Below are 90,054 nucleotides of genomic sequence, written 5' to 3'. Positions count from 1 at the left end.
GCTGGCGAAGCTGTCGCCGCGCGGCGAGGAATATGCAGCCGCGGCAGAGCGTATCCTCCGCGGGCTGCATGAGAACTACAGCTCCGGTGAGACGGCAGCGGAAGAAGGTCTAATCATGCAGGGCACGGTGCATTATCCAGAGGGTCGTGGCTTGAATGTGTCGATTATATACGGCGATTATTTCTATATGGAGGCGCTGGCGAAGCTGCGTGGCCGCCCGGGTTTATTTTAGAGAAACGAGAATAAGGGAATCAGGAATGTCACACTTCAAGCGGCGAGTATGCGTGAGTTGCATGAGTAGGCGACCCACCATACAGCCGTTCGAGTGTGCGTGCCTCCTAGTGGGAAAGGGTATTCCTGTCTTGGAGGCGGAGCACACCCTTGGTCTCAGACCGATTTATTTTCGATGCCGGGTGTGCGTCTTAAGATGACAAAGTCGGCCGAGGACTGGTCGGGATATCGCTGAGGAATAATTTCATGTACTTTGAATTCGGGATAGTCGAACAGATAGTCAAAAATATTTCGGTCCTGAATGGTGTTAACTCCTGGATTACCGTTTTCTTTCAAACGAGTGTACAACACAACCCACCCTGACGAAGAGTGCAGAATGTCGTAGAGTGTATTGCGAAAATCCGTTTCATCCGTAATATGATAGAGCACATCCAGACAGACGGTGAGATCAGCTTGCAGGAAACCGCGGTTAATCCATAGACCTGGTGTATATAACATGAAACTTTTGGAGGTATCGTTAGCAAACTTGGAGGCGCATAGACGCACCGACGAGCCGGCTACATCGACACCCAGATACGAATTATAGTTCATATATTGCAGTTGATTGCCATCCCCGCATCCAAATTCAATGACGCTGGAAATACCCTCACGCTGAATCAGTCCATTTACGACCTCTGCCTTGAATTCAGCCAGTACGCCATACGAACCCCTTCCGGATGTCTCGCCTGAGCTATACGTTTGTTCCCAATATCCTTTGTAGTCAAAAGGCTGACTCATGTTTCTCCCCCGATCATATAAATGAATTCAAAATAGTGACTATACATAGGTTATGCGTAATATTTGCAGGTATGAATCAATTGGAAATCGATAGTTCGGATGAATGAATTCCACGAAATCCCCTGAAAATTCCCTGAAAGTCTAAACATCTGGAAAGAACTTGCCGACATTAAACTAAGGAACAAAATGAAAAGAATCGGGGGGAAATGATGTTAAAGCCAAGATTGACCAAGTACATGGTGATGATGCTGGTATTGGTGCTGAGTATTTCCAACGTAGGCTTGGCCGCTGCGGCAGATAAAGAACTGTCCAAAATTGTAGTTTCCAAAAATGAGCTGTCGCTCGAAGTGGGTGATTCCAGTTCGGTTACGGTGACAGGAGTATATACCGATAATACATCGGCTAACGTAACCATCAGTTCTTCCTGGAGTAGCAGTGATACTTCGATAGCGACTGTATATAATGGTGCCATTACTGCCAAAAAGGAAGGTACGGCAACCATTACAACGTCGTATCTGTCTCAGAGTCAAACGGTTCAGGTGAATGTAACCAAAAAGGTTAAAGCCCTTTCCAAAAACGTGCAGTCCCTGGACTTGCGCACAGGGGATAGCAAAGACATTATTTTGACAGCAACTTACAGTGATAATACGACGAATGCAGATGCATCCAAAGTAGCTGAATGGTCATCCGATGACGAAAAAGTGGCAACGGTTGTGAATGGTAAAGTTACTGGACAAAGCGCCGGTACAGCTGTCATCACAGGTAAAGTCGGCAGTCAAAGCGTGACTGTGGATGTTAATGTTGAGGTTGTTAAACGTGTGGATGTGGACAAGAAGCAGGTCAATCTGCTCTTGAACAAAAGCGAAACTGTAAAATTGACAGCCACCTATCCAGATGGCACAACCAAAGATGTAACGGATCTGGCAGAGTGGACGTCAAGTAATGAAAAAGTAGCAGATGTATTAAAAGGTGAAATTACAGGATACTCCGCAGGTTCTGCTAAGATTACAGCCAAATACGGAACGAAATCCGTATCCGTAGATGTGGATGTTGATCTGACAAGCAAACTGAGTGTGGAGAAACAGAGCATTTTCTTCCGTTTGAGCGAGTCCAATAAAACGGCAAATGTAGTATTGACTGCCTCTTACCCGAATAGCGCTGATGTAAATGTAACGGATCAAGCGACATGGACATCCAGCAACGAGAAGGTAGCGACGGTATTCAAGGGACAAGTTACAGCCATTGGTGCGGGTTCTACGACAATTAAGGCAACGTATAGCGGCAAAACAGTGGAAATCACGGTTGACGTTGATACAGCAAGATATCTGGATATTGCGGGTGTCGAAGATAAACTGGCTATGAGTGTTACAGGTGATAACAAAACCAAGAAACTGGTAGCCAATGCAGAATATATTGATGCAAGTACAGAAAACGTAACTTCCAAAGCAACTTGGACATCCAGCAATGCGGATGTTGTATATGTAACTGGCGGCGAGCTGATCGCCTATAAATCTGGAACAGCGACCATCACTGCGGCATACGGCGGCAAAACCGTTAAATTCACAGTGAATGTAGACGTTCCAGACAAGTATGAAATGGACAAGAAAAAAGGTTCTGTAGCCATTGGTGGTACATTATCTGTGAAAGTATTGGCCGTATACGGTGATACATCCAAAGACGTGTCCGAAGATGCGGATTGGAGCAGCAGCAGTGAGAAACTCGCTGAAGTGGACAGTAAAGGTGTCGTGACGGGTATTGCAACAGGTAAAGTAACCATCACAGCCAAAATTGAAGGTAAAACGTTAACTTTGCCTGTTGAAGTAGGCATGGCTAGTGGGCTGGAGGCAGATGTGAACTTTGTGGTGTTGTCCTCCAAGGAAACACAGCAAATCGTACTCACAGCAACGGATGAAGATGGCTTGACCAAGGACGTGTCATCCGATGCAACATGGAAATCAAGCAATTCCCGCGTAGCCGACGTGAAAAAAGGGGTTATCACTGCGAACAGCAGCGGTAAAGCCAATATCACGGCTGAATATGGTTCCAACAAAGTGACCATTCAGGTTGAAGTGGACGTTATTTCACGCATTGAAGCATCCGAACCGGCTCTTTCCCTGAAAACCGGTGATTCCGCAGATCTTACGGTTACCGCATATCTGAGCGATGGCAGTGAGCGTGATGTCACGGACAAAGCGGAATGGAAAACCAACAGCTACAAAGTAGCTCAGGTAACCAAAGGTAAAGTAAAAGCGACAGGTTCAGGTAAAGCAAAAATTACAGCGAAGTACGGCAGCAAGACGGTAACCATTGCAGTCGATGTAGATACACTGAAATATTTGCAAACCGATAAAGTAACCCTGACCATGAAGCCTGGTGACAAAGCAACTCTGGTTGCTACAGCAACGTATGCCGATGGCAGCGAAGCGAACGTATCCAAGCCGGCACTGTGGAAATCTTCCCGTATAGCGACAGCATCGGTGAAGGATGGAATAATCCAGGCCAATGGCAAGGGTAAGGCAACCATTACTGTAACTTACGCAGGTGTGAAAACCAAAGTAACTGTAGTCGTTGAAGCGAAATAATATCTTCAAGTACGAAGGTAAAACAAGCAATTTTATGTACGGTGATGACAGCTTAAATGCTGGCATCACCGTTTTTTTAATGGGAAAAACACAAAAGAACTAACAATACAAAAAAAGAAACGCCCCGGCACTTGTGCATATATCCATACTGGATATAAAAACACAATGTTCCAAGACGTTCCCCGAATCTAAATAATCAATGAATTACATCGTATGAGACAGAACCAGCGCACCGTATGCAAAAGCAATGACGATGAGGATGGCTGGATGCAGCTTGGTCTTGGTCATGACCCAAAGCGAGATCCCTGCAATGATCAATGTCTGCCAAATGCCGATGGAATTGGTGGATACCTGACCGAATTCCCATGTAAGTAAGATCATAAGTACAGCAATAACCGGTTGTACGAGCAACGTCATCCCTTTCACCTTTGGTGAAGTGCGATGCTTGTTCAGTAAACGAAGCAGCAGAATTAACGCGACAGCAGAAGGTACAACTGTGGCAAAACTGGCGATGAATGCGCCAAACCAGCCAGCTACCTGATAACCGACAAATGCGGCAATTTTGGTCGCGATTGGACCGGGAAGTGCATTGCCGATAGCGAGTACATCACCGAATTGCTCGGTGGTCATCCACTTGTAGTGGTTGACCACTTCCTCCTGCATTAACGGAATGGAGGCGGGGCCGCCCCCGTATCCCAAGATATTGGCTACAAAAAATCCCCAAAACAATTCCCACCATGTCTGAAGCATCGCTTAGGATACCCCCTTGTCGGAATCGCGTTTGGATTTGAAACGCTGGACCACATCCAGATGGAAGACGCCATATCCGAGGAAGACGGCAATCACAATACCGGGGTGAATATCCAGCAGCTGCAGCAGTACAAATGCAAGGACACCGAACAGGGCGGCAAAGGTTGTACCGAGTCCCTTCCATGCTTTCTTGGCGAATTCGTATGCCATCATGCCGAGCATGACAAAAATGACCGGGCGAACAGCTGCCACCATGCCTGCTACGATTTTCGATTCGCGCAGCGCGTACATGGAACCAAGCAGCGCAATGATGGCGATGCTCGTCGGCAAAATGTGGGCCAGGACCGACACAATAGCGCCCAGCACGCCCTTCGTTTTATACCCGAGATACGCGGCCATCTTGGTAGCAATGGGACCAGGCAGAGCGTTGGCAATGGCCAAAATCTCGCCAAACTCATCATCGCTCACCCACTTATAGCGGGTAACGGCTTCATAACGGATCAGCGGAATAACCGAGGGGCCGCCGCCATATCCCAAAATTCCGGTTCGTACCATCCCAATGACGAGACCGTTGTAATCTTTCCAACTCATGCTGATTTCCTCCTAGAGTCTCATGCCCATTCGGCTTTTATATCGTTTTAACAACAGCTGTGATTCTACCTTGACGATGCCTGGCATCTTGTAGAGCTTCTCCAGCAGGAACTGCTCCATCTCTTCCATATCTGCAAAAATTCCATGCATGTGCAGGGTACTCGGGCCTGTCATATGATAGAGGCTGGTTACTGCGGGTTCTTCGTCCAGTTTCGCGGCTACTTCATCCAGGAATAGCGGTTCTACATCGACATTGAAAAAGGCAGAGACCTGGAGTCCAACTTTGCCCGGATTAATAACCACGGTGAAGCGTTCAATGATTCCCTTTTCGGATAAGGCATTAATGCGGGCCTGAACGGCCACACGGGACAAACCGATCTGTGCACCCAGATCGGTGTAGGATATCCGGCTATTTTGGTGAAGGGCGGCAATGATTTTACGATCGATTGCATCCAGATTGTGCATTTGCGGGATTTCTCCACCTTTGGAGGAGCGTTTCTCTGACATGATTGACCATCCTTTTTTTTAACTATATAGAATAAAGAATTATGATAGAATCTACGTACAATTTGTATGCAGCATTCATATTTTAATGACGAATCGTAATTGGAGTCAATATATTTATTGTAAATGTTGAATTTATCCGATTCAAAGCTTTCATTTTGTCATTTTTACCAATCAGAGATGATGAATGGGAGCAGGATGCAGGCATGAATCGAAAAAGAGACTGTTCACGGAGCACATCCGTAAACAGTCTTCTATATAAAGTACAGGTTGAAGCGACTTAATGAAAAGTTTTGGGTAGACAAAAGGTAACTACAGTTCCTTCGCCAGGCTCCGAAGATACTACAAGTGTACCTCCGGCTCCACGAGCGCGCTCCTCCATGCTAAATAGACCAACACCGTTACCAGCCGTCGTACTGTTGAACCCTGCGCCTTGGTCCACGATCTTCACAACGGTTGCCTCTTCCGAATCTTCCACCGTCACATGTGCTTCTGACACATCGGCGTACTTGGCTACATTGGTTAACGCCTCCTGGATAATGCGGTACATGGCGATCTCTCGGTTCATCTCCAGCCGTTTTCGCAGATTACATTCCAGCTCCACTTCAATCCCGTAGTGCCGGGTATAGTTCTCGATATACGTGCGAATGGCCGGAACGACACCAAGGTCATCCAGTACGGAGGGCCTCAGCTCCCATGCCATGCCGCGTACATCCTCCATAATGCCCGTAACTTGTTTTCGCAGTGCTTCCACACCAGATTGAGGTTGGTCCGCCAACAGACGATCCATCTGAATAACAAGAGAGAAGAGACTCTGTCCAATGCCGTCATGCAGCTCACGCGAGATGCGACGCCGCTCCTCTTCCTGAATGTTCATGACCTGGGTCATCATCGTCTGTATCTCAGCTTCGACCCGCTTCAACTTGGTTACCTCACTACGAACAGCCAAATACTGATAGGGCTCACCATCGTTATCGAGAAAAGGCACAATCGTTGTATTCACCCAATAATGGCTGCCATCCCTGGCACGGTTACGAATCTCTCCGTTCCACACTCGTCCGGAAGAGATGGTTTCCCACAGGTTTTTCATAAAATTCTTGCCGTGATAACCCGAATTAATGATCCGATGATCCTGGCCGATCAATTCTTCCCGATTATATTGTGAAATTTCGCAGAACTTATCGTTTACATACTGGATCTTTCCTTTGCGGTCCGTGAGGGCTACAATGGACGACTCATCCAGGGCAAACTTCAGATCACTGAGCTGATGCAGGGAACCTTTCAGTCTGCTGCGGAATTCAGTATCTGTAATGTGACTGTCGATTTCCTCTAATAACTGACGCACTGGTTGGTCGGCAAATCCGCTAAGTCTGTTTTTGCGTGTGCTACTCAAAGTTAAGCAACCCCTTTTTCATCGCAAACTTCACCAGTTCCGGTCTGGTTCGAAGGCCGAGCTTCTCCATCAGATTGCTTTTGTGGGATTCAACCGTTTTGACACTGATCACCAGATGTTCAGCGATTTCCTTGTTGGCATAACCCTTGGCAATCCAGGACAATATCTCTTTCTCTCGTTCGGATAACGTGTCATACGGTCCAGCGTTCTCCTGCTTCGCTTTGTCCAGGTATTCACTCATCAGCCGCTTGGTCGCACTCGGGTATAGATAGGCGCTACCTTCTGCTACGGAACGAATAGCGGCAAGCAATTCTTCATGCGGTGCGCTCTTGAGAATATATCCGGATGCTCCCGCGTGGATGGCGCGGAACAGATATTCTTCATCGTCATGCATGGTCAGTATCAAAATGGAGACATCCGGCATCAATTTCTTCAATTCAGCGGTAGCGGTCAGACCGTCTTTGCCTGGCGGCATGCTGAAATCCATTAAGACCACATCCGGCTTCAGTTCTTGTGCCTTGGCAATAGCTTCATCCCCATCGGCCGCGTCTCCAACAATATGTATATCATTCTTTCCGTCGAGCAGGGCGATCAGCCCGGAGCGTACAACTACATGATCGTCGACAACTAATAATTGAATCACATCATTTTCCTCCTGTCCGGTTCCACAGTTCTTTCTTTATCATACCAAAAAAGAAAGCCATTCAGAGGTTAATCTCTGAATGGCTTCGATTCTCTGTATATCGGACAAGAGGAATTAAACTTTAGTTCTCTGTTTTACCGAAACGCTCCTTAATCATGTCTGCAATTTCCTGAACCTGTGCTTCCACGGCAAGTGGATCATAGGGCCAGAAGCGTTCTCCATCAAGTTTGAACACGCGATTATTCTTAACGGCATCCAGGGATGACCAGACCGCTGAACCCTCATCCAGTGAACCTCCGTTGGACAAATCCAGGAAGATATAGTCACCTGCGTAATCTGCCAGCTTTTCCTCGGATATCGCTACGGTATCTTTATCCTGATCAATGAGCTCTTTCTGTACAATGTCTGGTGCTTTCAGTCCGAGCTGTTGATAGATGGCTTGTCCACCGCGATTGACACCATCCCCGTTGATGTACCATTCTTTGCCGAACAGGCTGAAGTTGGAGAAGGTTGTGCCTTCTTTGACCAGTCCTTGGATGGACTCCTTGGCGGCCTCCACTTTTATTTCGAATTGGGATAACCAATCTTTGGCTTCCTTCTGTTTGTTAATGATTTCACCAAAAGTGGTGATCTCCTCATGGACATTGTCGTATGTTCCGTAAGGGATGATGAGTGTGGGTGCGATTTTACGATATTGCTCATTCAGTTTCTCATCTCCACCTACAGTAACGATCAGGTCAGGCTGAAGTGCCAAAATTTTCTCTACAGATCCGCCGTCAATCCGGCCAATGTCTGCCACGCCCTCAACGAGATCAAGCACATATGGGCTTTCCAGCTCATAATCTGGCGCGCCTACAGGCTTGACGCCAAGTGCCAGAAAATCAGCAAGGTAACCTTGCGTAACAATGCGCTGAGGATTCACGGGAATTTCAACGTCTCCGTTAACCGTCGATATGACTTGTGTTTCTGCTTCGCTTGCCGCTGGTTGTTCTTCTGTTACGGCAGGTGCGGAAGCTTTATTTTCTGTCGTTTCTTCAGCTTGGCCTGAGCAGCCAATAATTCCTATCACGAGTAAAAGGATTATGAGCCCGGCCCACCATTTTGATTTAACCCCTGTCATTCTGCTTCTCCCCAATCAATAATGATTATCTTTCTCAATAAAACCTCCTATGTATCGTAGCTTTTGTGCACAAGGATCGTCTATCTCAAAATGTGACCCATTGAGCATGGACAAATGTTACCTGGCCTTAACGCTATTCTCCCGAATCAGGATGTCTACCATAAGTTCAAGCTGCTTCTCCAGAGACAAGGCATCATTACACCAGAATTGTTCCAGCTGGAGAGGGTATATGCGACGATTTCCGTTATTCATAACCTTGCGCCAGCCCGGGCGCTCTCTAAGTTTATCTGGTGAATCGTGATACAGGCCACCTTTGTGTGCCGGAAGAACAAGAAACATATGATCTGCTGCATATTCTGCCAATTGATCTTCTTCGATGTATTGATGATTGTCCGGTTCCAGAACATCACGGAGGATGTTGGGGTGCGGAGTAAGATGAAGTCCATAATACACGTTATAGGCTGCTCTGGCGGTTGCATTCCAGATACAAATGGTGCCGTCTTCCCACAGCTCATACAAACCAACTGTTTCTCCGGGTTTAATAAAATCCTTTAGTCGATCAGATTCGGTTCTGGCCCGTGTTGTGTAATGTTCGATCCAATCTTCTGCTGCCTGTTCTCGTCCTATAATTCGGCCAATCAGACGAACGGTCTCCAGTCGATCCAGTTGATTCCAAGGGAGAACAATAACCTGGGATATGCGTTCAAGTTTTTCGAGCTTGTGCGGCAAGTAGTACAGATAGTCCGGTGCGATGATCAAATCAATCGGTTCAGCGCGCAGTAATTCTTCCACGCCATGTTCATCCAGATCAATTACGTCATGCAGCAGCTCATCCTGGATCAATGGAGAAAGGGCCCAGGGAAGAAAGGAGGCCGCAACGGGTTGAACGCCGAGGGCAAGCAGATCCCCTGTATACTGAACCGTTGCAATCCGTCTCGCACGTGGCTGCAATCGATACTCACTTGGGCTGATCCCGGTGAACTGCTTAAACTTGCGGCTTAAATATAAACCGTCAGCATAGCCTACGAGCAAGGCAATTTCATTCAATGTGGCCTGTGTCGATAGAAGGCATTGCTTTGCCTTATCCATCCGAACTCGGGTCAGATGAGCCTGGAAGCTGCGCCCCACCTGTTTTTGAAAAAATCTAGAGAAATAGCTTGCGTTAAATCCGGTCATGCGGGCAATGTCTTCCCGGGTGAGATGATCGCCATAGTGATGATTAATATAGTAAAGAGCATCCCTAATTACACTGTCCACCATTTCTGTGGCAGGTTTAACAGCCAGCCTGAACAACTCAAGCAGCTCACTCAGTAGAAAATGGGATCGGGCTTCTTCAGTCATGATGCTGCCTGAACGTTTGTCGGTAAGTTCCTGGATAATGGCAAGGATCCGTAGCCCTTGTGAAGTGGCTCCAGTCTTTGATCCATGTGCAGGCAAGTTCTCTGATGTAAGTTCATAGACACGCTTCTCATGGGACTCTTTCGTTAATCCGTATTCCAGAAAGCCGATATGATATACCGTGAAGGCAGAAGCCGGAGTATGTATAAGCTCCAGGGAGCATGGGGGATACAGGAAAAGGGTCTGGCCTTTATGTAAAACGCCATGTATCTGCTCATAGTGGAAGTTAACCGTGGCTGTACAAGTCACCAGGGAAGGAGATTCTATGGAAATAAATCCGGTGTGCTGTGCAGCTTCCCAAGGAATCCCACTGGCATTTGTCAGTACAAGCATATCTGTAGCCTCCTAGCCGCATGTTCTATCTTGAACATATCGATGTATGGACTCGATTATACCAATCTGTGAGAGAGACGTCGACGTACACAGAGGAGTGATTGCAGGGTGACTAATTAACGATTGTCCAACTAAGAATAAACTATAATCAAAAAAGTCTTGTTACTCCCATTAGGAAATAACAAGACTTCTTAGCGTATTCCAGACAGCTGTCTTTATCCGTACACTTTTGGCTGCAGCTGTATAGCGACCTGTTCGGTCTGACGGACCATCTCCGGTGAGAACGTGCAGGGTAATCTGCTGCCAAGGAGCAACACGGCGCCAGGAACACTTCCTTGCTGGAACACAGGCACTGCTATGGCACATACCAACCGCTCCGCAAGCATTAACGGGCAACGACCGGGTGTATGCTCCCCGATGGATTGTGCATCAGATAGAGCGGTGCGTCCAGTCCGAAGCGCTGTGCCAACCAGATCTTGTCCGGGACGCATCTCCATGCGCTTCACACGTTCGTTGCTGGCGCCGGATGTATACTTCCAGCGCAACATCGCGCCGGAAAGACAGGCCAGTCCGCAAAAATCGCTGGAGGTACTCAGGCGCAGGCCGTCGATCATCTCCTGAATGCCAGATGGCAGTTCATCATGCATGGGAGGACACTTCCTTTTTTGGAATCATACCTTACGTTACGGTGTAATCAATAGCAATATCGTTAACCTGTGGTCAGGGAAATCTTAAAATAAGGGTATTTCGCTGTTGCTTCTATTGTAGCCCCTTTTTTCCGGATTGTAATTCAGGGAAAACCCCTATTTCCGTTCTGCAATTTGCTGATCCTGTGTATGGACAGGCATTCAGTCCAGGAACGGTAAGGCTTTTTTCGATTGCGGAGTCGTAAAGGTAGCTCATAAGTGTGATTTATCTCACAGCAAATTCAGGGAGTTTCCCCGTGAGGTTCAGGTAATCCCCCGATAACCCCCACGCTATATTCGCGGTATGATGGATACATAAGGAAACACCGAGGGGGAAGATGGTAATGGGTACGGTATTTAAAGAAAGAACAACCCAGGCGACACAACAAGAACAGACGGAGGCGAGCAAGATGACACGGGAGACAGGTGGAATCCTTTCGTTCGTGACAGCTGAACAATGGGGCTTGATCGAGACGAAGATGCAGCCTAAACGGGTAAAGTCGGGGTACAGTCTCTTTCTGGAAGGCGATGAAGCCGGATACCTGTACTACATTCGCTCGGGAAGAGTGAAGCTGACCAAGTCGACTGAGGATGGGAAAGAAATCATTTTATCGATTCAGCAAACCGGGGATCTAATTGGAGAGTTTGGCGGCATTGGCGGATTATCCCATAGCTATAGTGCAGAGATGGCAGAAAAAGGGGAGCTGGGGATCATCTCGCTCAGCGACTTGGAAAGTGTGCTCAGCAAACACGGTGACCTTGCCTTGAAATTCCTGCAATGGATGGCACTCGCCCAGCGTATCACCCAGTCGCGTTTCCGTGACCTCTTGCTCTATGGCAAGGCAGGTGCACTCGCATCGACGCTCATTCGTGCCAGCAACTCGTATGGCAGAATTACGCCGGATGGCATCGTGCTCGACATGAAGCTGAATCATACCGAATTATCGGAAATGATTGGTGCCACGCGGGAGAGTGTAACGCGTATGTTGGGAGCATGGAAGGAACAGGGGACGCTGGACACCATGGATGGAAAGCTGATGATTCGTGACCTGGCAGCCTTACGCTGTATGTGCGGATGTCCTACATTTCCAAGCTGCCCGGTAGAGCTGTGCCGATTGTAATGAAAGCAAGTTGAATAGTAGTTGTACCTTCGATGGCGATTGGGGTCGTTACGGAGAAATCAAAAAAGCTGATGTCCGATTTACTCGGGGTCAGCTTTTTGGCGTGATATGAGCGGCTTGAAGCAGTGGTATTGAATCGAAAAGTTTAGAGGGTTCAGTTATCCGGGCAGGAAATCAAGAATTGGAAACGAATACATAGTTTGGTTTGCTCAAAATAGGTTGATCAACGTAATTTCAACATTCAAGTAATAAAAGAATCATAAAAAAGGAGTACATTTTACCATGATGGATTTACAACGTTTTGTTTCAGATTACACAAAAGATAAGAAACATTTACAGCTTGTCATCGGGGTTTTTAGGGAGAGAGATGTTGAATACTATTCATTTGATAATAATAAAAAGAAAAGTGTGATCCCTCCTGAGCATAAGTTGTTTGAGATCGGCTCCATAACCAAAGTTTTTACATCCATAATTTTATTAGAAATGGAACAAGAAAAACTGCTTTCCTCGGATGACAGTGTTGGTAAGTTCATGCAAAACGTTGAAAACGATTATTTGAATAAGATTACCTTGAGAAGCCTTGCTACTCATACCTCTGGATTACCTATATTGGCAATCAACCACAATTTGGCTAAAAAAAGATCGAATCCTTATTCAATGTATACCGAGCAAGATTTAACTGCTTTTTTATCTACTGCTGATTACACGGATAGCATAGGTTCGTTTGGATATTCCAATATCGGTGTAGGTTTACTGGGATACATACTATGTAAGGTGTCAGGAAGTACGTATGACGAACTGTTAAAAAAATATATAACGAGTCCATTAAAGATGAATGAGACAGCCGTTATGCTTGATGCAGAACAGAATAGCAGGTTTTTGAATGGACATGCTTCATCTGGGAAAAGAGTCCCTCATTGGGATCTTTCTATACATATAGGAGCTGGGGGAATTAAGTCATCTGTTAGCGATTTGAGTTTATTTGTCCAAGCCAATCTAAATGATAATAATCCGATAGCCTCTACACTACAAAAAAGTCATCTCCCTATATCGATTGGAAATTCAAACCGTTATTTTGGCTGGGGTGAGGATAATCTTCTAGATAAAGGTATCCTCTGGCATAACGGGGGTTCAGCTGGTTTTAATAGTTATCTAGCTTTCAATAAGGAACTCCGTGTAGGAGTTGTATTGCTATCCAATTATTCTTTTTTCTCAAATTCTCTTATGGATCATTATTATGCTCAAATCATAAAATGGATTACAAAAAAAGAGCCTTCACAAGGAACGATGATAGACTCTACAGGTATAAAAATATTGGAAGAAATCATGCAGAGAGAAGCGTCATTGAAGTAACGGGAATCGATAGAAGTATTAGCCACCTAATCATTAGGTGGTTTTTTATATCTAGAGACTCCCATCCAAGATAACTAATCCATGATACAAAAGAGGACGTGTTAACGCCCTCCTGCATTATACCCATGGTATTCACTCACCTGCATATTCCTTTGCAAGAATCGAATATAGACACGAATCATGATATTCCCCTTTGTAAAACCAATGCTCTCGCATCAGACCTTCACGCTGCATACCAATCTTCTGCATAACCTTCTCAGAAGCCTTGTTGTTCGGGCGGCATTTCGCATAAATACGGTGTACGCCAAGTGTATTGAAGCCAAAGCCAAGCATCGCTCGGGCTGCTTCGGCAGCGTACCCTTTTCCCTGATAAACGGGATTGAGCACATAACCGATCTCAGCGTTCGTCTTTTTGATGTGAAGGCCAACACCGCCGATCAGGATGCCCTCCTTTTTCAAGCATATCGCCAGTTCGAAGCCCTCTCGTGGTTGTGTTTGCTGTGAATTTAGCACAAATTCCACATAATCTCGCGTATCTTCTTCCGTATTAGGTCCCCATGCCGTATGCTGAGTAACTTCTGTCATGGATGTGTAGCTATGTATACTTTCCCAGTCTGTCTCCAGAATATCCCGGATGATGAGTCGTTCGGTCTCCAATTGCATCGCTATTCCCTCCTATATAAAGTGAACTAAAGAATATTTACACTTGCCACTTCGATGACAGAACAACCTTCCGATCGCTGTTATCCCCAGATTTTTTTGATTCCCTTTTTCAAAGGAGAAAATCCGGGGATAAAGGCGAACGCTCCGCTTCTTCAGGTTTTTTCTGTCCTCTCCGTTTCTCGTGTAAATGTTTAGTTCAATTATATAGTAAAACAAAAATAGCCCAATAACCGATTCGTGTAAAGAATGGGTTACGAGCTATGTAAGTATAAGCATGCTATTGTGGTTGTTTACATTCAACTGCGGGATAAGTATAAGCCAGCTTGCGAATAATTTCCTTTTGCCATTTCGTGTCACCCAGGTTGGTTGCCAGGTTCAGAAGATCCAAATAATCGTCAAGCTGCAGATCAGCCTTTTGCAGAGTTGTATTCATTCGATGTTCGTTCCCCTTTATCTATAAAATTGTTAAGTCATGTACAGTAGGCAGAAGACTTGAGACAAGCTCAAGAATGATAATCATTATCACAGTTATATTATCATTATGCAATGAACGATGTCAAAATGCAATGCCAAGGCTCGAATGTACTCAACTTTTTTTCGAAAAAAGGCTCATCCACAGCACATAGGGAACGTACACACCCAGGTATGCAGACGGATAAAGAAACCATCCATTCAACAGGAAATGGTGAATTTCTGTGGTGAACGTTGTCATATGGGCATTCGTAGCGTACACATCTCCGGCAATGACAGTCGCCGCACTATAGAAGCAGAGCAGGGCAAGTACATGGAAAACACGGGTCACCATCCGAGAGCGGAGCGCAACAAATACCATAATAAGTGGAACAATCAGCAGGAGCAGAAGAAAAAGAAACTTCATCATACAGGTCTCCTTTGGGATACTTTTGTTAAACAGTATGGGCAATTGGTGGAATTTCCAAAAGTTTTTTCAAACATTTTACAAAAAGAAAGAGGAATTCAGCATATGAACGATTAAATTAAAGGTGGATAACCCATTATCAGGTAATTACGAGGAGGAGAAGGCAAGTATGAAGAAAGCGATATGGCAGCATTGGATCGGGGCATTCCTGATCTTCATCATGATGGCGACGGCATTGCTTCAACCTGGTTCACAAAGTCCGGTACAGGCCGCTGCAGCACCTATTACGGTATCGCAGGCCATCGCTGCCCAGAGTGGCGGAGCAACGGCAACGGTGGAAGGATATATTGTTGGACATGCCACCGGTTCGCTTACAGCCAAGTTTACATCTCCTTACGCCAATGATTTTAACTTCCTGATTGCAGATTCAGCGACAGAGAAGACTAACGCGAAACTGCTCGACGTGCAGATTCCAGCGTCGTACCGCTCGCAATATGGACTGGCTACCAACCCGAATCTTGTGGGGCAGAAGGTTATCATAACCGGAACACTTGGCGCATATAACAGTTATGCCGGAGTTAAGAATCCTACCTCAATCGCACTCTCCTCTGGAACAACCAATCCTGATCCTGATCCAGGCACAACGCTGCCGGATGGTACAGGGAAGAAAGTATTATTCGATAACACGCATGCTCAGACAGCCGGGGCTGCGGACTGGGTTATTGATGGGGCATTTTCGGACTTTGCGAATGGTTTGCGAAACGCAGGCTTTACCGTGGATCAGCTGGATCGCAGCATCCCGTATACCTTCGGTGAGCAAGCCATCACCTTTAATAAATTGAAAGATTATGATGTCTTCGTTATCGGCGAAGCGAACGTGCCTTTCAAAGCGACAGAGCAAGCTGCGCTGCTGCAATATGTACAGAATGGTGGCAGTGTCTTCTTCATTGCCGACCACTACAACGCAGACCGGAACAAAAACCGCTGGGATTCCTCCGAAGTATTCAACGGCTATCGCCGTGGTGCATTCTTGAATCCAGCCAAAGGCATGTCGTCAGCAGAAGCTGAATCTCCAGCTATGCAAGGCGTGACCAGTTCGGACTGGTTGGCATCCAACTTCGGTATTCGTTTCCGCTACAATGCATTGGGAGATGTTAATGCAACGGATATCGTCGCACCTTCACAGTCGTTCGGCATTACAACCGGCGTGAACGCAGTGGCCATGCATGCTGGTTCCACACTTGCCATTATTGACCCGAACAAAGCCAAAGGTCTGGTGTATGTACCTAGTGGGGTTTCCAAATGGGGCAACGCGGTAGATCAGGGCGTATACAATGGCGGCGGACGAGCTGAAGGAGCCTACGCAGCGATCGCCAAGATCGGGGCAGGAAAAGCAGCATTTATCGGCGACTCCTCACCTGTTGAGGATGCCACTCCCAGATATCTACGTGAAGAAACAGGCGCTGCCAAAACAACGTATGATGGCTTTAAAGAAGTGAATGACGGTGTATTCCTCGTGAATACCGTGAAATGGCTTGCAGTGAAAGAAAGTTACACAAGTCTGTCCCAGGTCGCTGGACTGACATTGGATACGCCGACAAGTCTGCTTGCTATTGAAGCTCCGGCTTCTTCCACTGAGCCGCAAACCGAACCATGGGCTACACCGGCTGCAGGCTACAAATGGTACGATCCTACAACGTTTAAGGCAGGATCGTACGGCAAAGCGCAGTAAGATAAGCAGTAAGAAAAATATACGGAAAATCGGCCTGTTCGCCACAATTGCGGACAGGCTTTATTTTGCATAAATGCCCGGAGCAGAGGGAAACGTATGGGTAATTATGAATGATGAGTGAGATGCCAAGGTGAGGAGGAAGACCATGATGAATCGGCAAGCAGACTGCGACAGCTCGACCATGAGGCAGAAACTCAAAGGGGACCTCCATCGTGTGGCAGATCGAATGAACAAGACGTTATCCACCTTTGACCATGACAGTGTGTGTCTGCTGGGCCAATTTGCGGAGATTCGGGCCGAGATCAAGCAGATCGAGGTGCTGGCGTCTTCCTTTTATCTGGATTGTTATCTGTCTCCCTTCACGGAGAAATTTGCCGAACTGACTGCCAGTGTACAGCATTTGTCGGATCGCAGATATGGTGCGCTCATTGTAATTGAACGGGAAGTTCCGCTTGAACCAATTATCCACTCAGGGGTTGCAGTCGATGCCAGAGTCACGCATGCGTTGCTGGAGTCGCTGTTTATACCGGGTGCACCTCTGCATGATGGGGCGGTGCTGATTCGGGGCAATCAGATTGTATCCGCGGGCAATGTATTACCTTTGTCACAGGCCATTGCACATGAACGGAAAATTGGCACACGGCATAGGGCTGCTCTCGGATTAAGTGAGCTGACGGATGCGGTTGTGCTGGTTGTCTCGGAAGAGACAGGTCAAGCTTCATTCGCCGTGGGAGGGGATCTGCATCCCATCAACGTGGTTGAAACCCTGCCATGATTACTGGTCGCTAGATTTTTTACCGATTCCATGCTGGAGTAAATGAACCTTTTTCCCTGCGAAGAGAGAAAGGTCTTTTTGTTACATCGTGATGTGGTTTTGCACAAACTTGATAATCATGGGTACAATAGAGGATGGAAGACGAACTGAAGAAGGCGAATTGATCGCAAAAATGGTTGGAGGAGACGGTTAACACATGAGCTGGTTTGATGCAATGGAACATCACGATTATGAGGAACTGGTACTGTGCCAGGATAGAGCCTCTGGTTTAAAAGCAATTATTGCTATTCACGATACAACACTCGGTCCTGCGCTGGGAGGCACACGGATGTGGACCTATGCTTCGGAGGAAGCTGCCATTGAAGATGCCTTGCGCCTTGCGCGGGGAATGACATATAAACATGCTGTATCCGGACTGAATCTAGGCGGAGGTAAAGCCGTAATTATCGGGGATCCGCGCCGTGACAAAAATGAAGCGATGTTCCGGGCTTTTGGCCGATACATTCAGGGACTGAACGGACGTTATGTCACCGCAGAGGATGTGGGAACGACAGAAGAAGATATGAATCTGATCTATCAGGAAACCGACTATGTCACAGGTATATCGCCAAGCTACGGCTCCTCCGGTAATCCTTCCCCGGCAACAGCCTGGGGTGTATATCGGGGCATAAAGGCCGCAGCGAAGCAAGCATTCGGCACGGATCTGCTGGAAGGCAAAACCGTGGCTGTACAAGGTGTGGGCAACGTGGCGATGCGTCTGTGCAAATATTTGTACGAAGAAGGTGCGCAGCTGATCGTTACCGATATCCATAAGGATTCCGTGAAGCAGGCTGTGGATCAATTCGGTGCAAAAGCGGTGGACCCTGCCGACATTACTGGAGTGGAATGTGATATTTATGCTCCATGTGCATTGGGCGGTACAATTAATGATGATACGTTGAAGCAGCTTAAGGCCAAGGTTGTGGCAGGCTGTGCCAACAACCAGCTGCTGGAGCCGCGTCATGGTGACAAGCTGCATGAAATGGGGATCGTATACGCACCAGACTACGTGATCAATGCAGGTGGCGTAATTAATATTGCGGATGAGCTGAACGGCTATAACGCAGATCGTGCGTGGAGCAAGGTTGGGGAGATCTACAATAATCTGGAGAAAATCTTCGACACGTCACGGACCGAAGGCATCGCAACGTATATTGCTGCGGATCGCCTGGCTGAACGCCGGATTGAACTGATGAAAAATACACGCAGCACGTTTCTGCAAAATGGTCATCACGCGCTGAGTTCCCGCAGACTGCGCGGGTAAGAAACCTCTGTCTGAGAGCTGAAGAGGGCCTTTAACGTGGGCGGAGCGCTAACGAATCTGAGACTTTTTATATTCAGGGGATTAAAGCGTCAGCAGAAGGATAAGAAACCTGAGACACGTTATATCAAAATTTGAGGCGTTTTTAGCGTCTTATTAGCGAAATTTTAGGAAATAACGCGGTCTGGTGTTCCTTACGATTGTACAGATAAAAGGCGGGCGTCCATGGATGCCCGCCTTCTTTATCATTTGTTTTACTTCAAGGCGTTCATGATGTGACTTTGAACACCACGATCAATCAGCAGGCCGATATGGGTCACCCCGAAAATACGAATATTGTTCGCCCCGTTCAGTGGGGATAACGTATTGTTTACAATTAAGTCCGACGTACTGTAGATGGAAGTATATGCAATGCCGTTTGGTGCCGATCGGGCCACAAGCCGGTTGGGAGAGCCGAGTGTAATAACTTTGCCTATATTTTTACCACCACCGAGGTTGTTGATATAATACAGGGTGTTGGCTCCGCCCATGCTATGGGCGATGATATCGACCTGGCTGGCACCGGTCTTCCGCAGGACATCATCAATATAGGTGGATAACTGACGTGAATTGGTGACATTGTTTCCCGACTTGTCGAGGAAATCGATGGCGTACAGGTCACTTCGGGAATAACCTTCGTTTATTAGTGCTCTTTCGATGCTGGCAAAGTTAAATCCCGCGCCTCCAATACCGTGTACAAGCACAATCGGATTGCGCCCATTGGTCGCCGCTGACTGCTCCGCACCGGCAGGGATGGATAGCAAAGATAACGAGCTAACGAAGAACAGACAGGTTAAGACACAACGTAGAATAATAGATTTACTCAATATTAATATCCTCCTTTGGAATGTATATCCATATTGTACCTCTCCTAATCTATCATTATTTGTAATTTAAAGGAATAGTTTGGTAGTATTAAAATTTAAAATAAATTTTGAGGGGATTAATGCATGCTGGTTTTGGCTGTAGTGGTCGCTTTAATGACGGGAATGATTTCGCTAATCCATATTCTATTTGGATTAAAGGAATTAGGGGAAGGCATGAGGCTGTTGGTCAACATGTCAGAAATTTTATTTTTTCTATCCCTGCTATTCATTTTAGTGAAAAGTAAGAAAAAGCCTTTATAGCTAATACCAGAAGAAGAGATGCGAACTTACGCATCTCTTCTTCTGGTGTTCTCTAGCCCTAGATAAGCGCTGAGTCAGATATGGGGAAAATTGAAATTTTATTTCAAAACGTAATGCACTTCTGATTCAGCAGCTTCGCAAATCGATCCAGCGCGCTGCTGACGTATCGATCTTCACCCCGGACAAAGGTCGTTGTGGTATGTGTGAATCGTTCGGCCAGATCATACACCGAGAACTCATCCGGTTTCTTGTGAATAACGCTGCAAGGCATAATGGTAAAAGCAATTCCCGACTCCACACAGCTAAGCAGGTTATCCATCGTGCTGACTTCAATCATATTGCGAGCAGACAAACCTTCTTCCTGCAAATATTCCTCCGTAATTTCACGGTATGGGCAGCCTTTTGGGAAAACGACCCATGAAACCTGACACAGGCTTTTGGGTTGTACGTCCATCCGTTTGGAGATGATATGCACCGTGTCTTGCATTTCATATTCCACTTTTAGACCCTCTTTCACACACGCACCACTAATAAAAGCACCATCGATCTCATACTCCTGTATTTTCTTGCGCAGCACTTTGGGTGAAGTGGCATTCACAAGTGAGATGGAGACCTCGGGATAGGTCACTTGGTATTCATTGAGAATCTCCATGAATCGGCTGGATGCTGCCGTCTCCACAATCCCGATTTTTAAGGTGCCTGAAGGCTCACCGGGATCAGTCATATCCTGCTCCATATCGTTTAACAGGTCACGGATGCGTGTTGCATACTGGATAAATTGTTCTCCTTTGGAAGTCAGCACTACCCCTTTGGGAAAACGGTTAAACAACTGAACCTGATATTCCTGCTCCAGCTTTTTGATGCGTGTGGTGACGTTGGATTGTGCATAATTCAATTCTTTGGCGGCCTGTGAGATTTTGCCGGACCTTGCCACCGCGAGAATAATATCGATATCCGAGAGTTCCATGGCTCTGGCCTCCTGAGTTGTAATGAAATGAAGTAAAGTGAAGTGTTAGGTATCTCTATGAGAGATACAACTATATATTTCAATCATTTTACGATATATATATGCCGGCTTACAATATCGTTATCAACAGCTTTTACAGAGCAATGGAATCATGCAAAACGCTGACAATGGAGAAGGAGTTGTGATGAGAAATATGTCTACATTACTGAGTCCGGTGACGATCAACGAATGGCATTTGAGAAACAGATTAGTGATGGCACCTCTTACCCGAGGGTTTGCCAATGATCAGGATGGGACTGCGACGGAAGAGATGGTGGCGTATTACGAGCGACGTGCCAGGGATGGCGTAGGGTTGATCATTACAGAGGGTATCAATCCCTCGCTGGCAGGCAAAGGAACCTATGGTATCCCCGGATTATATACGGCTGAACAGACCGCTTCATGGAAAAAGGTGACGAATGCCGTCCATAAACACGGAGGGAACATCATCGCTCAGCTGTGGCATGTGGGCAGACTGTCTCACTCCGATCTGATCGGTACCCCGCCACTAGCACCTTCAAGCATTCCGGCTCAAGGAAGAGTCCATAAATTGCATAAGCCATATCAGATACCTCAAGCCATGAGTGTGCAAGATATCCGGGCAACCATTCAACAATTTCAAACGGCTGCCCGCAATGCGGTACTGGCTGGATTCGACGGAATTGAGCTGCATGCAGCACATGGTTATCTGATCGACCAGTTCATTAATGAGAAGACGAACCACAGAACAGACGAATACGGAGGCGATATCCAGGGACGATTGCGTTTTCTGAAGGAGATCATTATTGCAGTCCAAAAAGAAATCAGCGTGGATCGCATATCGATACGATTTTCCGAGAAAAAAGATGATGACCCTTCCTATGTCTGGTCAGACAAGGCTGGAGTGCTGAACGCCTATCTGAATCTGTTCCGTGAGACAGGTATTACAATCTTGCATCCTTCAACAGATCGATACACCACAGTCTGGGATGGGGAGCACAATTTCCATGAAGCGATTCGCCAGCAGTGGGATGGAATCATCATTGGCGTAGGGAAACTTGAGGCAACAACCGCAGAGCAGGCAGTGCAAGATCGGAGCATTGATTTGGCAGCGTTCGGCAGACCGTTTATCGCCAATCCCGATCTGGTGCAAAAATTGCGTTCGGGGCAGCAGTTGGTCGAGTACGATGCCAACGCACATCTGACTGTGTTGGTGTGAATGTAGCAAGAAAAGGGCAGAAGCTGATCCTCAAGATCACTCTGCCCTTTGTTTTGTTTACATATGGAAGGATGGTTACGGGTTACTGACGACGGTAACTTTCTTTTCCGTTAAGTAGTATACGAGTGCCAGTAGAGGCATCAACAGACCAATCAGTGTGGTGAGACTCCAACCTCCATGTGCGTAGGACCAGCTGCCAAGAGATGATCCAATTGCGCCCCCTACAAAAAAGATCGACATAAATATCCCGTTTACGCGTCCTCTTGCTTCGCTCAACGAATAGATAATGCGCTGTCCCAGCACCAAATTACCCGAGACCGCCATATCCAGTGTGATGGCAACGACCACAAGCAGAATAAGGCTAGCGGTAGAGTGACCCTGGAACAGATAGGCAAGCCCAAAAGATGCAGCCGCGATGACCATGGCGAGTCCGGTTAATATGCGGGTTAAACCTTTATCCGCCCATCTTCCGGCAATAGGTGCTGCGATGGCACCCCCAACACCAGCCAGTGCAAACCAGGCAATTCCCTGTTGGGACATGCCGTACTCATTGGCGAGCTGCAAGGGAACTGTAGTCCAGAACAAGCTGAAGGCGCCAAACAGACTAGCCTGATAGAGGGCTCGGCGGCGAAGCATGGGAAATGTTTTGAGCAGGGAGCCCAATGACAGAATTAATTGTCCGTACTTCATCGCAGGTTGTGGCTGACGTGCAGGAAGTGCGCGTGACAGGAGCAGTGTAAGCAATCCGATAACGATTGCCGAGAAGACAAAGACCGCTTGCCAGCCGAGCAGGCTTGTAATAAAACTTGCGACAGGCCGAGCCAGCATGATGCCCAGCAGCAGACCACTCATCACGTTGCCGACAACCCGTCCGCGTTGCTCCTCCGAAGTGAGGTAGGTGGCATAAGGAACCAGAATTTGCGCAACGACTGAGCTGATCCCGATGACGAGGGAAGCAGTCAGAAATAATATAGCATGGGAAGAGAAGGCAGCGGCAATCAATGCAATGACTAGAATGATGAGGAAAAAAGTGACCAGTCGCTTATTCTCCAGAATGTCACTGAGCGGAACGATAAACAGCAGGCCAATAACATAACCGATCTGTGTTAACGTCACAATCAGTCCCGCAGCAGCAGAGGAAAGCCCTGTTGTCAAGCCGATGGGTCCTATAACCGTCTGAGCATAATACAGGTTTGCCGCAATCAGCCCGCACGCCGCAGCCAAAAGTAAAATCAACCAACTGGGAACTGAATTTGATTTCACATCAGTTTGCATATCCATGAGTATCACCCTCCACATGTTCTCAAATTATTTTTTATTAAAGTGAACTTGTATTGAAATTGTTAATTACTAAACGGTGCGTTTACTAATCGTAAGCATATAATAAACTAAACGTTTAGTATTGTAAATAGGCGTGGGAACTTTTTTTATGTCGAAGTAAGGTAAGAACGAAATTGTTTAATGTATCGGTGTTTTAGTATAATGAACGTATAGTTTTTATGAATTACAGATGCATTGGTTACACCAAGGAGGGCTTATGATGACAGCCAAAAGAGGGCGTCCCCGCAATGTGGAAACCCAGAATGCGATTCTTGCAGCTTCCTATGAATTATTACTGGAACACGGATTCGGAGCGATTACGATCGAAAAAATTGCTGAACGTGCTAAGGTGAGCAAAGCAACGATATATAAATGGTGGCCAAATAAAGGTGCTGTCATTATGGATGGGTACATGTCTGCGGCAAAGGCAAGATTGCCTGTACCGGATACAGGATCGGTATTTGAGGATGTGCGCATTCATGCGAGCAATCTGGTTGATTTTTTGAGCAGCCGGGAAGGAAAAGTGATCACACAGATTGTCGGAGAGGGACAGTCTGATCCAGGGCTTGCAGCAGAATACCGAACCAGATACATTCAGCCTCGTCGGCGCGAAGCGTGGGGGATTTTTGAAAAAGGTATAGAACGGGGACAGTTGAAAAAGGATTGTGACATCGGACTGTGCATAGACCTCGTCTATGGAGCGATGTTCTATCGCATGCTGGTGACTGGCGAAGCGATAGATACTGAATTCGTGCAGCGTTCGTTGATCTCCTTGTTTGAGGGTATTAAATCTGGATCATAGAGAAAGACATCTTGGGGGAGGGATAGGGCGATTCTTAAGAATCACCCTGGATACATAAAGGCTTGTGGATGAATGGGGATTGTGTGGAGAACTGAGAACTATACCTGGAAGATCGGTGAGATGGCTGGGGGGCATGAATCAGGAGAATGCGAAGTGGAAGAAGGAAGAGACTCGTTCAAGAGCGGGGGCTCGTTCCATATGAAACTGGGTATTTCGCGTCGTAACACCGGCGCTACATCCTGGGCAAAGCGTTCTACCTGCTCCAGCTGCTCTGCATGGCTGAGTCCATCCACGCTGATACTCAGTACCTGATGTCCATATGCGGCATGGTAATTGAGGATCTTCTCAATGACTTGCTCTGGACTACCAATCAGTACAGGACCATGCGCAATGTTATCCTCCAGGTCCTTAAAGGGTGACTGGTTGTGCTGCGCAGCGGCCGTAGCATGAAATGCCTCATAATAAGGCGTATAACGACGGATCGCCTCTTCGCGTGTATTCGCGAGGTATAGGCTGCCTGCACCAGAGCCAACCACCGCTCGGTTCGCATCATGACCATAATAATCGAGACGCTCCCGGTAATGGTCAATTAACGCTTTGTATTTTGCCTGTGGGTGGAAGGAATTCGAGCTAAATATCGGTTCGCCATACTTAGCTGCAAGCTCGGTAGAGCGGGTGCTCGATGCGCTGCCATGCCAGATCGGAATGGATTGCTGAAGCGGTCTCGGCTGAGTAGTAACCTCTTGAAGGGGAGGGCGATACGTTCCCTGCCAGGTTACATTCTCTTCAGTCCACAGCCGTTTCAGCAGTTCGTAGCGTTCACCGAGTGAATCCCATTGTTCCTCCTCGCTAATGCCAAACAGGGGATAGTGCCGAGGATCATTGCCTTTCCCGATGATCATCTCCAGACGTCCGCCCGATAATTGATCCAGCGTGGCATAATCCTCGGCAACCCGTACCGGATCAAGTATACTGAGAACAGTGACCGTTGTTAGCAACCGGATACGTGAAGTCGCAGCAGCGACGGCGGTCAGCACAACGGGAGGTGAGGAAGACAGAAAAGGTGCGCCATGCCGCTCACCGATCCCATATGCATCGAACCCCAGCCGTTCGGCCAGCTTGGCTTGTTCCAAAATGTTGTGAAACTTTTGTTGTGTTGTTAGTGATTCACCAGTTACGGCATTTGGAAGATTCATCATGAGACTAAATAAGGCAAATTTCATCTAACCATCCCCTTGGATTGGATTGGAAAAGCACTGGGTTGTCTAATCCTATGGAAATAGTAGGATATTCAAGCTAAAACTAACTTTACCATGTTGCCATGCATTCTTCTAATGGATTTTTTCTATAAGGCGGATTAAAGCCGCTCAAACCTAGACAAATGGGCAGGAAATTGCCACGATTTTTATTGACCGCTGTAAAATTTAGGATTAAAATTGTGCATATCATATAAATTCAAATTTATGGATTTTCATTGTGGAGGTGGGAGACATGGAACCTACAACTACGATACGCTCCTTTATTGAGGACTACATCAGGAAACAGGGCTATACCCTGCAATACTTTGCCGATATATCGGGTGTGAACGCTGGAACGTTAAGTGCGATCATCAAAGGAACGCGGCCAATCGCCATGGCTCAACTGGATTTGATTACCAAAGGCATGAAGCTGGAAGAAGGCCATTTCTACGAAATTTACGGCGCTGAGTGTTTTGTGGAGTCTGCACCACATTGGAGAAGACTGGAACCTTTTCTGCAACGTTGCGCCGAGCTGGACAAGCTCGAATGTATTCAGAGGGTAATCCAGCAAGTGACGGATGACCGCTCCTATATTTCCGAATTATTTGAGATGGCAGAAGGCATGCTTGAACGAGGACAAAAGAAAGCGGCCCGCATGTTATATGAATGCGTTGCGGAGTGTGAGAAGTACCAACATTCGGAACGTCTCGCATTGTGTCAGTATCGTATTTTCACACTATCTCTGGGTCAAGATCAGCATGAAAATCTCAGGGCAGCCGTGCACTTCGAGCCATATATTAATAGGCTGGATGAAGAGCGGCAACTGGATGCGATCAAGGATCTGGCGAATACATATTTGGCTTTGAGATATTGGGACAAGTTATTTTCCCTTTCTGATGAGTTGGATCAGAAAACTAAAATTTTACAATTATATACAAAGAAAAAAACGGATAAAAGTGAGCGGTTAACCGCATACCCATTATTTGTATATATAGCATACTCAAATCTACTTAAATCTGCTGCTTGTGAGGGGCAGGGAAAGTATGAAGATGCGCTTTATTATACAGGGGTATATACAGATGTAGTGGATATTCATAATTCTAACGAAGAAGATCGGTTATATATATCTAAGTTTAAGTTTTGGGCAGAAGCGAACACGTATGTCTATAAATTAATGATGGGTGATCTGAGTATTTTGCCAGCATACGTTGATTTTATTGAAATTAACGAATCAGATGTGCTTCCTGCTATGACTAATATTTTGAAAGTGGCTAATAATTTTGACCAAGATATCAATGAAATACTCCATAAATTTAGTGTCCAAATCTATTCGGAAATTGATCAATTAAAAGATTATACCGATCAGGTCAAGTCGGATATCTATATCACATTTTTATTTGGACAAAGTGTTTATCACCTCAATCGTGGTCAGTACTCTGAGGGTATGAATCAACTTTTATATTGTTTGAACGAAGCAGTTAAAATTAATAACCATAAAGAGACTATACATTGTGTAGCGTTATATGAGAGATATAGACACATATCTACTCCAGATCATGCACAACAGTATAAAATGATAATGATGGAGGTAGAGCGTAATTATGATAAAAAAGAAAATCGTTTATTTCATCTTGCTTAGTTTGCTAGTCGTTAATGTCACCCAGTTAGGTTCATTTGATCATGGGATCCCTTTTGTAACATCGCTTACCACTACACATGGTGGTGGTACGTTATAGTATTTAAGTAGTGAATTATCAGCTTTTAAAATGGTTTATTTCCGAGATCGGAAATAAGCCTTTTTTGCGCAGATTGACCATTGTAAAATTCAGGATTAAAATTACATTTATTAAGTATTGATGAATCTTAAGTTAGTTTGGTTGATGGGGGTGGGAGAATTGAAACTTGCACCTACGATACGCACATATATAGAGAATCACATAAGAGAAAGAGGATATAAACTACAGCAATTCTCAGATGTCACGGGTGTCAACGTTGGTACATTAAGTGCCATCCTCAAGGGCAGCAGGCCTTTAGCCATGAATCAGTTGGATCAAATCACATCTGGTATGGGGTTGGAGAAGGGATACTTCTACGAGATGTACAGTGTGGAATGTTTTGTGGAAGCCGCACCTCATTGGAGGCGTTTGGAACCGTTCCTGTATCGCTGCGCTGAACTTAACAAGCTAGGCTGTATTAAAAAGGTAGTCTATCAGGTTACAGATGATCGATCCTATATTTCAGAACTGTTTCAAATGGCAGAAAATCTATATTTCAAAGAAATGAATGAAGCGGCGCTTATTTTATATGGATGCGTAGCCGCAGGTGAGAAATATCAGCACTCGGAACGGTTGGCGTTATGCCAGTACCGTATTTTTTTGCTTCATAAAACAATGAGTAAATTCGATAATCTGGCTGCAGCAGCCCAATTGGAACCTTATATTGAGAAATTGGATGAAGAAATACAACTGGATGCTATTAAAGACTTGGCGAATGTTTATAGTACAATACATCTCTGGGATAAGGTTTATGATCTGGCAGAGGAACTGGAACGAAAAGTTGATTTTCAACTTGAACTTCAATCTCGAAGACGGAAAAATAGAAAAAGAACCGCCTTTTACCCCATATTTACGTATAAAGCATATGCGAATTTATTGAAGGCAAGTGTCTGTGAAGCGTGTAAGCAATATGAAAAAGCTCTGGAATATACAGATGTTTACGTGACTGTTATTGAAATCTCTAATCCAACAGAAGAAGAGCAAGAATTAATAGAACGTTTCAAAGGATGGGCGGAGGGAAATCGGTATTTATACCATTTGATGAATGGGAACCATGAGGTTATTGAACCTTATCTGAATTACCTTGATGCTAATCCACATGAGATTTTAATAGCATTCGTGAATATTGTGCAAGCAGCTAACCGGCACTCACTGGATATTGATTCTGCATTGGATAGATTCGATCCTTATATTAAACAATTCAACACGGATATACATTTAAAAGGGACGTACAATATGCAAATGTTGAATTATAGATATATATGTTTTTATTATGAGTTAGCGAAGTACAGGCTCAACCAACAAAGATACGCAACGGGGATTGACACGTTACTCACGAGCCTGGAACTCTCATCATCAAGTAACGATGACCTAATGTCTATTAAATCTATTGATTTATATGGTAAATTCAGAAGGCATGTAACGAACCAACAGGAAGAACAATACAATAGGTTAATAGAAGGCCAGAGCTCACAAAATTTTGGAATTAGAATTAAAAGTGTATAACTACTGAGATCTAATCTTGCTCAATATAACGACCTCTACTAAAAGATCTAATACAAAAATTTTGCAAAGCATTCCATTATGAATTTTTAGATAAATGTACCCTAAAATAGGTTGAAAAAGGGGTGCATGCTGTGAGAGAAATCAAGCAGATCAAAGATCAAATCGAGCAGAATCGGCAACATTTGCGTCGGTTGGTGGAGAAACATGGCATGCATGATGATAAAGTTCTCAAGCAGTCTATGGTGCTGGATGAACTGATTAATAAATATATTCGACTAATAGAGAAACACTAATTTGTTAACGCTCTTGTCTTCCTCTGTAATCCACCTATAGGTGGACCTCTATATCAACCCAGTTGTGGACGCTAGAGCGGTGTTCTCCCTGCTATGCTTAAAGCATCAAATCAAGCAAATTACAGGGGGAACAACGTATGACGACGAGCATGTGGGTTCAGATGATCATCATGTTTGCGGTTTTAGTATTCACTTCAATTGGACGAAAGCCAGTACGTTATTATCGTTTATTGCTGCCTTTCGTTATTATGGGTTATTATGCAGTCAAATTCCTTAAAGACATGACTCTTACAGGCAATAATGTGCTGTTTTTGTTGGTGGCCGTGATTGTAGGGGCATTGTTCGGAATGATTGTGCTGGGAATAACGCGTATGGAATTCGATGCGACGGCAGGTAAGTGGTATACCCGAGTGGGGATAGGTAGTGTGGTTGTCTGGGCGGTGGCATTCCTGCTACGCATCATTCCGGTGGAATGGATCACGCATCATCCGCAGCAAGCATACCAGTATGCAAATGAGCATCAATTGGATCTTCAGAATATCGGTCCTGCATTTATATTAATGACCGCAGCTATGGTTTTGGTGCGTGTAGCAGGGATTCTAATCCGCTCCAGAGCGAGCAAAGTACAGCATACGAATGGAACATAATTTATAATGTGTTTCTGTCTTTAGTCTTTGCGTAAAGGGACTCCATTTTCTCATGATCACGATATGTAGTTTAGTGTGAGTGGAATATATCTATATGCTGTAGTTGTGACGGTTTTCACGGATTAATGCAAAATGCTATGTTATGAAAGTATTGTTATGTAAGAAAACATTTTATTTTGCAAAGGAATAAAATATGAATTTTTTGGCAATGTATCCTAAAATGTTTTAAAAAGAGGGGGTGCATGCTGTGAGAGAACCGAAGCAGATTAGAGACCAAATCGAACAGAACAGGCATGAGTTAAGTCGTTTGGCGGAATATCATGGCATGCAAGACTACAAAGTCCTTCAACAATCGATGGTATTGGACGAGTTAATTAATGAATATAATCGCTTCAAATATAATAAACACTTTATGAATAGACAGCCGATTGCATAATGCAGTCGGTTTTTCTATGCAATAGAAGAGTAGTCGACTGTAGCCATACAGTCGGCTTTTTTGCGTTTCGTCGAAACCTGCGCTTCAATCTTGAAATTCCGTACCAATCCCATGGTTGGCAGGATAGCCAACGATCATTAAAACTGAATATGATGACCCCAGTTATATTCAGATTGATCTGTGAAGGGGGCTCATACAATGATCGGGAGAGTGAGGGATGAACGGAATGATGGACAAGGTACTAGGTTATTTCGGAAGAAATATAAATCTGCGCACCAAGCTGCTTCTGTTGTTCCTGGCGTTGACCTTGCTGCCGCTAAGCTTGCAGGGAGTGGTGAATTACCTGCATTTCTCGCAGACGATTGATCGCAAGACGGAGCAGTTCACCATTGATATTGTTCGCCAGATTAATACTAATCTGAATCGGCTGCTCAAGGACTTCGAACGTTTGTCGCTCTTGCCGCTCTATGATCAGATGGTGCTTGGCATTCTGGGCAAATACAATGCTCCGATGGGATCGGGTACATGGGCGCGGTCCGATGATTATCTGAAAATGAAGCTCTACACGTCCGGTCAAGCGTATGACCGACCGGAAATCCGTGGCATGCATCTGATCAGCAACAGCGGCATTTTGTTCTCCAATCTGGATTCGCTGGCAGTGAATCCGGTATGGGACAGCAGGCAGGATGACTGGTTTGCAGAGCTTAACGGCTCGGAAGGGGAATGGCGTCTGCTTCCTCCACACGAACCAAGCTATTACACGGGCAGTCGTGAAGAGCCGTATATATCGGTTGCCCGTGAGATTCGTGATCCGGGTACACTCCAGCGACTGGGTTACATTCTGATCGACATCCGGCTGGAAGCCTTCGGCCAACTCTTATCCAATCTGAATTTTGAGCAAAATGCGAGCCTGATGATTGTCGACAGCAAGCAGCGTCTCCTGTTCGAACGCACCTCAGCCGGAGGTCTGTCCGCATACGACCAACTGTTAAAACATGGCCAGCTTCAAGGATACGCAGGCAACCAGAAGGTTGTCCTTGAGGGGAAGCCCTATCTCTACGTACAGCACCATTCCAGCTATTCAGGACTTTCGGTGATCAGCCTTACACCTATTGCCGTTATTCAGAAGGAGTCGGGCGAGATGCTCACGTTTACGTTTGGATTCGCTGTGTTGTGTATGGCGGCCGTAGCAGTTCTCGCTGTTCTCTTATCCTACCGTATAACGAGGCCGCTAATTCGATTGAAACACAATATGATTCGGGTCGAGCAGGGAGACTTTAGCCAGCGCGTAGTGCACTTTAGCAATGATGAGTTCGGACAGATTAGCCGGGGTTTTAACCGAATGATGGAAGAGATCAATCGACTATTCAACGAGGTATTTCTGTTGGGCATTCAAGAGCGAGAGGCGGAGTTGTCAGCATTACAGAGCCAGATTAATCCCCATTTTATATACAACACATTGGAGTCCATCAACATGATGGCGGTCCGCCAGAAGCACGCTGAGGTGTCTGATATGGTGACGGCACTTGGCAAGCTGCTGCGTTATACGATTGATAAGGTGGACCGGAGGGTTCCGCTTCAGGAAGAACTGGCTTTTGTACAATCCTATGTACGCATTCAACAGGTACGTTATGACGGCAAGCTGGAGGTAATCTATGACATCGATGAAGCCATTACAGAGTGTCTGATTCCTAAGCTGGTATTGCAACCGCTGGTGGAGAACGCTGTCTACCATGGCATTGAAGGGCAGGCGGATGGCGGGGTGATCTGGGTATCTGCATTGAAATTCGATGATGAGCTGCTGATTATTGTGCGTGACAATGGCAAAGGCATGGCTCAGGCGGAGATTGATGAATTAAATGAATCCATTGCTCGGCAGCCTTCCAATGAGGCATTGCGTTGTCATGCCGGGGACAGGCTGGGACTTAACAATATCTCTCAAAGGCTCCGCCTCATGTATGGAGAAGGCAGCGGCCTGAGCGTCGATGGCAGTCCCGGGCAGGGCCTGGCGGTGACGATATCCATTCAACTTCAACCGAAAGGGGAATGAAGCGCATGTATAAAGTATTGCTTGTGGAGGATGAGACGGTCATCCGTCAGGGACTGAGAGAGCTGATTGTACAGGCGGCTCCTCAGTTCGAGGTAACAGGTGAAGCTTCGAGCGGAGCCGAGGCACTGGATTTTCTGAGATGTGAAGTACCGGATGTGTTGATCACGGATATTCGCATGCGTGAAATGGACGGGCTGACACTCGTATCCAAAGCAAGAGATATGTACCCTGAACTGCTGATGATCATCATTAGCGGGTACGGAGAGTTTGAATATGCACGCAGGGCGATGGAATACGGGGTATTGAACTATCTGCTGAAGCCGATTGAACGACATGAACTGGCATTATGCATCCAAAAAATTCAATTGCTGCTGGATCGCAGGTATGGCATTTCAACCCTTCCAGTCACTGAGCCATCTGGGAAAGCAGAGCACTCCGGCGGAGATACGCGGAAGATTATCCGAGATGTGAAGGAGCACATCAAGCAGCATCCCGATGGGGATCTGCGACTTCAGACCATAGCAGCTCTGGTTCATCTGAACCCCACCTATCTAAGCCAACTGTTCAAGAACGCAACAGGAACCAATTACTCCGAATACATCGCTGAGGCTCGTATGGAACGGGCCAAGTGGCTGCTGGTTAACACAGGGCTCAAAATCTATGATGTTGCAAGGTTATCCGGGCATCAGAGTCCTAAGCACTTCATGCTGGTATTCAAGCAGCAGGTGGGATCGACAGCAGGGGAATATCGTGACCGATTCAGTAGTTCTTGAAAAACCATACCATTTCTGTAATTGACGTGATTTATGAGCGGCCGATACCTTCGTTATACTTTGGTTGCACATGTATACCACTAAGTCCATAAGGGGGATTTTCATGAAAAAAGCAGGACTGATATTGATACTCTTACTCATGATGATTGCTTCAATCGGGTGCACAAGCTCCAATTCCGGAAGTGATCCTGGGCAAACAGCCGGGGAGAATGGAGAGGTTGAGCTGAAATTCATGATGTGGGGCAATCAGGCACATATGGATGTATACAACAAGCTGATCGATGGCTTCACGCAGGAAAATCCAGGCATCAAGGTGACGATGGAATCCGTACCTTTCGCGGAATACCAGCAAAAAATATCGGTGCTTGCCGCTGGCGGCTCTCTCCCAGATATCGCATGGGTATCGGAGCGGATGGTGCCACAATTCAAATCCAATCACATCCTGGCCGATGTATCCGAGTTCAAGGATGATGCACAGTTCAAGCTGGATGATTATATACCAAGTACATTGGATTTGTTCCGTGATGGCGATCAGCTGCTGGGGCTGCCTTTTTCCACACCTCCGGTGGTCATGTTCTACAATAAAACGCTGTTCGACAAAGCCGGCCTGACCGACCCGAATACACTTGCCAGCCAAGGACAGTGGACATGGGAACAGTTCGAGAAGTCCGCCAAGGCGATCACGAGCAAGGAGGCAACCAACCGGATATATGGAGCTAACTTTTTTCGCGACTGGAAGACCTGGGCAGTGCTCTCCTCGTATTCATGGTCCAATGGCAGTGGCCCGTTTGACGAAGGCATGACGAAGTTCACCTGGAACGATGCTTATGGCGTACAGACCTTTGAACTGCTGGAGCGCATGATGTTCACCGATGAATCGCATCCGAAAGCAGGCGAGCAGGTCAGCTTCGATGCTGGCAATGTGGGCATGTTCTTCGATAACTACAGCTATGTCTCCAAAGCAAGAGAGATTACCGATTTTGAGTGGAGTATCGCTCCCATGCCTTCCGGCTCACAGGGAAGCGTACCGATGCTGGGGCAGGCTGGATATGCCATGTTCAACGACAGCAAACATCCGGAGGAAACCAAGAAGCTGTTGAAGTATTTTGCCAGCGAGCAGGGCATTCAGGCGACGGCCACCTATTTTGTGCCTCCGCGTACCTCTGTGCTGAACTCCGATGCGTTCATTAATCAGCCCAATAATCCGAGCAAGGAGCATATTGTGCAGGCCGTGATTAATGAAATGCCAAAAGCGCGCTTGATTCCCGGTCATATCCGTTGGCAGGATATCGATAATGCGGTGTTGCAGGGATTTGACCGACTGTTCGCCCGTTCAGCGACACCTGAGGATAATCTGAAGCAAATGCAGGAAGAAATCCAAGGCGTGCTGCAACAATAAATAATTCTATAGAAACAGGAGGTGAGCATGATGGGCAAATTCAAGGAATTGCTTGATCAGAAATCGCTGTCACTTGTGGTCAGTTTACCCGAGAACGATCTATCGTTGGCCCGAGCAGCAATCGAAGAGGGCGCTGATGCACTGAAGGTGCATTATAATGTCGGTCATCGCGCCAGCGGGAATCATTTTGGTCCACTGGACAACTATGCCGAAGTTTTTCAGGCGATCCGTAGCGAGTTTGGCGGCCCGCTTGGGGTCGTACCATCCGGTAGTATAGATGGAGCACGGAGGGAGGACGTGGGGCGCCTCTCCGGGCTGGGTTTCGACTTCTATTCCATCTATGCACATCACTTGCCGTCCTTCATGCTGGATGACCTGGGGTTGGACCCTACGTTTGCGATCAACGACGAATATGAACCTTCAATCGTAACGTCAGCGGCTCATTACGGCTTCACCGCCCTGGAGGCATCCATTGTGCCTGGGAATGAATATGGTACACCGCTAAGCTTTGCGGACGTGCTTAAGTATCGCCGTCTGGTCTTACAGGCGCAAATTCCGGTATTGGTTCCTTCTCAGCGTAAGCTGGTGCCGGAGGATGTTCGGGTGCTGCACGATACCGGAGTCAAGGCGATCATGCTTGGAGCGGTCGTAACGGGCAGAGCGGAGGAGCAGCTGCGAAGGGTTGTTAACGCCTTCCGTAATGCGGTGGACAATCTGAACCGTCCAGACTAGAGGGAAGAAATTTGATAAAGGGGAGGGCCTGACTGTGACCCATTCACGCAAGCGTACAGGAAGAGGTCCGCTCGCCAGAGAGGCCCAGATCGCGGGATGGCTGTTCGTATCGCCGATGGTGCTCGGGTTCACCCTGCTGCTGCTGTTTCCAATGGGTTTGGCGCTATACATGAGCCTGACCGACTGGCCGCTGCTGGGGGATCATCATTTTATTGGACTGGAGAATTACCGGAATGTGATGACAGACGCCATGTTCTGGAAGGTGCTTGCCAATACAGTCTATTTCACTGCGGGGCTTGTGCCGCTTAACATTGTGCTCGCTCTACTGCTCGCGTTGCTGCTATCCAGAAGTTTGCGCGGTATCGGAATTTTTCGAACAGCCATCTTCGTTCCGGTCATGACCTCGCTGATTGTATGGTCCATCGTATGGAAGCTGATGTATGCGACAGAGTCGGGACTGATCAATCAGCTTCTGTTAATGATAGGCATCAAGGGTCCGGCCTGGCTCTACAATCAGGATCTGGCGATGCCTGCGGTTATTGTGACGAGTGTACTGAAAAATGTGGGGCTGAATATGGTGCTGTTCATTGCAGCCATTCAGCAGGTGCCGCGTTCACTTTACGAAGCGGCAACACTGGACGGCGCGGGCAGAAGGGGAACTTTCTTTCACGTCACGCTGCCCATGATTACGCCAACGGTGTTTCTAACCATGGTCATGACCGTGATTGGCTCGCTTAAGGTGTTTGGACAGATCTACGTCATGACACAGGGAGGGCCGAGCAACAGCACGAAGGTATTGGTCTATTACATCTGGGAAAAAGCATTCAAATTATTTCAGTTCGGCTACGCCTCTTCGCTTGCCTATGTGCTGTTTTTTATCGTGCTAATTCTGACGCTGCTGCAATGGCAGCTTCGAAAGAGGTGGGTGTTCAATGAAGGCGATGCCTAATCCTTCGGTTCGTAAGACATGGAGTGCCCTTGGGACGTATTTGCTGCTGACACTGATCTCGCTGATCATGATTGTTCCATTTATCTGGATGATATCGACGTCATTCAAGGAACCTCAGAGCATATTTACCTATCCACCACAGTGGATACCGGATACCTTCCGATTTCAGAACTACATCGATGTCTTTCGATTGATTCCGTTTCATCGATTTTATTTTAACAGTGTATATATTGCTGCTGTGGTTGTGCTGGGTACGGTGTTCTTTGCATCTCTCGCTGGGTACGCATTTGCCAAAATTCCGTTCAAGGGACGTAATGTGGTATTTCTCATCCTGCTGAGTGCGATGATGATTCCCCATGAGGTGACGGCAATCCCGATGTTTCTGTTCATGCGGCAGCTGGGGTGGATTGATACACATCTTCCGCTGATTTTATTGCCGATCTTTGGGGCGGGCGGTGTGTTTGGCATCTTTGTGATGCGGCAGTTCTTCATTACGGTACCCACCGAGCTGGAGGAAGCGGCGATGATTGACGGCTGCAACCGCTTCCGGATCTATGCGCGAATTATGCTCCCAATTGCCAAGCCCGGTATGGCTACGCTGACGATCTTTACTTTTGTGACAATCTGGAATGAGTTTTTCGATCCGTTGATTTTCATTAACTCGCGAGAACTGATGACGCTTCCGCTTGGGTTATCCCTGTTCACGGATGAAGTGGGTACAGCCTGGCAATATCTGATGAGTGCCACCGTCATGGCGACCCTGCCACTTCTGATTGTCTTTTTCCTGGCACAACGGCGCTTCATTGAGGGAGTTGCTATGACAGGACTGAAAGAGTAGTCCATGTAATAGAACGGAAGGAGTGATAACTTGAGTGAACGGATAAGTATGAGTATGAAAAAGGAAGAAGCGGATGTGGTTGTTGTGGGAGGAGGTCCGGCGGGAATAGCAGCAGCCATTGCTGCTGGACGACAAGGTGTTCGAACAGTGCTGGTGGAGCGGTACGGGTTCGTTGGTGGAATGTCGACTGCCGCTATGGTGTACCCCTGGATGACCTTCCATACGGAGAGTGGTGAGCAGGTGATTCGAGGCATCGCCCAGGAAATCGTTGACCGACTGCAGGCGCGCGGCGGCTCTCCGGGGCATCTTCGGGATACGGTTGGATTTGTGCATACTGTTACGCCTTACCATCCAGCGATCTATCAGGTGGTTGCGGCGGAGATGCTGCAGGAGGCGGGTGTCCGGTTGTTATTGCACAGCTTCGTGGATGAAGTGGTTATGGTGGATGATCGGGTAAAAGCGGTACGCCTGACGAACAAGTCTGGTCGAATGGAGCTCCAAGCGAACGTATTCGTGGATGCCAGCGGTGATGCGGATGCGGCGTATCTTGCGGGCGCTTCTGTTGCAAAGGGGCGAGATGGCGATCACCAGTCACAGCCGATGACCATGAAATTCCGAATGCGTGGTGTGGACCTTGGACGAGTGAAGCAATACATGCAGGAGCACCCGGAGGATTTCTTTGCCAAAACCCCTTTCTCCGAACTGGACAGTATTCCGTTAACCGGGGTGAGCGGCTTCTATTCCCAATGGAAAAAAGCAGGTGTACCGATTAATCGTGATCAGGTATTGTTTTTTACCGGACCGGCTGAAGATGAAGTATTGATTAACTGCACCCGGGTGCAGGGGTTGGATGCTACAGATGCAGAGGATCTGACCTCTGCTGAACAGGAAGGCAGGAAACAGGTGCTGATGATCGCTGAGTTTCTGCAGCGTGACGTGCCTGGATTCGAGCGGGCTTCGATCTCAGCGGTAGCACCGCAGATCGGTATCCGTGAATCCAGGCGAATCATCGGACACTATGCATTGACCAAGGACGATGTGGTTGCAGGGAAAAAGTTTGACGATGTAATCGCCAGAAGTGGCTATCCGATTGATATTCATGATCCCTCCGGTCAAGGCGTCGTAGCGGCTTTTATAGAAGGAGACGGAGCATACGATATTCCGTACCGCTCTCTGATTTCCCGAAATATTCGCAATCTGCTGGCGGCAGGTCGTTGCATCTCCACCACACATGAGGCCCATGCAACGACAAGGCTGACTCCAAGCTGCATGGCTACGGGGCAGGCGGCGGGAACAGCAGCAGCTTTAGCTGTTCAGATGAAGCTAGATCCGTTGGAGCTGCCGGTAGCGGTGCTGCAAAAGGAACTACGCCGTAACGGAGCAGCGATTTGAGGAATGATTCCTGTGCGAGCAGACTATCATGAAATCTAAAGAAGACTCCAAAACCACTATTGAAGTGGAGCTGGAGTCTTTGGGTTGTAATGGAAGCATCGGTCATCCGATCATCAAGTCATTCGTGCTTCAAGCCGCCGTGCCACAATGGACAACGTGTAGTTGATGACGAAGTACAATACGGCTGCGAGCAGCAGGGCAGGGATGACGTAGTCGAAGCTCTGACCACCGAGGATCTGCACATTGTGCATCAGCTCCGGCAGGGAGATGATGATCGCTAGTGAAGTATCCTTCAGCAAAGAGATGAACTGACTCACCATCGGTGGCGACATGCGCCGCAAAGCCTGGGGCATGATGATGCCGCCAAGTGTCTGCATGTAGCTCAGGCCGGAGGAGCGGGCGGCTTCCACCTGTCCGCGTTCGATCGATTTGAGTCCGCTGCGGACAATCTCTGCGATCATGGCGCCTTCAAACAGACTTAGTCCAACAACCGTGGACCAGAAGACGGACATTTTGATCCCGAGCTGGGGAAGTACGATATGAATGAAGAAAATGATCAACAGCAGCGGCAGATTGCGGATCGTATCCACGATGACGGCCACAATCTGTGACAGGACCGGAATCCGGGTGTATCGAACGGTACCGAGCACGGTGCCGAGAACAAAGCTGAATACAATCGACAACCCTGCCACTTGCAGGGTAATCAGGAATCCGTGCAACAGGAAACGAAGGTTGGGCCAGGCGTAGGCCCCGCTAAAGTCCATAGATCATCGGCCTCCTTCTGTGAGTAGGACAAGATTTAGAGTGGATGTTTGTTTTACATGGTGACCTGGCCCGTTGGTTTGGTCTTTTTTGGTTTGCCTTTGGTACGGCTGGCGTCAGCATCACTTTGTCCGAAACGGCGCTCCATATAGTGAACCAGGAAGCTGAGCGGTAAGGTCAACACCAGGTAGAACAGTGCAACAATGGTGTAGACGCTGAGCGGCAGGAACGTATCCGAGTTGATCAGATCGGCAAAATACATCAGATCCATGCCAGCCACGACCGCTAGGATGGATGAGTTTTTGACCAGATTGATAAACTGGTTGCCAAGGGACGGCAATACAATCTTGATCGCTTGTGGCAAAATGATCAGGTTCATGGCCTGTACGTAGGACAGACCGGAAGATCTCGCAGCCTCTAACTGCCCGCGAGGGACCGTCTGAATACCCGCTCGAATCGCTTCGGCAATGAAAGCAGCCGTATAGATGGTCAGACCGAGTGTACCCGAGATGAATCCATCCAGTGAAATGCCGAGTGCCGGCAATCCGAGATAGAAGAAGAATACGACAAGCAGCAGCGGGATGTTACGGATAAACTCCACAAAAGCCGTGCCGATCCAGTTGAGCGGTTTGATGGGGGATATCCGAAAGATAGCCAAGATTGCACCCAGAATAAAGCTGCCAATCAAGGCCATGATGCTCACCTGAATGGTGTTGAGGAACCCTTCCAGAAATCGATCCGAATGTTTGATCAGTACGCTGAAGTCCAATTTGCCCATGTAGGCGAAGCCTCCGTTCTCCAGATGTAGAAGCGGCGATTGCGTCCTGCTCATGCATTGCATATCACAGGCGAAGTCGCCACTTAACCATCATTAATCGGGGTTACTCTGGCTTGCTGCCCAGCCATTTTTCATGCAACGTATCATATTCACCGCTGTCCTTCAGGTTTTTGAGCAGGCTGTTTACTTCTTCGACGAAGGCTGTGTCGCCTTTACGAATTGCTATGCCGTAAGGTTCACTCGTGAAATTGCCACCAACCAGCTTGTAGTTGTTATCCGTCTGCTGCATGCCGATCAGGATGATGTTATCGGTCGTCAGAGCTTCGCCTTTACCCGCTTTGAGGGCTGTGAAGGCATCCTGATAGTTATCGAATTCCAGCACCTCGGCGTCCGGGGCTTTTTCGCGAATGTTTTGCGCAGAAGTCGAGCCTTTGACGGCAAGTACCTTCACACCGCTGAGACTTTCGAGACCTGTAATTGCGCTGTCGTTTTTCACAAGCAGGGACTGCCCGGCTTCAAAATAGACATCACTGAAATCCACTTGTTCCTTGCGTTCATCTGTAATCGTCATCGTTGCGATGATGAGATCAATGTCGCCGTTTTGCAGCATCGGAATGCGCGTTTTGGACGTTACTTCCTTCAGTTCTACCTTCGTTTCGTCTCCAAGAATCTGTTTGGCGAGTGCTTTGGCGATATCAATATCGAATCCTTCGACTTCGCCACTTGCGGGGTCCTTCAAACCGAACAATTTGGTGTCGTATTTCACGCCGGCAATGAGCTTGCCACGCTCTTTAATCTGTTCAATCGTGCCTTTGGCTTCGGTACTCCCACCAGAACCACCGCTGTTGCTACTTTCCTCTCCAGTGCTACAACCGGACAAGACAAGGGATAGAATCAAGACAAGCATAAACGACGGCCACTTTAATACATTTTTCATTTGGTAAAGACCCCTTTCAAAATGGATTATTCTCAGTGGTGAATCAGACGACTCAGGAATTGCTTGGCCCGTTCTTCTCTCGGGTTGTCGAAAAATTCAGCGGCGGAGGCTGCTTCCACAATTCGGCCTTCATCCATAAAGATGACTCGGTCTGCGACCTCGCGGGCGAATCCCATCTCATGTGTAACAACGACCATTGTCATCCCGTTATGTGCAAGAGACCGCATGACATCCAGAACTTCCCCGATCATTTCGGGATCTAGTGCAGAAGTGGGTTCGTCAAAAAGCATGATTTTGGGCTCCATGGCAAGACCTCTTGCAATGGCTACCCGCTGCTGTTGTCCACCGGACAACTGGGAAGGATAACTGTCTGCCTTGTCGGCAATGCCAACCCGGGTCAAATACTTCATCGCCGTAGAGGCTGCCTGTGCTTTGGGCTGTTTACGCACCTTCATGGGTGCAAGGGTAATGTTATCGATGACTTTTTTGTGAGGGTAGAGATTGAAGTGTTGAAATACCATGCCGATGTCACGGCGGAAGAGGTTGATGTCCACCTTTTTCTGATGTAAAGGGACACCACTGACGATAAGTTCACCTTCGGTAATCGTCTCCAGACGATTGATGCAGCGGAGCAATGTACTTTTGCCTGAGCCGGAAGGGCCGATAATGACAACGACTTCTCCTTCTTCAATGTGAAGATGAATATCTTTTAGGACATGAAAATGGCCAAAATGCTTCTGGACACCCCTAAATTCAATCAAGAGACCCCATCCTTTCTGCAACGTCTGTTTGTAAAAGGAATAATAAGGAATAAATTGAAACTAGTTATTTAATCATACATACTCATCCTGCTAAAGGCAATTGGTTTGTGATAAAACATGACATAAGTAATGGGTTTTATAGGGCTATAGCCAGTAATTATGTTATATATTTGTTATATTGCTAGCCTCTTTGTGACGAATCCTGACAGAAAAATGAATCCATTCTCCTAGTTGTTTTACAACCATTGGAATAGATGTATAGAGTATACTGGAAGGGATGTTTACTTTATGACTCTGATCATAAAAACAAATAACATCAAATTCTGAATCGTACATGGCAAAAAAGCTCAACCTTATGCCCTATGGCATTGATATGATGGAGCGAGAATGCGCTTTCCAGTAAGTAATGCAATATTAAAAACAGTCCGATCCAATTATAGGTAGAGAGGATGTTCTGAACGATGAATACATATTACTCCCCACTGGGTACAGGAGAAGGTGTTGAATCCCATACGAAAGCTTATGAAGTGAGTTTACCTGTCATCCCTGCACGGGATTTTCAGATTACGGATTATGGTGCGGTAGGGGATGGCTTGACCGATAATACCGAGATGTTTCGACTGGCTATAGCAGCTTGTGCAGAAGCGGGCGGTGGCCGAATTGTCATTCCGGCGGGTGTTTGGTTAACGGGTCCGATTGTTCTCCGCAGTCGAATTGAGCTTCATGTTCAGGCGGGTGCTCTGGTTACGTTCAGCCGTAATTTCGATCAATATCCCCTGATTGCGTCCAGCTTCGAAGGTTGGCAGGCAGTGCGGTGTCAGTCGCCTATTGATGGTGAGCAGTTGGAGGATATTGCGATCACGGGTGAGGGGATTTGGGATGGCGGTGGAGAGGCATGGCGTCCGGTGAAACGATCCAAGATGACGGCCTCGCAGTGGAATCGACTGGTTTCCTCGGGCGGTGTGGTGGAGCAGACTGGCGGAGACGAAGCCATTTGGTGGCCCTCGACTTCTGCTCTTGAAGGCGGTGCGATTGCGAATCGTCTGCATCTGGAGCAAGTGTGTGATGTGGCTGCTTATGACGAAGTCAGAGACTTTTTGCGTCCTAACATGGTCAGCTTGCGTCAATGTAAACGAGTGCTTTTGGACGGACCGACGTTCCAGAACTCGCCTGCATGGAATCTGCACCCCTGGGCATCCGAGCATGTCACGATTCGTAACGTGAGTGTGCGGAATCCATGGTTTTCTCAGAATGGTGATGGGCTGGACATCGAATCCTGCCGTCATGTCGTTGTGGAGCAGAGTGTATTCGATGTTGGTGATGATGCGATCTGCCTGAAATCTGGCAAGGATGCAGAAGGTCGTGAACTCGGTCTGCCCTCGGAATATATTACGATCCGCAATTGCACCGTGTATCACGGTCATGGCGGTTTTGTCATTGGCAGTGAAATGTCTGGTGGTGTGCGGCATGTCCGGGTCTCGGACTGTACGTTTATTGGAACGGATATTGGGCTTCGCTTTAAAAGCGCGCGTGGGCGCGGCGGGGTCGTTGAGGATATTCAGGTGGAGCGCATTTATATGAAAGATATCATTATGGAAGCTATTTCGTTTTCCTTTTTCTATGCCAATCAGGAGGGTTCCGCTCGTGGTAGCGACTTGACTCAGGAGGTCAGTGAGGAGACTCCGGTGTTCCGGGATATTCGGATATCGGATGTGGTCTGTGCAGGAGCGGAAACCGCGTTATTGGTGAGTGGACTGCCGGAAATGCCTCTGGATGGTTTGGTCATTCAGGGATATACGGTGACGGCTCGTAATGGGGTGCAATGCGCTCATGCGAAGCACCTGCGAATCGCCGAAATGAACGCACATATTACCGATGGATCGTTAATTCATTTGCATCAGTGTAAGGGTGCGGAACTGGAAGCGATTGAGGGTGTAGGCGCGGACGGTCGGCTTCTGATGGTGACAGGACATGAATCGGCAGGAATCGTATGCCGGGAAAGTGATGCAGATACAGAGGGACGCCAAATCTCCGTTGGTCCTGAAGTAAGAAGTGGTGTAATTATCCGCAGGTAAGAAGGGTTCGACTTAGTATACGCTTAGCATATCACCGCGGGCATCTCCTGGCGCGCGGTGTCATGATAGGGTGTCATATGACAGGTGTCCGGCTTCGCCAGTCGCTTCCAAGATCTATCGATGTTCTTTGCGATAGCGAAGCGGCGTGGTCCCAGTCACCTGTTTAAACGTTTTATTAAAATGGGCTGTATGCTCAAATCCGACCTTCTCCGCAATCATTTGCACCCGTTCCTGAGTGGAGAGTAAACGTCTCTGTGCCTCCCGAACCCGGGTAACACGTAAATATTCACTGAAGCGAAATCCGGTAAAACGGCTGAACATCCGGCTCAAATAGGATGGACTGATATAAAATCGCGCTGCGGCCTCTTCCAACGTAAGGGGCTCGGTATAATGATTGTTCACATAAGTGACGATCTCACTGATCTTATCCTGCATGGGATGATGCGGGGCCGGAGAGGATTGCCGAGTATCTTCTTCAACCCGGTGGATCTGAATCAGGATCTGGGCAAGCAGGCTTCTCACCACGATGTCATAATGAGGTCGGCGCTCCCTGCATTCTTGCAGCATCTGCCATAACATTCGTTCGATCTCGGGCTGTTCCGCATCAGGAAAGTGCAGCAGCCTTGAACGATCGAAGGGAAGCAGACCACATATTCCAAGCTCCATCCCGGTGGCAAAAGAAGGAGAGAATCCGATCAGGATTCGTTCAAAGCCGGGAATACTTCCTTTGGACGTCGTATGTACATCATGGGGATTGATCAGGATCAAATCACCTTTGCGGGCGGTAAGAAGCTGACCATTCATGGAATAGACGCGTTCTCCTTCAAGCAGGTAATACAGTTCATAAAAAGGGTGGGCGTGAGGCTGTGGCATGGCGTTCCCTTCGTGTCTGCTCATGTGTTCAATGGTGAATGAACTCTCGCCAATTCGATATTTGGGTCCAATCCGATCCTCTATAACACTCATAACACGTCTCCCCTCTGCGCCAGCTGATTTACGGTTAATATCCATATCATAACGGAAAATCCAGTTTGTTGTAAACGCTATCATTTGAATAGGGGTCCGACCAGACGAAATGAATAGCATACGGGTGGAATGATTTTCGGCAAGCTTATATATGCTGTAAAGGTGACAAAAGTCTATTCATGTTTTACAGTAGGGGGAGTGAGACTAACCTCTGGATAGGGGTGTCTCCAATTCGATTTGGAAGGAAGGAAACAGAATATGACGACACATGAATTATCGCCACTCGTTGCTGCATTGAATATGCAGCCGCACGTTGAAGGCGGTTGGTATAAGGAAGAATGGAAGGCATCGTACCAAATTCCACAATCCGTACTGCCGGATACATACTCAGGCCCTCGATTCTCGGCAAGTTCGACGTACTTCCTGCTGCACTCCCATGAAGTCTCGGAATGGCATACCGTTTTGTCCGATGAGCTTTGGTTGTGGCATAGCGGCAGTCCAGTAGAATTGAAATTGGGCGGCAACGGGGAAAACCCCGAAAATGAAGAAGTGCTCGTGTTGGGTATGGATATTGCTGCGGGGCAATCGCCGCAGGTACTCGTTCCAGCCGGAGTATGGCAAACTGCACGTCCGCTGGGTGATGAGCCTGTACTGGTAACGTGTGTTGTAGCACCAGGTTTCCATTTTGATGATTTCAAACTGGTTTCCAAAGGCTAATATAACTATAAATGAATAAGCAAAATCCCGATCCAGGTGCGTGTGCGTCCAGATCGGGATTTTTTGATGTTTTCTAGCTTGATTATATATTGAGGTTAGAAGTTAAAATTGTCCGGATCGGAACCAAAGCGCTTATTCTCGTTCAATTGATTGATGCGCTCGATTTCTTCCGTGGTCAACTCAAAGTCATACAGGTCCGCATTATCGCGGATGCGCTGTGGTGTAACGGATTTAGGTATGGTCACAATGCCATTTTGCAGATCCCAACGCAGAATGACCTGTGCCGGTGACTTGCTGTACTTGGCAGCGATGTCCTGAAGAAGCGGATGCTCCAGCAGATGTCCCTGACCCAGTGGGGACCAGGCTTCAATCTGGATCTGATGTTTGCTGCAATACTCCCGTAGCTCCGTTTGAATCAATAGCGGATGCAGTTCCACCTGATTCACAGCAGGTTTAATGGTGGCATCGGTCATCAGGTCCTCCAGATGGTGAATCTGGAAGTTACTTACCCCAATGGCGCGGATGCGTCCTTCCTTATGCAGCTTCTCCAGCGCTCTCCAGGTATCCTTGTACTTGCCTTTGACAGGCCAGTGGATCAGATAGAGATCCAGATATTCCAGTTCGAGTCGTTCCATGCTTGCTTCAAAAGCCGCCAGTGTGGATTCATAACCTTGATCCCCGTTCCACACTTTGGTGGTAATGAACAGATCCTCGCGGGCGATTCCGGATTCACGAATACCCTGAGCTACGCCGGTTTCGTTGTTATACGCTTTTGCTGTATCGATACTGCGATAACCTGCCTGGATAGCCGTTTTGACGGCTTCAACCACTTCTTCTCCATCTTTAACTTTGAATACACCAAAACCCAGCCAAGGCATTTTGACTCCGTTATAAAGTGTCGTTGTGTCCTGCACGTGTTTCATGGTCCGAAATTCCTCCTCTGATTCATTCATTATTCCATTATGTAATTACCCTGTTGACCGCCGGCCAATCCTAAATGGAGGGCCGTCTGTATTGATTATACTAAAACCTTTTTGGTAATGGAAAAGAATACGACCATTTCGATAGGAAAAACCCCTCTTTTATCCTTTTTCGCCAGCCAGAGGTTTGGTTTTGACGCTTACGGGTGATAAGATGAAGTATACGAAATATGGAAACCGAAGCTTTCCTATGGAAGCAATCACATGAAGAACAGAAGAGCACGGGAAAGTTGGGTGTTATTGAACCCGTGTGATTAACGATAAAGGAGTAAGAATACAATGGCTAAACCTAAACAAACCAAAAAAGCAGCAGCTTGGTCTCTCGTTATTATGGGAGCGGGATTTGCCGCATCATTGCCGTTTCAAGGCGGTGTAGTAGGCAAACTGCTGGTAGGGTCATTTGAAGCGGGATTGGTAGGTGGACTTGCGGATTGGTTCGCCGTAACAGCGTTGTTCCGTCATCCACTGGGTATTCCGATTCCCCATACGGCTTTGCTGCCTAAGAATCGGGACAAATTGACTGAAGGCCTTGTCTCCGCGGTGGAAAACAACTTGCTGAACAAGGATAGCATCACCGAGAAAATTGCGGGCTTCAAGGCGGCAGAAATCGTTCTGGATACCATGACAAGGGAACTTCACAACGATGGAGTCAAAACCATGATCGATACGCTCTGCAAACGAATCCTTGCAGGCCTGCCGTTGGAGCAGATTGCTCCACTGGTTGCGGGCGAGATCAAATCACAGGCGGGAGCCTTCGACCTGGGTCCGATTCTGGAACGGGCTTCGATCCAGATGAGTGAGCGTGGTTATGATGCCAAAGCACTGGACTATGGTCTGAAGCAGGCAGAGGAATGGCTGGTGAAGCCGGAGACGATCATGTTTTTGGGTGAAAGCGGCCTAAAGGCAATCAGTGGTATCCAGATGAACGGATTAATGCAATTTGCGATGAATGCGTTCATGGGTTATCTGAACGAGGAGCGTCTGGGCAGTATTTTGCAAGGATATCTGTTTGACCGGGTGGAGGACATGAAGCGGGAGGGTAGCGCTCTTCGTTACAAAGTGCTAGATCTGTTGCGAACCCAGGCTATCCGGCTGGCGATGAGTGAAAGTGTGCAGGATGGAGTCAACGGCTGGAAAAACAACATGCTGGATGGATGGAACGCAGAGGAAACCGTGCTGAACAAACTCACTGAATTGAGGGAAAAGGCGCTCGCTGCAATGGAAGATGGCCAGTATGTGGAGACGTTTGCTCTACCCGCGATTGAGCGGGTATTGTCTGATTTGCGGTCAGACGATGCTTTATTGGCTGGATTGAATGCAAAGATTGTGGAAGGTGTAACGACGCTGCTGGAGAAAAACCATTCCAAAATCGGCAACCTCGTACGCGAAAATGTCGACAAAATGGATAATGCCTCACTGATCTCCTTGATTGAGGATAAGGTAGGACAGGATCTGCAGTGGATTCGGATTAACGGTGCTGTTACCGGATTTATAATCGGGATTGCACTGACCGCCCTGCGGATGGTATTGGAGTAACTCATTGATAATGGCAAGATTAGGGCCGCTCTCTGGAGCAGGCTCTTTTTTTGTCTGGGCAAATGATAAATAGAGAAATGATGCAAAAACAGTTGAATTGGGTAATGTACACCCGAATGCTCTATTGGAATCATTTAGGAACAAAGTTACATAAAAACGATGCCAACAGCCGATGTGATCATGTTGATTTTGTACTATGATGCAGATAACAGAAGAAAAGAGTGGGTATACGAATATATTTAATGATAAAGAAAAGGTGATTGATATGAAGTTGGAGCGACGACTCGCATGTATATTTTTTTTGACCATACTATCTACTTTCATTTTGGGAGGGTGTCAGAACATGAAGGAAAGTGAAAAACAGGCCTATTTTAAAGAAGCCGAAGCGGAAGCCGTAAAATATCTGAAAAATAAATATGAACTGGATGTCGTGATCACAAATAAAGAACTGTTACCTGAGATGGCGCTTGATTCTATTGCTATGGAAGGGCATGTGGTTGAACATGAAGAGCAAGAATTTACGATCTCGTACGACTATGAGGATAAAAAAATCAAAAACTTTGGCATGAGTCCAGCAATTAAGGAAGCAATTATAGCTAAGGGGTATGATCCGTTTAACAAATAAATCATAATTCAGGATTGATTTTCTTGGAGGTGCAACGGTTGTGAGTAAATCACCAAAAATTGATGATGAAACATATAACAAGATGTCTGAATTAGCTTACGAGAATCTGAAATCAGGTATTGAGTTTGACAATCTTCCCGGATGGCAAGTTCTTGAGGACACTCATGGAAATAAAAAATCGGGTTTTGATGCGGTGACCTTCTACAATCCTGAGACCAAACAGGCGGTTATCGCATATCGGGGCACCGAGGGAAGTGCATCATTGGATCGCAGCGCCCCTGATTATTACGCGGATGCTCAAATCGGTTTGCCTGAGCTTGGCAGAAAAATCGAACAAAGTACTGACCTTACGCCAGATTGGTTAGCTAATGGAATTCAGAAGGTAAGAGATGTGACCGGAATCACTAAAGTCGAGAATGCTGTGGGAGAACTGGACAAAAAGCTGGATAAGACAATCGGGCTGGGTCCCAACCAAATGTATGAAGCGGAAGATTACGCCAAAGATATGCAGAAAAAATATAAGGATTTGGATTTTTCGCTGACAGGGCATTCGCTTGGAGGGGGCAATGCCCAGTATGCGGCCGCATATACGGGACTTTCCGCGGTGACGTTCAGTGCGCCATCCGTGATTTCCAGCCTCACGCCAGAGGCAAAACGAAAGGCTGAAGAGGGTGGGTTTGATAGCCAAATCATTAACTACGGACATCCCGGAGATTTTGTAACCAGCGGATTTTTTGGTGGATATGATCGTCATGTAGGTTCCATGTATTACATCAATTCCAACTACAAGGATATGAATGATGACATGGGCATGTTCGATAAAATCAGTAACACCTTTGGTGGTGAAGAGTATCACGGTTTGAAACAGTACAAATTCGAGAATGGCTATATTTCCAACGATCTATACGATCCGGTTACAGGCGAGCAAATCAGTTATTCACCACGTCAGCCATCCAATGTCCTGTCTGATCTCGTAGCATTCATGCGGAACCTGGGTGGGCAAGCAGGCAACCTTGCAAGAGGTATGGCCGCAGCAGCAGGAGCATCTGGCCTGATTCAGGTAACGCCAGAAGAACTCAAAAGTGTCGCTGCCCGGTGGAAGCAAAATGCACAACAGTGTAATGCAGAGTTGAATACGGTACGGAGCCGAATGGCGCAATACCTGCATTCCAGCCGTAGTCGCAGACTTGAGCCTATCGTCACTCATCTGGATGCGTCTATTAACGAATTGAGCACATGGCATATGAAGCATACGAGTCAATTCCTGAACTTTATCGAAGAGAAGGCGGAAGCATTCCGTCAAGCGGATGAGAGTCAGGTCAGTTTTAAATAGAATTTTGCGTGAAGGGCCTGGCGATTGGAACTTACATAAGGGAGGGAACACGAGTGAGCGGACAATTGCTGGTAGAGCTAAATGATCTTCGGATTGCTGAAAAAGAATTGACCCAGCTGCTTGCCCGTCTCCAGGGAGATGAGCAGGAGGCAAGAAGCCTATACAACCGTCTCGACGATTGGAAGGGACAATCGGCCGATTATACAAGGCAGCAGATCGAAGCGTTTTTCGCGGGTCTCTCTGGACGAATACAGTCAATTGAACAACAGAAGAAGAGCTTGCTGCAATATATTGAAATCATGATCCAGACGGATCAGGGACGGTAGGAAAGAGTCGTAAGGGACGCTGCTCTTAACCAGTGAATGTAAGCATGATTTTGAAATCGAAGTTAGCGTATGCATACAGATATCAAAAAGGAGCCTCGGCACATCGGGAAAGATCCCGTATGCCAAAGGCTCCTTTCTTTTTTTGTCTACATACAAGACTGACTGTATCTTAACTCTTAACGTTTTTTGCGGCGTGTTGCCAGAGCAATACCCAGGAAGGACAGGATCAACGCCAGAATGGATACGATCAGTGTTGCCTGTTGCAGCTTCAATGTGCCTGGGTCTGAATCCGTGTTGTTTGGCTCACCAGTAACGGTGTCGTTCAGCGCGTCACCCAGTGTGGTATCGTCGTTTGCCTTCTTATCATCGCCCGTTGCTGCTTTATCATCATGGCCAGCATTGCCGGCTGTGCCTGCACTATCATGACCTCCGCCTGCAGCAGCATTACCTTCAGCAGCAGGATCTTGGCTGATAGCCGTGATACTGTGCGGGTTGCTGTCACTTGGTCCGCCTGTCCATTCCACGATGCTGCCATCGCTATAATACTGGAATGCATCCCAAGCTACTTCCGTTTCGGCATCCGGATTCTGAGCTACGAAGTTGAACTGCTGGAATTGACCAGCCAGAATTCCTTCGTTATCTCCGTCTACTTCCCAAGTGATTGATGTTACTTCATTGGAATCATTTTTTTCGGTAGTGATTTTCCAGCCTGACAGTGGTTGGTATTGCTTGAATGCAACGCCTTGCGGTACTTTCAGTGTGATTTTGGTGGTAGTCAGCTCTTTTTCGGATGGAATCTTGATGCTATACGTCTGCCATGCACCTGTTTGTGCTACGGTTGGGTTAACGGTAACGTGTGCGCTGGCGAATCCCGCGAACAGCATCAGCGCAGCGGCTCCAGCCGTGAGGCTGGATGTCAGTTTGGAAGTCCATGATGTTTTCTTCAAAATAATTTACCCCTCTCAATTCTTCTAATATATAAGCTCAACTAAAGAATATTTACACTAGCCACTACAATGACAGAACAACCTTCTGATCGCTGTTATCCCCAGATTTTTTGATCCTCTTCTTCAAAGGGGAAAATCCGGGGATAAAGGCGAACGCTTCGCTTCTCCAGGTTTTTTCTGTCCTCTCCGTTATTGTGTAAATGTTTAGTTGAACATATAAGGCCAATCATTAATCGGCTATACCTACGGATTAGCGGTGTCGATCTCAAATTCAGTATCCAGTGAATCCAGAGATCGGGTTAGCAGATGAACCTTGATGTTCCAGCGTCCTGGCATGGAGATATATTCTTCTGCTTCGTATACGCCAGTATCATTTTTCGGAATCGTGATCTCGTAAATGCCCATATCCATATCCAGGTGGGTCAGTGACAATGTGATCTGTTCCAGATCGTTGACTGTACTGCCGTCCGGTTTCTTCACGTCGACCTTGAACTGATTCTCTCCGGTACGATTGGGACTTACCTGAAGCGTAATTGTAGTCCCGTCATCCTTAGTCTGCACTTCTTTATAGGGTCCTACGGCTGCTGGTTGTCCGGGAGACAAGTGTGTCAGCACGGCGGCCAACGCAAGCACGACGGCTCCAGCAATCAGTTCGGCCTTCAGGCTGCCAGCGAGTCGGTTGCCGCTGCTTGCACGTGCCATTCTGGCATGACGCCAGGCCAATAGAAGCATCGCCACAAGCAAGACAACTTTAGCGATAAGCACGATACCATACGCCGTTGTGAACAAAGACGTAAGGATAGGTGCAGGCAAAATGATCAGGCTGCTGTATATCCCCGTAGCGACGAGAGCAGCAACAGCGCCGATGCCCCAAGCTGTAAATCGTCGGATCGCCGTCCAGTAGACCTCACCTCGCACCGTGGAAGGCAGTTTATCCGCGAGCGGAGGCAGACACGCAGCCATGGCAGTTAGAGCGCCGATCCAGAAAGCGGCTCCGATCAGATGAACGAAGTCCATTGCAATGGCGAGCGCGCGATGTTCTGCTGCAGCTGGATGTCCTGTCATGGCATGGGTGAACAACCAGCCAAGAACGAGGACCAGTGATCCGTATGATGACCAGATACGGATACGCAGCGAGCGATCCCGGTCATATCCGGAGAGGATGGTAACCGCCAGCAGCATCACAATAAGCATCTGTACCATCCAGATCTGGCCAAATGACGTCAATTTGAGTGCGCTACCCATCAGTGCCCAGCTGAACTCTCCGATGGAAACGCCTGATTCATACAACGTGTTCAGGGGCAGACTGATCAGAGCGGCAACAGAAGCGGCGCCATAACTGATCCATAACAACTTGTAGCTCCTTGGCACTTCCAGTGGTTCTCTCGCCATGGAAGCTGGTGCAATTCGGAACAGCAGGAAAGCAAGTGTGCCCAGAATCACAGACAACCCCAGATATTGAATCCAGTCTGTCAGCGACAAAATCCATTTTAACGGTCCGCCAACCTGGCCTGTACCTGAGGTTAAATCAGCCAGACCAGCAGGAGCGCCAGATGGTTCCCCAATATGAAACACATAGGCCCCTTGAATGGGGTGACCATCAGCAGACACGGCCTTCCAATTCACGGCGTAGGTTCCGTTTCCAAGTCCGGTCCGCAGTCCGGTCTCCAGAATATGAGGACGGTTCTCGTCGACATGCACATTGCCGTCATCTGCCTGTGTTCCGTCAGGTCCGGTGATTTTAATATCAAAAAAGGCCGTCTGTAGAGACTCGTTGAACTCCAGAGTCAGGCGTTCAGGTGCTGTCGCAACAAGTTCATTTTCACCTGGTGAGGACTGCACAATATAAGCATGGGCGGATGCCCATTGTGGCATAACAAGGCAACACAATAACATCAGGGCGACCATAAGTGCCCAGTGCCGTTTGCCCAATTTCATGGTGAACCTACTCAAAATCAAAAAATCATCACCCTTAGGTCTAGAATTGTAAGTCATTCTTTGTTAACCGAGCACAATCTATACCATTATAACTTTGTCCAAAATAACACTGTATGACTACATTGGGCTATAAAAAAACGAAATGATCCATGGAATTGTGACAAAAACATGAATGTGCCGCTATTTACGCAGCTTACGGCCTGCCAGTCCGCTTTCCAATGCATAGCGGGTTAATTGCACACGATTTTCGAGATGCAGTTTCTGTAAAATATTCTTCAGGTGATTCTTCACTGTTTGGTCCGAAATGCCAAGTTGGTCGGCAATCTCACGGTTAGTATATCCCGCAGATACCCATTGCAGGATCTCAAGCTCCCGCGTAGTCAGCGGATTATCGGGTACATCTTCCGTGCGAGGTGCGGGGAACTCCTGAAGGATTCGATAGGCAAGTTCTTTGCTCAGGGGTGCATCATCACTGACGATGGCGCGAAGGTATTCAAGCCAAGTGGACGGAGATAGATTTTTGAGCAAATATCCTTGAGCCCCTTGCTTCAGCGCTTCGAACAGGTACGTGACATCATCCGATACAGTAACCATGACGATAATGACATAAGGAAAGCGCAGTTTAATCTGGCGGGTGGCTTCCAGCCCATCCATATCCGGCATCTGCACGTCCATCAGAATAAGATCGGGCATCCATTGCCCGGTAAGCTCCAGCGCCTCTAGTCCAGTCGAAGCGGTACCAATAACTTCAAACAGGCTGTCCTCGGATAAAATACTGCAGATCGCCTCACGCGCATGCGCGTGATCATCGACAACCAATACCCGTACAAGTTCCATATTAAGCATGCCCCTTTCCAATGGTTATTCGAGTGTAACCTGGCCTTGAATCAAGAGCGAAAGACCAGCCCATCTGAGCTGCACGTTCCTTCGTAATTCGTAAGCCGTACCGATCCTTCAGATGCAGTGGATCCCCGCTCACACCAACACCATTATCTTGAACGAAGATGGACCAGACAAAAGGGGTTCCTTCTGCAATCACCCGAATATCTGTGGCCCGGGCATGTTTACGTACATTAAGCAGTGCTTCCCGAATGCAGGCGAGCAGCTCTACCTGCTCCTTTGGGGAGAAGAAGGTGCTGTCGAGATCCCATTCCAGACGCGCCGAAGGAACCGTCTCCTCTATAAGTAATTCTAACTGTGACAACAGGGAAGTTCCCTCCGGTACTGCCGCTTGTCCAGGGACGTAGCGGAGCTGGGCGATGGCCTGCCGTACGTAAGCGTTGACCTCATGTACGGTTTTGCGTATTTCCTGAATTTCATTCTCGTGACCACTTCCAGCCAAACTTCGCTCGGCCTTGTCTGTTTTTACCGACAGGAGAAAAAGAGACTGCGAGATACCATCGTGAAGCTCGCGGGCTAGTTGATCCCGAGCTTCGAGTGCCACTTTGGAAGCACGCTCCTGCTCCAGAGCAGCCCTGGCACTTTCCAGCATCTTAAATAAGCGACTTAGCAAGGTGACACTTATGAGGTACAGGATAAGTGGGGTAAGCCAGTTGCCCGCATCCATGGAAAGGTAGGGCATTAGGAATTGGTGACGGATGTATTCCCAGAGACCAACCGTGAATGTGGGGACCAGTAGAATCATCCATTTAATCTGTTTGTATGACATGAATACAGAACTCCTTTGAGATAAGGTCCATTTATATGTATCCGTTTCAAGGGCTGGCACCATTATAACGCATGCTTGCTTCAGACCCTAGTCTGGCTTTCTTCGGGGGAACCTCGGGTGGATAAGGGAGCATTTAGAAGGATATCTAAGAACAACATGGGGTGAAATTATGTCACGCAGGGTGAGCCTTGGTGAGTACAGATGAGCGGGGCTGTATCCATTTTCCCTATTGGAGAAGGTCCTCTATACTTATATAGAACAGAAATTCATTACAAAAGATGTTAAGGAGTGAACGCAACAACATGAATCAAGAGGTATTGGAACGTCGCAGCGAGTTGCTCAAGAAGAACATTCATCAAATGCTTCTTCAAGACAATCAGCACGGAATCAGTCGTCAGGATAACATGTTTTTGCAGCAGATGATTAAAGAGCTGCATCAGACTTCACATGAGATGAATACCACTCGATAACGCAGAATCTGCACAAGAATGAAGTAATCTCGTGCATGATTCATTCCATGATGAACATGAAAATGGCGCTATCCCCGATTAGGCCGGGGGTAGCGCTTTTGGCTTTGTAAGGGGGAATTCTGTGGGTGTTACACAAGTTGTTGCTGCACCGTTCGTTTCTGAATATATCGGATGAACAGCTCGGCTAGCTCGGGATCAAACTGAGAACCGGAGCACATCTGTAGTTCCTTGATTGCTTCATCGACATTTTTCGTTTCCTGATACGGTCGCTCTGTCGTCATTGCGTCAAAGGAATCAATCACCGTGAGCATCCGGCACAACCGTGGAATCTCACAGCCTTTCAGACCATAAGGGTAGCCTGCCCCGTCATATCGTTCATGATGCAATTCAATATAGGGAATGAGATCGGCAAAACGCTCGTTCGTCATGGCCATTTTTTTGCCCCAGGTGACATGGCCCTTGATCGTTTCCCATTCTTCAGCGGTAAGCTTTTCTTTCTTATTCAAGATGGACCATGGAATTTCGAGCTTTCCAATGTCATGAATCAGTGCGCCCAGTACAAAATTCCGCTTCTCCACATTATCGAGTTCCAGCAACTCACTTATATCGAGAGCATACTTATATACGCGTTTGGAATGTTTGAATGTATCCATATCCTTATACCTGAACAAGTTGAGCTGTTGCTCAATGTCGCGCACATCCTGCACCAGATCAATCTCTTGCTCCATGCCATCATTACTACCGTGGCGATGCACATTGTTTTTGCCTTGCTTTTTGGCATAATACAGCGCTTTATCCGCCTGATCCACAAGTTGTGACTTGTTATACATATCGACTTCATAACGTGCAACACCTGCGGAGAACGAGAGACAACCGTGCGGAAACACTTCAACCCCTTCAAAAGGTGTGTCGTTCAGCTGCTTGCGCAGCTTGTTCATGAAAGCATAAGCCTCGTCCAGATCCATGCCTGGCATGAGCAGGGTGAACTCTTCTCCGCCATAACGAAAGGCGGTGACCGAAGTGCCTTCCGTCTTCCGACTGAGGAAATCTCCGAGAAGAGCCAGCAGGCTGTCACCCTGGAGATGACCGAAGCGGTCGTTATACTTTTTGAAATCATCAATATCGATGAGTCCCAGTGAAAGCGGGGTTCCCTGAGAACGGGCGTTACCAAGCTCGGTCTCCAGCATACTTTCAAAATGACTGTGGTTAAACAAACCTGTGCGTTGATCCGTATTCGCCTTTTCCTCAATACTCTGATACATCACAAACAGCTGTTTGAACGCATGTGATAGCAGAATGCTAAGACTGAGGTAGAGCAGCAGGCCGAGAACGCCGTTATGCACAACGAGAATGGTCAGCACGAGCGCCAAAATCAATGTACATAAATAGACGAGCAGCGATTCGGTAACAAACACACGCTTCATCTGCTGTAATGCATCCTTTGTTGAGAAATGAAAAAACAGGCCAAGCGTGATTGTATTGATGATGAAGTAGGCTGCAAGTGCCGCAAAATAGGGCAGCAAGTTATATCCATCCAGTGCTCCCGGAATTCCTCCAGTCCAAGTAAATACATAAGCCGCTCCAGCAATCATGAGGCTGTAAATGCTGAAATTGACGATATGTTTCCACCAGGTGAGTTTGCGATCCTTGATTAACAGAATGAGGGAAACAGGCAGCAGTACAGACAGACTGAATGCACCACCAAACATGAAGATAGAGGCGAGGTACACGGAAGAGTCCATGGATTGCTGATTGCCTTTGGGTGGAATTTGAAACGTGAAATAATCCAAAATCAGCGCCGCACCAAGCATCGTGTATACCATTACCCATTCGTCAGAGGATAGATGGAGATAAGACCACTTGTTCATATACAGAAAAATACCGATGCCGGTACAGCTAAGCAAGACGACATACATGCTGCTCCGATCTGCTTTATGGATAAGGTTACGAATAAAGTTCATAAAAATTCTCCTGCTTGGTTTAGTCTGCTCTTGATGTGAATATATCGGCTTGTACTATATTGATGTATAACATAACAAGTTACCTCCCAAAAATCCAGAAAGAAAAAACAGGCCGCTGGCAGCCTGTTTGTCTTGGTTGGCGAAGTATATGTACTAGCCGCCCAGCTTGTATCCCGAAGTCAATGCAACAACGACAGAAGCTACGATGATTGCGTTGATGACGAGACGGGAATATTTAATGCCTTCGAATTTTTTCATGGAAAAGACCTCCCTTCCTTGGAGTCTGTCCGAATGTCTTCAGGCCTGATGGAACTCACTGGCTGCAAAGCTTCTCCGGTTCGATTCACCATCATGTACTGGATAAACAGGAATATGCCAATGTTCATGACCACATCGCCGATGCTGATCACCTGGGTCCGCGGATAAGGGCTGGACAGCGGGATGATATCACCTAGGAATGAAAGATGTGTGGAAGCATCCATCATATAGTGCTTTGATACCGCCCCGCCTTCGCGCAGCATATCTACATAATAGGGCCCAAGAACAGCAGAGGCGTCCACGGAAACCGGCATACGCCCACCGTTCACTGCCATGACGATGAAATTGAGAAAGACACCGATCCAGATCAACGTAAAACCTTTGTAATGTCGATTAAGCCACAAAAATGCTAGACCTGTGACATAAACGGCAGCAAACAGGTACCCGTTGATGGATGCAACCCAATCAAGCCTTTCCTGCAAGAAAAAGATGAAGAACTGGGCCAGCAGCAACAGCGGGAATATCCATCCGCCTCGCAGCTTGAGTGCTGCAAACTGGTGGAGACCATACCGAAATCCTCCCCGGAACAGTCCAACGATCAAGCCTAGCAGAATGCCGTCGTATACCATGATTAACTCCTGTCTTACAGATATGTGTAAATGTGATTGCGTGTTTGTGTATCTATGTTATTCGACCTTTTACTGGTAAATCCTTCAATGGAAAATATTTTTTTGAGAAGAAATTTGCAAAAAAATAAACAAAAAACCGCCTTTACGAACCAATGGGTCGAATCCATTGAAAAGTTCGGTAAAGACGGCTTTATATTATGTCAAAATGCGAGCTTTAATGCACCTAGCATATGTTCGATTTATTCCGATTCCCCGTTGAGATAATTGAAGAACGGGTGGTCAACCCAGAAGGTGTAACTGGAAATATCCGCATCAGGGGCGAGCTTACGGAATCCTTCCTGAATTGCCTTGGAATTCTCCTTAAGGGAGAAGGATTGTGCGTAATAGTTGCCAAGTGAAATTTTATTGTTAGCAATGACCGGATATTCCGCCAGAGCAGTCGGCGAATAATACAGCGGCTGCCACCAGGAAGCATGGATTAAGGCAGAGGTGTCATCGCTATTCTTTTTGGCATACTTCAATATAATGTCGTTGAAACGGGCTTTGTCCGCTGTGTTATTGAACTCGAACTGAATGTCATATTCTTTGGCGTAGGCGATGTAGTTGCCATTCTCGATCTGGGTTACTTTGTAATCCGGTGTTTCTTTGGGCTCTCCCCATTCCTTCAAATAGATGAAGGCAGATGTCTTCGGCTGGAACTGTACATCAGCATCGATGCCTTCACTGCGCAACAGTCCAATTAACTGCACCGCATGTTTAATATCATCATGTCCGTAAGTTAAAGTCAGTTCATCGATGAAGTTGGAATTAAAGCGACTATCCTTAAGATTGTAACCTGTGACGAGATCATTCCGCAGAGCTTGATCCACAATGGTCCGAAGCTCTGGTGCTTCTATTAAATCAGCAGTGCGATAGGCAGCGTACAATTTGGAGTAAATGTCAGCGTCGCCGGAACGGCCAATTTCATTTTTATATTTACCCTGACTGGTCAATACCCGTCCAAGCAAAATGTTGGCAAAATCGGAACTCGCTTCGCCACCCTTACGGAGAGCGGGGTACAGACTTTCCGGAATTAGACCTGTATCGATGGCAGCGGCCAGTTCCTGCGCGGCTTGTCCCTGCACGCGGCTTGGGCTAATGCCCAGTTTTGCAAGTGCCTTTGCTGTTTTGTCTTCAGGATATGTATAGGCCAGTTCTTTGAATCCGGCTGCTTTGACTGCGATGAAGACAGCAGCATAAGTGCTCAGTTTGTCATTGGCACGAACTTCCGTACCGGATAGGATACCATTGTTATATAAGGAAACGGCAGCTTTATAAGCTGAATCATTCGATTTCAGATCAGTAAAGGATGGCGCCTTAACTTCACTGTCACTTGCTTCATCTGTAGCAGGAGCAGCTTGATCGGCTTCAAGAATGGTAGCAATCGCCTTGATGAAGTCACCCTTCGTTAACTGTTTCGGCAATTGGATATTGTATTTAGCTTGCAGGAATTGGGCGTAATCAGCTGCACTCTCGGTATAAACTGAAGGAGCTTGTGCTGCCGGTCCTTTAACAGCCTGTGAGGTCGTTTGTCCGGCGGGAGTGGCGGATGCTGCGGATACCGAAGCGGGCAAGCTGAGGCTGCCGAGTGTAACCGGAGCGGCGAGCAGAGCGGCCAGTGTGATCTGGGTGATTTTTTTCAAATGAATAGCCTCCTCAAAATAGGGTTGGAAAATAAATAAGATTGCGTTATAATTCTGACAAATCCTATCTGAATATAATAATTGGATTGACTTTAGCATGGAGCAGCTCTGGATGTCAACGGAAAAAACCTTGGTATAGAGAGGCTTCGGAGGCTCTGTCGAAGGCAAATCAACTATTATATTCCATTTAGTGTATACGCTCAAAGATTTATTGACAAGGATCGACAGTATCCGCTAGGATTATAAAAAAAGAATAGTGAAAAGGGGAATTTTCAAAATGAAAAGAGGTTTATCGTTCGTCTTATCGATCATCATGTTGGCTATATTGCTGGCGGCTTGTGGAAATTCTGCTTCCAAAGACGAACAATCGGCCCAAGGTAGCGACAGTGAAAAATCACTGCGCATGGCGCTTGTACTTCCTGAAAAAATCGGGGTAAACCCGTTCTTCGTACAGATGGATGAAGGTTTCAAAAAAGCAGGCGAGGAATTCAAGGTAGATACCAAAACGATTGAATCGACTGACCCGGCAGCATTTGAGCAAAACCTGCGTGCTGCAGTTGCTGAGAACTATGATCTGATCATTACAGCGACATTCCAGGCAGAAGATGCACTGAAGAAAGTGGCTGCCGAAAATCCGGACAAGTCCTTTGCCGTTGTAGACACAACGGTGGATCTACCGAACGTACGTAGCGTTGGTTTCCATGAATATGAAGGAGCATACCTGCTTGGTGCAGCTGCCGGACTGTCTACGAAAACAGACAAAGTCGGTATGATTGCCGCGATGGATGTTCCATTGATCAAGAAATATACAGAAGGTTTCAAAGCTGGTCTGGAATCGGTTAACCCGAAAGCGGAATTCTTTGTGAACTACGTTGGTGGATTTAACGACCCGGCCAAAGCAAAAGAGCTTGCGTTGGTTCAATTCGGCAAAGGTGCTGACTTCATTGCCGCAGCATCCGCTGTAGGGGATCTGGGCGTGTTCGAAGCCGCGAAAGAAAAAGGCTTCTATACTTCCGGTCAGGATACGGACCGTACCGTTGAAGATCCGGAACATATCGTACTGTCTCAATTAAAGTCGACTGATACAGTTTCTTACCAGACGGTGAAAGACTTCGTTGAAGGAAACTTCAAGGCGGGCGCTGTCAACTATGGCTTGAAAGAAGATGGCGTAGGCCTGACTTACGTAACACGTGATAGTGAGACTCCATTGAATGCTTTTGTTGGACAAGAAGTTATCGACAAGGTTAAAGCAATCAAGGATGATATCGTATCCGGCAAAATCGTTGTGAAAGATCCATTGCAACAGTAGTATTGTTTGTTTCATAGGATTGAGTAATTGAGTTGATCAGCCGGCTGCCCGATCAGGCAGCCGGTTTTGCTGCTATTTTAGACCGAGAGGAGAGAACGCGAGATATGCTGTTGGAGATGGAGCAGATTACGAAGAAATACGGCGGCTTCACCGCTAACCGGGACATCCGTTTTAATTTGCGAGAAGGAGAGATTCATGCCCTCGTGGGTGAGAACGGCGCTGGTAAGACAACCCTGATGCGTATGTTGTATGGAATGGAGCAACCGACATCAGGCACAATCAAAGTTCGTGGACGCGAGGTCAGCTTCGCAACTCCGTCTCAGGCCATGGCAAGTGGTATCGGCATGGTGCATCAGCATTTCATGCTGTTTCCTTCCTTTACGGTTGCCGAGAACATCGTGATTGGCCGTGAACCTTCTGCGGCAGGGGTATTTGATCGCAAACAGGCGGCGGCCCAGGTGAATGAATTGGGCAGAACGTATGGCATGCCAGTTGATCCGTGGAAAAAAGTATTTGAATGCCCTCTGGGCATGCAGCAGCGTGTTGAAATTCTCAAGGTGCTGCATCAGGGCGCGGACATCATTATATTGGATGAACCATCAGCGGTACTGACACCGCTGGAAGTGAAAGAACTACTCGCGAATATGAAATCCCTTGCCAAGTTGGGCAAAACCTTTGTATTGATCACGCACAAGCTGCAGGAAGTTATGGATGTGGCAGACCGGATCACGGTTCTTCGTGATGGTCAGGTGACAGGTACATTGGAAGCAAAAGACACGAATGTAGAGGAACTGTCCCGCCTGATGGTAGGCCGTGAGCTGGTTCGCATGGACAAGCAGCCATCCGTTCCGGGAGAAGCTGTGCTTCAGGTGGAAGCGGTAAACTTGTCAGGGGCAGAGGACCGTTCTGCACTCAAGGATATCCATTTGCAAGTTCGGAAAGGTGAGGTCGTTGGAATCGCGGGTATTTCCGGCAACGGCCAGTCTGAATTGATCCAGATTATTGCGGGTCTACGCAAGGCAGATAGCGGCCGCGTCCTGCTGTCAGGACAGGATACAACCAATTGGCCGGTGCGGCGCATTCGGGAGCATGGACTTGCCCATATCCCGGAAGACCGTTATATGTGGGGAGCGGCGAAGGATGCGAGCGTTCGTGAAAATGGACTGATGGGCCACCATCACCGGCTTCAATCACGCGGTATCATTAAAGCGAAGGCAGCACGGACCATGGTGGAGAACTGGATCAAGCAGTTCAGCATCAAAACCGGTTCTGCGGAAACGAAGGCGCAGTTCCTATCTGGCGGTAACTTGCAGAAGTTGATTGCTGCGCGTGAGTTTGCCCAGGATACGCCGTTTCTGATTGCGGCTGAACCTACGCGGGGTGTAGACATCGGAGCGATGGAGACCATCCACGCTGAATTGCTGCGCAAACGGAATGAGGGTGCTGGTATTCTGCTCGTTTCCTCGGAATTGTCTGAGATTTTGCAATTATCGGATCGAATCATTGTCATGTATGAAGGCGGAATTGCCGGGGAACTGAAGGCAGATGAAGCAACAGAAGAACAGATCAGCTTGTTGATGGCAGGAGGGAAAGAGCGGATATGAATCGGGTAAAAGAAACACTTCGCGGACTCATACAGCCGCTGCTTGCCGTATTCATCGGTTTGCTGGCAGGTGCTGTAGCCATTCTGATCGTTGGCGGTTCCGTGGTGGATACGTATGCGGAGATGTGGAAAGGGGCCTTCGGCAACTTCTACTTCTTCACTAACACACTGGCACGTTCGACGCCCATTATTCTTGCGGGGCTGGGCGTAGCACTGGCATTCCGCGCCGGATTTTTCAACATGGGTGCAGAAGGACAGATGGTTCTGGGCGGACTTAGTGCAGCGCTGACGGCGCTCTACCTGCCGGGTCCAGGCTGGTTTGTCTGTATTGCAGCCATTGTGGCGGGGATCATCGCCGGTGGGGTCTGGTCGCTGTTTGCAGGTTGGCTGGATGCCCGCTTTGGCATGAATCTGTTGATCACAACACTGCTGCTCAACTATATTGCGATTTATTTTGGAGGATACATGGTATCCTACCCGTTTAAAGACCGTACAGGATCAGCGGCAATGGCCCAGACGCCAATGATTGATCAGAGTGTCTGGCTGCCGAAGCTGTTCCAGGGTATGGGACTGCATGCTGGATTCATCATTGCTATTGTGGCGGCGATTCTCATCTACTGGTTCACACACAAGACGGTAACTGGTTATGAGATTCGCATGTTGGGAAGCAATCCTTCGTTTGCAACGTATGGTGGCGTGCGACGCATTCGCATGATGATGCTGTCCATGATCATCAGTGGTGGACTTGCAGGTCTTGCGGGTGCAGGGGAAGTGCTAGGGACACAGTATCGTTTCCTTGATGGATCGTTGTCATCGGCAAGTTATGCATGGAGCGGCATTATGGCGACCTTGCTTGCCCGCTCGCATCCGCTAGGAACAGCTGTGGCGGCAATCCTGCTTGCAGCGTTGCAGACAGGTGCTATGGGGATGGAACGGAATACGGATGTGCCGCTGGAAGTCGGTAGTGTCATCCAAGCAGTATTGACGTTATTTGTATCGGCTCAGATCGGATATTCATTCCTGAAGCGGAGAAAGGAGAAAAAGTCCAATGCAACAACTGTTTGATGCAGCCATGTTTGGCTCTACCTTGCGGATTATGACGCCGATCCTGCTTGCAGCGCTCGGTGGGGCTTTATGCTCTCGTGTCGGTCTGTTCAACGTGGGTCTGGAAGGACTCGTACTGATCGGTGCTTTCTCCGCTATTGTCGGTAACTATCTGTTCGGCAATGTACTGTTGGCTGTAATATTTTCTATTGTGATCGTCATGTTGTTCTCTGCGCTATTTGCCTTTATCAGTATTAATCTGAAGGCCAACGCCATTGTGGTCGGGATCTCGCTTAACTTTCTGGCCACAGGACTGACGACTTTTGCGCTGCGGGCGATTTTTGATGTAAAAGGTGCTTACTATGACAAGGATATGGTGGGACTCCCCAAATGGGACATTCCTCTTATTAAGGACATTCCGTGGGTAGGCGATGTTATCTCAGGGCATAGCCCGCTCGTGTATCTCGGGATTATTATCGTAATTGCCTTGCAGTTTTATCTGTTCAAAAGTGTCTCCGGTTTCCGTCTTCGTTCCGTGGGTGAGAACCCGGTAGCGGCACAAAGTATCGGCATCAAGGTGCGCGGTATTCAATATGGTGCAGTTCTGATGTGCGGCGTATTGTGCGCCTTGGCGGGTGCACAGTTATCGCTCGGTCAGGTTACGATGTTTACCGAGGGCATGACCGCAGGTCGCGGCTTCATCGCATTGGTAGCGACCATGTTGGGTCAAGCGAATCCGCTCGGCGTTATGGGGTCCAGTGTGCTGTTTGGGTTCATGGAAGCTCTTAGTATCCGACTACAGGGCTTCGCGTTGCCAACTCACTTTACCATGATGCTGCCGTATATTGTGACACTGGTGGCGATGTTCTTCTTCAAGGACCGTACTTATGCACAAGACGCACTGAAAGCGGGCGGAAGCTCGCGTTAAATCCTGAATGTTATGCTGGAAGCATATAAAGAAGGAGGAATCACGCTTGCATAATAAGGCTGAACGTCTGAAAAAAACGAAAAGCCCGGCACCCAAAGCGGGTGCTGAGCACGGAGACCGACTGCCACCGGGGCAGGTACTGACCGAGAAATTCCCGATTCTGCATGAAGGTGAAGTGCCGGAATACGACCTTTCCACCTGGGATTTGAAGGTATTCGGTGAAGTTGAAGAGGAGAAGGTGTTCTCCTTCGCCGAGCTTCAGGGGATGCCTCAAGTGAACACGGTGAGCGATATTCATTGTGTTACCCGCTGGTCGAAGTTTGATACACCATGGGAAGGCATACGGTTCTCGGATTTCATCAAGCTACTTGGCGTCAAACCGGAAGCAAAATATGTTATGATCCACGCGGATCATGATTATGAAACGAATGTTCCGTTCGAAGAACTAATGCATGATGATGTATTGCTTGCTTTTAAATTTAACGGTGAGCCGCTCACACCAAAGCACGGTTATCCGCTGCGCTTGGTTGTTCCACAACTCTACTTCTGGAAGAGTGCGAAGTGGATACGGGGTCTGGAATTCATGAAAGAAGATCGCAATGGCTTCTGGGAAGTCAATGGTTTCCATCATTTTGCCGATCCGTTCAAGGAGCAGCGCTTCTCTGGTGAAGATATTCCGATTCCGGAAGACGAATGGACGAAGAAGGAGTTTGATTAAGATGTTGATGCCTATTTTGCAAATTCATTCCGAAGATATGCCTGCATATGCCATTGTCTGTGGTGATCCGGCACGTGCGGAGAAAATTTCCCGCAAGCTGGAGCAGGCGAGAGAACTGGCGTTCAGCCGGGAGTATCGCACGTTTGTAGGATTGTATGAAGGTGTACAAATGGCCGTGGTCAGCCATGGCGTAGGTTCACCAGGAGCAGCTGTCTGCTTCGAAGAACTGATCCGGGCAGGGGTAACGACCCTGATTCGTGCAGGTACAGCGGGCTCGTACACAACGGATTATCCAGCGGGCAGCGTAATCGTCAGCACGGCCGCTGTGCGTACGGACGGGCTGACACGTCAGCTGGTACCAGATGGTTTCCCTGCGGTAGCGGACCTTGGTGTTACACAAGCGTTAATCGAGGCAACTCGTGAGCATGCAAGTGCAGCGAAAGCTTCAAGTGCGGGTAAAGTTGGCGTGGGCATTACCGTTACGCTGGATGCATTCTTCACAGGCGTTGAAGAGATTCCTCATCGCAAGTACAAGCAGGCGGGTGCTCTTGCCGCTGAGATGGAAATTGCCGCACTTTACATCGTCAGCACACTACGCGGCGCTCGTGCCGGAGCTATTGTCGCTATCGACGGTTTCGCAGACAGCGACCTGGCAGCCGAGTATGATCCGCATACAAATGCGGTAGCTGATGCAGTTGAGCGGGAGATCGAAGCGGCACTGCGTGCACTGGCTGCACTGGCTCGTCAGGATCAGGCGTAAAAGCTGAGATCATCAGGGTATTTTGTAGTACTATTGCTGGTAAAAAGCTAAACGCGCAAATGATGTCCATCTGAGGTGGATAATATAAAAGGGCGTCCCATAAGGTCATGAACATGACTAAGGGGCGCCCTTTTGAGTTTGAGATAGAAGCGACTGGCGTTAGATTGGAAGGTGCAATCGATTCGTTAGCGTTGTCCGAACAATTGCTGTGCCGTCTCAATAAATAACCGGGATGCGGGAGAAGCATCAACAAGTGAAGGAACGGCAATCTCAATATTGCGGTAGGCTTTCGGCTCTGTGGGGAGTGCTTTGACACCCGGAGGCAGCCAGGATAGTGAGATCGCAGGCAGCATGGCGGTCCCGAGTCCCTGCTCGATCATGCTAAGGCAAGTGTTTACGTTATACACGACAAATCCGAAATGTAATTCTGCATCTGCTCGATTGAACAGATCAACAATCGGTACCTCATAGCCGCCTTTGCAAATAATCATGGGGTGTTTGTCCAGCATTTGTACCGGCAGAATTTCCTGATTCGCAAAAGGTTCATCGTCCCGAAACACCGCGAGCATCTCCTCGCTATAGAGTGGAAGCGTCTCATAAGACACATCTACTGGTTCTTTATCTGTGGCAATAATGAGAGCTACATCAATGGCGCGTGAGCTTAGCCACTCCTGAATTTCAAGGATGTTCCCCTCGTGCAGCTCAAACTGAATCTGAGGATAGCGGTCCCGAATCGAGCGGATGATTTTTGGCAGCAGATGGGCGGATGACATTGGGAAAGAGCCAATACGAATCGTACCAATCTCCAACCCTTTTTCGGCGGCAACGACCTGCTGTACCTTATCAAATTGCTGTAAAATGCGGCGGAAAATAACCAGAATTCGCTGTCCCACATCCGTAAGCACGATGCCGTTCCTACGATCCCGTATGATTAGAGTGACATCCAGTTCATTCTCTAGCGAAGAGATGGCCCGACTGACTGCGGGCTGTGTCATATTCAGTTCCTGGCCTGCACGGGTGAAACTTCCCGTCTCTGCAATTTTCACAAATAACTGCAACTGTGAGTTGTTCATAACGAATATGGTATGCTCCTTATGATTAACATGCATTTCAATTATTTCGATCATTATTGTATCATGAAGACACGGAACGATCAAAGAACGAATGTAAAACGGATCTGGATCGGATTCCAAATGGTTTGCAGGCACAGAAAGAGCGCAGGATAATGTGTACGATTGATTAAACTGCGCCTGTAGATGTGTGCCGGATAGGAGAATAAACATATGGCTTTATCACGTGCAAAAGCAGGCTGGGTCCTGGCTTTTCTGGTACTCATGTGGGGAGTAAACTGGCCCCTGACCAAATACGCATTAAATTTCACACCGCCGCTCATATTCGCAGGCATGCGCCTGTTAATTGGGGGTCTGGTGCTGGGGCTGTATGCTTTTCCCCGCTACAAAACGCTGCGACTGAAGCAAACCTGGCATATTTATGCCATATCTGCGGTGCTTAACATCATCTTCTTCTACGGTTTTCAGACCGTGGGGCTGACGGAAGTGCCAGCAGGATTATTTTCATCCATTGTGTTCCTACAGCCTGTGCTGCTCGGAATCGGGGCATGGTTGTGGCTGGGTGAGTCCATGTATGGACTGAAGATTGCCGGATTGGTGATCGGTTTTGCAGGGGTGGCTACGATCAGTATTGGTGGCATGACAGGCAAAGTATCCCCTGAAGGGGTTATGCTTGGGCTGTTCAGTGCAATTAGCTGGGCGATCGGGACCGTATATATGAAGCGAAATTCAATGAAGGTCGATGGAATCTGGATGACAGCCATTCCGATTTTGATCGGCGGAGTTGTTCTGACGTTGACAGGTACGGTCACAGAGAGCTGGGCTGATGTGCAGTGGGTGCTTCCTTTTATACTGGATACGCTGTTTATTTCGGTGTTTGTCATTGCAATGGGCTGGCTCGCGTTCTTCAAACTGGTTAGCTCCGGCGAAGCCAGCAAAGTAGGATCGTTTACGTTCCTGATTCCGCTGATCGCCCTGTTATGCAGTGTGCTGTTCCTCGGAGAGTCGGTTACGGTCAATCTGATCGCAGGTCTGGTTATGATTATTGCCAGCATCCTGCTTGTGAATGTTAAAGTGAAAGGCAGTAAAGTGGCGAAAATATAAAGTTATTATGGTGAACTTTCTTCAAGTGGTTGTTGAACCTTGTATACATTCCGAATGACAATGCAAAAAATGGGTAAGTTATATATAGGAACATCACCATGATTACGAAGAGGAGGACTCCAGCATGACACAGAACAATCAACCTCAGGATGAGGCTGCAATTCGCAACAAACTGGATGAAGACGGGGATTCCTTGATGGAGAAAAAGAAAATTTTGAGCGGTGTGGATATTGAGCCGCAAGCGGACGAATGGTCTGCCAAACCGTCACCTGTAGCATTTGATGAAGGTAAATCATCCAAAGAATAAGAGGAACCAGATATAGCTTTAAAAGAAGCGGGTACCGTAGAAGGTATCTGCTTTTTTATATCAGAATGGGTAAGCACGTTACGGAGCATCATCTTCCTGATGTCTTATTGTATAATCATGGGAAACGTTTGTGAGAGGAGAATGTGAAGATGAGTGAGATTAACATTAGAAGGGCTGTCATCGGAAATTACACGGGAGTATCTGCCTTAATGGATGAACTTCATCACTTGCATGTGGAGGCCAGGCCAGACGTATACAGAGAGCTGCAGACGAGAATGAGTCATAAGGAATATGAAGAACTACTGGAAACGGATCATCGTTATCTCTATGTTGCGGAATTGCTGGAACAGGGTGAGATTGTTGGATTTGCGAGCGCGCAGTTGAATGTTATTCAGAATGTGGATTTGTTAAAGGATCGAAAGATGTTATATATCCATGAGATCATCGTTGGTAGCAAACATCGTGGACATGGGACAGGCAAACTGTTGATGCAGGAGTTAATCCAACTTGGCAAAAAAATGCAGGTCGACAGTGTTGAACTGACCGTGTCTACATTTAATACTGGTGCTCAAGCTTTCTATGAGCAGATGGGTCTGGCTGTACGCAGCAGCAGAATGGAATACATACTATAATGTGCCTGTACGAAGACTGATGAGATGTCTGGTGCATTAGTGCAGTCGTAGGAAGCATGGAATACATCCATTTGGAGTAAAATAAAGAAATAGTCTTGCATACCCCCATGGGGTATGTTACTCTTATTACAGAACGAAAGAAAAGGGGTGTTCGCGATGGAACATCAGAGCCATCCCAAGGAACCTTTGGAGTCATCCGTAACAGAGGTGAACGAAGTCTCACAGACCGATGATCAGCAAGCCAATTCATGTCATACGTCAGGCAGTGATGGAAAGCATGTGCGCAAGAGCCATCACTCCCAAGAGATGAAGGGCAACCTGATTTCCCGCTTGAACCGTGTTGAAGGACAGATTCGCGGGATCAAGGGATTGATCGAGAAGGATACCTATTGTGATGATGTACTGACACAGATCGCGGCTGCTCAGTCCGCTCTTAATTCAGTAGGCAAGCTATTGCTGGAAGGCCACATGAAGAGCTGCATCGTTGAGCGCATTCAGGCCGGAGAGCATGAGGTTGTGGATGAATTGTTGGTAACGGTAAGAAAGTTAATGAAGTAATTATTTTTGAATGAACTCATCATTTATATTTCTAAGGAGGAACTACCCATGTCTAATATTACGTTGAACGTTACAGGAATGTCTTGCAATCACTGTGTGAAATCGGTTGAAGAAGCTGTGAAGAATGCGGGAGCGAATGGTCAGGTTGATCTGGCAGCAGGAACTGTCGCAGTTGAATATGACGAGCAAAAAGTCAATGTGGATCAGATCAAGGCAGCCATCGAAGATCAAGGGTATGACGTAGTCTAATCATCGCAGGCTTAAACTGAACTTCCCTTTGCATGGAAAGGAATTCAACAGGTCTTTTCCATTAAATGAGTTCATTGTTTAAGCCTGATTTTCTGTCTTTTATATACCCCTTGGGGGTATTGAATGTGTAGGGATATTTCATAGAGAAAGGAGCTAACAACATGGATAAGTCATCAACAACGGAAAACGCAACAGTATCAGAACCCGTACCTTCACAGGAAGCAGCGGGATTGCAGACAACACTGCAAATTACAGGCATGACCTGTGCTGCCTGCTCTACCCGGATTGAGAAGGGTTTGTCCCGAATGGAAGGGGTCAATCAGGCGAATGTTAACCTCGCTATAGAACAAGCAACGGTATCCTATGATCCGAAGACAACGAACATCAATGCTTTGCGGGATAAGGTGGAGGCGCTTGGCTATGGTACAGTAACGGAATCCGTGGATCTGGACATTACAGGCATGACCTGTGCTGCTTGTTCTACTCGAATCGAAAAAGGTCTTTCCCGGTTGCCGGGTGTATCCCGTGCAAACGTGAACCTGGCGCTGGAAACGGGACATGTGGAATTTGCAGCAGGAGTACTGAAGGCAACCGATATTACGGCGAAGATCAAACAGCTCGGTTATGGAGCAGAGTTGCAGAAGACACAGGAAGATACCCAATCAGTGCGTGAGCGTGAATTACAGCGTAAAAAGTGGAAATGGATGATCTCCGCCCTGTTATCTTTGCCACTGCTTTGGGCCATGGTGGGTCACTTCTCATTCACCTCGTGGATCTGGGTACCGGATCTGTTCATGAACCCATGGTTCCAACTGGTGTTGGCAACGCCAGTACAGTTTGTGATTGGATGGCAATTCTATGTGGGAGCCTATAAAGCGCTCCGTAATGGCAGTGCCAATATGGATGTACTGGTTGCTTTGGGTACAAGTGCGGCTTTCTTCTACAGTCTGTATCTGACCCTGACCAGTGGCAATGCAGCTTCGACCATGATGGATCATGGTGGGACGGGAATGGCTACAGCAGCCATGCCAACCGTGGAGCTTTATTATGAGACGAGTGCCATTCTGATTACGTTGATCCTATTGGGAAAATGGTTTGAGGCCGTAGCCAAGGGGCGTTCCTCTCAGGCAATCAAGAGCCTCATCGAACTGGCTCCGCGTGAAGCCAGAGTGATTCGTGATGGACAGGAGGTTATTGTACCGTCTGCGTATGTCGTGGTAGGTGATCTCGTTCTGGTAAAACCCGGAGATAGCATTCCTGTCGATGGCGTCGTGGAGGAGGGGCAGTCTTCTGTCGACGAATCCATGTTAAGCGGAGAGAGCCTGCCCGTGGATAAAAAACCAGGGGACGCCGTTACAGGTGCTACGTTGAATAAAAATGGAGTATTAAGACTGCGTGCGACCCGCGTGGGCTCGGACACGGCGTTATCCCAAATTATTAAAGTGGTTGAACAAGCGCAGGGTTCCAAGGCCCCTATTCAGCGGATTGCCGATGTGATCTCAGGTATCTTTGTTCCGATTGTTGTAGGCATCGCGGCAGTCACGTTCCTGATCTGGTATTTTTTCGCCAGTCCCGGTGACTTTGCCGGTTCGCTGGAGAAGGCGATTGCTGTACTTGTCATAGCCTGTCCTTGTGCGCTTGGACTCGCAACTCCAACGTCCATTATGGCTGGATCAGGGCGTGCGGCGGAATATGGTGTGTTGTTCAAAGGCGGCGAACATCTGGAATCGGCACAGCAGATCCAAACCGTTGTACTGGACAAAACAGGTACAGTTACCCAAGGCAAGCCCGTGCTTACGGATGTGGTGACGGCTCCAGAATGGACGGAAGCAGACCTGCTGCAACGGGTGGGAGCAGCAGAGCAGAGTTCGGAGCATCCATTGGCTGAGGCGATTGTAGAAGGAATCCGAGGTAAAGGTCTGGAACTGGTCCAGTCAGAGCAATTCGAGAACATACCGGGATATGGTGTGCGAGCTCGGGTTCAGGGACAAGAAATCCTGGTCGGGACACGCCGACTGCTTACGGATGCGAAGGTGAATGTCTCCGAGGAAACGATGCAACAGATGAATAACCTTGAGGAACAAGGACGCACAGCGATGCTGGTCGCCGTGGACGGTCAATGGGCTGGGGTTGTTGCGGTGGCGGATACCATCAAGGAAACTTCACGGGAAGCCATTCAGCGGCTTCATGCTATGGGAATTGATGTCATCATGATTACGGGAGACAATGAGCGGACAGCACGCGCTGTAGCGGAGCAAGCCGGAATTAATAAAGTTCTGGCTGAGGTACTGCCAGAGGGTAAAGCGGCAGAAGTGAAAAAACTTCAGGAGAGTGGCCTCAAGGTAGCGATGGTTGGAGATGGTATCAACGATGCTCCGGCCCTTGCTACAGCCGATATTGGTATGGCCATCGGAACCGGAACCGATGTAGCGATGGAAGCAGCGGATATTACGCTAATGCGCGGCGATCTGAACAGTATTGCAGATGCAATCGAGATGAGCCGGCGCACGATGGGCAATATCAAGCAGAACCTGTTCTGGGCACTTGGCTATAACGTGATTGGTATTCCAATTGCAGCAGTGGGCTTCCTGGCTCCTTGGTTAGCAGGTGCGGCCATGGCGTTCAGCTCCGTGTCAGTTGTACTGAATTCGCTGCGTCTGCAACGAATGAAACTGAAAACTGAAAAGCAATGACTGATGTCCATTGAGGGACGTGATTCAACTTTCTATTATGCTCAAAAGTAAGCATAGGGTGCGGTCCGCTACGGCGGACCGTGCTTTTTTTGTTGAGGAAAGGTGTTTGAAATATGCTAAGGGAATGGTCCTTACCTTGTTATTAGAAGGTGAGCATGTGAAGTGATGTCCTCTTATGAAATGGAATACATTGTTTGCGAAACACATCTTTATCTTTCTGAACCTTTCAGAAATAGATTGACAATATAGACATATAGACTTAAAATTTAAAACGATCGTTTGATTCAAACAATCGTTTACATCAAATTCGAACTAATGAGTAATGGAGGACATCATTTATGTTGCAGGCTTTACGTATATTGTTGAAAAAACCGCCAGTAATTGTGGGGATCGTGACGGCACTTATGTTCCAAGTGATCTTCAGCGTGATCTGGATGACAGCATATTCCGGAGTGAATGACCGGATGAATGAATTGACGGTTGCCGTTGTCAATGAGGATGGAGAGCAGTCCAAGGGGATCGCAGATCGTATGGCTGAGACGCTTCCTTTTCATACCGTAACGAATCTGAGTGCTGCCGAAGCACTTGACCAGTTAAATCATCGCAAGATTCATATGGTGCTGAATATTCCTGCAGGGTTTAACGAGCTGATTCAGACAGCCGGTTCCACTGCCGAAATCAAGTACACCATTAACGAGGCGAACCCGGTTACGATCAAAAGCATGATGCAAGGTGTATCGCAGAGCGTGACGAACACGATTAACAAGCAAGCAACCGCTCAAGGTGTGCAAGCTGTGTTGACGGCTTCTGGAGCGCCTGCAGATCAGGCAGCTGAAGCTGCTGCCAACCTGACTACACGAGTGGAAGGTACAACCACTTCCATTAATTCGGTTAACGGTATGAACAATCAGATGGTGCCGATGATGATGGTACTCGCTTCTTATGTGGGAGCCATGATTATGGGTATGAACCTGCAGACAGCGATGGGTATGCTGTCGGCTACTCACTCCCGCTGGACTTTGTTTGGCGCCAGAGTAGTCATTAATCTGGGGTCTGCTCTTGTGGTTTCCCTGCTGGGATCATCACTGATCGTGTCGCTGGGCGGACAGATCGAGCAAGGATTTATCGCATTCTGGTTGTTCCAGGCGTTGTTCCTCTGCACGTTCATGTTCTTCTCCCAGTTCTTCCTGATCTGCTTTGGACCAGCGGGAAGTTTGTTCAACATCATTTCACTGTCGCTGCAACTGGTATCTTCCGGTGCAATGGTGCCACGTGAATTGCTGAACAGTTTCTACAGTGGTATTGGTCAGTATCTGCCTGCCACATATGCCGTTCAAGGTGTTCTGAGCGCTCAACTGGGTGGACCTGGAGTTCAATCCGCGGCTGGCTCAATTACCATTGTATTGCTGGTTGCTGTAGCCCTCTCCCTGGTGGTGACGTTGTTGAAAAAACAACGCATGCCAGCTGGGGCACCAAGCCCGGCTCAAATGAACAGCTAATTCCAGTCATCATGGTTGTTCTTCATAGGATATGATCAAGCACCCCGGTGATTTTCACCGGGGTGCTTGGTTTAATAGTAGGTTGAGGTGGCTAGCGTTGCAGAACCACAGGCGGCACACCTTGCGCTTTGATGCACAAACTTTCATAATGAAACGATAGAGTAGTCTTGCTGCAGCCCGGTGAGCTGGAGCAAATGAATAGAACGGACAAGAGGAGCGGACGGAATGACGGAACCGGAATTGGATATAAAAACGAGGATTTTGCTTGCAGCCAAGAAGCTTTTTGCACAGCAGGGGTATGACGGGACAAGTGTTCGTCAAATCTGTGATGAGGCGGGTGCGAATGTATCGCTGGTCTCGTATCATTTTGGTGGAAAAGAAAAGGTGTTCGAAGCATTATTTGAGCACTTTTTTCCTGATCATATGATGAACGAGTTGGCTGAAGAGTCCATGTCCTCCCCCGTGGAGGGTATCCGACGAATCATAGGTGAAGTCGTAAAATTCACGATGACGGACCGGGAGATGAGCGATATTGTGCAGCTTGAAATTACACTGCGTACCCATCGCACAGCTACCGTGTTTCGTTTTTTGGACCCCGTCTGGACCAGAGTGAGAGAACTGCTGCAAGAAGGCAAGGAGCAGGGCGTGTTTCAGATCGAGTCCGTATCTTATGCGATGCTTCAGGTCATGGGTGTGGCTTTGGCGCACAAACGGGCTAAGAATTCGCGGTTTAGCTTTGACTATCAGGATATGAACACAGATGAGCTGGCTGAGCAAACCATTGAATTCGTACTACGAGGATTGGGAGTGAATAGCAATGAACGAAACCATTGAATTGATGATGAAACACCGCTCTGTGCGGAAATTCAAGCCAGACCCGGTAAGTGAGGAGCAGCTGGCAGCAATCGTGGCGGCCGGGCAGATGGCTTCCTCTTCAAGTAGTGTGCAGGCCTATACTATAATAGCTGTTACCGAACAGGAGCAGAAGGCCAAATTGGCTGAATTGGCAGGCAATCAGTCTTACGTCAATGAATGCCCTGTGTTTCTCGTATGGTGTGCTGACCTTTATCGCCTGAGTGATGCTGCCAAGCGTCATTTGCCTGAAAAGGAATCCTATGAGGACTCCACTGAAAATTTTATGGTGGCCACCATTGATGTTGCACTCGCATCGCAAAATGCTGCGCTTGCAGCAGAGTCACTAGGTTTCGGAATTGTATATATTGGCGGGCTGCGCAACCGTATTGAGGAAGTGAGCGAAGTATTGGGTTTGCCCGACGGCGTCTATCCAGTATATGGGATGTGCATTGGTGTTGCTGATCAGGATACGGGTATTCGTCCGCGTCTACCACTGGATGCGGTCTTACACCATGGCCGCTATAACGCCGAGCAGACCCTCAAAGGTGTCGAGAGCTATGACGAAACGACTGCTGCATACATGAAGGAGCGCACTCAAGGGGAACGTTCTACACCGTGGTCCGAAATGATGGCGAAACGCCTCACAGAACCGGTACGTCTACAGATGAAGCCATTCCTTGAAGGCAAAGGATTCTTGAAACGTTAAGTGTAAATTCAAAAGAAGTCAGTTCGGCAGATGCCGACTGACTTCTTTTTTGCATACTATATCTATTTAGGAACCAGCACATGAATAGATGCCAATTCGGAACTAAGGAAGATCGTAGAAGCGTTTCGTATTCTGATAAAAGAGACGCGCAGCCCGCTCCGTTCCCATACCGGTCACTTCACTCCACGCTTGAATGACCTGTCTGGTCATGGCTGGATGCGTCATTCTTCCCTGGAAAGGTCCCTCGAAAGGCCAAGGTCCATCAGTCTCTGCCATAACCTGCTCGGAAGGATACTGGCGAGCTAATTCGCGAATTTCCTCTTCGTATATGATATCAGGTGTAAATGAGACGAAGTATCCGTTGTCAGCCATTCGCTGGACGGTCCCCTTGGAACCTTTGAACCAGTGAAAATGTGCCCGGCGATGTTGATATTGCTCCAGCAGGTCACAGGCGATATCGGCATCCTCGTATACAGCGTGCAGCACAATCGGTTTACCGTGCCGTTTCGCTAGCTGGATAAATCGCTCCAACAGATCGATATAGCCGCTCTGATCAAAGTACTGTCCTGCCTGTTCGGCTTCCTGTCGGTTGTAATAAGGCAATCCAACTTCCCCAATCGCTGTGGCTTGTCCCATATGCTTTTCGATCCATTTGATAAATAGATCCTGCTCTGCCAGGGACGGCAGGGGCTGCTCGGGATGGAACCCAAAGGCCGGATATACGGTACGAGGGTATTGGGAAGCTACTTCTAGGTTACTCTGGGCAGAAGCCAGATTCATGGAAACGGCGATGACAGCCTCAACCTGCTGGGATGGGAAGGAATGCAGCATCTCACGTTGTTCTTCAGGTGTATATTTGTCCAGGTGAAGATGGGCATCGATCAAGGGTGCAAAAGCGGTTGATTGCATGGATTGACCCCTCCTTTTTGTCTTTTACCAATGATACGCAGGATAGTTTGTCTTGGATCACCCATTTTAGGGAAAAAATAACTCAAAAACCCGCACTATTTAGATAGGCGGGTTTTCTGCTGTTCTTCTCTCATCCACTGGGAAATCTGCCGTTTCCGTTCAAGAAAAGCAGATTCCTCCGTGATCGCTTCGCGACGTGGACGATCAAAGGGAACATCGACCTCGTGAAGTACAGCCGCAGGCCGATTTGATAAAACATAGATACGGTCCGCAAGCAATAATGCTTCCTCGATATTATGCGTAATGAACAGCACCGAGCGGCGGTTCTGTTCCCAGATATCGAGCAGCCAGCGCTGCATGTCGCTACGGGTCAGTGCATCCAGCGCACTAAAAGGCTCGTCTAGCAGCATCAGCTCCTGCGGACTGAGCAGGGCGCGCAGAAAGGCAACCCGCTGCTGCATGCCGCCCGATAACATATGCGGATAGGCTTGTTCGAACCCAGCCAGTCCGACACTGCTCAGCCACTTCCGGGCATCTGCAAGAGCTTCTGCTCGGGGTGGTGCGTCCGCAGACACTTCACCTGCAAGCAGCACATTGTCCTCGATGGTACGCCATGGAAATAGTGCAGGCTGCTGTGGCATATAACTAATCTTGCCGCGTTGTCCGGTAACATCCTGACCATTCATCAGGATTTGGCCCTCCTGAGGTTTCAGCAGACCGCCGATGATGTGAAACAGGGTGCTTTTACCGCAGCCGGAAGGACCGACGATGGCTACGAATTCTCCTTGTTCCACGGTCAGGGACAGACCATCCAGAACGGGCAATGTGCTGCGTCGCTCTCGGAACGAAGCATTCACGTCTAATACTTCCAACGCTGGTGATGAATGATGTGCAGGTAAGGCCACGGTTTCATACTCAGGACTTCCGCTACTCGTTGGAGTGGTTGCACCTTCATCCGGCGCAGCAGCTACCCGCTCGTTGTGTTCGGGTGTCATCTTGTCATCACTTCCTAACCTTTATATGGTGCATATTTCAAAGTTATCGCTTTTGTGGACGCCAGCGTACGAGCAGCTTTTCCAGTAGCGCAATGAGCAGGAAGAGCAGCAGACTCAATGCCACAATAATCATGATTGCCACGAACAGACGATCCGTCCGATAGGCTGATTTTTGCAGCATCATATAATAGCCGATGCCCTTATCTGCACCGATCCATTCGGCGATAATCGCACCCATGACGCTGTACGTAGCGGCAATTTTAATCCCCGAAAACACCGAGGGCAATGCATGTGGAAGTTCGAGTTTCCAGAAAATTTGGCCGCGTTTTGCACCAGCCATGCGCATATAGTTCATCATGGCCGCATCGGTGCGGGTCAATCCGTCCATGGCAGCTACAGCCACCGGGAAGAAGCAGACCAGGATGATGGTAATCAGTTTGGGCAGCAGCCCAAATCCGAACCAGATCAGCAAGAGCGGAGCAAGCGCAATGGTCGGTATATTTTGACTAAGAATAAGTAATGGATAGAGTGCAGATTTCAAAAATGGAATCAAATGCAGCACCATCGCAATCAGTAATCCCACGAGCGTACCTGCTGCAAATCCTATCAATGTCAGCTGGATTGTTGCCCATGCATGCATGCCAAGTCGCTCGGCCTGGGAGGCTGCTTCATGGGCGATGTCCGAAGGCGCAGGCAGCATCCATTTCTCAATATGGAACAGGGAGACAGCTCCCTGCCATATCGCTATAAAGAGAATAACCGCCACAAAGGGCGGCCATACGCTTTTCCAATAGGCATGCATTAGCGATATTTCTCCGTCAGGGTGTCCATGCTGAAGCCACTTGGGCTATGGGCGATCTTGATCTGTGAGATGATGCTCGGACTGCCGGCTTCCACGAGAACTTCGTGCATTTTGCGGACAACCTCCAGCAGTTCCTCCAGTTCTCCCTCCATCGTAGTATCCAGTGGATTAACCTGATATTTCAAGCCAGACTGCTGAATGACTTCAATCGCACGATCAACATAAGGATAGGAATTTTCGCCATTTGGCGTTTTGGGAATGACTTGAATGCTAAGTAGTGTGCTTGCCATGAGAGATCACTTTTCCTTTCGAAATATATAAAATGAACTAATGACTGTTACACTTGCCACTTCGATGACAGAATAACCTTCCAATCGCTGTTATCCCCAGATTTTTTTGATTCCCTTCTCCAAAGGGAAAATCCGGTGATAGCATATGCTTCCGAAGGAGCTTTCTTTCAGAAAGCTTTTAGGCGAACGCTTCGCTTTTTCACGTTATTTCTGTCCTCTTCGTCATCGTGTAAATACTAAGTTCGTTTTATATGGATAATTTTATTGGGGTAAGAACTCGTTTGTATATGCTTTGGATACATCTACCTGCTCATCGAGCAGTTTTTTGCTAAACATCCAATCCGTGTAGTTCTGCCATACTTCCTGCTTTTGCTCACCCCAGCGTGGTGCGTCATCCTGATATTTTGGACTCAGCCACTTCTGGCTTGCGAGTACAAGATCCTTATCCAGATCCGGTACGGCCTTGATCAGAATGTTGGCAGCGTCTTCGGGATGTTCAATCGCGTATTGATATCCTTCGGAAGTCGCTTTCAAGAACGCTTTAACCAGCTCGGGATCGTTCTGAATCGTCTTTTCATTGGTAACGAGTACAGGTGTGTAGTAGTCCAGTGAATCGGAATAATCTTTCACATATAACATGTCGATCGGTTCCCCGCGCAGTTCGGCTTCAATGCCCGTCCACGCGTAGAAGATCCAGGCAAAGTCGATATCGCGTTTCACAGCGGTGAAGAAGTCTGCATCGCCCATGCTAATATTTTTTACTTTGGATACATCGGCGCCTTCGCCTTCCATAATGGACTGCATCACAGCTTCTTCCACCGGAGAGCCCCAGCCACCATAGGTTTTACCTTCAAAATCTTTGGGGGATTTGATGTTCCGGTCCACCGGAGCGGCAAATCCGGACGTGTTATGCTGAATGACTGCAGCAATGGACACGAGCGGTACGCCCTGTGTGCGGGCCTGGGTCACACTCTCCTGATAACTTACGCCAAAAGGCACTTCGTTCGAAGCCACCATTGTATCCGCGCCTCCGGCACCTGGTTGTACAATCTCGACATTTAAGCCTTCAGCTTTGTAAAAACCTTGATCTACAGCCGCATACAGGCCGGTATGATTCGTATTTGGTGTCCAGTCCAGCACCACTTTAATGTCCTTGAGGGCTGCGTTGTCACCTTCATTGCTGTTTTCGGTGTTGCTGCTGCCATTTTCTCCTGAAGGTGCAGCTTCTTTGCCGCCACATGCGGCCACAGCCACGAGTAGTACGCACAAGAGCATTAGGCCCATCATTTTACGCCATCTCATCTTCATTTCTCTCCTTCATGTTGTCCGGCCAGTGGCGCGGGGTACTCCTTGGCTTCATATCCAAGCTTCTTGCATAAATCGACAGATTTATACCAGCTATGATCCGGATGACGTCACTTTTTTTAGCTCTCTGGCTATATAAAAGAACATTAAAAAAGCGCCCCGTTAATCCGGGACGCGTGCAGGCGTTAGAGATGTGGCACTCAGCAAAGAGGCTGGGCCAATTCGATATACTCCGATTCCTACGCTGGCATGATCCAGATCAGGTCTAAGGGTCAGTATCTTGGTGGGATACACTCTCAGCCGGCCTATTCCGACTCCCCTGGGAAACTATGAAGTTACGGGCATTACTAGGTGTAATTATAGGCCAGAGGCCTACGCATGTCCAGTCAGGAACTGGATAGGGGCACGTATGAATGAATCAAAGAGGCCATTATACATGCGTATAACGACCTCTCTAGATGTGTGATTTTCAACAATTATCGTGGCGAATCATATAAGGAAATCTGACTGAGTGCAAAAGCATCGGATTTCGGGTCATAGCCTACCTGTTTCTGAGTGGTTTCCAGATTCAATCGTTTAAACCGATTATTCGAGATCCCATGCAGTATGGTGAAGGGCTCCAGATCTGTAGTTGTAATTGCTTTGAACATCAAATCACACAAGTCAGCCGGACTAAGATACGCGCTCATATCCCTTGCCTCCAGCGCGGGTCCATCCGGTTGGAAATCATCATATGCACCTATACGTATTGCTACACTTTGTAAACCTTCGGTATATGCAAAATAGGAAGCGAGCGATTCACCAAAACATTTGCTAACCCCGTACAAATTCCGTGGGCGTGTCGGCATATCCGGATAGACTTGAGCATCAATGGGATACCCCTCAATCGTCTGTGCACTGCTTGCCAGAATGACTCTTCGTACACCCTGGTCTTTAGCTGCACGGAATACATTAAACGTACCCTTGATATTGATGTCCAACAACGATTCATAGAATCCGGCATGCGGGGAAGGATCTCCCGCCAGATGTACAACCACATCCATGCCTTCGCAAGCGTGCTGACAGGCTTCGGGATCTGTCACATCAAGTGTCATGATCTCATGGCTTGTCCCTTGATACGTATGCAGTCTGTCGATATTCAAATCCGTTAGTCGCAGGTGAAATGCTTCTGACAAGTGTTGGGACAAGTCACGTCCAATTTTTCCGGCTGCGCCGGTAATTAAAATGTTCATTAAATCAGCTCCAATTCTTAGCGCTGGAAGAACTCAATCCATTCCTTCTCGGGTCCATAGATGAAGAAATAACGGTAACCGTTAGGCAGTGTAATCATCTCTCCATCAATAAACTCGGCCTCAGTTGCCTTAATGCGGTTGTACTCAGCCTCAAGGTCATCGACATGGATAGCAAAATGATGCACCGTACCTTCGGAAGGCAGCTTGTCGCTGTATCCCTGAATCAACTCAATCTCGGTCTCATCGCTTCCGTTGAAGCCGAGAAAGGCGAGCTGAATGACACCGTTGGTGTGGGTTACCCGGTCTTTCAATTCAAGACCAACAATCTCCGTATAGAAACGTAGCGTGGTCTCTAGATCACGAACGGCAATGCCGACGTGGTCAATGCGCTTTTGAAAACTCATAATCCAAATCCTCCTTATATGCAGTAAATCTTTTCTACCATTTTAAGGGATATCATAGGGCTGTACTACGAGGTTGTCAAATAGGATTTTAATTTGGAAAAATTATAATTGTTCACAGAATGTTCACTTATGAGGAGGGGTTCGTCATCTCTATAATTACGAAGGTAAACAGAGAGGATGAGAGAATTGCCAACAACGAAGAAAGAACAGATTATTTTTGGAATGATGATGTGCACAGGAATGGTCATCGTCATGATGGCCTTCAATTTATGGCACAATGGGTTATTGAGCAAGATGTCCGCGCTTGAAATACTGCTTCAGTTCATATTGTGCTTTGTCATTGCATTTCTGGTGGAGTCCTTTATTGTCGGACCTGTAGCGAGAAAAATTGCATTTTCCTTACCTTTTGACAAGTCCAACAAAATCCTGGGCGTGCTGGCTATGTCATTTTTCATGGTCATTGGAATGGTTCTGATCATGTCCTTGTACGGAATGATTTCCGCTTATCTTGCGAATCAGTTAAATGGAGCATCCGTACTAAGTACGTATCTTCATACGATTGCTCGTAATTTCAGCCTGGCGCTTCCTTACCAAATTATTATTCTGGGACCACTCGTTCGATATGTATTCGGTAAATTCATTAAGGATAAAGGGAGTGTAGTCCCTACAACCTAAATAACGTTAGTTCCGATTTAGAGCATCTGAAAGTATTTCCTGGGCAATCGTCCACTGAACTAAGATAAAGAAGTAATTGTTATTTTCAAATCAAAAAAGACCTCGTAGCATTCACGCTACGAAGCCTATCTTTTTACCAGCTATGATTCATTGAATTTAATTTATCTTCTGTTCGGTAGATATTACGATGCTGAACTCACAGTATGCCTGCGCTGCCATTGATACGCGATCACGCTGATAATCAGCAGACCAACTGCAAAAATGGCAAGCATCCACGCCGACTGGTTAACTTCCAGATGGTCCAAACTCCAGCCTGTAACCAAAGGTAGAATGGCACCACCAACACCACCTGATGCAATCAGGATGCTGGGCGTTGATTCTTCTGTTCCAGGCAGCATTTTGCTGGCGAAGACGAGGGCAATGGAGAACACGCCCGATAGTGCAAGCCCGAGTAACAGAATGATCAGAAATGCCGACCAGATCTGGTTGGTAAAAGGAAAGATCATCAGCAGTACAACTGCTGCAAGGCAGCTGTACAGAACGTAGACGCGATATTGGAATTTCTCCGCAATATATCCGGCAAACAGTCGTCCAACAGACATGGCGATCCAGAAGCAGGTAACACTAAGCGCAGCACCTGCTTCCTTCATGTTCATTTTCTCAATCAGAATGGCTGGCATGAAGTTGGCAAGGCTCATTTCGGTGCCGACATAGAGAAAGAAAAATAGAACAAATAAAGACAGAAGAGCCAAATTACGGCCGCGATAGGTTGAACGAGTTGGTTTAATGTCTGCAGGATTCATTCCATTTGGCAATTCAGCAGCGTGAGTGTGTCCAGGAGTCTGGTCTGAGTTACGTCGACTCAGCTCGTTGTCCAGCTCACCGAATGAACTTTTGGCCCAGAAGATAAAAGTCATCGCTGCACAGACGGCAACCACGAGGAACGACATGCGCCAGTACCCGGCAGAAATCAGACCGCTGGCAATGAGCGGCATGACCATAGCGCCGATACCAAATAACACTTCGAGTCGGCTCATGGCAACCGCCGTATTATCTTTAATTGCAGCAATGATGATTGTACCGATGACAGCCTCGATCATACCGAATCCGAATCCAGCTGCAGGTGCAATAACGAACATCCAGCCCCAAGGAGGCAGCAGCACATAGGATAACTCTGCAATGCAGAGCAGAACTGTAGCAATTAATATGCCACCTCGCTTACCAAAGCGTTTATTCAACCACGGAGATAACAGTACACCACCCAGGAACCCGGCAAATTGGGCAAATATCAGTGTGCCTCCCTGACTATAATCCTTGCCATAATGTTCAAGGGCAACGGGCAGGATGGAGCCGAGAACGACGTGGGCAAGTCCGATGAGGAAATAGGACAAGCATCCAATCCAAAGCAATTTTTTCATGAAGAAAAACTCCTTCTAGATATTATCTTATGTAGTAAGTCTGCCATTCAGGAGTATTTCCTAAAAACAAACAATCTCTATCATAACAGGACATGTAAGGGTGTGCACGGATAACTTGCAATGGAGGCTAAAGTTCGTATATACTGAAAAACAACAATTACAGATCGGACCATGCCGTTGAAGAGCATCCAACTCGGAGGCGTTTTCGCCAGGGGAGCGTTATTCCCCAAGTTAACCGGAACCGCCCGTTATCGCGGACCAAGAGGCTGAACCAGAATATTCTGGTTTGGCAAGTTGGGTGGCACCGCGAGCAGAGCGCTCCTCGTCCCAAGGGATGAGGGCGCTCTTTGTATTTTTACAGCCAAAGGAGACGGTGACCATGTTGGAAATGAAGTGGATTCGGGAGCATGCAGAAGAGGTGCAAGCTGCGGCAGTTGGCAAGAGAATGAATATCAATATTCGCGAATTGTTGGAACGGGACGAGGAGCGCAGAGCACTTTTACTGGAAACGGAAGAAGGACGTAGAGTACGTAATTCGTTATCTGCAGATATTGGCAGACTGATGCAAGCTGGCGAGCGTGAACAGGCCGAGGGTTTAAGGGAACAGGTGAAACAGCTGAATGGTCAGTTAGAGCAAGTTGAAGCCAAGCTTGCCGTTGTGCAAGAGGAAGTGACAAGGCTGCAATGGTTGGTACCCAATGTTGTATCGCCAGACACGCCAGTGGGTGCATCGGATGAGGATAATGTGGAGCTGCGACGTGTGGGTGAGCTGCCGGTATTCGATTATGAGGCCAAGGATCACGTGGAACTCGGTGAACGGCATGATCTAATCGACATCCCACGTGGGGTGAAAATCGGCGGAACACGAAGCTATGTGCTCAAAGGAGCAGGGCTTCTCCTGCACCGGGCTGTACAGCAACTTGCGCTTGATCTGCTGCTGAAGCATGGATTTACGCCAATGGAAGTTCCTCTGATGGTGAGGGAGAATACACTCTTGAACACGGGGTTCTTCCCCACAGGACGGGATCAGGTCTATGAATTAGTAGGCGAGAACAAGTGGCTGGTGGGAACATCGGAAGTGCCGCTGGTTTCGTATTATGCGGATGAGATTGTGGATGTGCAGGAGCCAATCAAGCTGGCAGCCACATCGACATGTTTCCGCAGTGAGGTTGGCTCAGGCGGGCGGGATGTACGCGGATTGTACCGGGTGCATCAATTTGCCAAAGTGGAACAAGTCATTATCTGTGCACCGGATGCGGAAGAATCGGAGCGAATGCTGCAGGAAATTACAGGACACGCCGAGGAATTACTGCAATTGCTGGAACTGCCTTATCGTGTTGTGGCTGTGTGTACAGGGGATATGTCGCAGAAAACGTACAAACAGTACGATATTGAAACCTGGATGCCAAGCCGCAATGCGTACGGGGAGACACATTCGTCGTCGAATCTGCATGATTTCCAGGCTCGGCGTTCGAATATTCGTTGTCGCGATGCCCAAGGTAAGCTTGCCTACTGCCATACGTTGAACAATACGGCTGTGGCTTCACCACGCATTCTGATTCCATTGCTGGAGAATCATCAGCAGGCGGATGGGAGCATTCGTATTCCAGCCGCACTTCAGCCTTATATGGGCGGTGCCGAATATTTGATTTTGCCGCACCAGGATGAAGAGGTTTAAAAGGATTACAAGCTGTGTGGAGAAGTAAAAAGGGAACCCTTGTGAGGGTTCCTTTTTGTTTTACCTTTGATTTTGGGACCAGTGGAGAGTGTTCAGCGCTTTTATGGTACGGTAACCGCAGTACAGGAATGCGGGAAATGGCCAGACCAGATGGGTATGTCACACAGCTGTAACGTACAGATTGTATAGTAGAATGCAGTTTGGAAAGGAGGCGCAGATATGAACCTGCTACTCGCGGATGATGAGCCGTTGATGCTGCAAATATTAAAAGCCTATTTCGTTAAAGAGGGCTTTCAGGTGTTTTTAGCCGAGGATGGGGAAGCGGCCCTGAATCTCTTTTATAATAATCAAATCGATTTGGCGGTTTTGGATTGGATGATGCCAGGACGCAGCGGTGTTGAGGTGTGCCGGGAAATCAAGCGTACGAGTCGTGCGAAGGTACTGCTGCTGACAGCCAAAGGGGAATCGGATGATGAATTTCTTGCCTTGAAGGCCGGAGCGGATGATTATCTGCGCAAGCCGTTTGATTCGCGTATCCTGCTATTGCGTGTAAAGAAGCTGCTGCAACTTTCCTCCAAAATCATTGTGGGAGAACTGACTGTCGATCTGGAAGGCCAGAAGGTTTACCGTCGTGGAGTGGATGTAGGGGCTACCCATAAGGAATTCGAATTAATGAAGGTTCTGGGAATGAATAAGGGGCAGATCGTAACCCGTAAAATATTGCTGGATCAGGTGTGGGGTTTCGATTACTTCGGCGAGGAGCGTACGGTAGACACTCATATCCGCAGACTGCGTGAGAAAATTGGAGAAGATTCAATCAAAACGTACCGGGGAATGGGCTATTGCCTAGAGGATCAAGATGAGTAAACTGACCCGTAAACTGCTCGTGCGCATAATCAGTGCATTGTGTGTTGTCTTCTTCCTATCCTTTATCGTCAATACGTTTTTCCTGCCTAGCTATTTTTTGTATCAGAAAAAGCAGAAGTTGGCCGAGTTAACGACTGAAATCTCTGCTTCAGAACATGGCGATCAGCTATCACGGATTGAGAGTCTTGAAACGCAATACGAGGTCGCTATCGCTTATGCATCGTTGAAGGATAGTGTGAATGATATTAACGATCAATTGTTATTTCAATATAACCGCAAGGGAATTGCCCTTAGTAAATTTTGGCTGACAGAAGAGAGTATCTCTGCGCTGCGTGAGGGTGCCCGGGTTAATAAATTCTATGATCAGACCAAGCTGAAATCAAGCTTTCTCGTGAACTTTGTGAAGGTGGGGGATTCCGTGTTTGCTGTCGGCGAATCCATCTCCCATTCATCGGAGACGATTCGAATCATTAATCAGTTCAATGCGTACATATGGCTCGGTATGCTGCTGTTGCTTATCCTGCTTTCCGTGCTGTATACCGCCCGGATCGTTAAACCGCTCGCAAAGCTAAGCGAAACGGCTGAAGCCATTTCCAATTTATCGTTTACGAGGGTTGATATAAAGACAGGTGATGAGATTGAGTCTTTAGGGCGTAGCATCAATGTGATGAGCGACAAATTACAGCAGGCGCAACATTCTTTGGAGATAAAAAATGCCAATCTGCGAACGTTCATCTCGGATATCTCGCATGAATTGAAAACACCGCTTTCCCTGATTCGAGTTTATGCCTCTGGTATTCAGGATGGCTTAGATGACGGAACCTATGCTGGAGTAATTCAGCAACAGAGCGAAGAGCTGGCTGGTTTAATTGACCGTCTGTTGGAGCTATCCCGTCTGCAGGCCGAAGTATATGATTTTGAACCTGTTGATCTTCGCCAACTGCTCAAGGAGACCCTTCATACCTATGAAACCGTATTTCAGCAGCATGGCTTGCATGTGGAGGTGGAGGATCGATGGACTGCCGAGACATGGGTGCTGGCTGATCGACGGAAGCTGGAGTCTGTTCTGCACAATTGGATGACCAACGCGGTGAAATATACAAGCGGTGACCGAATAACCATTACCCTTGAACTGAAAGGGCAAGCGGCACATTTCGGTATCGCCAATGAAACGGATAAGGAAGAGCATGAACAGTGGGATCAGGTTTGGGAGCCTTTCTATGTAATGGATAGTTCGCGCAGCAAAAAGTTTAGCGGGACGGGTCTGGGCTTATCTATTGCCCGGACGATTCTGGAGAATCACCATGCCGACTATGGCCTTAGCGTAGCCGATGGAGAAGTTATGTTTTATTTTTCTTTACCTTTAATACAACGTTAATGAAGGAGCCGCCATGCAAATGGTGGTTTTTTTGTGTGAGAAGCAACCTGAATTAGAGCCTTTTTCATGTTGGGGAAAGCCAATTGTTCCCCTGTCATACTGATGTAACACAATTGCCTTAGGATAGGCCTATCACCAAATCAGAACTTAATTCATGGAGGGATATCCGATGTTCAATAAAACCTTTTTAATAACAGGAGGCACAGGCTCATGGGGAGAAGAGTTGGTCAAACAATTGCTCGTTCAGGAGCCGAAAGAGGTTCGTATTTTCTCACGAAATGAATCGCTTCAGGCTCAAATGAGACAAACCATCTCTGACCCGAGAGTGAAGTTTGTACTGGGGGATATCAGAGACCGATGGGAGCTGGCAGGTGCCTGTAAGGATGTAGATTATGTCTTTCATCTTGCGGCGCTTAAACATGTTCCGGTCTGTGAGGACCAACCGGATTGTGCGGTCAAAACCAATATAACCGGAACGCAGAACGTCATTGATGCTGCAATCGAGAATGGCGTGCGGAAGGTGGTATACGTCTCTACGGACAAAGCAGCGAATCCTTCCAGCATGTACGGGATGACCAAAGCCATCGGGGAAAAATTGATCTTATTAGCTGACAGTCGTTCCGCTACAAGCTTTGCTTGTGTACGAAGCGGGAATGTTCTTGGATCCACAGGCAGCGTAGTACCGTTATTCAAACGCCAGCTTGAGTTGAAGCAGCCACTCAGCGTTACCGATTCCAGAATGACACGTTTTTTTCTTCCCCTTGGAGACGCCGTGGAAATTCTCCTGTCGGCCATGGAGCAATGCGAGGGCGGCGAGATTATTGTACCCCGAATGCCATCCTGCAAAATAACGGATATCGCACAGGTTTTGGCAGAGGATGCTGGGCAAAAGCATGTTCCGATACATTTCATCGGTGCCCGTCCGGGAGAACGGCTTTATGAAACGCTGATTTCAGATTGGGAAAACGTTAAGGAAGTGGAAGAGGAGAAGTCCTACTTTGTTGTCACCGCCTCATCTTCAACCAAATTAACGGATAAAGAGGGTTGTGAGACATCTGTTCTTCCTGGCAGAGGATACCATTCGGAAGATGTCATCATGACCAAGGCAGAGGTTCGCGACATGCTGTGGAGAGGGGGATTTCTGTGTTCAAGCGGAGGATCATATTTACAGGAGGCGGCTCCGCCGGTCATGTAACAGCTAACCTCATTCTGATCTCCAGATTAATTCAGGAGCAATGGGAAATTCATTATATCGGTTCCAAGCATGGCATCGAGCGCCAATTAATCGGCAAAATCCCGGCTGTTCATTATCATGCGGTTGCAACAGGCAAGCTGAGAAGATATTGGGCGTGGGCGAATATTTCCGATGTGTTCAAAATTATACTTGGAGTGCTGCAGGCTTATCTGCTTATTTTACGAATTAAACCACATGTATGCTTTTCGTTAGGGGGATTCGTGGCTGTTCCTGCTGTAGTGGGTGCCGGGTGGAATCGGGTTCCGGTGCTGATTCTGGAGCCGGATCTTCATCCGGGACTGGCCAACAGGCTGTCACGGCGATACGCCCAAATGATGTGTACTACGTTTATGGATACAGCGACATTCGCTTCCTCTAAGGCGTCAGACAAGACGATGTACGTGGGACCTATAATTCGGGAGGAGTTGAAGCTTGGCAGCCGAGCACGGGGGATTCATTTTTGCCGATTTGTCTCCGACAGACCTATTCTGTTAATTATGGGTGGCAGTCAGGGTTCGGAAAAGCTTAATCAAATGGTACTTGAAACACTGCCAGAGCTGCTCAAGCGGTATCAAATCATTCATATATGTGGTACAGGTAAATTGAACTCATCCTTCCCACATTTTGCAGGCTACAAGGCATTTGAATACGTGCATGAAGAACTTGCGGATCTAATGGTTATGGCGGATATAGTTGTGTCACGTGCTGGCTCCAATGCGATACATGAGTGGCTGTTGCTCCGCAAGCCAATGCTCCTGATTCCCCATGCCAACGGCGGATCTCTTGTTGGACAGACGCTGAACGCGAAGTATTTTCAGGAGCGAGGTTATGCAAGGGTTCTCCAGGAAGAGGAGCTGAGTCCTCAGACATTCCTGCGAGATATTGACCTTGTATATAAGGAGAGAGATCATATGGTGGACCACATGAAGGCGAGTGGAACGGACAACGCCGTTGACAAAGTTCTGCAGCTTATTCATACAACGGTTTCTTCGGTAGAAAGAGCTGAACATGAGTAAAAGATTTCCCGAACTGCTGCTGGTCATGTTCTTTTTGCTCATCGTATCTATCCTGATTATCTCAAAACGTTTATTGTATTAAACTATATAAGTAGAACTAAAGATTTTACACTGAAC

The 90,054-nt window shown here is 47.6% G+C and carries 87 protein-coding genes, 1 pseudogene and 1 riboswitch; of the genes and pseudogenes, 51 read left to right on the top strand and 37 right to left on the bottom strand.

Annotation, left to right across the window (positions count from 1 at the left end):
• Positions 1-232: pseudogene (locus A6049_RS19745) on the top strand (glycoside hydrolase family 88 protein); the annotation flags it as partial.
• Between the two features lie 155 nt (positions 233-387).
• Here the strand turns inward: A6049_RS19745 and A6049_RS19740 are convergent.
• On the bottom strand, positions 388-1,008 hold the full coding sequence (locus A6049_RS19740) for a methyltransferase domain-containing protein (RefSeq protein WP_063566301.1): 621 nt from the start codon (positions 1,006-1,008) through the stop codon (positions 388-390).
• A 206-nt stretch (positions 1,009-1,214) separates the two neighbouring features.
• Here A6049_RS19740 and A6049_RS19735 point away from each other — a divergent pair, with 206 nt between their 5' ends.
• Entirely contained in the window at positions 1,215-3,590 is a 2,376-nt protein-coding gene (locus A6049_RS19735) for an Ig-like domain-containing protein (protein WP_240321493.1), read from the top strand.
• Positions 3,591-3,794: 204 nt separating this feature from the next.
• On the opposite strand, the gene chrA is transcribed toward A6049_RS19735, so the two are convergent.
• The 8 genes from chrA to A6049_RS19695 form a co-directional block, all read right to left on the bottom strand.
• Positions 3,795-4,340: a chromate efflux transporter ChrA gene (chrA, locus tag A6049_RS19730; protein WP_053780063.1), complete on the bottom strand. Its 546-nt coding sequence runs from the start codon at positions 4,338-4,340 to the stop codon at positions 3,795-3,797.
• Positions 4,341-4,343: 3 nt separating this feature from the next.
• A complete protein-coding gene (gene chrB / locus A6049_RS19725; RefSeq protein ID WP_063566299.1) occupies positions 4,344-4,931 on the bottom strand; it encodes a chromate efflux transporter ChrB in 588 nt (195 codons plus the stop codon).
• Positions 4,932-4,943: 12 nt separating this feature from the next.
• Positions 4,944-5,438 carry a chromate efflux transcriptional regulator ChrS gene (gene chrS / locus A6049_RS19720; protein WP_063566298.1) on the bottom strand — a complete coding sequence of 165 codons (495 nt, stop codon included), beginning with the start codon at positions 5,436-5,438 and terminating at the stop codon, positions 4,944-4,946.
• 277 nt (positions 5,439-5,715) lie between these two features.
• The gene (locus A6049_RS19715; protein ID WP_063566297.1) at positions 5,716-6,828 is read right to left on the bottom strand and encodes a PAS domain-containing sensor histidine kinase; all 1,113 of its coding nucleotides are present in this window, start codon (positions 6,826-6,828) and stop codon (positions 5,716-5,718) included.
• Positions 6,821-7,471: a response regulator gene (locus A6049_RS19710; RefSeq protein WP_053780067.1), complete on the bottom strand. Its 651-nt coding sequence runs from the start codon at positions 7,469-7,471 to the stop codon at positions 6,821-6,823. The genes A6049_RS19715 and A6049_RS19710 overlap by 8 nt, the downstream gene beginning before the upstream one ends.
• Before the next feature lie 121 nt (positions 7,472-7,592).
• Positions 7,593-8,591 carry an ABC transporter substrate-binding protein gene (locus tag A6049_RS19705; protein WP_063566296.1) on the bottom strand — a complete coding sequence of 333 codons (999 nt, stop codon included), beginning with the start codon at positions 8,589-8,591 and terminating at the stop codon, positions 7,593-7,595.
• 117 nt (positions 8,592-8,708) lie between these two features.
• Positions 8,709-10,322, bottom strand: coding sequence for a helix-turn-helix domain-containing protein (locus A6049_RS19700; protein WP_063566295.1), 1,614 nt, complete (start codon positions 10,320-10,322; stop codon positions 8,709-8,711).
• Between the two features lie 215 nt (positions 10,323-10,537).
• On the bottom strand, positions 10,538-10,969 hold the full coding sequence (locus A6049_RS19695) for a GAF domain-containing protein (RefSeq protein ID WP_063566294.1): 432 nt from the start codon (positions 10,967-10,969) through the stop codon (positions 10,538-10,540).
• Between the two features lie 383 nt (positions 10,970-11,352).
• Between A6049_RS19695 and A6049_RS19690 the strand changes: the two genes are divergently transcribed.
• Positions 11,353-12,129, top strand: a complete 777-nt coding sequence (locus tag A6049_RS19690) for a Crp/Fnr family transcriptional regulator (protein ID WP_231952959.1) — start codon at positions 11,353-11,355, stop codon at positions 12,127-12,129.
• A 282-nt stretch (positions 12,130-12,411) separates the two neighbouring features.
• Positions 12,412-13,482: a serine hydrolase domain-containing protein gene (locus tag A6049_RS19685; protein ID WP_063566293.1), complete on the top strand. Its 1,071-nt coding sequence runs from the start codon at positions 12,412-12,414 to the stop codon at positions 13,480-13,482.
• A gap of 132 nt (positions 13,483-13,614) precedes the next feature.
• Here the strand turns inward: A6049_RS19685 and A6049_RS19680 are convergent, their stop codons facing one another.
• Together A6049_RS19680 and A6049_RS33635 are read right to left on the bottom strand one after the other, a co-directional pair.
• On the bottom strand, positions 13,615-14,145 hold the full coding sequence (locus tag A6049_RS19680) for a GNAT family N-acetyltransferase (RefSeq protein ID WP_063566292.1): 531 nt from the start codon (positions 14,143-14,145) through the stop codon (positions 13,615-13,617).
• 277 nt (positions 14,146-14,422) lie between these two features.
• Entirely contained in the window at positions 14,423-14,578 is a 156-nt protein-coding gene (locus tag A6049_RS33635; RefSeq protein WP_162842450.1) for a hypothetical protein, read from the bottom strand.
• A 279-nt stretch (positions 14,579-14,857) separates the two neighbouring features.
• On the opposite strand from A6049_RS33635, the gene A6049_RS33760 reads away from it, so the two are divergent.
• From A6049_RS33760 to A6049_RS19660, 4 genes are all read left to right on the top strand, one after another.
• Positions 14,858-15,139, top strand: a complete 282-nt coding sequence (locus A6049_RS33760; RefSeq protein ID WP_145921940.1) for a hypothetical protein — start codon at positions 14,858-14,860, stop codon at positions 15,137-15,139.
• A 103-nt stretch (positions 15,140-15,242) separates the two neighbouring features.
• Complete coding sequence (locus A6049_RS19670) at positions 15,243-16,754, top strand: DUF6359 domain-containing protein (protein WP_063566317.1); 1,512 nt, start codon at positions 15,243-15,245, stop codon at positions 16,752-16,754.
• 145 nt (positions 16,755-16,899) lie between these two features.
• Positions 16,900-17,529, top strand: a complete 630-nt coding sequence (gene cdaS, locus A6049_RS19665) for a sporulation-specific diadenylate cyclase CdaS (protein ID WP_063566290.1) — start codon at positions 16,900-16,902, stop codon at positions 17,527-17,529.
• A gap of 196 nt (positions 17,530-17,725) precedes the next feature.
• Positions 17,726-18,832, top strand: coding sequence for a Glu/Leu/Phe/Val family dehydrogenase (locus A6049_RS19660; protein WP_063566289.1), 1,107 nt, complete (start codon positions 17,726-17,728; stop codon positions 18,830-18,832).
• A 251-nt stretch (positions 18,833-19,083) separates the two neighbouring features.
• Here A6049_RS19660 and A6049_RS19655 read toward each other — a convergent pair whose 3' ends face one another.
• Positions 19,084-19,695, bottom strand: coding sequence for an esterase/lipase family protein (locus A6049_RS19655; RefSeq protein ID WP_063566288.1), 612 nt, complete (start codon positions 19,693-19,695; stop codon positions 19,084-19,086).
• A gap of 123 nt (positions 19,696-19,818) precedes the next feature.
• Here A6049_RS19655 and A6049_RS33330 point away from each other — a divergent pair, with 123 nt between their 5' ends.
• Positions 19,819-19,995: a hypothetical protein gene (locus tag A6049_RS33330; protein WP_161490616.1), complete on the top strand. Its 177-nt coding sequence runs from the start codon at positions 19,819-19,821 to the stop codon at positions 19,993-19,995.
• 103 nt (positions 19,996-20,098) lie between these two features.
• Here A6049_RS33330 and A6049_RS19650 read toward each other — a convergent pair whose 3' ends face one another.
• The gene (locus A6049_RS19650) at positions 20,099-20,962 is read right to left on the bottom strand and encodes a LysR family transcriptional regulator (RefSeq protein WP_063566287.1); all 864 of its coding nucleotides are present in this window, start codon (positions 20,960-20,962) and stop codon (positions 20,099-20,101) included.
• A gap of 193 nt (positions 20,963-21,155) precedes the next feature.
• Here A6049_RS19650 and A6049_RS19645 point away from each other — a divergent pair, with 193 nt between their 5' ends.
• On the top strand, positions 21,156-22,199 hold the full coding sequence (locus A6049_RS19645) for an alkene reductase (RefSeq protein ID WP_240321492.1): 1,044 nt from the start codon (positions 21,156-21,158) through the stop codon (positions 22,197-22,199).
• A gap of 75 nt (positions 22,200-22,274) precedes the next feature.
• Here A6049_RS19645 and A6049_RS19640 read toward each other — a convergent pair whose 3' ends face one another.
• The gene (locus A6049_RS19640; RefSeq protein WP_063566285.1) at positions 22,275-23,480 is read right to left on the bottom strand and encodes an MFS transporter; all 1,206 of its coding nucleotides are present in this window, start codon (positions 23,478-23,480) and stop codon (positions 22,275-22,277) included.
• A 259-nt stretch (positions 23,481-23,739) separates the two neighbouring features.
• Between A6049_RS19640 and A6049_RS19635 the strand changes: the two genes are divergently transcribed.
• Positions 23,740-24,321 (top strand): TetR/AcrR family transcriptional regulator, encoded by a 582-nt coding sequence (locus A6049_RS19635; protein ID WP_063566284.1) that lies wholly within the window; start codon positions 23,740-23,742, stop codon positions 24,319-24,321.
• A 98-nt stretch (positions 24,322-24,419) separates the two neighbouring features.
• On the opposite strand, the gene A6049_RS19630 is transcribed toward A6049_RS19635, so the two are convergent.
• Entirely contained in the window at positions 24,420-25,544 is a 1,125-nt protein-coding gene (locus A6049_RS19630) for an LLM class flavin-dependent oxidoreductase (RefSeq protein ID WP_063566283.1), read from the bottom strand.
• Between the two features lie 268 nt (positions 25,545-25,812).
• Between A6049_RS19630 and A6049_RS19625 the strand changes: the two genes are divergently transcribed.
• The 12 genes from A6049_RS19625 (at position 25,813) to A6049_RS19575 (ending at position 38,349) form a co-directional block, all read left to right on the top strand.
• Positions 25,813-27,198 carry a helix-turn-helix domain-containing protein gene (locus tag A6049_RS19625; protein WP_063566282.1) on the top strand — a complete coding sequence of 462 codons (1,386 nt, stop codon included), beginning with the start codon at positions 25,813-25,815 and terminating at the stop codon, positions 27,196-27,198.
• 256 nt (positions 27,199-27,454) lie between these two features.
• Positions 27,455-28,840: a hypothetical protein gene (locus A6049_RS19620; protein WP_063566281.1), complete on the top strand. Its 1,386-nt coding sequence runs from the start codon at positions 27,455-27,457 to the stop codon at positions 28,838-28,840.
• A 131-nt stretch (positions 28,841-28,971) separates the two neighbouring features.
• Complete coding sequence (locus tag A6049_RS32670) at positions 28,972-29,133, top strand: aspartyl-phosphate phosphatase Spo0E family protein (RefSeq protein ID WP_095206164.1); 162 nt, start codon at positions 28,972-28,974, stop codon at positions 29,131-29,133.
• Positions 29,134-29,270: 137 nt separating this feature from the next.
• Entirely contained in the window at positions 29,271-29,780 is a 510-nt protein-coding gene (locus tag A6049_RS19615; RefSeq protein ID WP_063566280.1) for a DUF1453 family protein, read from the top strand.
• A gap of 247 nt (positions 29,781-30,027) precedes the next feature.
• The gene (locus tag A6049_RS19610) at positions 30,028-30,216 is read left to right on the top strand and encodes an aspartyl-phosphate phosphatase Spo0E family protein (protein ID WP_063566279.1); all 189 of its coding nucleotides are present in this window, start codon (positions 30,028-30,030) and stop codon (positions 30,214-30,216) included.
• Between the two features lie 217 nt (positions 30,217-30,433).
• Positions 30,434-32,266 (top strand): cache domain-containing sensor histidine kinase, encoded by a 1,833-nt coding sequence (locus A6049_RS19605; RefSeq protein ID WP_090954128.1) that lies wholly within the window; start codon positions 30,434-30,436, stop codon positions 32,264-32,266.
• A gap of 5 nt (positions 32,267-32,271) precedes the next feature.
• Entirely contained in the window at positions 32,272-33,039 is a 768-nt protein-coding gene (locus A6049_RS19600) for a response regulator transcription factor (RefSeq protein WP_063566278.1), read from the top strand.
• A gap of 103 nt (positions 33,040-33,142) precedes the next feature.
• Complete coding sequence (locus A6049_RS19595) at positions 33,143-34,438, top strand: ABC transporter substrate-binding protein (protein ID WP_063566277.1); 1,296 nt, start codon at positions 33,143-33,145, stop codon at positions 34,436-34,438.
• Between the two features lie 27 nt (positions 34,439-34,465).
• Positions 34,466-35,170, top strand: a complete 705-nt coding sequence (locus tag A6049_RS19590) for a beta/alpha barrel domain-containing protein (protein WP_063566276.1) — start codon at positions 34,466-34,468, stop codon at positions 35,168-35,170.
• A 34-nt stretch (positions 35,171-35,204) separates the two neighbouring features.
• Complete coding sequence (locus A6049_RS19585; protein WP_079695868.1) at positions 35,205-36,119, top strand: carbohydrate ABC transporter permease; 915 nt, start codon at positions 35,205-35,207, stop codon at positions 36,117-36,119.
• Positions 36,103-36,957, top strand: coding sequence for a carbohydrate ABC transporter permease (locus A6049_RS19580; RefSeq protein ID WP_063566274.1), 855 nt, complete (start codon positions 36,103-36,105; stop codon positions 36,955-36,957). Before A6049_RS19585 ends, A6049_RS19580 begins: the two co-directional genes overlap by 17 nt.
• 54 nt (positions 36,958-37,011) lie before the next feature.
• Positions 37,012-38,349, top strand: a complete 1,338-nt coding sequence (locus A6049_RS19575) for an FAD-dependent oxidoreductase (protein WP_063566315.1) — start codon at positions 37,012-37,014, stop codon at positions 38,347-38,349.
• Between the two features lie 113 nt (positions 38,350-38,462).
• On the opposite strand, the gene A6049_RS19570 is transcribed toward A6049_RS19575, so the two are convergent.
• From A6049_RS19570 to A6049_RS19555, 4 genes are all read right to left on the bottom strand, one after another.
• Positions 38,463-39,113, bottom strand: a complete 651-nt coding sequence (locus A6049_RS19570) for an amino acid ABC transporter permease (RefSeq protein WP_063566273.1) — start codon at positions 39,111-39,113, stop codon at positions 38,463-38,465.
• A 53-nt stretch (positions 39,114-39,166) separates the two neighbouring features.
• A complete protein-coding gene (locus A6049_RS19565) occupies positions 39,167-39,889 on the bottom strand; it encodes an amino acid ABC transporter permease (RefSeq protein WP_063566272.1) in 723 nt (240 codons plus the stop codon).
• 103 nt (positions 39,890-39,992) lie between these two features.
• Positions 39,993-40,826, bottom strand: coding sequence for an ABC transporter substrate-binding protein (locus tag A6049_RS19560; protein WP_063566271.1), 834 nt, complete (start codon positions 40,824-40,826; stop codon positions 39,993-39,995).
• 32 nt (positions 40,827-40,858) lie between these two features.
• The gene (locus tag A6049_RS19555; protein ID WP_063566270.1) at positions 40,859-41,587 is read right to left on the bottom strand and encodes an amino acid ABC transporter ATP-binding protein; all 729 of its coding nucleotides are present in this window, start codon (positions 41,585-41,587) and stop codon (positions 40,859-40,861) included.
• Between the two features lie 461 nt (positions 41,588-42,048).
• Between A6049_RS19555 and A6049_RS19550 the strand changes: the two genes are divergently transcribed.
• Complete coding sequence (locus tag A6049_RS19550) at positions 42,049-43,662, top strand: glycoside hydrolase family 28 protein (protein WP_063566269.1); 1,614 nt, start codon at positions 42,049-42,051, stop codon at positions 43,660-43,662.
• A 114-nt stretch (positions 43,663-43,776) separates the two neighbouring features.
• Here A6049_RS19550 and A6049_RS19545 read toward each other — a convergent pair whose 3' ends face one another.
• Positions 43,777-44,628, bottom strand: coding sequence for a helix-turn-helix transcriptional regulator (locus A6049_RS19545; protein WP_063566268.1), 852 nt, complete (start codon positions 44,626-44,628; stop codon positions 43,777-43,779).
• Between the two features lie 258 nt (positions 44,629-44,886).
• Here A6049_RS19545 and A6049_RS19540 point away from each other — a divergent pair, with 258 nt between their 5' ends.
• Positions 44,887-45,345 (top strand): cupin domain-containing protein, encoded by a 459-nt coding sequence (locus A6049_RS19540; RefSeq protein ID WP_063566267.1) that lies wholly within the window; start codon positions 44,887-44,889, stop codon positions 45,343-45,345.
• Positions 45,346-45,440: 95 nt separating this feature from the next.
• On the opposite strand, the gene A6049_RS19535 is transcribed toward A6049_RS19540, so the two are convergent.
• Positions 45,441-46,268 carry an aldo/keto reductase gene (locus tag A6049_RS19535; protein WP_063566266.1) on the bottom strand — a complete coding sequence of 276 codons (828 nt, stop codon included), beginning with the start codon at positions 46,266-46,268 and terminating at the stop codon, positions 45,441-45,443.
• 336 nt (positions 46,269-46,604) lie between these two features.
• On the opposite strand from A6049_RS19535, the gene A6049_RS19530 reads away from it, so the two are divergent.
• The 4 genes from A6049_RS19530 to A6049_RS19515 all read left to right on the top strand — a co-directional run bounded on the left by A6049_RS19530 (position 46,605) and on the right by A6049_RS19515 (position 50,145).
• Complete coding sequence (locus tag A6049_RS19530) at positions 46,605-47,861, top strand: DUF445 domain-containing protein (protein ID WP_063566265.1); 1,257 nt, start codon at positions 46,605-46,607, stop codon at positions 47,859-47,861.
• A 343-nt stretch (positions 47,862-48,204) separates the two neighbouring features.
• Positions 48,205-48,486, top strand: a complete 282-nt coding sequence (locus A6049_RS19525; protein WP_063566264.1) for a hypothetical protein — start codon at positions 48,205-48,207, stop codon at positions 48,484-48,486.
• A gap of 82 nt (positions 48,487-48,568) precedes the next feature.
• Complete coding sequence (locus A6049_RS19520) at positions 48,569-49,819, top strand: Tle-like phospholipase domain-containing protein (protein ID WP_063566314.1); 1,251 nt, start codon at positions 48,569-48,571, stop codon at positions 49,817-49,819.
• 53 nt (positions 49,820-49,872) lie between these two features.
• Entirely contained in the window at positions 49,873-50,145 is a 273-nt protein-coding gene (locus tag A6049_RS19515) for a hypothetical protein (protein ID WP_063566263.1), read from the top strand.
• A 176-nt stretch (positions 50,146-50,321) separates the two neighbouring features.
• Here A6049_RS19515 and A6049_RS19510 read toward each other — a convergent pair whose 3' ends face one another.
• From A6049_RS19510 to A6049_RS19495, 4 genes are all read right to left on the bottom strand, one after another.
• Positions 50,322-51,092, bottom strand: a complete 771-nt coding sequence (locus A6049_RS19510; protein ID WP_240321490.1) for a YcnI family copper-binding membrane protein — start codon at positions 51,090-51,092, stop codon at positions 50,322-50,324.
• Positions 51,093-51,335: 243 nt separating this feature from the next.
• Positions 51,336-53,030: a copper resistance CopC/CopD family protein gene (locus A6049_RS19505; protein WP_161490615.1), complete on the bottom strand. Its 1,695-nt coding sequence runs from the start codon at positions 53,028-53,030 to the stop codon at positions 51,336-51,338.
• A gap of 180 nt (positions 53,031-53,210) precedes the next feature.
• Positions 53,211-53,867: a response regulator gene (locus A6049_RS19500; RefSeq protein ID WP_063566261.1), complete on the bottom strand. Its 657-nt coding sequence runs from the start codon at positions 53,865-53,867 to the stop codon at positions 53,211-53,213.
• Between the two features lies 1 nt (position 53,868).
• Positions 53,869-54,699, bottom strand: a complete 831-nt coding sequence (locus A6049_RS19495) for a sensor histidine kinase (protein ID WP_063566260.1) — start codon at positions 54,697-54,699, stop codon at positions 53,869-53,871.
• Positions 54,700-55,001: 302 nt separating this feature from the next.
• Between A6049_RS19495 and A6049_RS33630 the strand changes: the two genes are divergently transcribed.
• Positions 55,002-55,169 carry a hypothetical protein gene (locus A6049_RS33630; protein ID WP_162842449.1) on the top strand — a complete coding sequence of 56 codons (168 nt, stop codon included), beginning with the start codon at positions 55,002-55,004 and terminating at the stop codon, positions 55,167-55,169.
• A gap of 128 nt (positions 55,170-55,297) precedes the next feature.
• Here A6049_RS33630 and A6049_RS19490 read toward each other — a convergent pair whose 3' ends face one another.
• From A6049_RS19490 to A6049_RS19480, 3 genes are all read right to left on the bottom strand, one after another.
• Positions 55,298-57,130 (bottom strand): bifunctional diguanylate cyclase/phosphohydrolase, encoded by a 1,833-nt coding sequence (locus tag A6049_RS19490; RefSeq protein ID WP_063566259.1) that lies wholly within the window; start codon positions 57,128-57,130, stop codon positions 55,298-55,300.
• 254 nt (positions 57,131-57,384) lie between these two features.
• A complete protein-coding gene (locus A6049_RS19485; protein ID WP_063566258.1) occupies positions 57,385-58,017 on the bottom strand; it encodes a DUF5317 domain-containing protein in 633 nt (210 codons plus the stop codon).
• 239 nt (positions 58,018-58,256) lie between these two features.
• Positions 58,257-59,699 (bottom strand): hypothetical protein, encoded by a 1,443-nt coding sequence (locus A6049_RS19480; protein ID WP_063566257.1) that lies wholly within the window; start codon positions 59,697-59,699, stop codon positions 58,257-58,259.
• A gap of 277 nt (positions 59,700-59,976) precedes the next feature.
• Here A6049_RS19480 and A6049_RS19475 point away from each other — a divergent pair, with 277 nt between their 5' ends.
• From A6049_RS19475 to A6049_RS19450, 6 genes are all read left to right on the top strand, one after another.
• Positions 59,977-61,008: a BMP family lipoprotein gene (locus A6049_RS19475; RefSeq protein WP_063566256.1), complete on the top strand. Its 1,032-nt coding sequence runs from the start codon at positions 59,977-59,979 to the stop codon at positions 61,006-61,008.
• Positions 61,009-61,112: 104 nt separating this feature from the next.
• A complete protein-coding gene (locus A6049_RS19470) occupies positions 61,113-62,612 on the top strand; it encodes an ABC transporter ATP-binding protein (protein ID WP_063566255.1) in 1,500 nt (499 codons plus the stop codon).
• Positions 62,609-63,676 (top strand): ABC transporter permease, encoded by a 1,068-nt coding sequence (locus tag A6049_RS19465; RefSeq protein WP_063566254.1) that lies wholly within the window; start codon positions 62,609-62,611, stop codon positions 63,674-63,676. The genes A6049_RS19470 and A6049_RS19465 overlap by 4 nt, the downstream gene beginning before the upstream one ends.
• Positions 63,660-64,583, top strand: a complete 924-nt coding sequence (locus tag A6049_RS19460) for an ABC transporter permease (protein ID WP_024632282.1) — start codon at positions 63,660-63,662, stop codon at positions 64,581-64,583. The genes A6049_RS19465 and A6049_RS19460 overlap by 17 nt, the downstream gene beginning before the upstream one ends.
• Positions 64,584-64,629: 46 nt before the next feature.
• Positions 64,630-65,301 (top strand): sulfite oxidase-like oxidoreductase, encoded by a 672-nt coding sequence (locus tag A6049_RS19455; protein ID WP_063566253.1) that lies wholly within the window; start codon positions 64,630-64,632, stop codon positions 65,299-65,301.
• Position 65,302: 1 nt separating this feature from the next.
• Positions 65,303-66,061: a nucleoside phosphorylase gene (locus tag A6049_RS19450; RefSeq protein ID WP_063566252.1), complete on the top strand. Its 759-nt coding sequence runs from the start codon at positions 65,303-65,305 to the stop codon at positions 66,059-66,061.
• A 185-nt stretch (positions 66,062-66,246) separates the two neighbouring features.
• Here A6049_RS19450 and A6049_RS19445 read toward each other — a convergent pair whose 3' ends face one another.
• Entirely contained in the window at positions 66,247-67,134 is an 888-nt protein-coding gene (locus A6049_RS19445; RefSeq protein ID WP_063566312.1) for a LysR family transcriptional regulator, read from the bottom strand.
• 210 nt (positions 67,135-67,344) lie between these two features.
• Here A6049_RS19445 and A6049_RS19440 point away from each other — a divergent pair, with 210 nt between their 5' ends.
• From A6049_RS19440 to nfsA, 9 genes are all read left to right on the top strand, one after another.
• Positions 67,345-68,235: a DMT family transporter gene (locus A6049_RS19440; protein WP_063566251.1), complete on the top strand. Its 891-nt coding sequence runs from the start codon at positions 67,345-67,347 to the stop codon at positions 68,233-68,235.
• A 124-nt stretch (positions 68,236-68,359) separates the two neighbouring features.
• The gene (locus A6049_RS19435) at positions 68,360-68,542 is read left to right on the top strand and encodes a hypothetical protein (RefSeq protein WP_063566250.1); all 183 of its coding nucleotides are present in this window, start codon (positions 68,360-68,362) and stop codon (positions 68,540-68,542) included.
• 149 nt (positions 68,543-68,691) lie between these two features.
• Positions 68,692-69,174 carry a GNAT family N-acetyltransferase gene (locus A6049_RS19430; RefSeq protein WP_063566249.1) on the top strand — a complete coding sequence of 161 codons (483 nt, stop codon included), beginning with the start codon at positions 68,692-68,694 and terminating at the stop codon, positions 69,172-69,174.
• Positions 69,175-69,330: 156 nt separating this feature from the next.
• A complete protein-coding gene (locus A6049_RS19425) occupies positions 69,331-69,732 on the top strand; it encodes a metal-sensitive transcriptional regulator (protein ID WP_082935409.1) in 402 nt (133 codons plus the stop codon).
• Between the two features lie 48 nt (positions 69,733-69,780).
• Positions 69,781-69,981: a copper ion binding protein gene (locus A6049_RS19420; RefSeq protein ID WP_053779829.1), complete on the top strand. Its 201-nt coding sequence runs from the start codon at positions 69,781-69,783 to the stop codon at positions 69,979-69,981.
• Positions 69,982-70,142: 161 nt separating this feature from the next.
• Entirely contained in the window at positions 70,143-72,674 is a 2,532-nt protein-coding gene (locus A6049_RS19415; protein ID WP_095206161.1) for a heavy metal translocating P-type ATPase, read from the top strand.
• A 338-nt stretch (positions 72,675-73,012) separates the two neighbouring features.
• Complete coding sequence (locus tag A6049_RS19410) at positions 73,013-74,173, top strand: YhgE/Pip domain-containing protein (protein WP_063566248.1); 1,161 nt, start codon at positions 73,013-73,015, stop codon at positions 74,171-74,173.
• 225 nt (positions 74,174-74,398) lie between these two features.
• Complete coding sequence (locus tag A6049_RS19405; RefSeq protein WP_063566247.1) at positions 74,399-75,007, top strand: TetR family transcriptional regulator; 609 nt, start codon at positions 74,399-74,401, stop codon at positions 75,005-75,007.
• On the top strand, positions 74,991-75,734 hold the full coding sequence (gene nfsA, locus A6049_RS19400) for an oxygen-insensitive NADPH nitroreductase (protein ID WP_063566246.1): 744 nt from the start codon (positions 74,991-74,993) through the stop codon (positions 75,732-75,734). The genes A6049_RS19405 and nfsA overlap by 17 nt, the downstream gene beginning before the upstream one ends.
• A 102-nt stretch (positions 75,735-75,836) precedes the next feature.
• Here nfsA and A6049_RS19395 read toward each other — a convergent pair whose 3' ends face one another.
• From A6049_RS19395 to A6049_RS19365, 7 genes are all read right to left on the bottom strand, one after another.
• On the bottom strand, positions 75,837-76,643 hold the full coding sequence (locus A6049_RS19395; protein WP_063566245.1) for a TatD family hydrolase: 807 nt from the start codon (positions 76,641-76,643) through the stop codon (positions 75,837-75,839).
• A 95-nt stretch (positions 76,644-76,738) separates the two neighbouring features.
• Complete coding sequence (locus A6049_RS19390) at positions 76,739-77,638, bottom strand: ABC transporter ATP-binding protein (RefSeq protein WP_240321489.1); 900 nt, start codon at positions 77,636-77,638, stop codon at positions 76,739-76,741.
• 43 nt (positions 77,639-77,681) lie between these two features.
• On the bottom strand, positions 77,682-78,440 hold the full coding sequence (locus A6049_RS19385; protein WP_063566244.1) for an ABC transporter permease: 759 nt from the start codon (positions 78,438-78,440) through the stop codon (positions 77,682-77,684).
• Entirely contained in the window at positions 78,440-78,730 is a 291-nt protein-coding gene (locus A6049_RS19380; RefSeq protein WP_024632265.1) for a thiamine-binding protein, read from the bottom strand. Before A6049_RS19380 ends, A6049_RS19385 begins: the two co-directional genes overlap by 1 nt.
• A 261-nt stretch (positions 78,731-78,991) precedes the next feature.
• Positions 78,992-80,032: an ABC transporter substrate-binding protein gene (locus A6049_RS19375; RefSeq protein WP_090954093.1), complete on the bottom strand. Its 1,041-nt coding sequence runs from the start codon at positions 80,030-80,032 to the stop codon at positions 78,992-78,994.
• Positions 80,033-80,253: 221 nt separating this feature from the next.
• A riboswitch (TPP riboswitch) is annotated at positions 80,254-80,366 on the bottom strand.
• 145 nt (positions 80,367-80,511) lie between these two features.
• Positions 80,512-81,267: an NAD-dependent epimerase/dehydratase family protein gene (locus A6049_RS19370; protein ID WP_063566242.1), complete on the bottom strand. Its 756-nt coding sequence runs from the start codon at positions 81,265-81,267 to the stop codon at positions 80,512-80,514.
• A gap of 17 nt (positions 81,268-81,284) precedes the next feature.
• A complete protein-coding gene (locus A6049_RS19365) occupies positions 81,285-81,671 on the bottom strand; it encodes a VOC family protein (protein WP_063566241.1) in 387 nt (128 codons plus the stop codon).
• Between the two features lie 186 nt (positions 81,672-81,857).
• Here A6049_RS19365 and A6049_RS19360 point away from each other — a divergent pair, with 186 nt between their 5' ends.
• Positions 81,858-82,346, top strand: a complete 489-nt coding sequence (locus tag A6049_RS19360) for a DUF2798 domain-containing protein (RefSeq protein WP_063566240.1) — start codon at positions 81,858-81,860, stop codon at positions 82,344-82,346.
• 182 nt (positions 82,347-82,528) lie between these two features.
• On the opposite strand, the gene A6049_RS19355 is transcribed toward A6049_RS19360, so the two are convergent.
• Positions 82,529-83,764, bottom strand: a complete 1,236-nt coding sequence (locus A6049_RS19355; protein ID WP_063566239.1) for an MFS transporter — start codon at positions 83,762-83,764, stop codon at positions 82,529-82,531.
• 379 nt (positions 83,765-84,143) lie between these two features.
• Between A6049_RS19355 and serS the strand changes: the two genes are divergently transcribed.
• From serS to A6049_RS19330, 5 genes are all read left to right on the top strand, one after another.
• Entirely contained in the window at positions 84,144-85,442 is a 1,299-nt protein-coding gene (serS, locus tag A6049_RS19350; protein ID WP_063566238.1) for a serine--tRNA ligase, read from the top strand.
• A 219-nt stretch (positions 85,443-85,661) separates the two neighbouring features.
• A complete protein-coding gene (locus A6049_RS19345; protein WP_063566237.1) occupies positions 85,662-86,309 on the top strand; it encodes a response regulator transcription factor in 648 nt (215 codons plus the stop codon).
• A complete protein-coding gene (locus A6049_RS19340) occupies positions 86,302-87,687 on the top strand; it encodes a sensor histidine kinase (protein WP_095206160.1) in 1,386 nt (461 codons plus the stop codon). The genes A6049_RS19345 and A6049_RS19340 overlap by 8 nt, the downstream gene beginning before the upstream one ends.
• Before the next feature lie 169 nt (positions 87,688-87,856).
• Entirely contained in the window at positions 87,857-88,882 is a 1,026-nt protein-coding gene (locus A6049_RS19335) for a polysaccharide biosynthesis protein (RefSeq protein WP_063566235.1), read from the top strand.
• Positions 88,831-89,937, top strand: coding sequence for an undecaprenyldiphospho-muramoylpentapeptide beta-N-acetylglucosaminyltransferase (locus A6049_RS19330; protein WP_063566234.1), 1,107 nt, complete (start codon positions 88,831-88,833; stop codon positions 89,935-89,937). Before A6049_RS19335 ends, A6049_RS19330 begins: the two co-directional genes overlap by 52 nt.
• Positions 89,938-90,054: the final 117 nt, after the last annotated feature.

Source organism: Paenibacillus sp. O199 (assembly GCF_001636635.1).
Classification (GTDB): domain Bacteria; phylum Bacillota; class Bacilli; order Paenibacillales; family Paenibacillaceae; genus Paenibacillus; species Paenibacillus marchantiae.
The sequence above is the reverse complement of the archived record's forward strand: the minus strand, read 5'-3'. Positions and strand labels throughout refer to the sequence as shown.

Excerpts from the sequence above, each read along its gene's own strand:
- A6049_RS19485 (WP_063566258.1), bottom strand. The coding sequence starts at position 58,017 with ATGGTATACGACGGCATTCTGCTAGGCTTGATCGTTGGACTGTTCCGG.
- nfsA (WP_063566246.1), top strand. The coding sequence starts at position 74,991 with ATGAACGAAACCATTGAATTGATGATGAAACACCGCTCTGTGCGGAAA.
- A6049_RS33635 (WP_162842450.1), bottom strand. The coding sequence starts at position 14,578 with ATGAATACAACTCTGCAAAAGGCTGATCTGCAGCTTGACGATTATTTG.
- chrS (WP_063566298.1), bottom strand. The coding sequence starts at position 5,438 with ATGTCAGAGAAACGCTCCTCCAAAGGTGGAGAAATCCCGCAAATGCAC.
- chrB (WP_063566299.1), bottom strand. The coding sequence starts at position 4,931 with ATGAGTTGGAAAGATTACAACGGTCTCGTCATTGGGATGGTACGAACC.
- A6049_RS19565 (WP_063566272.1), bottom strand. The coding sequence starts at position 39,889 with ATGGGCAAATTGGACTTCAGCGTACTGATCAAACATTCGGATCGATTT.
- A6049_RS19370 (WP_063566242.1), bottom strand. The coding sequence starts at position 81,267 with ATGAACATTTTAATTACCGGCGCAGCCGGAAAAATTGGACGTGACTTG.
- A6049_RS19365 (WP_063566241.1), bottom strand. The coding sequence starts at position 81,671 with ATGAGTTTTCAAAAGCGCATTGACCACGTCGGCATTGCCGTTCGTGAT.
- A6049_RS19695 (WP_063566294.1), bottom strand. The coding sequence starts at position 10,969 with ATGCATGATGAACTGCCATCTGGCATTCAGGAGATGATCGACGGCCTG.
- A6049_RS19605 (WP_090954128.1), top strand. The coding sequence starts at position 30,434 with ATGAACGGAATGATGGACAAGGTACTAGGTTATTTCGGAAGAAATATA.
- serS (WP_063566238.1), top strand. The coding sequence starts at position 84,144 with ATGTTGGAAATGAAGTGGATTCGGGAGCATGCAGAAGAGGTGCAAGCT.
- A6049_RS19405 (WP_063566247.1), top strand. The coding sequence starts at position 74,399 with ATGACGGAACCGGAATTGGATATAAAAACGAGGATTTTGCTTGCAGCC.
- A6049_RS19705 (WP_063566296.1), bottom strand. The coding sequence starts at position 8,591 with ATGACAGGGGTTAAATCAAAATGGTGGGCCGGGCTCATAATCCTTTTA.
- A6049_RS19580 (WP_063566274.1), top strand. The coding sequence starts at position 36,103 with ATGAAGGCGATGCCTAATCCTTCGGTTCGTAAGACATGGAGTGCCCTT.
- A6049_RS19390 (WP_240321489.1), bottom strand. The coding sequence starts at position 77,638 with ATGACACCCGAACACAACGAGCGGGTAGCTGCTGCGCCGGATGAAGGT.
- A6049_RS19440 (WP_063566251.1), top strand. The coding sequence starts at position 67,345 with ATGGCTTTATCACGTGCAAAAGCAGGCTGGGTCCTGGCTTTTCTGGTA.
- A6049_RS19660 (WP_063566289.1), top strand. The coding sequence starts at position 17,726 with ATGAGCTGGTTTGATGCAATGGAACATCACGATTATGAGGAACTGGTA.
- A6049_RS19520 (WP_063566314.1), top strand. The coding sequence starts at position 48,569 with ATGTCTGAATTAGCTTACGAGAATCTGAAATCAGGTATTGAGTTTGAC.
- A6049_RS19415 (WP_095206161.1), top strand. The coding sequence starts at position 70,143 with ATGGATAAGTCATCAACAACGGAAAACGCAACAGTATCAGAACCCGTA.
- A6049_RS19640 (WP_063566285.1), bottom strand. The coding sequence starts at position 23,480 with ATGGATATGCAAACTGATGTGAAATCAAATTCAGTTCCCAGTTGGTTG.
- A6049_RS33330 (WP_161490616.1), top strand. The coding sequence starts at position 19,819 with ATGCTGGTTTTGGCTGTAGTGGTCGCTTTAATGACGGGAATGATTTCG.
- A6049_RS19550 (WP_063566269.1), top strand. The coding sequence starts at position 42,049 with ATGAATACATATTACTCCCCACTGGGTACAGGAGAAGGTGTTGAATCC.
- A6049_RS19395 (WP_063566245.1), bottom strand. The coding sequence starts at position 76,643 with ATGCAATCAACCGCTTTTGCACCCTTGATCGATGCCCATCTTCACCTG.
- A6049_RS19575 (WP_063566315.1), top strand. The coding sequence starts at position 37,012 with ATGAAAAAGGAAGAAGCGGATGTGGTTGTTGTGGGAGGAGGTCCGGCG.
- A6049_RS19380 (WP_024632265.1), bottom strand. The coding sequence starts at position 78,730 with ATGGCAAGCACACTACTTAGCATTCAAGTCATTCCCAAAACGCCAAAT.
- A6049_RS19595 (WP_063566277.1), top strand. The coding sequence starts at position 33,143 with ATGAAAAAAGCAGGACTGATATTGATACTCTTACTCATGATGATTGCT.
- A6049_RS19430 (WP_063566249.1), top strand. The coding sequence starts at position 68,692 with ATGAGTGAGATTAACATTAGAAGGGCTGTCATCGGAAATTACACGGGA.
- A6049_RS19495 (WP_063566260.1), bottom strand. The coding sequence starts at position 54,699 with ATGTCATACAAACAGATTAAATGGATGATTCTACTGGTCCCCACATTC.
- A6049_RS19570 (WP_063566273.1), bottom strand. The coding sequence starts at position 39,113 with ATGGACTTTAGCGGGGCCTACGCCTGGCCCAACCTTCGTTTCCTGTTG.
- A6049_RS19635 (WP_063566284.1), top strand. The coding sequence starts at position 23,740 with ATGACAGCCAAAAGAGGGCGTCCCCGCAATGTGGAAACCCAGAATGCG.
- A6049_RS19615 (WP_063566280.1), top strand. The coding sequence starts at position 29,271 with ATGACGACGAGCATGTGGGTTCAGATGATCATCATGTTTGCGGTTTTA.
- A6049_RS19450 (WP_063566252.1), top strand. The coding sequence starts at position 65,303 with ATGTTGATGCCTATTTTGCAAATTCATTCCGAAGATATGCCTGCATAT.
- A6049_RS19345 (WP_063566237.1), top strand. The coding sequence starts at position 85,662 with ATGAACCTGCTACTCGCGGATGATGAGCCGTTGATGCTGCAAATATTA.
- A6049_RS33630 (WP_162842449.1), top strand. The coding sequence starts at position 55,002 with ATGAATCAAGAGGTATTGGAACGTCGCAGCGAGTTGCTCAAGAAGAAC.
- A6049_RS19335 (WP_063566235.1), top strand. The coding sequence starts at position 87,857 with ATGTTCAATAAAACCTTTTTAATAACAGGAGGCACAGGCTCATGGGGA.
- A6049_RS19340 (WP_095206160.1), top strand. The coding sequence starts at position 86,302 with ATGAGTAAACTGACCCGTAAACTGCTCGTGCGCATAATCAGTGCATTG.
- A6049_RS19355 (WP_063566239.1), bottom strand. The coding sequence starts at position 83,764 with ATGAAAAAATTGCTTTGGATTGGATGCTTGTCCTATTTCCTCATCGGA.
- A6049_RS19700 (WP_063566295.1), bottom strand. The coding sequence starts at position 10,322 with ATGCTTGTACTGACAAATGCCAGTGGGATTCCTTGGGAAGCTGCACAG.
- A6049_RS19535 (WP_063566266.1), bottom strand. The coding sequence starts at position 46,268 with ATGAAACACGTGCAGGACACAACGACACTTTATAACGGAGTCAAAATG.
- A6049_RS19375 (WP_090954093.1), bottom strand. The coding sequence starts at position 80,032 with ATGAGATGGCGTAAAATGATGGGCCTAATGCTCTTGTGCGTACTACTC.
- A6049_RS33760 (WP_145921940.1), top strand. The coding sequence starts at position 14,858 with ATGGGCATTCGTAGCGTACACATCTCCGGCAATGACAGTCGCCGCACT.
- A6049_RS19470 (WP_063566255.1), top strand. The coding sequence starts at position 61,113 with ATGCTGTTGGAGATGGAGCAGATTACGAAGAAATACGGCGGCTTCACC.
- A6049_RS19590 (WP_063566276.1), top strand. The coding sequence starts at position 34,466 with ATGATGGGCAAATTCAAGGAATTGCTTGATCAGAAATCGCTGTCACTT.
- A6049_RS19525 (WP_063566264.1), top strand. The coding sequence starts at position 48,205 with ATGAAGGAAAGTGAAAAACAGGCCTATTTTAAAGAAGCCGAAGCGGAA.
- A6049_RS19410 (WP_063566248.1), top strand. The coding sequence starts at position 73,013 with ATGTTGCAGGCTTTACGTATATTGTTGAAAAAACCGCCAGTAATTGTG.
- A6049_RS19445 (WP_063566312.1), bottom strand. The coding sequence starts at position 67,134 with ATGAACAACTCACAGTTGCAGTTATTTGTGAAAATTGCAGAGACGGGA.
- A6049_RS19680 (WP_063566292.1), bottom strand. The coding sequence starts at position 14,145 with ATGCAATTGGAGACCGAACGACTCATCATCCGGGATATTCTGGAGACA.
- chrA (WP_053780063.1), bottom strand. The coding sequence starts at position 4,340 with ATGCTTCAGACATGGTGGGAATTGTTTTGGGGATTTTTTGTAGCCAAT.
- A6049_RS19645 (WP_240321492.1), top strand. The coding sequence starts at position 21,156 with ATGTCTACATTACTGAGTCCGGTGACGATCAACGAATGGCATTTGAGA.
- A6049_RS19435 (WP_063566250.1), top strand. The coding sequence starts at position 68,360 with ATGACACAGAACAATCAACCTCAGGATGAGGCTGCAATTCGCAACAAA.
- A6049_RS19505 (WP_161490615.1), bottom strand. The coding sequence starts at position 53,030 with ATGAAATTGGGCAAACGGCACTGGGCACTTATGGTCGCCCTGATGTTA.
- A6049_RS19490 (WP_063566259.1), bottom strand. The coding sequence starts at position 57,130 with ATGAACTTTATTCGTAACCTTATCCATAAAGCAGATCGGAGCAGCATG.
- A6049_RS19740 (WP_063566301.1), bottom strand. The coding sequence starts at position 1,008 with ATGAGTCAGCCTTTTGACTACAAAGGATATTGGGAACAAACGTATAGC.
- A6049_RS19500 (WP_063566261.1), bottom strand. The coding sequence starts at position 53,867 with ATGGAACTTGTACGGGTATTGGTTGTCGATGATCACGCGCATGCGCGT.
- A6049_RS19475 (WP_063566256.1), top strand. The coding sequence starts at position 59,977 with ATGAAAAGAGGTTTATCGTTCGTCTTATCGATCATCATGTTGGCTATA.
- A6049_RS19650 (WP_063566287.1), bottom strand. The coding sequence starts at position 20,962 with ATGGAACTCTCGGATATCGATATTATTCTCGCGGTGGCAAGGTCCGGC.
- A6049_RS19385 (WP_063566244.1), bottom strand. The coding sequence starts at position 78,440 with ATGCATGCCTATTGGAAAAGCGTATGGCCGCCCTTTGTGGCGGTTATT.
- A6049_RS19670 (WP_063566317.1), top strand. The coding sequence starts at position 15,243 with ATGATGGCGACGGCATTGCTTCAACCTGGTTCACAAAGTCCGGTACAG.
- A6049_RS19690 (WP_231952959.1), top strand. The coding sequence starts at position 11,353 with ATGGGTACGGTATTTAAAGAAAGAACAACCCAGGCGACACAACAAGAA.
- A6049_RS19560 (WP_063566271.1), bottom strand. The coding sequence starts at position 40,826 with ATGAAAAATGTATTAAAGTGGCCGTCGTTTATGCTTGTCTTGATTCTA.
- A6049_RS19420 (WP_053779829.1), top strand. The coding sequence starts at position 69,781 with ATGTCTAATATTACGTTGAACGTTACAGGAATGTCTTGCAATCACTGT.
- cdaS (WP_063566290.1), top strand. The coding sequence starts at position 16,900 with ATGATGAATCGGCAAGCAGACTGCGACAGCTCGACCATGAGGCAGAAA.
- A6049_RS19465 (WP_063566254.1), top strand. The coding sequence starts at position 62,609 with ATGAATCGGGTAAAAGAAACACTTCGCGGACTCATACAGCCGCTGCTT.
- A6049_RS19460 (WP_024632282.1), top strand. The coding sequence starts at position 63,660 with ATGCAACAACTGTTTGATGCAGCCATGTTTGGCTCTACCTTGCGGATT.
- A6049_RS19540 (WP_063566267.1), top strand. The coding sequence starts at position 44,887 with ATGACGACACATGAATTATCGCCACTCGTTGCTGCATTGAATATGCAG.
- A6049_RS19530 (WP_063566265.1), top strand. The coding sequence starts at position 46,605 with ATGGCTAAACCTAAACAAACCAAAAAAGCAGCAGCTTGGTCTCTCGTT.
- A6049_RS19625 (WP_063566282.1), top strand. The coding sequence starts at position 25,813 with ATGGAACCTACAACTACGATACGCTCCTTTATTGAGGACTACATCAGG.
- A6049_RS19685 (WP_063566293.1), top strand. The coding sequence starts at position 12,412 with ATGATGGATTTACAACGTTTTGTTTCAGATTACACAAAAGATAAGAAA.
- A6049_RS19600 (WP_063566278.1), top strand. The coding sequence starts at position 32,272 with ATGTATAAAGTATTGCTTGTGGAGGATGAGACGGTCATCCGTCAGGGA.
- A6049_RS19630 (WP_063566283.1), bottom strand. The coding sequence starts at position 25,544 with ATGAAATTTGCCTTATTTAGTCTCATGATGAATCTTCCAAATGCCGTA.
- A6049_RS19735 (WP_240321493.1), top strand. The coding sequence starts at position 1,215 with ATGATGTTAAAGCCAAGATTGACCAAGTACATGGTGATGATGCTGGTA.
- A6049_RS19545 (WP_063566268.1), bottom strand. The coding sequence starts at position 44,628 with ATGAGTGTTATAGAGGATCGGATTGGACCCAAATATCGAATTGGCGAG.
- A6049_RS19425 (WP_082935409.1), top strand. The coding sequence starts at position 69,331 with ATGGAACATCAGAGCCATCCCAAGGAACCTTTGGAGTCATCCGTAACA.